This is a genomic window from Shewanella sp. SM68, from assembly GCF_025653925.1.
GTDB lineage: Bacteria > Pseudomonadota > Gammaproteobacteria > Enterobacterales > Shewanellaceae > Shewanella > Shewanella oncorhynchi.
The window spans coordinates 1-115,343 of record NZ_JAKKRU010000001.1 but is presented as its reverse complement, the minus strand read 5'-3'; the positions used below and the strand labels follow the sequence as shown (position 1 = coordinate 115,343).

The window sequence follows — 115,343 nt, the reverse complement described above, 5'->3', positions numbered from 1 at the left end:
AGCCGCTACTGACGTTAACGACGCTGAAGCGATTAAAAAGGCCAAAGTGGCCGCCGCTGTTGCTCGTGCTAAAGCGAAGAAAATAGCTGCGGCATCAGCAGCTGAGTCTGAAATAGAGTCCGTTGACGACATTCAAACTAAAGCTAACGTGGCATCGCCGTCGATAGCAGCAGCCAAACCTGAAGCCGTTTTACTATCCGCAGAACCCATTGAAACGGCAGCCTTATCAGGCGATGAGCTTAAAAAAGCACGAATTGCTGCGACCATCGCCAAGGCGAAAGCCAAAAAAGCGGCACTCGCTCAACAAACCGAAGCTTCGAGCGATTCAAATGTTGCTAATGATTAAGAACAGAATGATAAAAAGGGAACACAATGGCGTTTAAAATAGCCTCATCACCCCATGTCACACGTAATTTGCATACCTCAACTGTGATGCAAAGGGTGATTTTATGTTTACTGCCGGGCCTTGTGGTGCAATGCGCCTTTTTTGGCTGGGGCACGCTTGTTCAAGTGTTGCTTGCGATTCTTGTTGCCCTAAGCTGTGAGGCCGCGGTGATGAAACTTCGCAATCGTGATATCAAAGCCAGCCTTAGCGATAACAGCGCCATGCTGACCGCAATCTTGATTGGTGTCGCCATTCCTCCCCTAGCACCTTGGTGGATGATAGTGATGGGCACCGCCTTTGCGATCGTTATCGTTAAGCACCTTTACGGCGGTTTAGGCCATAACCTGTTTAACCCTGCAATGGCGGCGTATGTATTGCTGTTAATCTCATTCCCAGTGCAAATGACCACTTGGATAGCACCGAGTACCGTTGCGCTGCATTCACCTAGCCTAGCTGAGAGCTTGCAACTTATCTTCAACATTGGCGCCCACGTTAACTTGGAACAGTTTCGTTTAGGGATAGATGGCATCGCAATGGCGACACCACTCGATACCCTTAAAACCGATTTATCCCTAGGATTAACCACCACTGAAAGCCAGACTAAAGCCATCTTTGATGGCAGCACAGGCGTAGGTTGGTTCTGGGTGAATTTAGCTTATCTGGCTGGCGGTTTAGTGTTACTAAAACTGAAAGCCATTCGTTGGCACATCAGTACTGGCGTGTTATTGGGGCTCTTTTTCGCATCGAGTATCGGTTTCTTACTGTCGCCCGATACCCAAGGCAGTCCCCTATTACATTTGTTTTCTGGCGCGACCATGTTAGCGGCATTTTTTATCGCAACCGATCCCGTCACAGCAGCAACCAGCCCCCGTGGTCGCATTATCTTCGGCGCGTTAATTGGTGTGTTGGTGTACATCATCCGCATTAAAGGCGGTTACCCTGACGCCTTTGCCTTTGCCGTGTTATTGGCTAACCTCTGTGCCCCCTTTATTGACTACTATGTGCGGCCACGCACCTATGGTCATTCAGCTAGCTAAGGCCATTTGGCGGACTACAGTCATGCTACAAGATAATGTCATTCTGCTGGCAACGAGAGCTTAAGGAAAAAGAGTTGAAAAATCCGATGATTAAAAATGGTTTTTTATTGGCACTGTTTGCCTTGATTTGCACGGGTCTCGTCGCCGCGGTCAATCAACAAACCTTTGACAAGATTAAGCAGCAAGAACAACAGGAATTGATGCGAGTATTGCAACAATTAATCCCTGATGAAATACATGATAACGAGCTTACCGCTCAGTGTACCTTGCTATTAAACAAAGAAGCATTAGGCACGGATAGTCCAATGCCGGCCTATATTGCTACCCATGCAGGCAAGCCTGTCGCTATCGCCATGGAAGCCATAGCACCCGATGGCTATAGCGGTAATATCAAATTAATTGTTGGAATTAATATCCAAGGTGAAGTCTTAGGCGTACGTACCTTGTCCCACCAAGAAACCCCTGGGCTGGGTGACAAAATTGAACTACGTAAATCGGATTGGGTCACTCAGTTTGTTGGTAAAGTGCTGGGCTCTGCAGATGATAAGCAATGGTTAGTTAAAAAAGATGGCGGCGATTTTGACCAATTTACCGGTGCAACCATCACCCCGCGCGCTTATGTTAAAGCAGTCAAAAACGCGGTATGGTATTTCAGCACTAACCAAGCACAAATTTTCAGCCAGCCGCTAAATTGTGAGGCCAACCATGACTAATTATCGCGAAATTGCGTGGCAAGGACTGTGGAAAAACAACCCAGGCCTAGTGCAACTGTTAGGTTTATGTCCGCTACTCGCGGTTACTGCAACGATCACTAACGCCCTTGGCCTTGGTCTAGCCACTATGCTGGTGCTGATTGGCTCTAACATTTTGGTGTCACTGGTGCGCGACTATGTGCCCAAAGAAATTCGTATTCCTGTGTTTGTGATGATCATCGCCGCGCTAGTCACCACAGTGCAACTGCTCATCAATGCCTATGCCTACGGCCTGTATTTATCCCTTGGGATCTTCCTGCCATTAATTGTGACGAATTGCATCATCATCGGCCGCGCCGAAGCCTTTGCCTCGCGTAATAATGCGTTTAGTGCCGCCTTCGATGGTCTAATGATGGGCCTTGGTTTTACTTTAGTGCTTACAGTGCTGGGCGCAACGCGGGAAATCTTAGGCCAAGGCACACTGTTTGATGGTGCGGATCAACTGCTCGGCCCATGGGCTAAATCGTTAACCATGCATCTATGGCAAGTCGATACCCCATTTCTCCTTGCTATGTTGCCACCCGGCGCATTTATCGTGATGGGATTATTGATTGCATTGAAAAATGTAATTGATAAAAAAGTCAAAGAACGCCAACCTCAAGTCGCCGCAGAACCGAGCGTTACCCGCGCACGGATCACTAAGGTAGGTTAGGCTTTCAAGTAACGACAGGCATTATGGCGCTCGTGTTAACGCGTTTAATGTGTGCCTAGCACATGATTAGCGGCAAAACTCAAAGCATAAGAAAATCAGCGAACGTGGGTTGTAAACTCATCAATCATCATTAATAAGATAGTGATAATGAACGGTTGAGAGTTGAAACCCACCACAGCGCAGGAATCGTACATGAATCAAGAAAAACGTATCCAGATCCTCACTCGTCTTCGCGATAACAATCCCAAACCTGAAACCGAACTCAATTTTTCAAGTCCCTTCGAACTGCTAGTGGCAGTGACGTTATCGGCCCAAGCAACAGATGTGAGTGTCAACAAGGCAACAGACAAGCTCTTTCCTGTGGCAAACACAGCCCACAGCATTTATGCCCTTGGCGTAGAGGGTTTAAAGCAATACATAAAAACCATAGGCTTATACAACAACAAAGCCATCAATGTGATCAAAGCCTGTGAGATCTTGATTGAAAAGTACAATGGCGAAGTACCAGAAAACCGCGAAGCCCTAGAATCTCTGCCCGGCGTTGGCCGCAAGACGGCTAACGTGGTACTAAACACTGCGTTTGGTTGGCCAACCATCGCCGTAGACACCCATATTTTTCGCCTCGCCAATCGCACTAAATTCGCGCCCGGCAAGAACGTAGTCGAAGTGGAAGAGAAAATGCTAAAAGTCGTGCCGGCGGAATTTAAAGTCGATGTACACCACTGGTTTATCCTGCACGGACGCTACACTTGCCTCGCGCGCAAACCCCGCTGTGGTAGCTGTATCATTGAAGACTTGTGTGATTTTAAAGAAAAAATTTATCCTGAAGAATAAACCCAAGCAGGAATTAACTGTGCCACCCACACAAAAAAATCTGCAAAATTTCTATGGGCACCTCATTAAATTTCGTAGCTCTGATGGCGCTGCCCTGCGCAAAATCACAAGAAACATTACTGGTATCATTCACCCAAAAGGTAATTCTTAAAGTGGGTGGCACCGTTAATTTTACTTGCAGCTTCAATGTCTTAATAAGCGCTAATTAAAGGTTCAAACAAGACTTTTTTGTCAAAACCGGCGTTTTGATATAATTAATGCCAATTTCCATCCCGAAAGTAAAGTTGCCCATCAATGCCACAGGGATGAGTTAACCCCCTTATAAAACTGTAAAATTAGTTTTTTAGTTCACTTATTGAAACACATACCGTTCTTTAGACAAGCGGGTCAACACCTGTCCAAAAGTGATGCTATGCCGGTCTGACAAATCTTTAAGTTCATTGCCATCTATAACGGTAACGTCTAATTGATTTGCAATATCTCTGGCACTTTTTGCAAGTTGAGTAGCGTTAGTCACAAAGATTAGTTTAGAAATCTCTCTACCTAAGTGCTTTCCGTAAAGCACTTTTGCATTCGATATTTCTTGAACGGCACTATGACCTTTGTATGCGCCGTGCTTGTGTTTAGCTTGAATAAGCATCGATTGATTGCTAGTTGCCAATATACCGTCTGCGCCAAAATCTGAGCCGTCTTTAGTGAGCCAAGCGCTATCGGCTTGGTACTCTCTTGCAAGCACCTCGAGCGTATAGGCTTCAAACTGTTTCCAGCTCAATCGTGGCATATCGTCAAAGGTGATTAGACTATCAACGCCAAGGTGATTTCCGCCTGATCCGGTTGGATTAGGCATCACTTCACCAGGCGTGACCACGGCATCTTTTAACATAGACTTTTGAGATAACAAACGGTGCAGATTCACATCAAAAGATTCAAATGATGGATGATGAAGTATCGGCACATATATATTTACATCTTTCTTCTGACCAATACGGTACACCCTGTCAGTAGCCTGAGCCTCTTTAGCTGGATTCCAGTGTCTTTCGAAGTGGATGACATTATTTGCACCGACAACAGTTAATCCAACCCCTGCAGCAACTGGCGACATAATGATGATGTTAAAACCGTCTTTCGCCTCAAAATCGGCAATCAACGACTTACGGCTTAAATCGCCTTGTCTCTTAACAACTGCTTTTGTATCACCATTTATTACATGCAGAGGCCCCAAGCCAAAGTAACTTCCAAGCGCAATACTCAAGAAACGCTGAAGTCGTTTATTCACTGCGAAAATGATGCATTTTTCTTTTCGAGATTGGATCTCAGACAGCACTTCAATAGTTTTAGCCATTTTGGCCGATTCATCGAAAAGAGCCTGTATTTCGCGTTTAGAAGTTGGAGGATCGAGTCGACCACTATCAGCCAAACGTGGGTGAAGCGAACTATCGCGCAAGCGCATCAGCGTTGTAAGCACATGACTGTCTTCATCTTCCAACTGTGCCTCAATCGCACCTTCGTATACTCTTTGCTGGTAAGCGGTCATAACTGAATGTAATTTTGGTTCATACAGCCAATCGCTAGATTCGATGCCAACCAATATGGTCTTCTGTGGTAATCCTTCCAGATTGTCTTCTTTGACACGACGTAGCATTAACGCACCGACTTTCTCTCTCAACTTGCGACCCAAGGTAGCTCTTACTCGATCTACCTCGTCACCTGCGGCTTGTAAAATCGGCGTTATATAGGTTTGTCGGAAATCCTGATAAGTTCCGAGATAGCCTTGACATGCTGTATCCATCAGACACCAAAAGTCGGCAAGACTATTTTCGACCGGAGTGCCTGTAGCAAGTAATTTGAACTTCGCTTTCAAAGCTTTAGCAGCGCGAGTTTGTAACGCATTAGGATTCTTGGTGTTTTGTGCCTCATCAAATATCGCTAAGCCCCAGTCGATTTGAGACAACGAGAACTGATAATCGCGCAATGTCTGGTAAGTAGTGATCACTAATCTTCGGGGCAGATCTAATCGTTCAAGGCCATGCTTCTCACCAAACTTTAGCGAGTAACGAGGCTCTATGGTTTCCTCATCAAAATTAGCTGCTCTAATTTCAATGCAGCCATCTCGAAAACGGTTTAGCTCCCCATCTGATTGCAAAATGACGATATCTCTAAATGGTGACTCGTGAAATGTGACGCCCACTTCGTCTTTCCAGTTCTCTAAAAGACTTAAAGGCGCAACGATCAACGTGGGCCGGCACGTTTCACCGTTGTCATCGCATATTCTGTAATAATGCTCAATAGCAGATAAAGACATAAAGGTCTTACCCAAACCCATGTCATCTGCCAGCAAAGCACCATTCACAAGCTCTTTTTCGCGCGCCATTTCCTCAAGGCCAAGTATCCACTGAACACCGATTAACTGATGCGGAAATGGTTGTCTTTTGTGATTGCTCCAATCTAACTCTTCTTTATAAAGCACATCGTTAAGTGCTTCTTCAACGATCTTCGACGGGCTATCTAATTCATCGTCATTTAAAGCAATATCAATAACAATAGGACCATCATCCGTCAGATCTGGCTCATCAGGTTCAGTAGGACCGCTTGGCTCGCCGTCCCCATCACCTTCGTCAGTTTGATTTCGAAGTTTGTGGCCCAGCTTTTCTAAAGTTTCATTTACTTCAGACTCACTACCGATATCATAAACTTTGCCTTCAAAAACTACTTCTACAGCACCAGTTGCTCTTGCATCGCTAATCACTTGCTGTAGCTGCTGCAAGTCCTCTAAAGTTTTCACAACTTTCGTCACTGCACTAATAGGCAAAATTGTTCCTGAAGCCTGACTTTGGCCAAACCAATTAATCCCTGATTCATCGGTTTCACCAAAATATGCGTGTTTAAAACGTGTCGCTCCTTTTACTCGTACAGCAAATCCAACATCAAGATCGACCAGGCTCGCATCCAGAAATGCACCAGGAGCTTTTAAAAACTTCTCAACTTGAGATTTAGGTATTTTTCTGTGGGAGATAATTTCTTTGACTGCTTTGGCCGTTTTCTCATCAAAGAGAATAATTTCATTCCCTACTTTCAACGTTCGGCCCGCCTCAGACTGTAATTGTCCCAGTACACGTTGAAGTTGCTCGTGACCTATTGCCTGCCCCATATTTGGGGTCAAAATCAAGTTGCCCCATTCATCAAGTTCAGCTGCTACTGTTATCTTATCTGGGACATGGATATTGAGCTTGTCGAAGTGACTCAGTGAAAGTTTGGTACCTGCTTTCTGTGCCAGTTGAAGTTGATGAAGTAAAAGCAGATTATCAGATTCACTTTTTGCAGAATTCGCATGACATTCCAAAGCACTAAAAACATTGAACATTGGCGCCGTGAGAGTAAATTTACTATCCCCAAATGTCAGGATGCTGCCCAATTTCTTGTAAACAGCTGTCATCCGCCCCGAAGGCGCAGTTACATCAATACTGACGCTAAAAGACTCACTGCCAGTAGTACCTCTGATATCGACTTCAGCATCATCATCCCATCTCTTTGGTAACTGTAATAATTGGAATGCATCTTCATCCAGTGAAACAATAATTTCGTGTGGCACAACAAATCCATTTGGAATTGCTTCAGCACTTCCCTCTTCAGCCAGCATTTGCAAAGCAACAAATTGAGCTGTGATAAATTCGTCGGCGTCACCTTTTTTTATCTTATTGAACTGATATTGATCGCAGAAAAAATCAATACTCTCTTTGCTAATATCAATAGAAAATTTAGTATCAGACTCTTTAACCCCGAAAAAAGATGAAATCCAATTCTTCACTAGCTCACTCCATACAATCGTTTGTAAATTCGATAATCGTCTTCAGTTAAAACATCAGCGGCTCTGATCTTCACACCTAACTCGTTTACAGCTTTGATTGAGCGTCGCTGCCAGCTGAAGTTTGCAGGTGAATGCGTGAAGTTATCGTGTGCTTCGCAGCCATACTCGTACATTTTCTCGTTTAATCCCGCTGTCAACGAACGATACCCAACTCTTTGCTTACCAAACTGAAGCACTTGTGCTGAATCATGCAAGTTTCTGTAAAACCAAATCTGGCAGTTGTGGCTGCCCTCTATCATATGGCCATGGGTAAGTTCGGCATAAATAATAGAACGGTCACCATCCTCTACGATTGAGTAATCAGGTACATGCTCTGGTTTATAGTTTTTGCGGATATACCAATCTGCTTTTTTTGAAAGATATAACTTGGTATGAACAATTGCGCCAGCCTGATGCAACCCTTCTAAGAAGTACTTCCGGGAAGGAAACATTCTCATCATGTCAGTGTCTCGCGAACTATTCGAGTAGTCTTCAAGGGCCTCAAGAAACAACTTGAGGTCTAATTTAGAGAGCCAACCTTGCACTTTTTTACTTTGCTGTGGTGACAATTGGCTCCACCACTTAATAAAGCGAAGGTGGCTTTTGGGAATTCTGGGATCGCCAGCGATGGCAATGACGGCGTTTTGCCAACTTTCATGTACTTGCTGTGCAGGTGCTCTATCAATCAAGATTCGAAGAGCTACGTGCCCAATAAGATCGTTTGCATCATAACGACTACTTGCAACAAACGGCTTACTGATTTCTTCAAGCAACTGATGCGGTTTATTTACCGGAATGTTTTGTAATTGTTCAACAAAATAGACCGATTGTGCTCTTTTGAGGAAATCACCAGAGGCGTAACCATCTAATTTCCAGTGATTGATTTGCTGCTCGAATGTTGCACCTCTATTGATGGCTTGTTTGGCAAGAAACATTGGACCATCTGCACATAGTACTTTTTCTTCTTGAAGTTGATTTAACCCCTTACGCTTTCTCTCTCGGCAGAGCCAGTCGCCAATAACATCTGGGTCATTAATTGAGTCAAAGTCACTGAGAAAAAATTGGAACAATGATTCAATAAAAAGGTTACTCCCTTTCGGAATTATTGCAGAGACATCACTGAGCAAATGTCTTTCGATTCTAATGGCCTTACGTAAACCTAGTTGTTCCGTCAAGGCAATCGACAATGCCCGCGCATCAAAGCGATTTTCAATTTTGAAAAGATCAAACCTGTCACGGGAAAGTAAATTCAGTAATCGAGCCCAAGCGGTTTCAAACTTTGGGTTGTCTGTACCCGCCCTTTTAGCAATAGACTTTTGCTCTTGGGTGAGTTGCTCCATAACCTCAATGTTTTTTCGATAACTCGTATCAGTTAAAACGAATTTCATTATAAACCGTCCTCAAAATGACAAACCTCAAACATCTTTAGCCTTTTTATAGTCCTCGATCTTAGGTTTTTTGACGGTAAAACGAATATCTATCCTGCGGTTTCGAGCTCGTTGATCTTCACTTTTCTCAACTAAATCGACTCGCCGGGTGTCGGCATAACCGCTTACAGAAAATAGCAGTTGGCCATTAAAGTTTTTTAGCTCGTTTAGTTTGGGTAACAAAGAGTTTTTTTCTTGCCAGAGCTTCCAGATTGATACTGCCCTGTCAGTTGAAAGACCCCAATTGCCTTTTCCGCGATACCAAATATTTACGCTGTCCGTATGCCCCTCAACAAAGACTGTATCTAAGTACTTCCAACGTTCCTCTTTGGTAATAGCTTTATGCAGAGCGTCACCAATGGCAGCAACTTCAGTTTGTGTTTTCTCGTCTTCGGGCAAGGTGTCTTTTGCTGATTTAAATGACAATGTACTTTCAGGGATCCGTAATACAGTGTCATTTTCTACAATCTCAACAATAATATTTTGTTTGGCTAAATCTTCTTTAATATCGACCAGTATGTTGCGGCGAGCCTCTTCAGCCCGCTGAAGTTCCTGAATACTCGCATCAATTTTTTCAGATTTTTGTGTTAATTCAATAATCAATGCTACTGTCGCTAAAATGAAGATAACAAGTAGCGCCGACATTAAATCGGAAAATGACATCCAGTAAGGGTTCTCTTCATCTACGTTAGAATTTCGACGCGAGGATAGTCTGTCCATCTGTTACCCCAGCTTTGCTTGAATTTCATCAACAACACTCGATAACGCTTTCACTGCGTTATTCATTTGTGTCGAGTAGGCTGTTACAGAACTCGACCATACATTGAGGTGTGCTGCAGTTTGGCCATTAGCTTGCTCTGCATAATCTTTAAGCAACCCAGTCATTCGCTGATTTAAGCCCTCTACTTCAACTTTAAGGTCTCCAATAAACTCTTTGTGTGACCCTTTCAGCTCGCTAAATGTAGAACTTGCGCTGGAAATTAAACCATTTAACTGTGCAGTAAGCTCGCCAAATCGAGAAACGTCACGAATCAATTCGTCACGCAGTTTCTCCATACGTTGCGCAGTCAACTGATTTTGACTTGCAAGATCAGAGGTACTCTCAACGGCATTACGAATAGCTCCTGAGAGCTTGTTTCCTGCTTCATTAATATGTGAACTTAAAACCTTCATACTATCCGCAGAAACACGAAGTTCTGTTGAGGATTCCTTCATAGCTTGAGTAGCCTGAGCACTCGCTTCCACCGAAGAATTGATGCTGTTTTGAAGCTTTTGCCCTTGCACAAGAAGCTGTTCAACAGCCTTTACCTGTTGCGACACAGATTTTTCTACTGAACTCAGAATCTCAGTTGATAATTGTGCAATAGAGTTTGATTGCTGTTCAATTCTCTCATTGCGGGCAGTTTCTAACTCAGATGCACGCTTTTCTCTGTCATCAAAGGATTGCACCAACCCACCTAGCTGCGACTCTACAAAACTACTTAATCTTTCGCCTTGGCTTCGTGAATTCAAGATGAGCTCATCGACTTGAACTTTAATCGTTTTAACTAACTCTTCATCTCGTTTGGCAGAGGCCGCCTCACGACTTTGCATTTGTGAGGTCATCTCACTAATCTGGCCTTCGACAAACGAGGTTAGTTTTTGATGAATTGATTGGGACTGCGTGGATAGGCTGTTTACTTGATTCGCGATGTCAGCTATCAGCGCTTTTTCGCGATCTCCCGATGCGGCTTGCGAATTTTGAAGCTGTTCAACAAAACTAGACATTGTTGCCTGCATTGCTTCAACAGATTTATTTACTCTCTCGGACACATCATCAAGAGCGTCGCGTTGTTGGTTTCCTGCCTGCCCAAAGCCTTCCATGAAACTTTGCAGAAGGCCCTCAAGCGCCTTTTGATTGCCTTCGGTTGTCGAGTCAACAAGCTTATTAATCGCAGGTGCCATAATTTCCGACAAACTTTGTTCCAAACTTGTTTGAATCCCTTGTGTGGCAGAGACTAACGCTTCTTGCATTTTTTCGCCGATTTTTTCTGCCAAACCTTGCAAGACTTCTCTGGATTCAGAACTGTTGTCAGAAATGATCTGTAACTGTTCTTCAGGTCGAATACGAGGAAATAGCCAATCAACTAAAAATTCAATATTTCGAATTTTACGGCGAATTAATTGCTCACAAAGCTTTTCGAAAAAATTGAAAATGACACTTAATGCAACCCCCCACACCGAGGTTAAAAACGCAATTTTTGCACCGTTGACGACAGCGGCAACACCTTCTTGCATTTCATTGACATCGACACCGGCACCAAGCTTTAGATCTGCTAAACCTAATTGCAGCCCCATGAAGGTACCGATGACACCTAATGCAGTTAGAAATCCTGGCACAGCAGCTATAAGTCGGTTTTCGGTAACACTTCCCGCCAGTGTATATGGGTTAAAAAAATGACCGGCATCTAAGGTATTTCGAATCTCAATTCGTCCATTCCGACAAATTTCGACTAAAGTTTCATCAAACTCCATCCACAAGAATCCAATACTCTTTTCCTTACTTTTTGCTTTTAAAAGTAGCGGCTCTCGTTGCTCAACAATATCTTTTCTATTTAGTGGCTTTAATACCTTCTCTAGCCAGCTCAGTCTGAACCAGGTCGAAACGCATTTTATGGCAAAAAATCCAGAAAATATAATAGTGACTACAATTAGTCCAAAAACAAAAAGTGTACTGAGTTCACCACCAGTTGTGGGAATCAAAGTTAATTGATTGAAATCTGGAATTAGCCAAGAAAGCTCGATTTTCTGCTCAGTAGCCATTTTTAGTCCTTTAATTTTTTAATTATTTTGAATTCTTAGATAGTGAATGCAAACACCACTTAAATGCTTAACAAAAGATGCTTAATCATTCGACTATATTCCCTCAGAACTTATGAAGAAAATATAAGCAGGCGAGACGGACTGCATTAGTCGGTAAGTTATGTTATTGATTACAACAAAATTCACGCCATCTGTCACTCATTTGAACATATTCAAACATTTTCTACATAACCAAAGCGCTCTATGTTGTCGATGTACTGCCGCATCGATGCAAATACCTATTCATCGCTTATTGACGGAGCAAAACATTGAGTGACAACAAATGCCATAACTCGCTGTCTTTCAGTTGTTATTGCTGACCAGCACCAGGTTTGAGAGGCTACACGACAACAGAATTGGTAACCATCCTTTTGCCGTTATGGTAGGCAGCGCATCCTGTAGCCAGTACAAAGAGCACCGAAACTTAACGGTGCAAAATTAACGGTGCTACACACAAAAAAAATCCGCTAAATTTATCTGTGCGGCTCATTAAATGTCGTAGTTCTGATAGCGTTGCCATACGCAAAATCACAAGAAACATTGCTGGTATCATTCACTCAACAGGTAATTTTTAAAGTGTGTTTTAAAGTAGCCCGTTAATTTGCTATTTCAGTTTCGCTAAACATCATCTTCAAATCCTAGTGAAGTTTTACGTGCACTGAATCATAGACAAACAAAAAGCCGCAATAGCGGCTTTTTTGCTTAACTTGGAACTGGGTTAACTCAAACTTGTATTAGTCGTTAAAACATTGAAACAAAAAAAGCACTGAAAAATAAAGCAATAACAACTGTGGTGCCTAAAGCCATTTTAAGTTCGGTGTTCATCATTCACTCTCCTAGTTGGTATGGCTACATTATTATCAACCCAGTGATAAAAACCCATGTTTGTATCTGTGTTTTGTGAGCGATAGCCAATTTATCGGCAATTTTCTCTTCTAAATCCTGAAAATTCCTCTTACAGACAATCATTTCCCTATCCTAAGCTTTAATCTGGGTCAAGCGCTGTAAAAAACAATGGCTGACATTTATCGAGGTCCATCTACGGATTTTTGGTATACTCCACCCCGTAATCTATTTAGAGAGAGGACCTATGTCGCAACTATTACATACTATGATCCGCGTCGGTAACTTAGAACGCAGTATTGCTTTTTATACTGAAGTGCTCGGCATGAAACTACTTCGCACCTCTGAAAATCCAGAGTACAAATATTCTTTAGCTTTCGTGGGTTACGGTGAAGAATCCACAGGCCAAGCCGTGGTTGAACTGACCTATAACTGGGGCACTGACAAATACGATTTAGGCACAGGCTTTGGCCACTTAGCGATTGGTGATGAAGATATCTATGCCCGTTGCGCAGCTATTGCCGCAGCCGGTGGCAAAGTGACTCGTGCTCCAGGTCCTGTCGCAGGTGGTACCACTGAGATTGCGTTTGTTGAAGATCCAGACGGTTATAAAATTGAGTTCATTCAAATGAAATCAGCGACTCAAGGTTTAGGTTAAGTCCTGCTAACTGAACCCGAAAAATAGCTGAGCAAGACTATTTATTCAGCGACAAATGCCGAATCTTCATTCGGCATTTTTGTTTTTATACTTTAGATCTCACGTTAGGCACAAAGAAACATAAATCAAGCCAGTGATTTACTGCTCGCGCCATGCGTCTAAACCGACTTTATCGAAGCTTTATCTTGTGTCAGCTTACGCTCGGTTTTGTTCGCCACTTTACGGCTGAAATGACGTTTAAACCAAGGCGTGCGCCACAGCAGCAACACACTAAAACCTACGATATACAGACTCGGCTCGATGATTTCCGATTTTACCGACCAGTAAAAATGGATTGGCGCCAATATCGCGACTAAATACACCCCATAGTGCAAGGTTTGCCAACGACGTCCCATCTTACGCATCAAGGCTTTAAACGAAGTTATCGCCAAAGCGGTGACGATAAGATAAGCCACTGCGCCGACTAAAATGTACGGCCGTTTTACCACTTCACTAAACAGTAATTCCCAAGCAAATAACAGATCTAAACTAAAAAACGCCAAGATATGCAAGGTGGCATAGGCAAACACATATAACCCCACTAAACGGCGGGTCTGCATCAACAACCCTTGCTTGGTCAACTTGGCAATCGGTGAGATCAGTAAGGTCGCCGCTAGCGCATTTAATGCGCCTATGCCTGTGTAGTGAATAATGTGCTGCACGGGATCGCCACCCGCACGGCCAAGCACCACAGTGAGCACAAGGTAGACGATTGGCACTAAACCCAACAAATGAAATAACGCCTTTAGCCAAAACAAGTGCTTAGCGGTTAATCTCAACATAGGTTGTCCCCGCTTAATGGCGAATATCCAAACAACAAACCAATCATCAATAGTATTTCCTCAGATCCATGCCGTCATACAGTGAAGCCACAAACTCGCCGTAACCGTTGAACGGCTGGGTATCGATGCGGGTTGCTGAAAACAATCCCCCCTCGCCGATACGACGCTCTGTGGCTTGCGACCAGCGTGGATGATCCACCGCCGGATTAACGTTGGCATAAAATCCATACTCGTGTGAGGCAAGCTGATTCCAGCTGGTCGGCGGTTGTTTATCCATAACGCGAATTCGCACGATTGATTTAATGCTCTTAAAGCCGTATTTCCACGGCACCACTAAGCGAATGGGCGCGCCGTTCTGCGGTGGCAAGGTTTTACCGTACAAACCCACCGACATTAAGGTTAAATCGTTCATAGCTTCGGCTATCGTGAGGCCTTCAACATAGGGATAATGAATACCTCCCCCCATTAATCGGCTCTTCTGCCCCGGCATTTGCTCGGGATCAAAAGCGGTTTCGAAGGCGACATACTTGCCCTTACTGGTGACGCCAACCTTTTTTAATAACGCCGCCAGCGGGAACCCCACCCAAGGGATCACCATAGACCAAGCTTCAACACAGCGCAGGCGATAGTTACGCTCCTCAAGCGGGAACATTTTAGTCAGATCATTAAAATCTAAGGTTATGGGCCGTTCAACTTCACCTTCGATACGCAGTTGCCAAGGATCGACTTTAAAGCCTTGGGCATTATTGAAGGGATCTTGTTTGTCCGTACCAAATTCGTAGAAATTATTATGCTGCGTCACTTTATCAAACGGGGTTAACACATCGGCGGCACCGTACTGCTTATTGGATTGAAACGTCAGTGGCGTAGTGATAAATGAGGACTTAGGTTGATCGCCAAATAGATCGAATAATCCAGCCTGCACATAACCGGGCACGCTGGCACCGATAGCACCGAGTCCCATGGCTTTTACAATTTGCCGACGCGAGCGAAATACCGCTTCGGGCGTCACTTGATTGTCTTGCATGTGCCACTGCGCTTTTTTAAGAATACCTGGGGTAAAACGGGAATGTTTAGCCAATTGACACCTCTACCATCCAATGATTAAAGCCACCGAGTCGCGATAAAAACCTTCTCTGGCGCTCGTCTGTATCGCTCACTCTTATATAGACAGGTAAAAGCCAGAAAAACTTTCCACCCGTGAATAAATTCACCTTAAACGTATAAGACTTGCTCATTCAAGCATTAAGCGCAGATATAGTTGATTAAAGGGCTTGAAGCCTGTTGGGGGGCATGCGAACCTAAGCGCCAAAGCTAAAGGAGTGCTATTGATCATGCCATTTTCTCAATCTTTTTCTGTCGCCGAAATCATCGGCCTTCTCGCCATTGCCTTCTTAGGCCTGTTGATCGGTGCTCTGCTCAATCAAAGACTCACCCGCCAACGCTGGCAACTACACAAAGACCAACTTGAGCAAGAAATGCGTCAAGTAAATGAAGATGCGGAATTATCCTTAGCACAACAGCAAATTTTGGTCGATGACAAAGAAGCGCAATTACGTCAATACCAGCAACGCCTTGAGCTCAAAATTGAACAACTGGGCAAAGCCGAGGCCTTAGCCGAACGCGTTCCCACCTTAGAGCAGCAATTAAATGATAGCCAGCGCCGTCAGTTAGAGATCCAATTAGCCCTGTCGAAATCCAATGCCATGCAGCAAACCATTCAAGCCAAGGCCGATGCCCAGCAAGAATCGCTGCAGGATAAAATTGCCAGCTTAGAATCGGCCGAAGTGCGTTTACAAACCCAATTTGAAAACCTCGCAAACCGTATTTTTGAAGAACGTAGCGAAAACTTTAAGCACCAAAATGCCAGCCAACTCGAAGGCGTACTTGGGCCATTAAAACAACAACTTGAAGGATTCAGACAGCAAATTCGTGAATCCTACACCCACGAACAATCCGAGCGCAGCGCCCTCAAACATCAGCTTGAGCACTTAAGGGAGCTCAATCTGAAGATGAGCCAAGATGCTATCAACCTGACCAAAGCGCTCAAGGGCGATAACAAGCAACAAGGTAATTGGGGTGAAGTGATCCTCGATCGCGTACTGCAGGAAAGCGGCCTACGTGAAGGCCATGAGTACCATACTCAGCAAGATCTCAAGGATGATAGCGGTAAACGCTTTAAGCCGGATGTGATTGTGCATCTGCCAGAAAATAAAGATGTGGTCATCGATGCTAAGATGTCGTTGGTTAGTTATGAGCGCTACTTCAACAGTGAAGATCCGGCACTGCGCCAACAGGCCATTAACGAGCATGTCATTTCAATTCGCAGTCACATTAAAGGCTTAAGTCAAAAGGATTATCAACATCTGCATGGCCTTAAGAGTCTCGATTATGTATTGATGTTTATTCCTATCGAACCGGCATTTTTACTGGCATTGGAGCATGATCCTAGCCTAGTCAATTTTGCCCTTGAGCAGAATATCATGCTTGTTAGTCCAACGAATTTGTTGGTAGCCCTGCGCACAATTAACAATATTTGGCGCTACGAATATCAAAATCAACACGCACAAACCATTGCAAAACAAGCGGGTCGAATTTACGACAAGTTATGTGGTTATATTGAAGATATGGAAAAACTCGGCCGCGCCTTAGATAATGCAGAAAAAACCTATCACAGCGCAATGAACAAGCTGTCATCGGGCAAAGGCAATCTAGTGCGTCAAGCCCATTTAATGCAGCAGCTCGGGGTCGATACCAGCAAACAACTGGATAAAATGCTGCTAGAAAAAGCGCTCAATGAAGCCCAGGACGATAACGACACTCAGGATGACGACGCTGAACTTAATCTGTCGCATACCCGCGATCCTAAGGACACAGAACTCGAGCCTGTCGAGTGCAATGATAGATAACAAGAATTGAACACCCATTAATTACCTCAAATCGATACGGACATGTCGATTGATACCTTGATGCCCGGAGGCAAACGCTCCATGTGCAAAGCAGTTATAAATGTGGTTATATCCAGTGCAATATTGCTCGCAGGCGCATTGAATGCCCCTGCTGCACTTGCGTTAACGTCAACACAGAAAACCTTTCTTGAGGCTGAAAAAGCCCTGAAGAAGCAAGATTATGCAACCTATAAACCCCTACGGGCAAAACTAGGTAATTATCCGCTCGCGATTTATTTAGATCATGATATCGACATAGGTGCTCTTAATGCCTTACAGGGTTATGCAGCTAAAGCCTTGATTGAAAAATATGAAACCACCCCCATGTACAATAGGTTACGGTCTAAATATTTAAACAATGCTGGTAGCCAAAAACGCTGGAATGATTATCTTGCGATCACCCCAGAAGCGCCTACCGACATCCGCCTGCAGTGTTATTACTATGAGGCGAAACTCGCCAAGGGCGATCTAAAAACGGCTTATGCGGCCGCACAATCACTTTGGGTATTTGGGGGTTCGCGCCCAAAGGAATGTGCTCCTCTTTTCAACACATGGACCAAAGCCGGTAAACGCACTCAAGATGTCGTATGGGCGCGAATGATGCTGAGTTTCGAGGCTGGCGAAACGAGTTTACTGAGTTTTTTATCCCAAAAAATCACCACTCATAGTAACGAAGCTAAGCGTTTAGTCGCCGTCTATAAAGATCCCAATAGCCTGCGCCATACCGAAAAGTTTAAAGATAAAAATCCCATTGTCGGTGACATTGTTGCCGCAGGATTAAAACGCCTTGCCCGTAAGGATCTCGACCAAGCCATTAATTTGTATGAACGGTATCAAAAGGCCCATCGTTTTACCCCAGAACAAGCACAGCAACTCGATAAATACCTTGTTCGCCGCATTTTAATTGAACAAGATGATAACTATAAAAACTATGTCGACAATGTGCTCACTGAGCTGAAAAATGACGACTTATTTGAGCGCCGTTTAAGATGGGCTATCCGCGATCACGACATGCGCAGTATTGCCCGTTACTTGAACCTACTCCAACCAGAAACCTTGGCAAAGGAACGTTGGCAATACTGGCTTTATCGCACCAATGCCAAAGAAGCGCCTGAAAGCGCCATAAAAGCGCTCGCGACAATCAGTAATGAACGTAATTTTTACGGTTTTGCTGCTGCGCAGTTCTTAAATAAACCGGTATCACTCAATCAAAGCCCTGAGCCTGTTGTTGATGCCAATAGCCAAAAGTTAACAGATGATCTGGGTTTTGTGCGCGTGCAAGAGCTGATGGCGCTCGACCGTTATTTTGATGCTCGCTATGAATGGATGTCACTACTAAAACGCAGTGACAATACGATGCGAGCACGCTATGGACGCTATGCCCATGAACAGGGCTGGTACGATTTTGGTGTTGAAGCCAGTATTCAAGGTAAGCTGTGGGATGATATTCCTCTACGCTTCCCTATGGCACACCAAGCCGGTTTTGAGCACGCCAGCAAAAAGCATAGGGTTAACATCGATGAGATCCGTGCGATTAGCCGCCGCGAAAGTGCATTCTATCTTTATGCGACCTCGGGCGTAGGTGCCCGTGGTCTAATGCAAATTATGCCTGCCACGGCCAAAGCTACCGCCAAAAAACACGGGGCCAGATATAGCGATCCAAAGGATCTCTACAGCGCAGAGCTTAACCTCAATCTTGGTAGCGCTTACTATGCCCAGCTGTTGAAAGAGTTTAACCAAAACCGCATCCTCGCCACGGCGGCCTATAACGCAGGTCCCTCTCGCGTGCGTCGCTGGTTATCAAACTCTGATGGCAAACTCGATGCCATGGGTTTTATCGAGGCCATTCCCTTTACTGAAACCCGTGAATATGTTCAAGCCGTCCTCAGCTATCGATTGATTTATGAGGCGCAAAAGCAAAAAGCACAGCCATTATTCAGCGAAGCTGAGCTTAAGTTTGCTTACTAACTCGTGACATGAAAAGGAACTCGATACTCAGCCGCATCGAGTTCCTACTTTTCAGCATACCCTAGGGTAACGCTCATGCTTTAACCACCAAAAATTCTAAATGATATTCTCTAAATTCAAATAATTAGCAAAGCGAATAATTATTCAGCAATCACGCCGTTTTATCAAAAACTTGTTTGCACTGAAGGGCGTTAAATGCGAATAATTAGTATTAAAGCATTAAGAATCCCATTACACCCATGATTAACCTTAGTTCGTTAACGCTTAGCTGCGAATACCAACCCTTTGTCAATCCTCATACTTTAGCCATCGACGGCTATGAAGCCTTAGCACGCTTTTACTTGCCTAATGGTGATGCGGTTGCACCTAATATTGTGTTCGAGCAATTGCATGAATCCACAGAAATACTCGCTGCAGTTGAATATCAAGCCAAGGCATTTCAACTCATCCATGCGCCGAGTCAGCAGCGAATTTTTATCAATGTTGATCCCCACGCCGTCGATGGACCACATACCGCCAAGCTCATTCGTTTACTGTCCCACTATGAACGAGTCACGGTCGAGATCATCGAAAACACCTGCATTAACGATGCCCAGCTGGCCAGTCAATTATTCACTCAATTTAAACAAGCTAAGATACATGTGGCGCTGGATGATATTGGTGCGCCCCACTCCATGCTCAGTGTCGATCTGATGATGAACGTGGATTATCTTAAGTTTGACCGCCATTGGTTAACGCACATAACACACCCCGAGGGAGCCCAATTATTAATTGCATTGGTCAACTTTGCCAAAAAGACCCACAAACAATGCATTTTAGAAGGCATAGAAACTGAAGCCCACTTAGCCTTTGCGCGGGATATCGGTGTCGACTTTGTCCAAGGCTTTTTGTTTAAATCCTGGTTTATTCGCCCCACCAGCAGCCAAGTACTGTGCCTTACGTAAGATCAGGCTAAAACGGTTTACATTCGCGCCACCAGCCCACTAAAGACCAAACCTAATGCTGTCGAGTAATTGATTTAGCACTAGAAATGCCACTGGATATACAGGCGATGATCCGCCATAGTGATAACGCACATCAGCTTGCAAATGCACCTTAAGTACACTTCCAAATGTATTAGGAGTCGCCCGTGGCACAACCTGGGATCAGCGAATTACTACAACAACTCGAACAAGTATTGCTGGGCAAGCCTAGGCAAATTCGTCTCGCTTTAGCCTGTATTCTCGCCCGTGGGCACCTGTTGATTGAAGACTTACCCGGTATGGGTAAAACCAGTATTTCCCATGGTATAGCCCAAAGCTTAGGTTTGAGCTATCAGCGGATCCAATTCACCAGTGACATGCTGCCTGCCGACATTCTCGGCGTATCGATTTTTGATAAACATCAAGCACAATTTATCTTTCATCCTGGACCAATTTTTAAGCAGATGATTTTGGCCGATGAAATTAATCGCGCCAGCCCTAAGACACAAAGCGCTTTACTCGAAGCGATGGCCGAACAACAAATTTCCGTCGATGGCATCACCCACAGATTGCCCAATCCTTTCTTTGTGATCGCGACTCAAAATCCCACCGATCAATCCGGTACATTTTCGCTACCAGAATCGCAGCTCGACAGGTTTATGATGCGTCTGTCTATTGGTTATCCAAGCCACGATGCTGAACTCGCTATGCTTAAGAGCAATCATAACCACTTAACCTTAGATCAATTGCCCCAATGCCTGACACCGATGGCCTTAATGCAACTGCAAGAGCAGTGCGACAAAGTCAGCGCTTCCGATGCCTTACTCAATTATATTCTGGCCTTAGTGAGTTTTTCCCGTAGCCAAAGTGACAGCGTGGGGTTATCACCGCGTGCCACCAAAGCGCTATTACAAGCGGCTAAGGCATGGGCCTTTTTAGAAGGTCGACATTATTTAGTCCCCGAAGATGTGCAAGCGGTATTTTGTTGTGTAGCGGAGCATAGACTCAGAACCAGTAGCCAATTACAGGGTGAAGCCCTATCTGAGCGAATTCTCACCAGTGTTAACCCTATTATGTAGCAAGATACTGTAATGAGAAGATATCGCTAAAGTATGCAGTTAACCCATTAAACTAAGGAAATAACTCAGAAGTGAAACGACTGATACTCCCGACTTTCATTCCGACGTTAGTCCCGATTTGGCAACGTTGGTTAGCAAGACGCTTGCCACCGAGTCCCGAAATAACCTTAAGCCATCGCAGCATTTTTATTCTGCCGAGCGGTTTTGGGTTAGTTTGGCTCGGTCTGGTTTTACTTTTATATCTATTCGGCACTAACTATCAAAATAACTTAGTCATTGGCCTCAGCATCTTACTCCTAAGCCTCTTTAATACCTGCATTCTCTACAGTTACAAAAATCTGGCTGGCTTACATTTACGGGCCACGACGCCACCCGAAGTCTATGCGGGCGAAACCTTAACCTTTCCCGTCCTCATCAGCACGCACCACAGTGGCCATAACATACAACTTAACTATCCGCATAATCGCACTTATACGGTGCAGAACCTTGGTACAGATGAACAACAAGCGCTCGTGCCCTTCGAATATCATCAGCGGGGTCAAGTGTCACCGGGTCGGCTCAAAATTGAATCCTTCTATCCCTTAGGGCTTTGCCGCGCGTGGTCCCATGTGGATTTAGCCATTAGTCACTTAGTCTTTGCCCTGCCGATTGAAGCGCCGCTACAGCTTGAGGCTGATCATACCCAGTCGGAGCAAGATCCCCTGTTACTCGCGGGTAAACATGTGTCGGGGATTGATGAGTTTAAAGGCCTTAAACCCCATGTGCTCGGCGAATCCCTCAAGCAAGTGGCATGGAAACAATGGGCACAGGGTCGCGGCATGTTGACTAAAGAATTCCAGCAGCCTCAAGGTGATCCCGTCTGGTTAAGGCTCAGACCCGATGCCAAACGCCTCGAAACCCAATTGAGTCAGTTAAGCTGGCAAGTCAATAAACTCACGCAACTTGAGCAGTATTTTGGCTTACATCTGCAAAACCCAATGGGAGACGATGTTCTGATCGCGCCCGCGATAGGCAATCACCATAGGATCGCCTGTCAAAAAGCCATTGCCTTATATCCACAATTAGCGCCTTCAGCCGTTAATTCGTCATCAGCGGCAAAGCACTCGAATAAAACGGCGAAAACCACCAGCACGAAACGTCATATCCCTACCTCGAGGGAACAGGCATGACATTAACGGCCAGCAGTACAACACCGCAAATTGGCGATAACATCAGCCGTCAGACTTTATTTTGGTTATTGATCACCAATATCGCCGTACTGAGCCCACTATTTGATAAAACCACGCCTTGGACTTTGGGCATTTGCGCTATCTGTTTGCTGTGGCGTGTGGGGATTTATGTCGGCAAAGTGGCAAAACCACCGCGTTTTCTGGTCACCAGTCTTGCGATCGGCGCCGCAACCACACTGGCACTCGTTTCAAAGGAAATCGGCTTACTCAATGCGCTAGTAAATCTGCTGCTGTTAGGTTATGCCTTAAAATACATTGAAATGCGTAATCAAAGGGATGTGCGCGTTGTCGTCCTCGCGGGCTATTTTATTATCGCGCTGACCTTTATTGACCATCAATCCCTGCTTAATACCGCGCATTTACTCGTGGTAACGCTGATCAATACCTGCGTACTCGTGACTTTGTATCAAGATAAGCAATCCTTAAAACACACGGCTTGGATCGGTGGCAAATTTTTACTCCAGAGCCTTCCCCTCGCGCTGCTGTTATTTTTAGTGTTACCGCGTCTTGCACCGCTCTGGTTAGTGCCCAACATGAAAGAAGCCCAAACGGGCTTGTCCGATAGTCTGGCGATTGGTGATATAGGTAAGCTCACCCGTTCGACTGAACTTGCCTTTAGGGCGAGTTTTACCAATGCAACGCCCATTAATGCCGAGTTATATTGGCGCACCCTCGTGATGGAGAACTATGATGGTGTCACTTGGCGCCAAGAAGCGGGGATTAAACAGTTGCAAAAAGATGCGCTGCTGTTTCCTCCCTCACGGCCCAGCCCAGCATTGATGGTCAATAATCCTGATCCCATGAGTAAAAGTCCTGCTCCGATAAGCAGTGAAGATCAAGAGACCGCATTAAGTAAGCAAGATAAGCATAGTATTCGTTATCAAGTGATTGCTGAGCCGAGCCACCAGCCGTGGTTATTTGGTCTCGATGTGGCCTATAGCCAAGATGATAACGTGGTCAATATGCCCGACTATCGGCTGTTGGCGCTGCGCAATATCGATCAGCGAATGAGTTATCAAGTAGAGTCTTGGCCTAAGGCGAAGATGGACCTCAAGCTATCGGCGCGGCAAAGGCAGATTAACCTCGAACTGCCGAGCCAAAGTAATCCACGCACTTTAACGTTAGCTGAGCAGTTTAAGACTCAGTATCCCGCGCCGAAGCCACGACTATGGGCCATGATGGGCCACTTTAATAGTGAGCCTTTCTTCTACACTCTCACGCCGCCTCCCCTTGGGCCACAGCAAGTGGATGATTTCTTATTTGAAAACAAAGCCGGTTTTTGTGTGCACTATGCCGCTGCCTTCATTTTTATGGCGCGGGCCACAGGTTTACCCGCACGTATGGTCACAGGCTATCAGGGTGGGGAATATAATCCGCAAGCGGGTTACTACAGTGTGTATCAATATATGGCCCACGCATGGGCTGAGGTTTGGCTCGAAGATGAAGGTTGGGTGCGTTTCGACCCCACCGCTATGGTGGCGCCCGATCGTATCGAGCAAGGTTTCGACGCCCAATTTGATCCCGAACAGAGTTACCTGCAGGAAAGCCCTTTTAGTAGCTTACGATTTAAATCCATGCCTTGGCTCAATGAGTTAAGACAACGTTTTGCCAGCATAGATTATTACTGGAGCGTGTGGGTACTGGGTTTTAACCAAGAGAAGCAAAATCAAGTGCTCAGTGGCATTTTAGGCGATGTGACTCACACTAAAATCGCGGTCTTTATGGGGCTCTGTATCAGCCTTATCGTGCTCTATATCGCCTACAGTGCGGGCTTATTACATTTTAGAGTTCAAGGCGATCCCATTAGTACTCGTTATCAACAGCTCTGTAATCGTCTCGCACACTATGGCATTAAGCGCAAAGACAGTGATGGACCAAATCAATTTGCGCAGCAGATTATTGAGCAATACCAACACAGTGCACCAAAGCTTTGCACGCTGTTCCAAACCTTGACCCAAAGTTATGTAGCACTGAAGTACCAAGATTTACCGGCTAAAGACTATCAAGCGCATTTAACCGCATTTAAAGCGGCGGCGAAGCAACTCAACTGGTTACTGCTCAGAGCCAAAGTGAAAGATAAGTTCAATCTAGCCTAGGATTCGTCAACTGAGCTGTAACTGACGGTACCTCATCGGAGCAAGCACCAATAAACACCTAAAATTGCGGGTTAATTCCACAGAAGCAGCAATAGTGTTGAATCTTATAAATCAAACACATAGAATTGTTTTATTGTCACCATGCCGAGTTGCACATGCTAAAGTTAATCCAGTCCAATCAGATGGAAGTGCTCTGCGCCCATTTAGCCGCTTACCTGACCCAACCCCTTGCTTTCGCACGTCTACTGAGTAACGAGCATATTCTGGTACAGAGTCCCGGCATGTCGACTTGGCTACGCCTCGAAATTGCCAAACAGAATGGGATTGCTGCCGCATTGGAATTCCCGCTGCCATCGAGCTTTACCTGGCAGTTGTGCCATGACTTATTACCCGATGTGCCTAAGGACAACGCCTTCACTAAGGCGGCGATGACGTGGAAGCTGATGCAACTCTTACCGCGCATGTTGCAAAATGACGCCTTTGGGCCGTTGAGACACTATCTAAGTCATCAGCAATCCAGCACAAATGCCGCCGACACGAATGAACAGCACAACACCCGTGATATGACGGCTGACGATATTAAGCTGTACCAACTCTGTGGGCGGATTGCCGATATCTTCGACCAATACTTAGTGTATCGCCCCGATTGGATTTTAGCGTGGGAGCAAAACGAGCATCCCGACTCACTTACCAAGCCGCTGAATGAAGACCAACGCTGGCAACCCATTTTATGGCGCGCGCTCATTGCCTTTAACCGTGATGAGCTTAATCAAAGCCATTACCACAGGGCCAACCTGCACAGTGACTTAATTGCAGCGCTGAATAATCCCGACACGTCACTCGCCAAATTACCGCAACGCCTATTTGTGTTTGGCATTTCCTCGATGGCGCCGCAAACCCTTGAAGTGCTTTACCATCTAGCAAGTCGTATCGATGTGATCGTGCTTGGCTTAAGCCCGTGTCAGCACTATTGGGGCGACATTGTTGATCCCCGTAATCGTGCCCGCATGGCGGTGCAATATGCGGGTAAACGCCAATTAGCCGAACTGTGGGAAGATAAACTAGAAGTGGGTAACCCGCTGCTTGCCAATAACGGCAAGATGGGCCGTGAATTACTCGATATGCTGCTTGAGCTCCCCGCCGAACACTGCGACTTTGGCGATGATGTGTATTGTGAGCCCTGTGACGATCCCAACTCGCCACACAGTCATGCCAGCATGCTCCACGGCGTGCAATACGATATTTTAGAGATGCAAACCTTAGACAGAGTGCTAGGGCCAGATGCCGAGCTGTACCAAAATGTCGAGAACAGACGCCTACTAAAGCGCGACGATGAATCCATTCGAGTCAAGAGTTGTCACAGCCCACTGCGGGAAATCGAAACCCTGCACGATCACTTGCTTGAGTTACTCAGCAATGATATCGACCTGACGCCTAAAGACATAGTGGTGATGATGCCCGATGTCGCCGCCTACGCGCCCTACATCGATGCTGTCTTCTCGGCGAAGCAAGGCCTGCATTACATTCCCTACGCCATTGCCGACCGCGGCGCAGCGCAGGAATCACCGCTCATCAATAGCTTTTTAAATTTACTCGGGATTAATCAAAGTCGTTTTGGTCTGACCGACATTTTGAGCATACTCGAAGTGCCCGCCATTTTGCGCCGTTTCCAGCTCGATGACGATGAATTGCAACTGATCCGCCGCTGGTTAGATGAAGCGGGCGTGCGCTGGGGCCGCGATGAACAAAGCCGCCTTAAACAAGGTGTGCCAGCGTTTGAGCAAAACTCGTGGGCCTTTGGTATTAAAAGGCTGATTTTAGGTTACGCCTTGAGTGACGATGCGCCGCTCTATCAAGACCATCTTGTCGTCACTGGTATCGAAGGCCAATCGGCGCAGGCGTTAGGTAAGCTACTCAATTTTATTGAAGTACTCGATGAAACAGCGCAAATACTCGCCCTGCCGCAAGTGGGCGCCCTGCGTTTAGCGGAATTAACTGAGCTACTAGATGCCTTCTACGACACAGATGAAGACGAAGACGAACGCGAACAATTACAGGAAATCCGCGATGCCATTGCCGCCCTAGAGCAAGAGTTACTGTCAGCGGGCAGGCCCTTAGATACAAGAACGTTGGATACAAACCCGTTAGCGCCGCTAGCCCAAGAGAACATAAGCGGACTGAGCCTCAGTATTGAAGTGCTGCAACAGTGGTTTAATCAACGCTTAACCGAATCTCGGGTCGGCCAGCGTTATCTTGCGGGAAGCGTGAACTTTTGTACCTTAATGCCGATGCGCTCGATCCCTTTTAAGGTCGTGTGTTTACTCGGCATGAATGATGGGGTTTATCCTAGGGTTCAACATCCCGTTGGCTTTGATTTAATGGCACACTTTGGTGCCCGTAAAGGCGATCGTTCCCGCCGTCTCGATGACAGATATTTGTTTTTAGAAGCCTTATTGTCGGCGCGGGAGCAACTGTATATCAGCTATATTGGCCGCAGCGAACGGGATAACTCTGAGCGTATCGCCTCTATGCTTGTCTCTGAACTGATTGAATATTGTCAGCTGTGCTATCTACCTGAAACGCTATTGGCTCAATCGCAAAACGCTTCAAGCCCCATAGACCCAGAGGATGCCGAAAAAGCCCTCTATAACGCAATTGTCAGCCACCAGCCGCTGCAACCCTTTGATCCCAAGTTGTATCAAGCCACAGTAAAAAATGATGACAAAGATGGCTCAAACATAGATGGATCAGGCAGAACCCAAAATAACTCGGGCATAGGCCAAAGTTACAGCCTGCAATGGTGTCCGCCCAATGCGGACGCTGCGGGCACACATGCGGGCCGCTTTATCAGCGCGCAAACTCGAATTCTGCTCGACGCGGATGAACAAGACTCAGTGCCAGATACAGAGGCACAGCCCGCTTCTGTGCACGAACAACAGCAAAGCAAACAAGTGGATGTGTCAGCCCTGATCCGTTTCTTTCGAAATCCAGCGCAATACTTCTTCAACCGTACGCTTAAAGTCGATCTCAGCCTTAATATTCAGGCCGATGATAATGACGAGCCCTTTAGCTTGAATGCCCTAGAGCGTTATATGTTACAGGCCCAGTTACTCGACGATGCCATAGGCCAAGGCCTAACTGAGCCCGATATTGAACTGATTAAACGCCTCAAAGCCAGTGGCACTTTGCCCATGCAGCCCTTCGATGATTTGCTATTGCGTCAATATCAGCATGATATTAAACCTTTGATTGGCAGAACCTTGTTCCTCAAGGGAGAACAAGCCAGCAGTCACGCCGATATTAAACTCCTGTTTGACTTGCCCATCACGGCGGGTAAATCCCAGCAAGTGTTACTGCAAGGTCGTATCGATGACATCAGCCCTAAGGGGTTAGTCAATTACCGCCCTGGTAGCGCACACGGTCGCGATGTGCTGAGGTTGTACCTTCGCCACCTGTGTTTAATGGCAATGGGCCACACACATGCAAGCTATCTACTCGACATGGGGCACTTCCACGCCTTGGCTCCAATCACTGCTGAGCGCGCCCATGCGTTACTGGCCGATTTGTTGGTGTTGTTTTACCAAGGCCAACAACACCCACTGTGTTTTATGCCGCGCACGTCACTGGCCTACGTCAGCTGCGAGGGTGAGCACGATGAGCGTTTGCAGCAAGCGTTACCCGAATGGTTAGATGAGCAGAGTCAATTGGGTGAAGGGAACGAACCCCATTACCAGCGATTATTCAGTTTCCCGCGGGATTTCTCTGAGGATAGCTTTGGCGCATTAGCCGAGCGTATCTATCGCCCTATGGTGAGTTTATATCTCAAAGACACGCTGGCTCAGCTTGAGGAATTTGCGCTCAACGATGGCATGAGCCAAGGCCCTGCTAATGAACACGCGACTGACACACAAGCTCTCGCACCACATTTGAACCGCAATAGTGCACAGGGAGAGCAAGCATGAGTGAACAGATGCCGTTGAACACGCAAGCCTTACATTCAGCACCACAAGCGCTTGATCCTCTCACTCTGCCCTTTGGCGGTAGTCGTCTTATTGAGGCCAGCGCTGGCACAGGTAAAACCTACACGATTTCAGGTCTTTATTTACGCTTATTGCTTGGTGATGGCATTCCTGCGCCGCTCACCTGCGAACAAATTCTCGTGGTTACCTTCACCAATGCGGCCACCGAAGAGTTAAGGGATCGTATTCGTCGCCGTATTCAAGTTGCCTTTAAGTGTTTCTTAGGACTAACGATTGCCGATCCCTTTGTGCAGGCGTTGTATGACAACACCCCAGAGAGTGAACGCGCCATTGCCCTGCGGCGGTTCGATCTCGCCCTTAAATCCCTCGATGAAGCGGCGATTTTTACCATCCACGGTTTCTGTCAGCGAATTTTATCGGATCTCGCCTTTGAGTCTTCCTTGCTGTTCGAATCGGACTTTACCTTGGACGACAGCGAATTTTTGCACCATGCCGTGCGGGATTTTTGGCGTGAGGCCTGTTATCCGCTGCCCGATTACTTAGCGCAAATCATTGCCAAGGAATTTGGCGAGCCCGATGGTTTAGTCAAACAGTTGCGACCGCTCCTTGGCGCCAGTCAAGCAAAGCCTCTGAAACCCGCGCTTAAGTTTGATGCCTTAGCCCTGTCACTACGCCAAAGTTTAGAGCGCTTTAAATTAGCTTGGCCAAGGGGACGCGATGGCTTATTGGCATTGCTACACAGTTTGCCACTCAACGGCACCCGCTTTGGCAAAGCAACGGATAAGTACCCCAAGCTCGCCGCCATGTTCGATGCGCTAGATAACTGGCTCGCCTTCGGTCATGGGTTACCGCCGCTGAAAGAGTTAGAAGCCTTGTCCTTGTCTGAGTTAAAACTCAACAAGGGCGGCGTGATCCCAAGTGTGAGTGAAGCGCCGCTAATGGATCATATGGAGCAACTCGCCACATTGATTGCCGCCATTAAACCCGCATTTTTATATAGCGCGAAACTCGGCATAAGCGAGCGATTTGCCCAGCAAAAACAACAAAAAAATGTGCTGACCCCTGATGACTTACTCACGACATTAGCGAGCGCGTTAAACGCCAATAATGAAACCTTGCCCAAAGCCGTGGCAACACGTTTCCCCGTCGCGCTTATTGATGAATTCCAAGATACCGATCCGCTGCAATTTGCGATCTTCTCTGGCATCTACCAAGACCGTTACTCGTTTGAACAAAGCAAAAACGATACAGAAAATAAGCTTAGCCTGTTGATGATTGGCGATCCTAAGCAAGCCATTTATGCCTTTCGCGGTGCCGATATCCATACCTATATTGAGGCCCGTCATCATACGCAGGCCCACTATCATCTGGATACCAACTACCGCTCAAGCGCGAACATGGTCGCTGGGGTTAACCATCTGTTTAGCCAGCATCACGATCCGTTTATCAGTCAATCGATCCCCTTTGATAGCGTGAAAACGCCCAGCAGTGCTAAAGGGAAAATCCTCACTGAAAAAACCGCCAATCCAGCCGCCTTAAGATTAAGACTCTTAAGCGAAAGCGCAGAAAACGGCCTCAATAAAACCACGGCAAGACACTTGCTCGCAGAAGACGCGGCGGCACAAATTACCCATTTACTGACAGATGCGGCCAATGGCGAATGCCACAGCCCTAAAGGGCCGTTGATCGCTAAAGACATCGCTATCCTAGTGCGGGATCGCAACGAAGCGGCAGTGATGAAAACCGCATTAAGTAAACGCCACATAGGCGCAGTGTTTTTAAGTCGCGACAGTGTGTTCGATACCCTTGAAGCGCGGGAAATGGCGTTAATTTTGCGATCTCTAGCGAACCCAAAAGATGAACAGGCACTGCGCAGCGCCCTAGCCACGGCATTATTAGGTTATAGCGCCGAGCAAATCCATGACTTTAACCAAGATGAAGAACACAGACAGCTGTTATTAGAGCAATTTTTTAACTTGCACCAAGTGTGGCAAAAACGCGGCATCATGCCCGCGCTATTAAGCCTTGCCAATAGCACTAAGCTGATTGACCGTTTACTGCACACCGCCAGTGCAGAGGTAGATGCTCAAGAGCAAGATGCCACAAACGGTGAGCGCCGCCTGACGGATTTTCGCCACCTTGCCGAGCTATTACAACAAAAAGCCACCGAACTTGATGGTATGAGTGCCCTACTCAATTGGTATGAACAGCAACTGATTGATAACACAGGCACCGATGAACAGCAGCTACGCCTTGAGAGCGAGCAGAATCTAGTACAGATCGTCACTATCCATAAGAGTAAGGGGCTTGAGTATCCCGTATGTTTTGTGCCCTTTGTTAGCCTAGCCCGTGACAATCGCCGCCGCCCGACGCCTATGCTGTACCACAGAACTAACGATGCAGGTGAGCAAGAGCTAGTATGGGATATCGAAGGCACGGATGAGGGTTGGGATCGCGCCAAACAAGAAACCTTGGCCGAAGACTTGCGCTTGCTATATGTGGCGCTCACTCGCCCAGTGTATTTGTGTTACTTGTATATCGCCAATCACAGTCGTCAGCTTAAAAATGGCCTTAAAAGTCAGCTGCATGAAACCGCTATCGGCTATCTGCTCGGCATAGACGACTCAGAATGTGACTTTGCCCGTATCTGCAATGCTGCGCAGCAGCTCGCTCAAGATGTGGAAGCCATAAGTATTGATAAGGTGCCCGATGACATAGACGAGCGCCCATTGCCCTCAAGCCAAGACATAGCACAAATACTGAGCGCGAAAACCTTAACCCGCCAATACAGCACGCCTTGGCGAGTCGGCAGTTATTCAGGCCTAGTTAAAAATACCAGCCATGGCAAAGCCGCTCCGGGCGCCGATGATGAAGCATTAGGTACGCTTGAATATATGGCTGCGCAAACACTCTCTATTCCTGATGAGGCAAATCATGAGCTGCAGGATGGCATGCTCAATCGCTTTAACTTTGAGCGCGGCGCTAATGCCGGTAGCTTTATGCATTTAGTGTTAGAAGAGATTGATTTTACGCAGGCAGAAATCGACTTACCGCTGCAATTGCCTAAAGCCATGTTGCAATACGGTATCGCGCCCGAATGGCAAACAGTATTACATACTTGGTATTTGGATGTGCTGCATGCACCGCTGTGCGCTATGCCGCACGCCTTAGAGTCGCAGGTCACTAGCCATGTAAGAGCCGTAAGCGCCGTCAAACCTGCTCATCCAGATCTGTGTTTAGCCAAGTTATCGCCGCAGAATACCTTAGTCGAAATGGAGTTTTATTTACCCTTAAGCGAACTTAAAGATACTGAGCTCAATGCGCTACTGCTGCAATTTGGCTATGAGTCGACACTTAAGTTTGATGATCTCAAGGGCATGCTCAAAGGCTTTATCGATTTAACCTTTGAATACCAAGGTCAATATTATATCGCCGACTATAAGTCGAATCATTTAGGCGACAACATCAATGCCTATCATCAGAGCGCGCTGCAAAGCGCAATAACCGATCACAGGTACGATTTGCAGTACATTCTCTACTCATTGGCGCTACACAGGTATTTGAGTTTACGCCTGCCAAGTTATGACTACGATAGCCACATAGGCGGTTGTTATTACTTGTTCTTACGGGGAATGTCAGCTCAATATCCCGGCTATGGTATTTACTACGACAAGCCGCCGAAGGCACTTATTCTCGCGCTAGATTCACTTTTTAATGACAATTTATTTCACAGCAGATTGGCTCGTGCAATAGATACAGGAGTCACGGCATGATGCGCTCAACCCAAGGGCTAAATGCACATTCACTCACAGCGGCGAAATGGATAGACCATGGTGCAATTCAGCTTACAGCGCCGCTGCCAGAGCTGTTAAAACAGTGGGAGCAAGAACGACTGCTCACACCGCTCGATCGGCATTTCGCACTCGAAATGAGTCACTTGCATCCAAGCGACAGCCAACAGCCCTTGTTTATTTTGCTGTGTGCGCTATTAAGCCAGCAATTATCTTCACAGCACAGCTGCCTAGTACTCGCTCATATCGTGCCGCTTAATCCCATGGCCGAGCAAAATAGCCATTGTAAAATCAGTTTAAGTCTCGAAGCGCTCACTGAGACCTTGCAAACCTTTGATGCCGTCGGCCAAGCGGGCAGTAACAAACCGCTTATTTTTGATAATGGCAGACTCTATTTACAACGTTATCATCAATTTGAAACCTCAGTGGCCGCCTCATTAATCCGCTTGTCTGGAAGCGTATCTAAGCACTTATCTGAAGAAGCAAGCCACCAAAAGCAACCGCAAATCGCTAAGTTGAGGTCACTGCTAGATCAACTGTTCCCTGCCAATGTGCTCGCGCCCCATGCACTCACTACCAATGTACTAACTAACAGTGAAGACACAGCACCCATTGATTGGCAAAAGGTCGCCACGGCCACAGCGCTGGGTAAAAAACTGTCGGTGATCACTGGCGGCCCAGGGACGGGCAAAACCACTACTGTGACTAAGCTTTTGTTATTGCTACAAATGGAATCACAGCAGGAAATCCGTTTAGTCGCGCCAACGGGAAAAGCGGCGGCTCGCTTAAGCGAATCAATCAAAGCCTCAAAAGCGCGTCTGGCGAAGGAACTCAGCGCCCATGCTAATGTTATTGATGAAGCTCGCAATAGAAATAACAAAGACTTTTTAACAGCTCTGGGACATATTCCAGAGGAAGCTTCAACCTTACACAGACTGCTTGGGGTGATCCCCAATTCGCCGCACTTTCGCCACCATCAAGGTAATCCGCTTAGGCTCGACTTATTGATTGTCGACGAAGCCTCTATGGTCGATTTGCCCATGATGTACAAGCTGCTGAGCGCATTGCCCGAGCACGCTAGTTTGATTTTACTCGGCGATCAGGATCAACTCGCCTCGGTTGAGGCGGGCGCTGTGCTCGCCGATATTTGTGCGGGCCTTAAAATATCAGTAGATCCCAATAACCTTGCGCAAAATAACATAGCGTCAAGCAGCCCTGCTCTGTGGCAAATGCGCTATTCCAAGGAACAAGCCGAGCGTCTGAGTGCTTTAACGGGTTTTGAGTTAACGCCCTATATCAGCAATGCCCCTAAACTTGGCGATAGCTTATGTATGCTAATGCACAGCCACAGATTTAAAGGCGATGCAGGGATTGGACTGCTCGCCAGTGCCGTCAATCGTGCTGATCTTCAAGGTATTTTGCAGGTATGGCAACAGGGACCTGCAGAATTGAGCTGGTTAGAACACAGTATGATCGTAAGCCAAACCCAAGCCAAAGTAAGCGAGCCTGCTAATAATGTGGGACTCAATTTACTGCTGGAGCAAGCCTGCCAGCAATATGGCACTTATCTCAGCGCCTTGAATAGCGATACGAGTAATAGTGATTTAAGCAAGCGTCCAAGCACAGCTGACATCATTGAACGCTTTAACCAGTACCGTATTCTATGTGCTATGCGCTCGGGCGATTATGGGGTTGAAGGCATTAATCAGTATGTGACTCAAGCACTGGCCAATGCCAAGCTGATTAAACCGCTACAGGAGTTTTATCTGGGTCGGCCCATTATCATCCAAAGCAATGACTATAACTTAGGCCTGTTTAACGGTGATATCGGATTGATTTTGCAGGATGAAGATAAACCCGAACGTTTAATGGCGCACTTTATCAAGGCCGATGGCAGCCTGTTAAAAGTCTTGCCAGCCCGTTTGCCCAGCCATGAAACCTGTTATGCCATGACAGTACACAAAAGCCAAGGCAGCGAATTTAGCCGTGTGGCCTTAGTATTGCCGCCGAGCCCCAGCCTAGCCCAATGGCAACTGCTGACCAAAGAATTGGTCTACACCGCCATCACCCGCGCTAAAGTCCACTTTACCTGCTTAGGAACCCAGCACGTATTCGAGCGGGCCAGTAGCCAAGCAACCCAACGCGCATCGGGTCTTGCCGACCGCCTTTGGGGGTGAATGAAGCTTTGTGGTCAATGGGGAACACTTTAGGAACTACATTTTAAGATATGACTTTTAGATTTACTCTAACCATGAAACTAAGGATTTAAACATTGATTAAAAAGGACATTATTACACTTAAGGATCTACAAGCCGTTATTGCCTTGTTTGACGCCATAGCACCAGATGCCGCTTTACCTAAGCGTTATTATGAAAAAACCCGCTATATCAAGTGGTCAGAATTTAAAGACATGCAGATATACGCACTCGACTTTGAGCCCTATTTAACGATTAGCCAGCGTTGTAATATGACGTATTTTGGCATACATCAAAGTACGCGACGTTTATACCTAGCACACTGTAATGATGCTGGCCACGCACCGCGCTGGGAAGCGAGACCAGTGACCTTAGCACAACTGATGGATGTCGAGTTAATGGTGAATTTACATAAAAATCATGCCTATAACTTAGGGCTAAACATCTGTTTTGATCTGAACTATTTACTCTGAGCTTTGGTATTAATGTACAAATTCGGATGACTGAATATCGGTTATAGGCCAGACATTATCAGTTGCTAAAATCAATTTGAAATTATCAATGTCACCCGCAACGTTTTTCCTGTACCCGAAGGCACAAGGACAACGGATCTGTTTATGCTCGCTCGAGCCAAGAATTAGCCGTTTGGTTCACTCAAAACTAAGCTGTAGCGAAAGGATGTTTTGGTAAACCCTATACTTTCATAGTATTGCTGTGTGGCAATGCGCTGCATCGATGTAGTGAGTTCGAGTAACTGGCAATTCTCTTGCTTTCCCCTTTCTTTCGCAAAGGCGATCAACTGAGAGCCAACGCCCTGACCCCGCATGTCGGCATCCACCACAATTGCGGTTATACGACAGATACGACTCAAGGCGGGGAAATAATCAAAGAACATTAAGGCCATCACAGCGACAACTTGCAGGTCACCCTGCGCATTATGTTGCTCATACACCAGTAATTCATCACTGCGGCGCAGAGAATCATGCTGATATTGGCTTAACGTCTGGGCTAAAGCGGCATGGGGCAAAGAATAACCGAGTTGCTCAAGTAATACCTGCACACTATCTGTATCCTGTAAGCGGGCTAACCGAATATTTTTATTCACCATGAGATACCATGCTGTAATCTGCCTAAAGTCAATGTCACTCGTACTGGGTTGCATAGTTTAGGTGACGGTGACGAAGCAATAGTCCAACGACATTGCCATCTCACGCCACAAAAATCAAAATAAACCCGACAAAGGCACAAGCCCATATTTGCAATGCGATGTAATGCGTTAAAATTCACCACTTAATAGCCATCAGTCAGCAAAACCTTGCACTCATAGGGGCAAGAAAACTAAGATGACAGCGGCTGTACTATAGGATGATATTCGTATTGCCACAGGCCGATGTCATCCGATTTTGCTCACTTTGAGGAATCACTCACAATGTCTAAGATCAACCTGCTTTTGCTGTGCGGCGGCGGAAGTGCCGAACACGATATTTCACTCATGTCGGCCAATTATTTTGAAACCTCACTGGCAAAATCCGAGCAGTTTTGTGTATTGCGTGTCGAACTGGATAAATTTGGTCAATACCGCACCGCTGCGGGTGATGATTGTGAACTGACCAATAGCCGCGAAATTCGCTTCCGCGATGAGAGCAAAGCCCCATGGCCGGTCGATTACGTCATTCCCTGCATTCATGGCTATCCCGGCGAAACAGGTGACATTCAATCCTATTTTAATTTGATCCAACTGCCCTATTTTGGCTGTGAATCCGAGGCTAGCAGTAACTGCTTTAATAAGATCACCGCTAAAATGTGGTTCTCTGCCTTAGGTATTCCGAATACCCCGTATATTTTCCTAAACCAATTCGATGATGCAGCAATAGAGCAAACCCAAGCCGCATTAGCACTATGGGGATCCATCTTCGTCAAAGCGGCCTCACAGGGTTCCTCTGTTGGTTGTTATAAAGTCGATGACAGCGATAAAGTCGCTGGCGTGCTTAAAGATGCTTTCGGCTATGCGCCCTATGTTATCGTTGAAAAAACCATTAAAGCCCGTGAGTTAGAAGTCGCAGTATACGAGTACAACGGTGAAGTGGTGGCGACAGTACCAGGTGAAATCATCTGTGATACCAACACCTTCTACACCTTCGATGAGAAATACGCCAAAAATAGTAAAGCACGCACCGATGTGGTGGCACAGCATGTGTCAGCTGAGATCAGTGAACAAATCCGCGCCTATGCAATCAAGGCATTTAAAGGTATGAAATTGCGTCACCTGTCGCGCATCGACTTTTTCTTAACCGCGGACAATGAAATTTTACTAAATGAAATCAATACCTTCCCTGGTTCCACGCCGATTTCTATGTTCCCCAAAATGCTGCAAAATCACGGTCATGACTTTACTGAATACTTGAGTCTAGTGATTAACAGCCAGATAACCGCTAAATCTTAGCGCTCGCCACCTGACTCAATGTGAACGCAGAGACTCAGTGCAGCACCTGTTTCCAGTAATAAAAAGAGCGCCTCGGCGCTCTTTTTATTTATTATGTTTCAATGTTTTATATCTAAAACTTGAATTATTACCTTACATCTAAACCCAATATTAAAATCAGACTGCCACTGATTAAGCCGCCCTCACATCTAGGTCAAACATCAAGGTCAAACGTCAAACCCCTTATGCAACTCAGCTTGCTTTGCCAACAGGGCAAAGAATGCAGCTTTGGGCATAGGCTTATAAAATAAATAGCCTTGAATTTCTTGAATATGATTCGCCATTACAAATTTAAGCTGGGACTCAGTTTCTACCCCTTCTGCCGTCACAGTTAAATCTAACGCATGGCTTAAACGCACTATGGCCTCCACCAACGCTTCGTGGCGTTTGCCTTCATCTAATCTGTCGATAAAGCTCTTATCGATTTTAATTTGATCGATCGGGAAATTAGCCAAATAGGATAAGGACGAATAGCCAGTGCCAAAGTCATCCAAAGAAATTTTAATCCCCTTAACCCGCAAACCATTAAGCACATCAATAAGATACGTATGCTGCTTCATCAGCAAAGATTCAGTGATCTCAAGGGTTAATCTATCATAAGGGAAATCTGTCACCTCAAGTTGCTCGATAATCGCAGCAAAGGATTCCACAAAGGCATCTTGTAGTTCATGGGACCAAAACTCAAAAGTCGAGACATTCACCGATAAATTAATGGGCCAATTTCGTTCCTGCATCTCTAAAATAGTCTGCATAGCACCAAGGCGAACATCTCGACCAATATCAACGATTAAACCACTGTTCTCAGCGATGGGAATAAATTCATCGGGTGGAATAAACGTTCCCTCATGCTGCCAGCGCAGCAGCACTTCAGCACGGACAATCAGGCCTGTGGTCGCATTGACTATAGGTTGGTAATAAAGCTCGAAGGTATGCTGATCTAATGCCTGCTTAAGCTGATTATGAAGGCTAGCAACACGCTCGGCATTTAGCTGCATTTGTTCAGTAAAAAAATGATATCGATTGCGGCCATTTGCCTTAGAAATATACATGGCCTGATCGGCACAATTTAACAACTGTTCAAGATCGAGGGCATCTTCAGGAAAACGTGCAATCCCTATACTTACCGAGCTATAAACACCTTTTCCATCAGCTAGCACATAATGTTTTGCCACATTTTTGTTAATTGTATCTGCAATTTGTGCCAATTCTTTCTGGTTAACAACCCCAGGTAATAGCAAGGCAAACTCATCCCCTCCTAAGCGTGCAAACACCATAGTGTCATCGACACACTCGCTGATCTGTTTAACCACTTGCACTAACAGTGCATCACCTTTGTCATGGCCATGGGTGTCGTTGACTTGCTTAAAGTTATCTAAATCCATCAACATAAAACTAAAGCCAGGTGTCAAACTATCGGAGGTAATTAACGCTTGGATCTGCTTGAATAACGCATTGCGATTAGCAAGTCCGGTAAGAGAGTCATTATTGGCCTGATACTTAATCAGCTGCGCCGCTTTCTTACGTTCACTAATGTCTGAAAATAGCCATGCAAAACAGGGTTGCTGACCATTGGACTCTCGGAAGGTCGTGACGATAAGGTCAAGATAAAACTCCTCGCCATTTCCCCTAAGACCCACCAACTCACCCTGCCACATTCTGTCCTGAGCTAAATGCTCAAATAACCCCACTAATTCATTAGATTGGGATGATGCTAAAAAAATCTTAGGATGAAAGTTAGCGATATCAGTATCTTGAGGGATAACTATATGTCTGAAAGCGGGATTAGCATAGAGAACTGCATCGTCAGAATTGGAAATAACCAGAGCAAGGGGTAACCGGTCAAAAATTTTCACAGCTAAATGCTGAAACTCCATTGCACGACTGCGTTCAATGGCTAAACTCGCCAGTCTTGCCGCCTCTGAAATGAGTTCTAAATCCTGCTCTGTTGGGGACTTTATCGTATCATAATACATGGCAAATGTGCCTAGCACTTTACCATGAGTATCTTTGATAGGTTCTGACCAGCAAGATTTAAGACCTGCACGTAATGGCAGTTCTTTATAATTAACCCAGTAAGGATGTTGGGCGATATCTTCAACGATGACACGCTGCGCATAATAGGCAGCCGTGCCACAAGAACCCACATTGGGGCCAATTTCGACACCATTAATGGCTTGATTGTAACTGTCGGGTAAATTGGGGGCGGCACCTAATAACAGACGTTTACCGTCAGCACTGAGGAGTAACACAGACCCTCTGGTTCCTACTTTTTGAGCTTCGATTTTTAAGACTAAGGCATGCAAAATTTCATGTAGCGGTGCGCCATTGAGCAGCATAGAAAGAATACTGCTATAACAAGCTATGCTGACATTGTGGGCGAGTTTAACGTCTGCATGATCGAGCAGATCTGGAAGGTTAACGCCGTACGCCATAATTTCCTTAAGAGCAAAGTTGCAATATAAATACTGATTAACAATGTTAAATATTTATAACTTATAAGAAATTCTAGGCACTAATGTTAATTAAGTAAACCCTTTACCTGCGCGGTAAAAGGTTTACTTTAGTCTAAAAAGCAATGCTTTATTCTTGAATACGTTCAAGTTTGGCAAGGTAAAAGCCATCAAAGCCGCTATCGGCTGGGCTGATACTTTCATCTTCAATCAGGCGAAAGTTGGGGTTCTCGGCTAAAAACGCATCCACTTGACCGCGGTTCTCGCAAGGGAAGATAGAACAAGTCGCATAGACGACTATGCCACCGACTTTGACCATGCGACTGTAACTGCTCAAAATGTGTTTTTGCAGTTCCATTAACACGGGTAAACGCTCTACGGTATCACGCCATTTTGCATCGGGATTACGCTTTAATACACCCAAACCAGAGCAAGGCACATCAAGCAATACCCTATCGGCACTGAGCTTTAAGCGTTTAATGGTTTTACTGCTGGCGATAACACGGGTTTCGACATTGTGTGCACCATTACGACGGGCACGCTCCTTAAGTTTGTCGAGTTTCCATTGCTCCACATCCATGGCCAACAAGCGCCCTTTGCCCTGCATTTGCGCGGCTATGTGTAAGGTTTTACCGCCCGCGCCTGCGCAAGCGTCAATAACTTTCATCCCCGGCTTGGCATCAAGCGCCGCAGCTACGCGCTGAGAGCCCGCATCCTGCTGCTCGAATAAGCCATCTTTAAAGCTTTGGGTACGGAACAAGGCAGAATCGGAGGTCACTTCAAGGGCAGAATCAACCCCATCAACACAGAGCGTGCTCACAAACTCAGCGGCAAGCTTAGCGGCCAGTTCATCACGAGTCACCTTAAGGCTATTAGCGCGTAAAAAACGTTTCGGCGCTGTACTTAACGCGGCGCGCTCTTTTTCCCAAGACTCACCTAGTTGCTCACGACCCATAACATCGAGCCACTCAGGGCAACCGTCCCACAATACAGGCTTAGTTTTCGCTTGCTCGATACGCTCAGCTAAACGCACCTCATCAACTTGCAGCGAATATTGCATTTTAGGCAGTTCAAGCCCGTGGAATAAATGCCAAGCATTAAGCAATTTAGAGCCAAAACGCTCCATCTCATCTGGACTAATTTCCGCCAGATAACAATATAAATTTAAACGACGTAGGATATCACCCGTCGTTAATGCGATACGCGCCTGCTCGGCGGGTACTAATTGCAACCCAGAAAAATGCTGAGAATAGGCCCGATCTAAGGGTTTTCCTTGGCTCAGCACCATAGTTAAGATACTGATCACTAATTCGTTCGAGCTGGCAGAAAGCGGAGAATTCAACATTTAAAAGGTCACCATGAATGATAAAACCGGAGGATCATAGGAGGTCAGGCCCTAATACGCAAGCGCGCTGGCGCCGAGTTAAGGTTAAAGCCATAAAAAAAGCGATCCTAAGATCGCTTTTTTGCCACAGTCAGTTTAACCCATTACATTTTTGAGCCTTTAGCCCCGTAGAACAGGATAAAACCATAACAAATCACGGGTAGAATAAAGGCGAGCTGAACGCCAAGATTATCCGCTAACATGCCTTGGAATAAAGGCAAAATCGCGCCGCCCACAATCGCCAAACACAGAATGCCACTGCCCTGTGAAGTGTGTGGACCTAAATCACGAAGTGCTAAGCTGAAGATCGTTGGGAACATAATCGAGTTAAATAACCCCACCCCAAGGATTGCCCACATGGCAATGCTGCCACTAGTTGTCATCGCTGCAACCACAAGTAGCGCCGCCATAAAAGCATTAAATGCAAGCACTGAGCCTGCTGGTACTTTTTGCATCACCACAGAGCCAATGAAACGTCCCACCATAGCGCCGCCCCAATAATAGGCGATGTAATGGGCGGCTTCGGCTTCTGGCATACCCGCTATATGGCTTTCACCTAAGAAGCTAACTAAAAAGCTACCGATAGACACTTCTGCGCCTACATACACGAAAATACCCACAGCACCGAGCACTAAGTGCTTGCTTTGCAAGGCACTGGTTTTACCAAGATGGGTTTGAACTTCACCTTGAACACTTTCATCATGCTCACGGATCACAGGTAAATCTAACTTCGCAAAAATCAGCGCTAGAATAGCCAAGGCGCCAGAAAGTAACAGGTATGGCAGTTTAACCACTTCCGCTTCAGCGCTCGCTTGGGCTAAATCGCCTGATACTGAACTGGCAACAGAAAGAATTAACATAGCACCAAAAAACGGCGCAACCGTTGTGCCTAAGGCGTTGAACGCTTGCGTTAAGTTCAAACGACTCGACGCAGTTTCGCTACTGCCTAAGGCATTGACATAAGGATTGGCTGCCACTTGCAGGATTGTGATGCCTGATGCCAAAACAAATAATGCACCGAGGAACAAGTTGTAAGTAGCGAGGGCCGCCGCGGGATAAAACAGCGCACAACCAATACTTGCAATCACGAGACCAGTAACAATTCCCTTTTGATAACCCAGCTTTTTCACTAAGTTACCCGCAGGGATTGAGACTAGAAAATAAGCACCGAAGAAACAAAACTGGATCAACATGGCTTGAGTATAATTCAGTGAAAACACCGCTTTAAGATGCGGGATCAGAATATCGTTCAAGCAGGTGATAAAACCCCACATAAAAAACAGTGAAGTCAATGAGATCAAGGCAAAACGATAACTGCCCGACCCATTTTCGCCAGTGCTGCTCGTGTAGCTACCGGTATTAATTGATGACGCCATAGTTATTCTCTCTGTATGTTTTTATTATCAGGAACTAATTAAGGTTACATTCCCCATGGTGCCCGTGGGCGGGTTTATATCAAACTGTGGGCTTGGCATCCCGTATCTATAACACTTCAACCGAATAAAAATGAATCATTTTCACTTTAACACTGCATAAAAGCTGGTAAATGCCGAAAACTTCAGCTGATTGTGTTCTATTTGTGCGGTTTTAAGGCCGTGTCCCGTCAGCGACTCACTGATTTCAAATGCAGAGAAATCAAACTCGACCTCGGTATCACCTAAATTGAATCCCACGAGCACTTTTATATCGCCTAAGGTGCGAACAAAGGCCAAAATGGGCTCCTTTGTATCAACAAATTTAATATCACCTTCAACTAACACTGGGTGTAACTTACGCCAAGCCAGAAAACGTCGATAACCATTGAGCATAGAATCAGCATCAGATTCTTGTACATCCACAGCTAACGCTTGGTGCGCAGGTGGAATTGGCAGCCAAGGAGAAACATCACTAAAGCCACTAAAGTCAGCGCCTTGCTGCCACGGCATTGGCGTACGGCAACCATCACGCCCCTTAAACATAGGCCAAAATGTTTTGCCAAAGGGATCTTGCAGCTCATGGTATTCAATTGGCGCCTCGGTTAGACCGAGTTCTTCACCTTGATAACTACATATACTGCCGCGCAGCGAACTTAGCATGGCATTGAGCATTTTGACCATGTCTGAATTCTGCTTACCTTGCCCCCAACGACTCGCTACGCGCTGCACATCATGATTGCCGATAGCCCAACATGGCCAGCCATCACCTATGCTCGCTTCCAAAGCCTCTACGGTTTGGCGAATATAACTTGCGCTGTAATCATCAGTCAGCAGCTCAAAACTGTAGGCCATATGCAGGCGATCTTCGCCCTTAGTGTAGGCAGCCATTACAGCCAAAGAATCTTCGGCAGAGACTTCGCCTAAGGTCACCGCTCCTGGATAGCGATTGATGAGTTTTCGTAAATCTTCAATAAAAGCGATGGTTTGCGGACGGTCATTATTGTAGTAATGGTATTGATAGGCGTAAGGGTTATCTTCACTGAAACCACGGCCCTGACGTTTATCCTTAGGCTTTGCCGGATTATCCCTGAGCAGTTCATCGTGATAACAGAAGGTAATGGCATCTAAGCGGAAGCCATCTACCCCCTTTTTAAGCCAAAATTCAACGTTATCCAGCACAGCTTGGCGCACTTCGGGATGATGGAAATTAATATCGGGCTGACTACGCAGGAAGTTATGTAAATAGTATTGCTGTCTGCGCGGTTCCCACTCCCAAGCACAACCGCCAAAAATCGCGAGCCAGTTGTTAGGCGCTGTACCGTCTTCCTTAGGATCGGCCCACACATACCAATCCGCCTTGGGATTCATACGGTTTTCGCGGCTCTCGATAAACCACGCATGTTGGTCCGAGGTATGACTTAATACTTGATCAATAATGACCTTAATACCTAAACCGTGGGCTTTTTCAATCAATTCATCGAAATCATGCATAGTGCCAAAAAGAGGGTCAACTTCACGGTAATCACTGATGTCGTAGCCAAAATCTGCCATAGGAGATTTAAAGAAAGGTGAAATCCAGATGGCATCGACATTAAGACTCGCAATGTAATCCAGCTTTATGATAATGCCGCGTAAATCCCCGACGCCGTCACCATCGGTATCTAAAAGGCTACGCGGATAAATTTGGTAAATCACAGCACCACGCCACCACGTTAACTCACTCATTGTTGCCCCTTTATCATTATTCTACAGCGAACTTTCCCTAACACACTCAAGCAAACAGTTATCGTTTTGTTACTGCAGAGTAAAGTCATCGCGGCTTCTTTTGTGTTACCGAGCATACGTGAAGAGGGAAATAAGGTTCAATACACCTGCATACGTATGCAGAAGATGCAGCCAATAGTCACATGGCATCACAATGAAATTTACTTTTTAGTAACAGTCACTTGATTACAAAATAAAATCATTTTATTCCCTGAGTTCACCCTCTATCACAGTCTATTCTTAACTCTGCTAGGTATTGAATACGTATGCACTCTGTTGTTCAGCTAAGAAACTCGGGAGTAGTATCTTCACCGTTGCATAACAATTTGGTCATAAACGCAGCACTTATGCAGTCAATTAAGCGCCCATATACCAAAAAAAGGCCGCAAAAATAACGCGGTGATAACGATAAACGCTCTACAAAGCGATAAAGCGACTCCAAGGGGAAGAGAGATATGATGCGATTTAAACCCAGTTTGCTAACCTTAGCGCTCATCGCCGCAGGTGCCAGTATGCACTCCTATGCGGCAGATGAAGTGACCACAGATAAGGAAGCAAAAGCAAAAGAAGCTGCTATTGAGGTTATTGAAGTTAAAGGCTTTAGAACCAGTGTCATCAAATCACTAAATGATAAACGCTTTGGAGATACCGTCTCTGAATCGATTTCAGCAGATGATCTTGGCGCCCTTCCCGATCAGTCAATCGCTGATGCACTGACTCGCTTACCAGGCGTGACCGCTGTGCGCACTGGTGGACAAGCAAGCGGCCTCAATATTCGAGGTCTTGATGGTGATTTCGTCTTTGCAACGCTTAATGGACACGAACAAGTGACAACGGGCGGTAAACGCGCGATTGAGTTTGACCAATATCCATCCGAATTAATTAGTCAAGCCGCCGTCTATAAAACACCAAAAGCCTCGCTCATTGAAGGAGGCGTCGCCGGTACGGTAGAATTAAAAACCGCAGATCCCTTAAAAAGCGACAAAGACCAATCATTTAATATCAATGCTCGCGGCAGTTTTAATGACAGAGCGGATGAGATTTCCGATGCCGATCAATATGGCAACCGTCTTAGCTTTGCCTATCAAGGCAAATTCCTTGAAGATACACTCGGTGTGGCGCTAGGCTATGCCCATTTGTACCAACCTTATGTTGCCAGTCAATTCATTGGTTTACGTTTCAACGACGATAAAAAAGATGTCAATGGCGACGGTGCTGCCGAATCAATCAGTGAAGGTTTTGAGTTACAGCAAAAAGGCGGTGATGATACACGTGATGGTTATATGGCTGCTATCCATTGGCAACCAACAGACAATCTCAGTGTAAAAAGTGATTTATTCCATTCAAAATTCACTTCCGAAAACTTTGCCCGAGGCTTTCGCGTTAAGTCATTAAAAAACGGTACTATTAGTGATGCGGTTGTCGAAAATGGTTCTATGACAGGCGGAACGGTATCAACTGATGGTACTGATAACTTTGCCGTTTTTGTTATCAATGATAACGACTCAAAATATTCAGAACTGACATCAGGCTCAGTCAATATTGAGTGGAACAATGGCGGCGCATTAACTGTCGCAGGTGATGTGAGCTATTCAAAAGCCGATGGTGAGTTCGTCAACGGCGGTACTCGTGCCGTTTTATATGATGATATAGGTAATGAAGTACGCTCAGCCGAATCAATTAATTATCAACTACATGGTTTAAGCCCAGCCGATGTCAGTTTTTCAAACGACTATACCAATACCGCGACCTTGGGTTTAAAAGAAGTGGGTATGTGGCCATACGATCAACAAAATGATCTTGTCGCCTACAAGTTAGACTTTAACTATGCATTAGATTCTGGTTTCTTAACTTCAGTTGATTTTGGTCTGCGCTACTCAGAACGTGAGTTTAATGCGCAACGTTCACAAGCCGGTTATGGTTTTGAATTTGGTAAAAACCCAACTAACCAACCGGTGCTTCAAATGAGCACTGACATGACAAATGTCGTCAACTTTGGCGGTGAATTATCTGGTTACCCTAACTTCCTTTCAGTTGATTTTAACAAAGCCATTGAGCTGGTTAACGCGCAGTTAGCAGCAACGGGACAATCCCCTTTCACCCCGACAGCAAATTGGTCTAATAACTGGACCATGATCCAAAGCGGTTCGGTCAATGAAGATGTATTAGCTGGCTATGTCCAAGGTAATCTCGAGTTTGACTTAGGCGATATGAAAGTCACGGGTAACGTGGGCGTGCGTGTTGTTCAAACAGATCAAAGCAGTAAAGGTCTACAACAAGTTGGCTATGGTCTAGGTGAAGCGATTACTGATGAACTTGGCGTGGTCAGTACCGATTATATCCGTAACGAGATAGGTAAAACCTATACCGATTATTTACCGTCACTCAACTTAACTTTCCACCTCACTGAAAATGATCAACTGCGCTTTGCTGCAGCCTCTGTGATGTCACGTCCTCCAATCGACAAGCTAAAGTCAGGCATGGGATCTTGGTATGACGATTCTGCTACACCGGGATACAAAAAGTACAATGCTTGGGGTAACACCAGTCCTCTACTCGATCCGTTTTATGCCGATCAATACGACTTATCTTACGAGCACTATTTTGAAGATTCTGAAGGTGCGGTTGTCGTAGCCTTGTTCTACAAAGATATTAAATCCTTTATCAACAACTTTACAATCCAACCATTTGATTTTGAAGGTAATGGATTTATCGTCCCCGATACTATTATCGATAATGGTGTTGAATTCCCAGTAGTGAAAGATGAAGGTCAATATCAAACTGCGATCAACAACGACAATGGCGGCTACATTCGTGGTGTTGAGTTAGGTTATACCCAAGTCTTTGATTTCCTACCATCGCCACTCAGCGGTCTTGGCTTCACTGGCAGCTACTCGTATTCAGACAGTGAAGTGGAATTTACCACAGATTTAAGTGGTTCAAACTTAACCATTCCATTACCAGGTTTATCAGAAAGCGTACTCAACACCACCTTGTTCTATACTCTGGACGGTTTCGATACTCGCGTCAGCATGAGATATCGTAGCAGCTATGTTTCAGAACAAGTGGCAGTTGAATCACAACTTGCTTTCTTCGATGCCGAAACGATTGTGGATTATCAAGCTTCATACGCTCTGGAAAATGGACTTAAGTTCTTATTCCAAATTAATAACTTAACTGATGAACCGAACAAAACCTATTTTGGTGAAGAACATCAGACAGGAACAATCCAATACTTCGGTAGACAGTACTTCCTAGGGTTAAGTTACTCTTTATAAACTACCCCAAATAAAGCCTGCTTCAATTAAGAAGCAGGCTTTTGCTTATGTAGATTTCAGCATTTCTAACATTCATCATGCCAGCACGTTTTACTTATTTCTCTTTAAAAGGCTTACATTATGATCCGTCAAAACCTAATGATTGCGCTTTATTTATGCTTGGTTTGCTCTTCATTTAATACGGCCTATGCAAACACCTTTGAGCCAGATATATCGACGGACGTTAAGCTTGAACCCGCTTTTTGGTGGGCGGGAATGCAGAATCCTGAGTTACAGCTGATGCTGTATAGCCGCGAACTTCCAAGCTTACCGCAGCAGATTAAGCTTGATATACAAGGAAAAGGCATCACACTTAAAAGCCTTGAGCACACTGATAACCCTCACTATCTGTTTATCAATTTAGATCTGAGCCAAGCTGCGCCGCAAACCTTTGAGCTAATAATTTCCAACACTGACTCGGCTTCAAAAGCCGACACGCCTCTTTATCGCCTGCCCTATACGTTGCAAGGGCGTGCTAAGGGCAGCCGTGAGCGCCAAGGATTTAGCAATAAGGATGTGATTTACCTTATCACGCCGGACCGATTCGCCAATGGCGACACGAGTAATGACAATCAAGCCGATATGTTAGAGCAAGTCGCAGCTAACTCTCCTAGCAATTCCAGCAACCCCTATTATCCCGATGCTCGCCATGGCGGCGATATAGCAGGGATCAGCCAGCACTTAGCGTATCTGGCAAAACTTGGCGTGACTCAGTTATGGATCAATCCGCTGCTTGAGAATAATCAAGCCCAGTATTCATACCACGGTTACTCAATTACCAATTTATACCGCGTCGATCCCCGCTTTGGCAGCAACGAAGATTATAAAGCCTTAGTCGCTAAGGCTAACAAGCTTGGCCTAGGGGTGATTAAAGATGTTGTGGTGAATCATATCGGCTCTAACCATTGGTGGCTCAACGATTTACCTAGCCAAGACTGGCTGAACGATGCCACAAAAACGCAGCTACATAATCGCAAATCCAAGCCTGACTTGATGCAGTCTGCCGATACTAAATCCAGTGCTATTAAATCCAGCGTTACCAGCCCCCGTTTCACCAGCCATAGGCGCACGACAGTGCAAGATCCCTACGCGGCAGCGCAAGATCATATTGATTTTGTCGACGGCTGGTTTACCGACACTATGCCAGATCTAAATCAAAGCAATCCAAAACTGGCAACCTATCTTATCCAAAACAGTATTTGGTGGGTCGAGTACGCAGGACTTTCGGGGATACGTGAAGATACTTACTCCTACGCCGACAAAGGGTTTCTCGCTAAATGGTCTAAGGCCGTAATGGCTGAGTACCCAAATTTTAATATTGTTGGCGAAGAATGGACCGCAAACCCCATCACAGTGTCCTATTGGCAAAAGGGCAAAATCAATGACGATGGTTATACCTCAGATTTACCCAGTTTGATGGACTTCCCGCTATACGAAAAATTGATTGCCAGCCTTAATGAGCCAGAAACCTGGGATACGGGTTTTATTAAGCTTTACGAGATGTTAGCCAACGATGTTGTGTATGCTGATCCCAGTAAGCTAGTGCTATTTGAAGGCAATCACGACACCAATCGTATCTTCAGTTTAGTGAAAGAAAATATAGACTTATACAAGATGGCCCTCACCTATGTGCTGACCGCCAAACGCATTCCGCAGTTGTTCTACGGTACAGAAGTGTTAATGACCAGCCCGACAGAAGGCCGTCACGATGGCATTGTACGCAGTGATTTTCCCGGTGGTTTTGCCAACAGTGCCACGAATGCCTTTACCGGCCAAGGACTGAGTGAACCTCAACGACAAGCGCAGCAATTTATCCGTACCCTACTGAATTACCGTAAACAATCCCCTGCGCTGCAATCGGGCGATTTACTGCACTTTGTGCCGCAGGATGGCATCTATGTGCAATTTCGCTGCTTATTAAATGATCCATTATCAGCTGAACAGAAAGCCGAAGCACTTAAGTCACTAACTCAACACAATTCTCAAACCCAACACAATGCCTGTACTCAGCCCTTAGCCGATAAAGTCATGGTGATTTACAATAAAAATGAAAAAGCAGTCACGCTAGATGTAAACCGCTTTACCAGTGTACTTGGCGATAACCGCGCCGCTACAGATATCATCAGTGGCAACACAGTTTCACTCAATCAAGCGCTAGCATTACCCCACGCAGGTGTCACTATCCTTGAGCTTAAAGCCAAACCGCAGCTAAATACTGGCTTACCTAGCCGTCAAACCTCTAATTACATTAGTTACTCAGCTAGCGATTTAACTCAGGCTCAAACAACTAACCCAATCAAAAACTCAACCCTAAAAGGAATTCAGTCTTGAGCTTTTTATCGCCTATCTATTCCCGAGTGACTCAGTGCCCCCAATCGGCGAAATTTCCCATAGTGGCTTTACTTATAACCCAAGCAGCGAAAGCCCCGCAGCGCCGACAGTCATCACTCAGCTTATGTTTAAACGCTCTATTCAGTGCCTCTTTATTAACTGCCTCGCTTTTTAGCTTATCGGCTGATGTGAATGCATCGGCGCTGACGCTTGATAATGAGTTACTACCAAAGTCTGAGAGTGAGGTTATGACGCTTAAACCTGTGGTGTATCAAATCGTTACTCGCCTTTATGGCAATAAAAATCCAACCAACAAACCTTGGGGCACGATTGCCGACAATGGCGTCGGCAAATTTAATGATATCGACGATGTTGCACTCAATAGCATCAAGGACCTAGGCGTTACCCATGTGTGGTATACGGGCGTTCCCCACCATGCATTGATTGGTGATTACAGCGCGATTGGCGTGAGTGCAGATGATCCCGATGTGGTAAAAGGCCGTGCGGGCTCACCCTACGCAGTCAAAGATTACTACAACGTCAACCCAGATCTGGCGGTCAATCCCGCCAACCGTTTAGTCGAGTTCGAAGCGCTCATTGCCCGTACCCATCAACACGGCTTAAAGGTGATTATCGATATAGTGCCAAACCATGTGGCGTGCCATTATCAATCCGTTAGTAAACCCCAAGGCGTGCGTGATTTTGGCGAAGATGATGATACCAGTCTGGAGTATGCCAAAAATAACAACTTCTATTACGTCGTTGATAAAGTTGATGTTAATAAGGGCTCGGAGGGGGCAAAGGGAAAAGCGCATGCCTTTGAAGTGCCAAGCTTACCCGCAGGACTTAAACCGCTGGGCGGAGAAGCTCACCCCTTAAGTGACGGCAAATTCAACGAATTTCCCGCAAAATGGACTGGTAATGGCTCACGCTTAGCCAAGCCCGATGCCAATGATTGGTACGAAACAGTCAAAATCAATTACGGCGTACGCCCCGATGGCACCTATGACTTCCCTCGCCTGCCAGCCAATTTCGCCACTTTAACGCAGGCGCAGCATTACGCTTTTTGGCAACAACACTTAGCCGAGCTCCCAAGCTCTTGGATTAAATTCAATCAGATTGCGCAGTACTGGCTAGCGAAAGGGGTCGATGGCTTTCGCTATGATATGGCAGAAATGGTACCAGTGGAGTTTTGGAGCTATCTCAACAGCCAGATAAAACACACTAATCCCGATGCCTTTATCTTGGCCGAGGTCTATAACCCTAACTTGTACCGAGATTATATCCAACTTGGCAAAATGGATTATCTGTACGATAAGGTCGATCTTTACGACACCCTAAAAGCCGTAATGGGGGGTAAAACCAGCACAGCTAATATCGCGGCAGATCAGGCAAAAGTGCAGGATATTGAATCTCACATGCTGCACTTTTTAGAAAACCACGACGAGCAACGTATTGGTAATGCAGCATTTTTAGCATCGCTACACACAAATAAGCCCACGGCAACCCAAGCCGAGAATCCACACTATGCCCTACCCGCTATGGTAGTGTCGGCAACGATAGGCACTTCACCGACGTTAGTGTATTTTGGCCAAGAAGTGGGAGAAGCCGCCACCGACAACCCAGGATTTGGTCATGCATCACGCACCAGTATTTTTGACTATGTTGGCGTCCCCGCCCATCAGCGCTGGATGAACAATGGCAAGTTTGATGGTGGACAATCAACCCTAAAGGAAGTCACTTTGCGGGCTTATTATCAAAAATTACTGAACCTAAGCACAGGTAAAAATGTACCTGCGCTCTTAGGAGAGTATTACTCGCTCGATGCCGCCAACCGCAGCGCACAAACCGCCACAATGGATACTCATAGCAATGCAACGGGTTACGATGACAGCACTTTTGCCTTTGTGCGCTTTGAGGAAAATACGACCAATAAAACGGGCCAAAAACTGATTATTGTGAATAACTTTAATCAAACTCAAGCAAAGCCATTATCCCTTAAGCTACCAAAGCCACTTATCGACCAATGGCAGTTAACGGATGGGACCTATCCACTTAAGGATTTGCTGGAAGACAATAAAGCGCAGTTGGTTGTCAAACAAGGTGAAGGACAAGTTCAGATGCAACTTGCACCGCTGTCTTCAGCCATATTCGAGCTGGAAGATTAAACGAGCAAAAGGCCTAGGTGAGCTAAAAAGTGAAATCGACCGATAGCGTCACGCTAAACTGTGACGCTATCTTTTTTTAACCGTTATACTCTCAAACCTTTCTATCTTATTTGATCACCCTTTAAAAATCACAAAGGAAAGCAATGTTACTCGGCATTCACCATGCAGCGATTATTTGCAGCGACTATCAAAAGTCCAAACACTTTTATGTAAACATTCTTGGCCTTACCGTGCTTGCAGAGCATTTCCGTGAGGCACGTAAGTCCTATAAACTTGATTTACAACTGGCCGATAAGAGTCAAATTGAGTTATTTTCATTCGATAATCCACCCAAACGACCAAGCTATCCCGAAGCCTGTGGACTTAGGCATCTCGCCTTTCGCGTAACATCGATTGAAACCGTCATCGAACATCTTCATAGCCATCACATTACCGTTGAACCCGTCCGCATTGACGAATACACAGGCAGAAAATTCACCTTCTTTAGCGATCCCGACGGCTTACCCTTAGAGTTATATGAGCTATAGCACGAGTGAAATAAGGCAACATCGCAGCAATAAGATGAATAAAGCTTAATTACGCTACGGGATAGTCAGCATTAGACTCAATAAAACGACGCAGCCGTTTAACCAATAGTTTAAGTAATCGATTGACCAGTTTGACGCTGTGATAAGGTCAAAGCCTACCTAGGCTAACCATTTAGGAACTCAAGATGTTTGATAATCCAGCATTATTACTATGGAGTTTAGTCTTTAGCCTCTTTGGTCTTGGCTTTTTCACCTATGGCAAACGCCAAGGTGCACCCATCCCCCTCGTCGTTGGGATAACCCTGATGCTCTACCCTTATTTTGTCAGCAACCTAATCTTACTCGTCTGCATCGGCATAGCACTCATCGCGCTACCGTATTTTGTGAAGTTGTAACAAGCGATCTTTGTCATAGCTAGATTGAAAAGCTCATATCTATCAGAGCAAAGAGGACTTATGTCTTACTCGACAAAATGACCTTATTCCACTATCTATCACTGGTCATGACTTTACTGGCCAAGCCAATAAGCAACACACCTGATATCCCCTCTAAGGCTCTCGAATAACGCAGGGAATTGGGGCGACTAAATACCCAGCTTCCTGCCGACGCATAAAGGACGTTACACAAGGTCGCTAACAAACTGAAAATAAGACCAAGGGTTAACAGCTGAATTGACGTTGAACCCGCTAACGGGTCAATAAACTGCGGCAAAAAAGAGAGGAAAAATAAAGCGACTTTAGGATTAAGTACACTAACGACAATGCCTTGGAAAACTACGTTGCCGTTTGGTTTGCTATTCTTATCAACCACAATTTTATTATTGCCACGCCACATTGATATTAACGCTTGAATGCCTAAATACACTAGATACGCGGCCCCTAACCACTTCACAATACTAAAAGCCAACGCTGAACTGAGAATGATGGCAGATAATCCCAAGCTAGCAGCAAGCGTGTGAACAAAATAACCCACACCTAAACCCATCGCAGCTTTAAGCCCACTGATCATTTTCCCTTTCATTGTGTTAGATACAATGTAGATGACATCGGGTCCAGGGATAAGATTGATAGCAAGGCAAGCAACTGCAAACAGTAATAGTGAATTTAAATCCATTTAATTTTTCTCCTTGTTAAACGCGTAATCTATCGCGCCGCTTAAGTGGTGTCCGACGCAATACCGCAGCCTCTGTAAACCACTTTAAAAAAAATCAAAACGTTAACTACAAGTAAATTGGTAACCAGAACCTGTGCTCAACTCTATATACTTTTTGCTCACGTCTTGATTCAAAGCAAACTTCAATTTGCTCATCCTTAACGATCTTAATTTGCGCTTAATTTTTTTATTCACGGCAAATCGTTAAACGGCGCACCGCAAAAATCCCCAGTAGTGAAAGTATTAATAAAGATAAACTGCCACCGCCGCTGTAACCTTGTTTATGTTCTATGGTGGCGACGTGCTCTTCCTTAACCCGAGTTTTAAAACGGGCAAGCTCGTCATCTAAATTGACTATCATATCGTTCACCGCGAGATCAAAGCCCTCGTAGGATTTCTCTCTTAGGGTTGTCGTCACGCCAACAGCGGTTGAACTCTCAGTTAACTGATTAATGCCTGGCGCCCTAAATAACATCTTCTGGCTACGCATATCGAAAACGGCTGTATCAACAAAGGTTTGAATCGCATTTTCATTACCGGGAATTAAATACATGCCCACGATAGTCCAATAGAGGATGGCGGAGTTGTTCTCGTGGCTTTGCATCAATTGATCGTAAGAAACCAATGCCATAACATCAACATCATGCAGGCGAGCAACCTGCTGCAAGGTTTCAAAACCTTTACCATTTTTAAGATAGGTACTTGGGATCACTTCGATACGATCGATATAGTCATATTTAACAAAGGATTTTTTGACCTTATCAAGTAATGCCATCTGAGTTCGGCTATCAATTGCATCGGCTTGCCAATGGGACGAAGGCAAGAAAGCGATGCCGACGGTAATAGGCAAACGCAGCACAGGTAAGGATGGCTGCTGGGCTTGGCGACTCTTCTCATCAGGGTATAAATATTCAACTAAGCTACTTGATACCGCATTTTTCTCAGTAGTATTACCGTTAAAAAATGCACTACAACCACCCAGTGAAAGCATTGCGAATGAGGCTATACCACAGGCTATTACCTTAAGTTTCATTTGTTTCCCTACCGTATCCATACACTTGCTGTTAATGATGAAAACTGAACCTACAATAATACCAATCACATTAAATATCTAATCAGTTCAGAGCCTCACAGGCATCTCAATCCAAGGCGCATTGACGAAGAAATGGTCATTCCCTTTTAAGTCAATGCAACACCGGAGTGGGATGCCTGTGTGGCTCCCGAAGAGCGGGTTTCAACGTGCTTTATACTGCGTTTAAGGCTTTCGACAGAGCACCACTATGCCTTCAAGCCTTCGCCTTGTCTAAAGCGCGTTGAACTCCCGCTGAATGAACAGATATTTAATACGATTAGTATAATGCAGATTTTGGGTTACCTTATCCATTCATCAGAGTAAAAACAAGCTGTTATGTTCACATATCACAGCATTAATCTTCTTTGATTAGATTTTAAATACAAAAAAGCCGCACTATAAATGCGGCTAGTGAATAGGTACAACAACCTTCAAAAATACAACTTAAGTCAAAAGTTAAGCGTATTTACGCACTTTTTTAAGGGCGATTTGTTGTTTTAGCATGGATAAATGTTCGATAAATACTTTGCCATGCAAATGGTCGATTTCGTGCTGCAACACTATGGCTAAAAACTCATCGGTCTCGATTTCGATAGCCTTGCCAGTTCTGTCTAAGGCGGTCACTTTAACCTTTTCAAAACGTGACACTTTAGCGCGATAACCTGGGATAGACAGACAACCTTCCTCACCGACGAACTCACCTGACTTTTCAACAATCTCAGGGTTAATCAGCACTAAAGGCTGGTCGCGACCGTCAGATAAATCGATCACAATAATTGCATCTGTACTGCCGACTTGAGTTGCCGCTAAACCGATACCATCGTCCGTGTGATACATGGTTTCGATTAAATCATCGATAAATCCCTGAACAGCTTCAATATCTTTTACAGGTTGCGCTTTACGTTTAAGGCGCTCATCGGGAATAGTTAGAATATCGAGTACAGCCATGCCAGTTATCTTCTCTCATCGAGTCAAAAAAATTGGCGCTATTATGGACTATTTGACTATTTACACAATATTTAAGCTAAAAACAGTTTAAATATTTTGTTAGTAATCGAGCTAGCCGATAAAAATATCGAGAAGTGCTTAATCCTTTAAATACCAAATACCCTCACATCTTCCGCTAAGCCACGCTTTACCGTTACACTAGCGTGAACTCATCAAGCAAAAGTTTTTGAGCGTGATTCTTTGTGAGTGAATACCATTAAGCTGAGGGTTGACAATTCAATGGCATCGTTCCCTAAAGACAAATCACCGCTGTATCAATACCTTGAACAAGATAAACAGAGTGTAGCGAGAAAACAGCCCCAAGCAGTGGACTTGTCTCCTATGGCGAAAATCTGGCATATCGTCGCCATGATCCCGCAGGGTAAAGTCAGCAGCTATGGCAAAATTGCCGATTATGCAGGATTACCGGGACGAGCGCGTTATGTGTCAAAAGCGCTGAAAGCAGCTCCCGAACATTTGTCACTCCCTTGGCATAGGGTACTCAATAGTCAAGGCAAAATATCCTTCGAGAAAAATTCAACCTTCTTTCAAGAACAGATGGAATTATTAAGAATTGAAGGGATAACAGTGAACTGCGGCAAAATTAGTTTGTCTGAATACGAGTGGCGACCGGATCTGGTGACTTTAGTCATGGCAATGCCATTTTAGTTTAATATATTGATCCATAAACTATTTACATCTCTATTTACAGAAACGTCGTCCTCGGCTATAACCTGCTTACAGTCGATCCGATAATTGATTTATGCTCAACTGATTGACCCAGAACTGTGTAAGTAAGCATGCTACTCGACACTTTTTTATCAACCACTACCGACCATTCTGTAGTGATACAAGGTGAAAACCTGCGACCCAAGGAGCATTCTTTGCGTACCATTCCCACATTATTAGTGAGTTTTACCGTCCTCACTCAAAGTATGTTTGCCATGGCAGCGCCAACGCCGCTAACACCGCAGACGGCCGAATACCAAGTCAACTATGGAGACATTGAATTAGGAAAAGCCAAATACACGCTACCCAATGCCGAAGATGGCGTGTTTAAGTATCGTTTTGATAGCGATCTCAGCCTGTTATTGTTAACAGATGTGCGTCACATCTTGAGTGAATTTACTCAAAATGACGCGCAGCTCAGTCCTTTGCGTTACTTACAACAACGCCAAGGTGTCGGGCCTAATTACACGGAGCAAACCGCATTCGCCAAAGCTCAAGGCTTTATTCATACACGTTACAAAGATGAAAAAGGCAAGTTTCCCTATGATGATAAAATCTTTGATCCTCTTATGGTGCAGTTGCAATTTAGGCTAGATATGATGGCGGGCAAAGAAGTGCTCGACTATAAGATGGTCAAGGACAACGAAGTCGATGAATACAAGTTTCATGTGATCGGTAAAGAACGAATGAACATCGACAGCGGCAGTTACGACACAGTCAAAATTGAAGTCGTGCGTGACAATAAAAAACGTCAAACCTTCTTCTGGATGGCGCCTGACTTAGCGTATTTGCCCGTGAGGTTAACTCACTTTGAAAAAGGCAGTAAGCAGCTCGACATTAAGTTACTTAAATATCACTTCGATGAAGTGCCGCACCAAGCAACCATACCTGCAGACATTGCAGAAAAGCCGCTAGTGCCTAAACTGCTCGGCACGACTGAAGGTTAATCGGTAAGGCATTGAGTTAAGATGTATAAACTTAACCCAATGATACAAAGCCTTAGCTTCACAATACTGAACTAAAGCCAAACTCATATCGAATAAAGCCCAACCGAACTATATTTAACTGAACTATATCTAACTGAACTTAGGGCCTACCTCTAAGTTCAGTTAATGTTCATCGCTAATGGTTCATCACTGATTGCTAGAAGGTATGTTAGATACTGACTCGAACTTTTTAATAAAGTGACCTGAACAAAACAAAGTCAACCGTAAATCCGCTTACCCTCATTATTTAGCTCAGTGGTATCACATCAGAGATCGATTAACAGCTCACCCAATCTGAACAGCTTCCAGTTACCCGGCTGCATAACGCGCCACTGTTCATTTTCGGTCAAAGGGCGAGTCGCAATCACAGTCACCACATCATGGGCGGTAGTTTCCTTATCAAAATCAATCACCACATCGGTATCGATAAGTTTCGCTTTACCAAACGGCGCGCGGCGAGTGATGTAACATAAGTTATTACTGCAATAGCTCATTAAATGCTCGCCATCGCTCAATATCATGTTGAACACACCTAACGCACGGATTTGCTCGGCCAACGTTGCGACGTAATGGAAAACTGCCAACATATCTTCAGGTTTAGTACCGCCAAACTTCTGGGCGACTTGTTCCAAAATCCAGCAGAAAGCAAGTTCGCTATCGGTATCGCCTACGGGTTGATAGCGCGAGACATGAAACTTGGGCAGATAGTCCGTCAATTGCCCATTATGGGCATAGGTCCAATAACGTCCCCATAATTCGCGGGTAAAAGGATGAGTATTCTCTAAAGACACACAGCCGCGATTAGCCTGCCGAATATGGCTTATCACCACTTCACTTTTAATCGGGTAGGATTTGATCAATTTTGCAATATGCGATTCGCTACTCGGGCAAGCATCTTTAAAAGTACGGCTGCCTTTCCCCTCGTAAAAAGTAATACCCCAGCCGTCCACGTGGGGACCGGTTACACCACCACGTTGTGCTAATCCCGTAAAACTAAACACAATATCGGTCGGCACATTGGCGCTCATCGCCAGTAACTCGCACATATTTCTCGCCTATCATCAATCAAAAAAACTACTTATTGGCATTGTAACTAGTTGATGACATTTGTGGAATGATCAAAGCTGACAAATAATTTAAACAATTGTTTGAAAAATACTTGTATTAAAATTCTCTTAGGTTTAACTTTTATGCGACACAGGTCTGACCACAAACTATAATTGTGATCGCAATCAATAAAACACTCTATGACCTGTGGTTGGCACTCGGTCATATTTAAGGAGAATTACAGTGACTACCCTACTTTGGATCATCGCCATGATCTTAGTGCTAGGAGCCCTAGCTTACCTTCGGGTATCTTTGCTCACTGCCACTATTACAGCCGCTGTTGTGATGACAGCAGGATGGACACTCGATGTTGTCGGCCCTATCTCTTGGATCGTTTTCCTCGTGATCGCGCTGCCGTTAAATATCAGTGCATTTAGACAAAATGTGATCAGTCGTCCACTGATGAAGGTATATCGCGGCATCATGCCGGAAATGTCTTCAACAGAGAAAGAAGCGATTGAAGCCGGCACCACTTGGTGGGAAGCCGATCTGTTTGCGGGTAACCCGAACTGGAAAAAACTCCATAACTACCCAGTTGCGCGTTTAAGTGCAGACGAACAAGCCTTCCTCGATGGCCCTGTTGAAGAAGTGTGCCGCATGGTGAATCAACACCAAGTGTCACATCAACTTGCCGATCTGCCTGCCGACGTATGGCAATATCTGAAAGATCACGGTTTCTTCGCCATGATCATTAAGAAAAAATACGGCGGTTTAGAATATTCAGCTTATGCCCAATCTCGCGTGTTACAAAAACTGGCTGGCTTAAGCAGTGAATTGGCTTCAACTGTTGGCGTACCTAACTCTTTAGGCCCTGGAGAGCTGCTGCAACATTACGGCACGCCAGAGCAACAAAACCATTATTTACCGCGTTTAGCCAAAGGGTTAGAAGTCCCTTGTTTCGCTCTGACCAGCCCAGAAGCCGGTAGCGATGCAGGCTCGATTCCTGACTTTGGTATTGTGTGTAAAGGCCAATGGGAAGGTGAAGAAGTTCTGGGGATGAAGCTGACTTGGAACAAGCGTTACATCACTTTAGCCCCTGTCGCGACAGTATTAGGCTTAGCCTTTAAACTGCGCGATCCAGAGCATCTCCTTGGCGATAAAGAAGAACTCGGCATTACTTGTGCTTTGATCCCTACCGATGTGGAAGGAGTAGAAACGGGTCGTCGTCACTTCCCGCTCAACTGCATGTTCCAAAACGGTCCGACTCGCGGCAACGAAGTATTCGTGCCATTAAGCTTCATCATTGGCGGCCCGAAAATGGCTGGTCAAGGCTGGCGCATGCTGGTGGAATGTTTGTCAGTGGGCCGTGGTATCACACTGCCATCAAACTCAGCTGGCGGCGTGAAAACCGCAGCGCTGGCAACAGGGGCTTATGCTCGCATTCGTCGTCAGTTCAAATTGCCTATCGGCAAGCTTGAAGGTATCGAAGAGCCAATGGCACGCATCGGCGGTAACGCTTATCTGATGGATGCGGTAACCACGTTGACCACTACAGGTATCGACTTAGGTGAAAAACCGTCGGTTATCTCTGCGATTGTGAAATATCACCTGACCGACAGAATGCAGAAATGCGTTATCGATGCCATGGATATTCACGGCGGTAAAGGCGTGTGTCTTGGCCCCAATAACTATTTAGGCCRTGGCTACCAAGCTGCGCCTATCGCAATTACTGTTGAAGGTGCAAACATCCTTACCCGTTCTATGATCATCTACGGCCAAGGCGCGATTCGTTGCCATCCGTATGTACTCGCAGAAATGGAGTCAGCGTTTGATACTGAATCGGGTCAAGGTTTAGCTAACTTCGATGCGGCAATCTTTGGTCACATTGGTTTTGCGACCAGTAACTTCATCCGTAGCTTCTGGTTAGGTCTGACATCAAGCCGTTTCTCTAACGCGCCTTATTCAGATAAAACTAAACGTTATTATCAACAGATGAACCGTTTCAGTGCCAACCTTGCCCTGCTTTCTGACTTAGCCATGGCAACTTTGGGCGGTAACCTAAAACGTAAAGAACGTATCTCTGCCCGTTTAGGTGACTTACTGAGCCAACTGTATCTGGCATCAGCCACGCTGAAACGCTATGAAGATGAAGGCCGTCAAACCGACGACTTGCCATTAGTACAATGGGCAGTTGAAGATGCGCTATACAAGCTACAAGCTTCTTTAGACGATTTACTGGATAACTTCCCTATGGGCCTTGGCGGCGCATTACGTGTGGTGATGTTCCCATTCGGTCGTCCACTGAAACGCCCAAGCGATGTGTTAGATCATAAAGTCGCGAAGATCATGCAAACACCGTGTGAAAGCCGTAACCGTTTAGGTAAAGGCCAGTTCTGGACTAACTCTGAGCACAATGCTGTGGGTATCCAAGAACAAACACTACTCGACATCATCGCGTCTGAACCGCTGCATGACAAAGTCTGTAAAGCGAGTGGTAAACGTCTACCATTTATGTGGTTAGATAAAGTTGCCGCAGAAGGTAAAGCCTTAGGTGTGTTAAGCGATGCCGAAGTGCAATTACTGGAAAGAGCGGAAATTGGTCGGATGAAGTCAATCAACGTTGATGACTTTGACCCAGCAGAACTTCGTCCAGAAGTGGTTTCAACCACTTCACAGGAACGTGCTGCGTAATCCACTCAGTAAGATTTAAACCACAAAAAGGAGGCTAATTAGCCTCCTTTTTTATTCCGATGGCAGGGCGTGCCACAACTAAGTGAATTTGGTTGAGTTACGACCTCGACTTTGACTTTGACCAATGCTTTCATTGCTCAGTATGACTGAACAGTACTATGCAAATGACATTACTATCAGTCCATTGATAAAAGAATACCATGTTAGTAAGTCGCTGACATGCCACTTTAAAAACTGTTCAGTTTTTAAACCTGTAGGGCTTTAGAGCTAATTCAGCCTTAACACTCTTCATCACTCAGGTCTTCAAAGTACCAGTAACCGAGGTTCACCCACTCAGTAAGCTGCTTAAGCAAATCGGCATCGGCTAACCAGGGGGCTAAGGCGGTTTTATCTAACTGATTGTTATCACATAGTAGTGGGATCACCTCGGCCAATTCGGCTGAAAGCAGATACTTATCACCATTAAGATACACAACGCCTTGTCCCACATTGATATCAAAATACAAACAACGCAGTCCGCCGAGGCGAATAAGCGGCTGCTCATCGAGCCATGCGAGCACTTCGTCTTGCGTGATGTCCAACGGCTCATCGGGTAAATCGAGGGCGCATTTAGATTGAGTTAAATAGCGGCCCGAAAACTCGCTCACCAGTTCATCGGTTAACATATTAGTCAGTTGCGTGCGTAACCGCGCTAAATCGCGATTATCGACACAACCACTGCGCGTTGTCAGCTCGCGGTCTGGATCTTCAATCTGCTGTGCGCCTAAATCTTGCTCAGACAGATGATCGGCCAAAGCACTTACCATATCTTTGGCGGAAGCTGTGCGATAACCTACTGAAAAACTTAAAGACTGTTCTAAGGTTATACCGTCATGGGGGAATCCTGGGGGAATATAAAGGATGTCGCCGGGCAATAACTCAGTATCGATAATCGGTTCAAAAGCTTCTGTGTGCAGCAAAGCGGGATGGGCGGCAAACTCTTTGTGCGGCCCCAGATCGCCTACGCGCCAGCGGCGACGTCCCGAACCTTGGCAAATAAACACATCATACAGATCGATATGCGGCCCCACGCCACCGCCAGGAGTGGCAAAACTCACCATCACATCATCTAAACGCCAGCGCGGAATAAAATCAAAACATTGGATCAGGGCTTCTGCATCGGGCACCCAGTTGTTCAAGGCTTGCACGATCAAAGTCCAATCCCGTTCACCGAGATGATCGTAGGAATCAAAAGGGCCAAATTCAGCCTGCCATTGCCCAGCCTGTTGGTACACTCGCCGAGATTCCACCAGCTCATCCATGGCTAACCCAGCTAACTCTTCGGGCGAGATTAAATCTTGAAAATGTTTGAATCCTTGGCGGATAACCAAAGGGTTTTTCTGCCAATATTCTGCTAAAAATTGCGCGGGTGTTAAGCCATTAATATCGAGTTGCATGGGTCGCTCACAAACCAAACTGTTATTCATAGAGGTAAATGCTAACAGGAAGCGAAACCAAGAAAGCTCGACCGGATCAACAAAGCATTAAGTCTTTTATCAGCGTCAATGTGATAGTGAATTTACTAACGTATTGAATTACAATCGGCTTATCTAAAAGCGTTGTACTGTCAAAGACGGCAATGCTGACACATCATTTATAGAGTCCACATAAGATCTATGCCTACATCTGCTGCTAACACTTTGGTCGCGCTCGACTTTGAAACCACAGGGCTATCGCCTAATCAAGGGGACCGCGCGATTGAAATCGGAGCTGTGCTAATTGAAAACGGCGTGATCACCCAAAGATTTTCAGAGTTGATGAACCCAGGATTTAGAATAAGTCGTTTTATTGAGGACTACACAGGGATCAGCAATCAAATGCTCAGGGATGCAGCGCCCTGCAATGAAGTGATGGTGCGTTTTGCCGACTTTATCGCCGATCATAACTTAGTCGCCCACAATGCGGCATTTGATCAGCGCTTTTTAGACGCGGAATTTGGCCAAATTCGCCATCGCTATCAAGGGCAATTTGGTTGCTCCTTGCTAGTGGCAAGACGTTTATATCAAGCGGCACCGAATCATCAGCTAGGTACTTTAGTGCGCTATAAACAGTTACCAAGCGATGGCACCTTTCACCGCGCCTTAGCCGATGCCGAAATGACTGGCCATTTGTGGCTGGCAATGCTGGCAGACCTTCAGCAAGAGTTCGGTCTCAATGCTCCCACCTTCGAGTTACTGCAAAAAATCGCCAAGAAAACCAAAGCAGATGTGCCGAAGTTTTTACGTCAATGTGCGGTTAAGTGATCCCCAAAAGCAAAAAGCCGATAAATCCAAGGATTATCGGCGATGTTTCAATAAGCAAATTAAGTGCTCAACGACTTGCCAGCAAAAAACAGCAAGCTCCTAGCAATAACGGCCCATCTATAACGGCTTAAGCGGCGCGCTATCAATGCCGCAGGAACTGCGAACCACTAAGGTCGTCGGAATAAGCTGCGCACTCACCTCTTGTCCGCGGATAAGTTTGAGTACACTGTCGACTAAAATTTCACCAGCTAATTGGGTGTTCTGCTTAATGGTCGTTAATGGCGGATTGGCAAAACTCGCCACTGGAATATCATCATATCCCACCACTGCAACTTGTTCTGGGACTGAAATGCCCTTCTCTTTCAGCGCACGAATAGCACCAATGGCAATCAGATCGCTAGCAGCAAAAATAGCATCAAACTGTGCGCCTTTGGCCATTAATGCCATAGCCGCATCGTAACCAGCACTTTCAGTGCTAATTGCCGACACTTGCTTAGTGCGATCGACAGCAATATTCGCCATTTGCAGCGCCTTCACATGGCCTAAATATCTGTCCCTAAACTCAGGGCTGTGGCTCGAGGCATCGCCTAAAAAGGCAAAAGCTTTACGACCAAGGGAAATCAAGTGCTCTGTTGCAATCAAGCCGCCTTGATGATTATCACAACCAATCGATAGCACTGACTTATTGTTATGCTCAGCACCCCAGATCACAAAATGAGTATTCTGCGCGAGCAATCGCTCCAACTTTTGCTCGTAGTCCATGTAGTCGCCGTAACCGAGCAAAATAATGCCGTCAGCTTTATTACTGTCTTCATAATCGGCGTGCCAATCGCTGGACAATTGCTGAAAAGAAACCAATAAATCATAACCTTGCTGCGCCGTTGCTCGGGTAATGGAGCCAAGCATAGACAGGAAAAAAGGATTGATTAACGAGTCATCGTTGGTGGGGTCTTCACACAATAACAGCGCTAAGGTATGGCTATTTTGGGTGCGAAGATTGCTGGCATTTTTATCGACCTTATAATTTAGCTCTTTGGCAATGGTTTGAATACGTTGGCGAGTTTCTAAATTGACTAACGGGCTGTTTCTAAGGGCACGGGAAACCGTTGACTGGGATACGCCAGCACGATAAGCAATATCAATCGAGGTCGCTTTCGATGCCATAAAGAGGATTTAACCTTAGTTATTATTTTGCGTCGATACTAAAACAGTTCCACTCACTTGTATAGACGAATGCGTTAACATCCGTCTTACATTAGAGACTCTGGTTAAATGCCGAGCTGATCGAGCAAATCATCGGCTTCATTATCAATGGCACGAGTCGCAATGGCGGGTTTATCGGCCATCTTAACCCAAGGCGAAACATTCGAATTTGAGTCGTTATTTCCCCCAATCGAACTGTGCTGCTCTAACAGACTATCGGGATCGAATTCTTCATCGTAGACAAATTCATCTAAGCGAATGAATTCGGTTTTGTCCATGGCAAACTCGAGGTAAAAAATATGGTTATTTTCAGTCCTAAACGACACTCTGCGGGCAACCGCATCGTCTAAGTTAGCGTCGATTGATATAGTTAACTCTTTATTAATCGTCAACATTTTTGGCTGGCTTTGGCTGATTGACGTTTGCAATTCTTTAGAAATTTTATTAATAAAATCCCCTAGAATTTGGTTCATCAGTTCGCCCATCACATTACTCACTTCATCTGAAGTATGTGAAAACGCGAGCTCAGACTCAGGCATGCCCATGTTCAGCATGTAGCGACGGTAGATTTCAATCGCTGCAGAGGCAGAAAAGTTGATCACCACTAGGCCTGAAAAACCACCATCAAAAATCGAGAAACAACCGAGATCAGGTTTAAGACGAGTACGCGCAATACTTTGTACCATACCCGCATGGGTAACATTGCTGGCACTGGTGCTAGAAAGGACGTGGGCGACTGAGTGGCATAACTTCAGTAAAATATCATCCGACGTTACGATAGTATTTGTGGTCATAATCGATTCTCAAACTGAATAATGAATTAATCTTGCGCGTAAAAGCGTAAAAAATCAAAATTAAAACAATTGATTAGCCTAATATAGCAAGATGACAAAATTAACATAATGCTAACTTATTGATATTTAATAGATCAGATAAAACCTTCAACATGAAACGACTTATAAAACGGTCTAACTTAATAAGAACATGCCCCATAATGCAACAGATTAAAGTTCCCTATCACTATTCCCTGCTTTAGATCAAAGAAACTCATATTTTATAACGGCTTTTGCTTAATTTATGTCACAGACGATTCAATTGAGATTGATTCGCAGGTATATTGATGCACAATAATAAGTCCTTAAGGAATCCAAATGATCACGTTTTTGCGCCGGTTTACCATTTTACAACGCTTAATGATGATGCTCCTTATGGCCGCGATAGGGACTGTATGTTTTGCCAGTTTTTCAATTAAAGAGCAGTACAGCAATTTAATTGAGCAGAAATGGTTGCAGATAGACGGTCAGCTCGCCAGCATGTTAAGCGTGATAGATGTGCACCGTCAGGATGCTCTCAAAGGTAAGTTTAGCGAAGCAGAAGCTAAACAAATCGCCGCGGATTTAATCAATCAAACTCGCTATTCAGGTTCAGGCTACTTCATTGTTATTGATGATAATAATCAAATCCTCGCCCACGGGGATAGCGCAAATCTTATTGGCACCTCAGCATTAACCTTCAAGTTACCTAATGGCACAAATCCCTTAGCCACTATGCTGCCATTAGCGCGTGCTAAATCGAAAACGACCCTCGAATACCCTATCGCCGATCCTATGACACGTGCCATCGAAGATAAGCTCGCAGAAGCCCGTTACTACCCACAATGGGGTTGGACAGTCATCACAGGCGCCTATCTTAGCGATGTCAAAGCAAGCTTAAAGTCAGTCATTATCGACTATCTGATTATCATGTTTTTGATTTCAGTGCCGATTTTTGCCTTCTTCCTTGTGCTTAACCATTCCATCACCTCACCATTAAATGATGCTATTGATGCCCTTGAAGATATTGCCCAAGGCGAAGGCGACTTAAGTCAGCGCATTAATGCTCAAGGTAAAGATGAGATTGCCCATCTCGCCCGCGCCTTCAACATGTTCGCCCAAAAAATTGGCGACATGGTCGGCCATTTACAACCTTTAGGCCAAGCATTAGATAAAGATGCAAAACAGCTTTTGATTGCAGTTGAAGAGTCCAATCAGAGTGCTGAACATATCCACAGAGAAACAGGCAGCGTCGCCACAGCCGTCAATCAAATGCTGTCGACTACCCATGAAATGGCGAGCAACACCCAACAAGCGGCCGATGCGGCGAACAGCGTAAAAGAACAAGCGCAGCAAAGCCAAGTCGTGATCGACAACACAGTCAGCAACACAGAAAAACTGGTGGCAGAATTAAAAGCCTCTGAAGTCATCACCCAAAAGCTGGGCGTCGCCTCACAGCAAATCGGTAGCATTCTCGATGTGATCCGCAGCATTGCCGAGCAGACCAACTTACTCGCCCTTAATGCCGCCATTGAAGCTGCTCGAGCTGGGACCCACGGCCGTGGTTTTGCCGTAGTTGCCGATGAAGTCCGCGCCCTTGCTACTCGCACCCAAGAATCGACCAATGAGATCCAAAAAATCATTAGCGAGATCCAATCCGGTGTTGGCTCAGTGATGAAGAGCAACAATCAAACTCAACTGCAATCCGATGAGCTACAGGCCCAAGCCCACGAAGCGGGTAAAGCCATGGCGGCGATTCTGCAATTGATTGCCCATATCAGTGACATGAACACACAATTAGCCAGCGCCACCGAAGAGCAATCACTGGTGACCGAAGAAATTAATCGAAATATTTGTAATATTTCGGAATTAACCGAAGTCTCAGTAAAAGCTAACGAAAGTAATAGCCATGCAGCTCAGTCACTGCAAGACATTAGCCAAGACATGTCCCGCACCTTAGGCCAGTTTAAAATCTAACTAAAGTGTATGAGAACGGCATGACTTGTCGATTGGGGCGCCATAGGGCGCCCTTTTCTTTGGGTAAACCTTCTGGTAACGCTTGTTAACCGCTATCTCACCAATAATGAATTTCAACGACAAAATCCCATTAACCACAAATTCTCTGTCACGCTAACGTTTGATATGCGGTATGCTTTAGCCTTAAAAATCCAACCGAGACACTGCCATGCGAATGACCTTACCCGTTCACCCTGAACAGTACACAATTCATAGCTTTAGCCCGAATGCCGTATTGCCCAGTGAGGTTTTTGCACAGGACATGTATTTCATTGGTAAGACCCAAGAAGGTTTATCTTTAGTCGTTTCCAGTGAAATGGAACTCGACAGCCTAGAGCAAGAACCGGGCTGGTGTTGCTTTGAAGTACTCGGGCCACTGGGATTTTCGATGACAGGCATTTTATCTAAAGTGTCTGGCACCTTAGCGGACGAACAAATCAGTATTTTTGCGATTTCGACCTTTGATACCGATTACATTTTAGTAAAAAATAATCGTCTCAAAAGTGCCATCGCCGCCTTGAAAAAACAGGGCTATCACATCATAGAATCGAAAGACGAAGTGTAATACCCCTTTAAATATGAGCTCATCTACTATGTACGAAAAAACAGTCACCATTACCGCCAAACATGGCATTCACACCCGTCCAGCAGCCTTACTGGTTAAAGAAGCCAAAACCTTTGACTGTGATGTCATGGTCGAATGTAATGGTAAGCAAGCCAGTGCTAAGAGTCTGTTTAAGCTACAAACCTTAGGCTTATATTCTGGCGTCACGGTAAGAGTGTTTGCCGAAGGTGAACAGGCACAGGCCGCGGTTGAGAAAGTCTCTGAGCTGCTCATAACCCTAAGCTAGGCCTTTTCTTGCGCTAAAGTGCGTTTATCTGCAGATTTAACCGACACGCAAAAAAACTCATCTTGACCGTCTTGGCATGCTAATGCTTTACATACAAACACTTTACAAGCTTAGCGTCACTCAACTAGACTCGCTATCGCTAACGGACACTCAGTTCAGTGGTTAATTTAGGAAGGGATATGTCAATAACGGGGATTATAGTGTCATCGGGAATTGCCTTTGGACAGGCACTTCACCTGCTCCACACCGAACATCACCTCGATTATCGCCCTATTCCCCTGTCTAAAATCCCTCAACAACAGGGTAAATTTGCCAAAGCCTTGCAAGAACTACAGGCACAACTGACCCACAGTCAAGCTGCACTCGATAGTGACTCCGAAAATTATCAGTTGATCGAAGCCGACTTATTGTTATTAGAAGACGATGAATTAATCGAGCAAGTGAACGATGCCATTCGCACCTTACAATTGTCGGCAAGTGTGGCGGTTGAACGTATTTTTGCCCATCAGGCCAATGAGTTACAATCCTTAGATGATCCCTATTTAGCCAATAGAGCCCAAGATGTGCGCTGTTTAGGCCAAAGAGTCGTCGCGGCGATAAACGGCCATTTAGCTCAAGGACTCGAAAAACTCGATAGACCCACTATCTTATTAGCGCAGGATTTGACCCCCGCCGAATTTGCCTTACTGCCGCGGGAAAACCTTTGCGGTATTGTACTGAAAACGGGCGGTTTAACGAGCCATACGGCCATTTTAGCCAGAGCAGCCGGCATTCCAGCCATGTTAAGTTGTCAGTTCGACGCAGACTCTATTCCCAACGGCACGCCCTTAGTGCTCGATGCACTCGCGGGTGAACTTTGTGTCAATCCCAATCCAGACCAACAGGCAAGACTCACAGTCACCTTTCACCATGAACAAGCAAGGCGCGCAGCACTTCAAACTTACAAGGATGTCCCAGCGCAAACCCAAGACGGTCATACTGTGGGACTCATGGCAAACGTGGGTAATCTCAACGACATCACTCATGTCAGCGATGTCGGCGCCGATGGAATAGGTTTGTTTCGCACCGAATTTATGTTGATGAACGTCGCCACCCTGCCCGATGAAAAAGCCCAATACAGCTTATATTGCGATGCATTGCACGCCCTAGGCGGTAAAACCTTTACCATCCGCACCTTAGATATAGGTGCAGACAAAGAACTCCCCTGTTTATGCCAAGAAATTGAAGATAATCCTGCCTTGGGTCTTCGCGGCATTCGCTACACCTTGGCGCACCCAGAATTATTTAAAACCCAATTGAGGGCAATTTTGCGTGCCGCTAACCATGGCCCGATCCGTTTGATGTTCCCTATGGTCAATCAAGTCGAAGAATTGGACGAGGTTTTTGCACTCATTGCCCAGTGCCAAGATGCCTTGGAAGAAGAAGAAAAAGGCTATGGCGAACTTAGCTACGGTATCGTTGTCGAAACCCCTGCTGCGGTATTTAACCTCAACGCTATGCTGCCACGACTCGATTTTGTCAGCATTGGCACCAATGATTTAACCCAATATGCAATGGCAGCCGATAGGACAAACCCGCAGCTTACCCGTGACTATCCGTCCCTTTCGCCGGCCATTTTAGCGTTAATTAACATGACAATAGTCCAAGCAAAAGCGGCCAATGTAAAAGTGTCGCTCTGCGGCGAACTGGCCAGTTCACCACAAATTGCACCGCTGTTAATCGGCATGGGGTTGGACGAACTCAGCGTTAACTTAAGCTCACTCTTAGAAGTGAAAGCGGCCATTTGCCAAGGCAGCATCACACAATTTTCTGCATTAGCGCACACGGCATTACAACAAGATAGAATTGCAAGCTTACAACAGTGTATAACAAGCTATAAATAGAGACATTTATTCGTTATGCTGCGTTACAGAACAAAAACAATGACAAAAACAAGCAAAAGAGGCTCTAGATTATGGGATTTTTAAGCCGAATAAGGCGCTTGGTATCGGGCCAGACTCAGTTAGCTGGCGGTATCATGGTATATGCCCCCGTTTCCGGGGATATCGTCGCCATTGAAAAAGTCCCCGACGTGGTTTTTGCTGAAAAGATTGTCGGTGATGGCATCGCTATCGCTCCCAAAGGCGAATTAATTCTGGCGCCTATCGACGGCACCATAGGTAAAATTTTTGAGACAAATCATGCATTCAGTATTGAGTCTCCCCAAGGTTTAGAGCTATTTGTTCACTTTGGTGTAGGTACAGTCGAGCTGAGAGGTAAAGGGTTTAAACGTTTAGCCCAGGAAGGTCAAGAAGTGAAAGTCGGCGATCCGATTCTGTCATTCGATATTGATTATCTAAAAGATCAAGTCGACAGCCTACTCACTCCTGTCGTTTTGGCGAACATGGAAGATGTCAAATACCTCGACAAAGCCCAAGGCAGCGTCACTGCAGGCAAAGACGTGATCTTTACGGTACAGCTCTAATTTAACCATTTCGAATAAATCATTTATCGATTGTTTTCTGAATAATAAAAGGCTGACTCACCATCATGAGCCAGCCTTTTAAGTTTTTGAAAACCAAGCCTATACACGGTATTTGAATTCGCCAAGCTGCACCGATACACAGCCTTGAGAGAATCTATTTCGACCATTCTCACGCTAAGCATCACGTTCCCTGTGAATAACGGCTACATGACTCTAGTACATTAATCTGCTTTAAACATGGCAAAATCGGGGCGCGGCAATTTATCTAAAATACTGTACAGATAAATCACCAATACCGAGAGTAAAGCGCCTGTCAAAAACAACCACTGACCGCCAAAATGATCCAATATGATGCCACCTCCAAGGGGTGCGAGCGCAAATCCTAAGTCATAGAATGAAGCAGCCCCAAAGTAGGCGCCGCGAAGATGATCTGGGGCTAAGCGGTCGATATGCACATTCATAGTGGGGAACAAAATAGTCTCGGCGACGCTCATCACCACAATCGCACCTATCCAGCCCCAAAATAGATCCAGCGGATTAAATGCCAGCCAGATTTGTGAGCCGATCAGTAATAGCAATCCAATTTGAATCCGTTTGACGAGCGGAAAACGGGCCATGAGTTTCAATAGCAAAAATTGGGTGGAGATAATCACCATAGCATTGGTGAAAATCATGCCAGAAATTAACGTCAGCAAATCAGGCGCACCTGCGCGAGTAAGATATTGGATCAACGAACTGTCCATTTGGGCATAAATGAACATACACAAAATATTGGCAAAAATTAAACATTGCAGCAATTTATCTTGCAATAGAATGGCGATAATTTGCTTACGGCTCACGACGACTGCCGCTTTTTTCGTGCTCGCCTCTGCATCAGCCGATAAGCCATTCACACCACGATTAACACCATCACTTGTCATGTCATTTACAAAGTCACTTTCACTGCCACTCGTATCGCCACTTAAATTGTCACTCGATGAGGCGCCAGGCGCCATAGCAAGTTCCTGACGGGTTTGATGGTTAAATCCCCAATATAACAAGGCCAACAACACGGCAAAGGCCACTGCAGTAAGGTAGAAACTGGATTGCTTGCCCGTAAGACCAAGCCATACCCCCAGCATAGGGCCAACGGCGCAGCCAACGTTGACGATAAAATACAGCGACTGCATCGCCAATTCGCGTGTCTTAGGATCGGCAATAATGTCGCCAATAGCGGCGGATGTCAGCGGTCGCCACAGTGAAGTGGCCATAGAGCACAGAGTCATCACGACCACATACCCCTCGACAGAATTGGCTTCAGCCAATAACGAAAACGAGATGATATAGAGGATGCCCGTCAGGTACATCAGCTTATGACGACCGATTCTGTCGGACAATGAGCTACCAACAAAGCTCGTAAATACCGAAATAATCGCGGCGCTGGACAAGACCATGCCGACCTCAGTGGCACTTAGCGCAAATTTCTCATATAAAATAACGGCTAAGAATGGCCACACCATGTAATAACTGCCACGGGTGATAAAAGACCCAAACAAAAATATCCACATCAAGCGCGGAAATTGCTTAAATCGCTGCAATGAAACATCGCTGTGCATCTTAATCCTTTAAAAGCGCATTGACCTCAATGCTTAAATCAAACTGATTTTAATGGAAAAACAATATATACAAGGCACTTAAGTTAAACAAGTGTTAAAAAGTTAAACCAAAGCAAGTCACCAGCGATTATTATCTCTAGAAAATTAACGTTTTATTAATCACCAGATATCGGCAACACATCCCACTTGTGACATGCGACGCACAATGCCACAATGCCAGTAAAATCAATGCTTGCAAGCCAAGCGTCCATCCACACTGGAGCATCATTTTGACCCTCTACGGTATTAAGAATTGCGATACAGTGCGTAAAGCACGTAAATGGATTGAAAATCATCAACTTCCAGTTCATTTCCATGATTTTAGAGATGACGGCCTACGTCAAGAAGACCTCGAATTCTGGTGTAACACCTCAGGCTGGGAAACCGTATTCAATAAGCGCAGCACGAGCTTTCGTGCGCTCAGTGACGCAGATAAAACCAATATCGATCAAGCCAAAGCCATTCAACTTATGCTGACGCAACCGACACTGATCAAACGCCCCGTCTTGGTCGTCGGTGAACAAGTGCTGATTGGCTTTGATGAAGCCGCCTATAAAAGAGTATTCTCAGTATGATGCCAGCAGACAATTATCCCGTTACAGAACTAACAAAAGCGCTGATCGCCCGCCCTTCAGTAACACCGCTTGATGAAGGCTGCCAAACCTTAATGGCTGAAAGACTCAGCGCCATCGGTTTTAATATCGAACCTATGGTATTTGAAGACACCACCAATATGTGGGCTCGCCGTGGTAATGAAGGCCCCGTTTTTTGTTTTGCGGGTCACACAGACGTTGTACCAACGGGCGATGTGAGCCGCTGGCACACGCCACCTTTTGTGCCCACCATCATTGATGGCTACTTATATGGCCGCGGCGCAGCGGACATGAAAGGCTCACTGGCGGCTATGATCATTGCCACCGAGCGGTTTGTGGCTAAACATCCCGATCATCGTGGCTCTATCGCCTTTTTGATCACCAGTGATGAAGAAGGTCCGTTCATCAACGGCACGACGCGAGTCATTGATACCTTAGAAGCGCGCAATGAGAAGATCACCTGGGCATTAGTCGGCGAGCCTTCATCGACCCTAAAGCTGGGCGATGTGGTCAAAAATGGTCGCCGCGGCAGCTTAACTGGCAACTTAACCGTGAAAGGCATTCAAGGCCACGTGGCCTATCCACACCTTGCCGATAATCCAATCCACAAAGCCGCGCCTTTCTTGGCCGAGCTAAGTCAAATGCACTGGGATAATGGCAATGAGTTCTTTCCGCCCACCAGCTTCCAAATCGCCAATATTAATGGCGGCACAGGTGCATCAAATGTGATCCCTGGCGCACTGGAAGTGATGTTTAACTTCCGTTACTCCACCGAAGTGACCGCCGAAATCTTGATTGAGCGAGTTGAAACTCTATTGAAAGCCTATGAGCTAGATTACGATATCAGCTGGATTTTCAATGGCCTACCATTTTTAACCGGTGATGGTCCGCTATTAGATGCTACCCGTATCGCGATCCGCCAAGTCACAGGTTATGAAACCGATCCGCAAACCACAGGCGGCACATCAGACGGTCGCTTTATCGCGCCAACGGGCGCCAAAGTGTTAGAGCTTGGCCCTGTCAACGCCACCATTCATAAAGTGAATGAATGCGTTAAAGTGGATGACCTTGAGCAGTTAGCTCTGTGTTATGAAGTCATTTTGGAACAATTACTGTGTTAGCACATCTTAAGATCCGCCCCGAAACCGCAAAGCTTTACGGCTTAAGCTCCCCTGAATTGGTGGATTATTTAAGCCCGTATCACCTTGGTTATCATTGCTTTGGGTTAGAGGAGAACACAGCTATCGCCTTTAAGTCTATGGCGGCAAAAGCTGAAGATGCGGGCATAAAACTCGCGATTTGCTCGGCTCATCGTCCCTTTGAACGGCAACTGGCAATTTGGAATGCCAAGGCTAGCGGTAAACGCGCGGTATTGGATGCCAATGAGTTACCGGTCAATATTCAGGGCTTAAGTGACGATGCCATAGTTGACTTGATTTTGCTCTGGTCGGCGTTGCCCGGCGCTTCACGCCACCATTGGGGTACCGATCTCGATGTGTTCGATGCGGCTCAAATTGATGTTAAAGCCCTGCGCCTTGTTGAAGCTGAATATGTTCATGGTGGTCCCTGCGCTAAATTGCATGCTTGGCTGGTAGAAAATGCCCATGATTTTGGCTTTTACTTCCCGTTTCAGCAGGGACAAAGTGCGGTAAGTCCTGAGCCTTGGCACATCAGCTATTTCCCTGTAGCGCAGTTATTGTTGCCACAATTCGATCGCGCCGAACTGGCAATCCTGTTAGAAAACAGTGATATGTTGCTAAAAGATGCAGTACTCGCCCGATTAGACAGTCTAATAGATGAATACGTGCTGCGTATCGCTCAGCCCTAATCACGAAATACTCGCCAAGGTCAGTCAAGACAGGTTAAGCCTAGCGCTATATCGTCAAAATGGGCGCCAAAATGCGGTTTAACACAATGATATATTTGATAAAGTAGGTTTTATGGATTTTTCTTCACACCGTCAGCAGCTTGTTATTGCCGATCGAAAATTAAGTTACCTTGATGTCGGCTCAGGCCCTGTATTGTTGTTTGGGCACAGTTATTTATGGGATAGCGCTATGTGGGCGCCTCAAATTGCCACCTTAAGCGCCCAGTATCGCTGCATAGTGCCTGAACTTTGGGGCCATGGTCAGTCAGATTTACTGCCCAATAACTGCAAAACGCTACTCGATATTGCCGATCAAATGCTTGAGCTAATGGATGCTCTTGAGATAACTCACTTTAGTGTTGTCGGACAATCTGTCGGTGCTATGTGGGGCGCAGAATTGGTACTGAAAGCACCAACAAAAGTGAAAACCCTCGTTATGCTCAACAGTTTTATCGGCTTCGAACCCGAAGTCACCCGTGCGAAATATGATGGCATGCTGGATATGATTACCGCCGCTAAGGCGATCCCTGCGCCGCTGATCAGTGCGATTTCACCTTTATTCTTCGCCAATGATGCCGCAAATAACACTCCCGAACTGGTTACGGGCTTTGAACAGTCACTTGCCAGTATCACAGCGGAGCAAATCCCTACGATAGTTAAACTTGGACGAATGATTTTTGGTCGTCGCGATACCATGGAATACGCCGAGCAATTGACGCTGCCCTGCCTCATCATGGCTGGCGTGGAAGATAAGGCCCGCAGCGTATTGGAAAGTTACCTGATGAGTGATGCCATTGACGGCAGCCAACTTGTGCATATTCCTGCAGCAGGACACATATCAACTCTCGAACAAGCGGAATTTATTAACCAACATTTAGCCGATTTTCTGGCTAAACATTATTAATCAATTACTAAATCTACGCTTCAAGGTGCGAAAACTCGCATCTTGAAGATAAGTATTTCTACTTAGCACATGTTACTAAGATGTGCTTATATCAATATTGCTCACCCATACTTAATTCCTATTTTATGGATAAAAACATTAGGCTTTACTTTATTAAAGTCTGTTATTGAGCACGCCTCGTTTCATTAAACTCACCTGTGAAACCTCTATTAACAAGTAAAGACCTTGTTTTTGTTCCAAGCGGCTTAAAAAATGTTGCACAAAGGTGAAATCTACTAATTATCAACTACCTTTATACTGTATTCCCTCAACAAGGTATTCTGCCATGAGAAAAAGTACAGTTGCCCTCTGCGTATTCAGCACACTTTATATGCCGTCTCTTTATGCCGATGTTCAAATAAATGGATTTGCCTCTATTGTCGCGGGCTCGAGTCTAAGTGACGATAAAAGCTATTATGGTTACGATAAAGAACTCGATTTTAATAATGATTCCAAAGTTGCCTTACAATTTACCGCCGATCTTGGTAGTGGCTTAAGAGCTACTGCACAAGTGCTATCCAGAGGCAGTAACGATTATAGCGCTGAATTCGAATGGGCTTATATCTCCTATGACATCAGCGACAAACTTATGCTTATGGCAGGTCGCCAACGTTTTAATCTCTATAAATACTCCGATTATATTGATGTAGGCTATGCCTATCATTGGATCACTCCGCCCCGCGGAGTTTATTCACTGCCATTTAATTCAGGTGAAGGTGTAGGCTTAGTTTATGCCGATTTATGGGGAGATACCGAAGTAGGTTTGACCTATAAATACATTACCACTTCAGTTTCTGACTACTCGCCTACGGGTTCATCAACACCTCCTGCGCCCTTCTCCGCCGAGGGCCACATAATGAACTTTAACTTTGTAACCTATGGGTTTGAGTACGGTTTAAATATTGGCATAGTTACCGATTTCTCCTACGAATTACCCGCACTGCTTGGCTTAGGCAATGCAATTTCTCAAACCGGACTCTTTACTCAGCAAGTGGTTGATGATCTTTTACCGATTAATGACAGCGCGTTACTCATTGGCGCGAATGTTAAATATGATGCTGAAAAATGGTTTATTTTGGCCGAATACACGCGAATTGATGTCGATCCCAGTAGCTTTAATATTCAAGATTCAGCCTTTGTTTCCGGCGGGATCCGCTATCACGATTTCACCTTCCACTTAACCTACGGTATTGATAAAGGTGAGCCCCAATACGATGCCTATGACGCTATGTTACCTGTTTACAATGGTCTGCCACCGGCAAACCAAGCTGCACTCGCACCGCTTGTTTTTGGTACACAAGCGGCGCTTGAAGCACAACAGGAAGACAGCGCCTACTACATCATAGGCACCCGCTGGGATTTCCATCCTTCTGCCGCACTGAAACTAGAGTACACCAACTACAGTAACGACAAACCGTCCTCCGATGAACAGTTGCTGAGTATGGCAATAGACTTAGTTTTTTAAGGAGTTAAGCATGAAACTATTAATAAGTTCTCGGTTGATGATAAAAACCTTAGTCGCCAGTGCGCTTCTACTTGGCAGTGCCTGTGTTCAAGCCGAAATTGCCGTCGTGGTGCACCCTTCTAATACGTCAGAAATTAGCGCTGCGGATATTTCACGGATCTATTTAGGCAAACTCAAGTCTTTCCCCAGTGGTGGCACTGTCGTCGCACTCGATCAACCTGAAGGCACGCCCGCACGTGATGCCTTTGTTAAACAGATCCTTAATAAAACCGAGAGTCAGTTAAAAGCCTATTGGTCAAAACTTGTCTTTTCAGGCCAAGGTCAACCGCCCAAAGTCGTCGACTCCAGCGCTGAAATGCTCGCATTGATTGCCGCCAATCCCAATATGATCGGATTTGTTGACGTCAGCGAAGTCAACGATAGCGTGAAAGTGATCAGTAAGTTCTAACCCATACGGCATCATCCTTGTCCGCCTTAACCTGTGGCGGACAAGGTTTCCACTCAGCATTTGTGCGATATAAACAACAAACACACTATCAAAATCAAATGGTGCTTGAACCCTCAGAGAGGGCTTATCCATTTGCAGTACTATTAAGAAAAAATAATCTCGATTTTTCAATATCCTGATTCAAACCTTAATTGGATAGACCAGCAGATCCAAATTTGCTGGTATACTCTTGCTAAAAATGTGCTGCTTGCATGAATTAGAGCATGAGAAGACATTTTATATGTCAATAAAACAATAGGTTAAAATGAAACTACTCAAACCTTTATTCGACAATAACCGCCGCTGGGCCGGACGTATACGCCAAGAAAATCCTGATTTTTTTGAACAATTAGCGAAACAGCAACATCCTGAATACCTGTGGATTGGCTGCTCAGATAGTCGCGTACCCTCAAACCAAATCATTGATCTTATGCCCGGTGAAGTCTTTGTTCACCGTAATATCGCCAACATGGTGATCCATACCGATCTTAACTGCTTATCTGTACTGCAATACGCCGTCGATGTGCTCAAGGTGAAGCATATTATGGTGGTGGGTCACTACGGCTGCGGTGGTGTGCGCGCGGCCATGGGTCAGCAACGCTTAGGACTCATCGATAACTGGCTCGGGCATTTACGTGATATCTATCGTATTTATCAAGAAGAATTACAACAGATGGACGAAGCCAAACGTTTTGATCGCCTGTGCGAGCTAAACGTGATTGAGCAGGTTGCTAATGTGACCAGTTCAACCATAGTGCAAGAAGCTTGGGATCGCGGCCAAGAAGTGGCGGTACACGGCTGGATTTACGGCATTGATAACGGTTTACTGACAGATTTAGATGTCACGGTTGACCGTGAACATGGTTTAGCCAATCCACGCTAACAGCCTGAATATAGGCTTTCAACCCTTAGCTGAGTGTCATCTATGCTCAGATAAAACCTGCCCCTGTGCAGGTTTTTCTTTTTCCATGACAATTTTCAGCAATAAAACATCGCAAGGGTCTATTACGCCAGTTATAATCCGCCAGTTAATTGCAGGCGACCTATGCGCCACAAATTCTAAGGAGATACCTTCCATGCCCGGTTTTGAATTATTTGGTCCTGAAGAGAAGCAGGAAGTCGCTGACGTTATGGAAAACGGTTTTACCTTCCGTTACAACTTCGACCATATGCGTAATGATCGCTGGAAGACGCGCGATATGGAGCAACTACTTTGCGAGAAGATGAACGTGAAGCATGCTCACCTTTTATCAAGCGGTACTGCTGCGCTGCAAACGGCCATGATGGCTGCAGGCATTGGTGCTGGCGATGAAGTTATCGTGCCACCTTTTACCTTTGTAGCCTCAGTTGAAGCGATTTTTATGGCAGGCGCTATTCCGATTTTTGCCGAAATCGATGAGACATTGTGTTTATCTCCAGAAGGTATCGAAGCCGCGATTACCCCACGCACTAAAGCCATCAACTTAGTGCACATGTGCGGTTCTATGGCGAAGATGGACGAGATCAAAGCCGTCTGTAAAAAACATAACTTACTGATTTTAGAAGATGCTTGCCAAGCCATCGGTGGTAGCTACAAGGGCCAAGCCCTAGGTACTATCGGGGATGTGGGTTGTTACTCATTCGATTCAGTCAAAACCATCACCTGTGGTGAAGGTGGCGCTGTGATCACTAACAACACAGAAATCTACAACAATGCGCACATGTTCTCAGATCATGGTCATGACCATATTGGTAAAGACCGCGGTGCAGAGTCACACCCTATCATTGGCTTGAACTTCCGTATTTCGGAAATGAATGCCGCCTTAGGATTAGCGCAGTTACGTAAACTCGATACCATTATCGATATTCAACGTAAAAACAAAAAGACCATTAAAGATGCAATGGCCGCTATCCCAGAAGTCACCTTCCGCCAGATCCCAGATCCAGAAGGCGACTCGGCTGGCTTCTTAACCTTTATGTTGCCAACCGAAGCGCGCACGCAAGAAATCAGCAAAAAACTGGCTGAAAACGGCGTTGATGGCTGCTTCTACTGGTATGTAAACAACTGGCATTATTTGAAAAACTGGAAACACATTCAGGAGCTTAAGGCATCTGCTGCGTTGCCAATCACATTAATCGCCGACAGACCTGACTATACTCAAGTTTCTGTGCCTAAATCCGATGCCATTATGAGCCGCACGATTTCTATGCTCATCAAGTTGTCTTGGACCGATGCTCAGATCGCCGAGCGTATCGAAAACATCAAGAAAGCATTTGCCCAATAATTCTACGGGAGTTTGTTGCAATGAGTTTTAAGAATTTTAAAGTAGTTGAAAAAATGATCTTCGGCCGTGGCTCATTCGTCCAGTTGGATGAAGTGTTAGCTGCTGAACGTAAAACCGCCGACGACTTCGTGGTGTTTTTAGTCGATGACGTGCATCAAGGCAAAGCCCTTGAGGGCCGCATTCCAGCTAAAGCACAAGACATGATAATTTGGGTTAACGTTGATGAAGAGCCAAGCACAATTCAAATCGATGCCCTGACTGAACAAGTTCAAGCTTTCAATAGCAAACTGCCAGTGAGCGTCGTCGGTTTAGGTGGCGGTTCAACCATGGACGTAGCTAAAGCAGTATCGCTGATGCTGACAAACCCAGGTGGCTCTGCTATGTATCAAGGTTGGGACTTAATCAAGAACCCAGCGGTACACCACATTGGTATCCCAACGATTTCTGGTACTGGTGCAGAAGCGTCACGCACCGCCGTATTATGTGGTCCAGTACGTAAGCTAGGCCTGAACTCAGATTACACAGTATTCGATCAAATCATCATGGATTCTGAGTTAATCGAAGGCGTAGAAACGGACCAATGGTTCTATACAGGTATGGATTGCTATATCCACTGTGTTGAATCTTTACAAGGTACCTTCTTAAACGAGTTCTCTAAATCCTACGCTGAAAAAGCCATGGATTTATGTCGCCAAGTGTACTTAGACGACCACGTAGAAAAAGACGACAAGCTAATGATGGCGTCTTTCATGGGCGGCATGAGCATAGCGTATAGCCAAGTGGGTGCCTGTCATGCGGTTTCTTATGGTCTGTCTTACATCCTGGGTTACCACCATGGTATTGGCAACTGTATCGCCTTTGACGTGTTAGAAGAATTCTATCCAGAAGGTGTTGAAGAGTTCCGTCTGATGATGAAGAAACATAACATCACGCTGCCGAAGAACATCTGTAAAGATCTGCCAGACGAAACCATAGCGAAAATGGTTGCCGTGACTAAGAGCATGGGTCCACTATGGGCTAACGTTTACGGCGCGGGTTGGGAAGAGAAAGTCACAGATGAAATGTTGACTGCTCTGTTCCGTCGTATCTAAGCTCTAACACATGTTAAAAGGGCTCAATTGTGAGCCCTTTTGTCTATATGCATTGTATATCTACACTGTATATCTTTGATAAAAGTAGGATAATTTGATGAATGTGACTCTGTTAATCCCGGCTCGTTACGGTTCAAGCCGCTTCCCGGGCAAACCCTTAGCCCCGATTAACGGCAAGCCAATGATCCAACACGTGTATGAACGCGCGTCGTTAGCCAAAGGCCTCACCAATATTTACGTCGCTACCGATGATGATCGCATTAAAGCGGCCGTTGAAGGTTTTGGCGGCAAAGTAGTCATGACCAGCCCAGATGCAGCCTCGGGTACAGATCGTATCAATGATGCAATAAACCAACTGGGACTAAAAGATGACGACTTAGTGATCAACCTACAGGGCGATCAACCTCTTATTGACCCAACCTCTATCGAGCAAGTCATCAGCCTCTTCGAGCGTCACCCTGGTGAGTTTGAAATGGCCACCTTAGGCTTTGAAATCGTCAATAAAGCCGAGCTTGACGATCCTATGCATGTGAAGATGGTGTTCGATAACAACAACTACGCCTTGTATTTCTCTCGTTCGCGTATTCCTTTTGGGCGCGATACTCAAGATTACCCCGTTTATAAGCACTTAGGTGTGTATGCTTATACACGCAAATTCGTACAGGCCTTCGCCGCCCTACCATTAGGTCGTCTAGAAGATCTGGAAAAACTCGAGCAATTACGTGCATTAGAGTACGGCCATAAGATCAAAATCGCCATTAGCGCCTTTGATTCTATTGAAGTTGATACGCCAGAAGACATTCGTAAATGTGAGCAACGTTTAGCGGTTGATTAATCGCCCGTTAGGTGTGCGCGAGTCAATTCGAAACAGGAGCTGAGTATGTCGACCTTAGAAGTCTGGATCATTATTATTTTGATCGTCGGTGTCATCGCCAGCAATCTTGCTGCGTTGAAGTACAGTGCTAAGTTCAAACTGCCGCAGTTCGGTCAACATGGTAAAGATAAGCAGATAAAGTCAGATACTGCCAAGCCTTCGGCAGCAGACAATGATGCCGATGCGGCTTCAAACAAACCAAGTTCAGCGGACTCAGAACCCAATAAAGCAGATCAAAGCAAAACTGAACCACCTAAGCGCTAAATTCAATGGCGGCTTTTAAAGAGTGAGTCTAAAGATGGCTCTTGAACACGTCTTTTAAAGACTGCGCTATAAACACTGAGCAATGACGTTCGCAAACATAGAAAAGGCGCCACAGGCGCCTTTTTTGTCTCTCAAATAACAAGCTAGTCAATGCCACTCATCAGCCTTAGGCTTTTTTCGCTGATGTGCGACTCAATGGCTGCTCCTCAAGGTGCGCCACTAAAAAGACTAAAAAGCGAAACAGGGATTTAATCTTAAGATCATGATTTTTATTGGGCTCAGCCGCGACTAACTTCTGCAGCGATTTGATTCTAGCGTAAGCATTCTCGACTAAAGCGTCGTTCTCTTTACCGACATATTTATTAAACTCGGCAAATTCACCAATAAATTTCAGTGTCACTTTACGGCGATTTAACGTAGTGAGTGCTGCGCCCTCTTTCAGTTTTGCCTCAAAAATACTGTATTCTAAACCGCTGGCGATCGCGCTTTGCGATAAACAGCTGCTTAACGCATCGGCCAGAAAACCCAAATTGGCTTTTAACTCGAAGGCAATCGCCTGCTTACTGGCGCTCGATTGCTGCCAGCGACTGCGTTCCTTATCGAAAATATCGTATAGCTCTTTCCAAATGCTCATGCGCTTTGCCTACCTTGCACTGAATCGCTCCCTTCGTATATAGCACTCGACTTTTTTGAAATGCTAGCGTTGTTAATACTAACGTTTTTAATACTAGCGACTGAAAGTTATCATAAATTTAAGGTTTTCGGCATAGCGCTATGATAAATAATGGTTTAAAAATGAGTTAAAGCACATTCACACTAAAACTAAAATCGGCATAAAAAATGGCCCGAACGAGTCGGGCCAGAGTGCAAGCCATATTCACTGTGAGAGCCATGTGAAAACTGCCCGAGTGAGAAACAAGCTCAGTGCAAACTCATGACTAACTTGCAGCTCATCCAATGAAATATAAAGTTAAAGCGCTTGCGATTTTTTCGCGTTATTTTTCTCGGCGGCGAGTCGACGCTGCGCTTCTTTTTTCTCACGGCGCGCTTCAATCACTTGATTCACATCGCTACCGATATGCGCTTCATTACGGGCCTTAGCCAAATTCACTTGACGTTCACGCTCAACGAAACGTTTACGCTGCTCGTCAGAAATTTTATCGATACAATGTGGGCAACTGACACCTTGCACATAGGCAGGGCTCTGTTTTTCAGCTTCAGTGATTGGCATACGGCAAGCATTACATTGATCGTATTGGCCTTTCTTCAAGTCATGGTTCACTGCAACGCGGTTATCGAATACGAAGCACTCGCCTTCCCACAAACTTTCTTCCGCTTTCACTTCTTCAAGGTATTTAAGAATACCGCCTTCGAGATGATACACCTCATCAAAGCCTTGCTCTTTTAAATAAGCAGTTGATTTCTCACAGCGAATACCGCCAGTACAGAACATGGCGACCTTCTTATGTTTAGCAGGATCAAGATTCTGCTTCACATATTCAGGGAATTCTCTGAAGGTTTCAGTCACAGGATTAATGGCATTTTTGAAAGTGCCGATTTGCACTTCATAGTCGTTACGGGTGTCGACTAAAATCACGTCAGGATCCGAAATCAGCGCATTCCAATCTTGAGGCTTCACATAGGTGCCAACCACTTTAAGTGGGTCAATACCTTCAACGCCCATAGTCACGATTTCGTTTTTCAGTTTGACTTTAGTGCGGTAGAACGGCATTTCATCGTCAAATGATAACTTGTGAACGATATTATCTAGGCCATTTTGGCTATTAAGCCACACTAATAACGCTTCAATAGCTTCTTGAGTGCCAGCAACTGTGCCATTGATCCCTTCACTTGCGAGGAGCAGAGTGCCTTTGATCTCGGCCTGTTCCATCATAGCAAGCAATGGCGCTCGGATAGATTCAAAATGCGGTAACGACACGAATTTATATAACGCACATACGACAACTTTAGCCATAACACCCTCTTTGCTGGCTGGAACTTAATTTCCAGTGCATAAACAAATCAATCATCTGCAGCCTTGCTGCAGATCCCAAAAATAGCGCGGAATTCTACCTGAGTCACAGCAAGATAAACACAGATAAAATACAGGGTCTTTAATTCTTTACGCACAGTGGTGAGAAAAATCATTCTATGATGACAAATTAAGCAGAAATCCCAGTATGAAAGCGTTACCATCTGCGCCCTTTGAATATTGCATGATTGGCACGCAACATTCGCATTGGCATACTCGCGTCGTCAATAAGCATGCATAAACATGCTGACGTCAGCTTTAGTCGCATCAACTTCCACGCATGGCGCCGCACAGTAGAGGAAATCCGAATGACTCTAGCCGTCTTATACACCTTCCGCCGTTGCCCCTATGCAATGCGAGCACGTTTGGGACTCTTATTAGCCCAATGCAATGTTGAAGTCCGTGAAATCACCCTTAAAGCCAAACCACCACAAATGCTAGCGGCCTCACCTAAGGGGACTGTGCCAGTATTAGTGCTAGCGAACGGTGAGGTGATTGCCGAAAGTCTTGAGATCATGCGCTGGGCACTCACGCAAGCAGATCCCTTAGAGCTATTGTGTCAGCAAAGTCCTGCTATTGAAGATAAAATGGCACAACTTATCGCGCAAAATGATCAGCAATTTAAACCATGGCTTGACCGCTATAAATATGTCGACCGTTACCCTGAGCAAACGCAAGCTTATTATTATCAGCAGGCGAGTCATTTCCTCCTGCAACTTGAAACATGCTTAGGGCAACACCCCTTTTTAGTCGCCGATACACCTCGCCTTGCCGACTACGCAATCATACCTTTTGTACGCCAGTTTGCCGCAGTGGATCTTAAACGTGCGCTTAGTGATGATTTTCCGCGAGTCGCCGCTTGGCTGAATCGACTTATTTCGAGTGAAATATTTATTCGTGCGATGGAAAAATATGTGATCTGGGACGCTAGCCATTCTCCAACTTGCTTGTTAGGAGACGTGTAAGCCAATAAGATTTAAAGATTATTTTTATTTTATGTTATAGCCATCGGTAAAATATTCGAGTAAGGTATTTGCCACTAGGTAACTAATTTAGCTAATCGTAGCTAGACAATCTTCTCAAGAAAAGTAACCACGCCTAAAGACTCAAGGACGTGAATGATAGAACACAAGGATAAGACAGTTGGAAAATATGGATATTAATATCGTTATTATGCTTGGGGGCCTGGTGCTATTGCATTGTCTATTTGCCCTTCGGGCTTTCAAGAGTAAAGTGGATCTCAGCACTAACAAAAAGTGCTTATGGTGCCTACTGAGTCTGATACTCGGCCCTATAGGTTATTATGGTTTTCACGGTTTTATTCCCCTAGATAGAATTCTCAAAGACTAAACGGTAAAACTGAATACTTTCAAAAAGCTAGTCATCCAATTGATTTAATTATCAAATTAAGACAAAAAAATAGCGCAACCTTAAGCTGCGCTATTTTATGACCCAGTTTAATCAAACAAGGCATTCAGTTAACTACAAATGACTGTGCAACAATACCGAGTCATCAGGAACTTTTTGGATCACAGGTGCTTGCCCTTCAGCCAAGGCTTGTTTATAGCTTTGATTCATTTTAAGGGCGAGATACAAATCTGGCCGGATCAAAATACCACCTTCCCCTGTCTGCATGCCCGCTTGCTCAAACCAACTCAGCATCTGCCGTTTACGTCCCGCAAGCACTAAACGAACGCCACGTTTTTTAAGCAGTTGATGCAAATCAGCCAACATGGCCATCACACTTAAATCTAAATGGGTAAAACAAGGCACTGCATCAATAATGATGCAATCGACCGGCTCAGATTCCCGAATAAACTTTTCCAGTAAACGGCGCTTAAAATACGTCGCATTAAAGTAAGTTAACGGCGAATTAAAGCGATATATAAATACTCCTGGAACCGATTTAGCTTTACCCGATTCATCGACACTGCGGATAACGCCCTTATGATCTAAACCAAGCACTTGATCCGTAGGCCGCATCACAGTAGCGAGGAACTGGAATAAACCCAGTAATACAGCCAAGGTTATCCCAGGGATAACCCCAATAAACAACACGGAGAACAAGGTGATACAGGCAAGTAGAAAAGCAGACCTATCCCGCACTCGCAGATTCCACAGTGACTTTAAATCGATAAGCGAGATAGAGGCAATCACCAGTACCACACCTAAGGCTGCACTGGGGATGAACTTCAAAGGCGCAGTGAAAAATAGCGCCACAACACCAATCAATACCGCCGCAATGATAGACACTAACTGGCTCTTACCACCATTGGCATCATTAACCGCAGTGCGGGAATCCGCGCCGCTCACCGCAAAACCTTGAGATATGGCAGACGCTATATTGGCTATACCTAACGCCCTGAACTCTTTATCGGCATCTATATCGTAACCGTTTTTTGCCGCAAAGCTTCGAGCCGTCAACATCATGCTCACAAAGCTCACCATGGCTAAGTTAAGCGCTGGTACCACAAGCTCACGGGCGATACCTAAATCAAATACAGGCGCTTGGAATGAAGGTAATCCCGAGGTCACTTCTCCGACGACGCTAATATCAAAGCTCGTCAGGTTAAACACCCAAACAAGGAAAGCTGCCATCGCCATTGCGCACATAGAAGCAGGCCATTGTGGACGAAACCGTTTCACTAAGGCATAAGTCGCTAGCGTCACAATCCCCATTGTCAATGTCGGCCAATGGGTTTTGGATAAGTAAGAAGGCGCACCGCTGAGGCGTTCGATTAGATAACGCTCATCGAAGGTAAAACCGAATATTTTTGAAAACTGTCCCACGATAATGGTAATTGCAACACCATTAAGCAGTCCCATCAAAATCGGTTTTGATAGAAAATCGGCGAGAACCCCTAGCCTAAAACGACTCGCAATCAAGCACCAAAAGCCTGTCATGGCCGTCATGGTCATCACTAACTGCCAGTGCTTCATGCTATCCCCTGCAGCTAGGGGCGTGACAACCGCGGCGATAACAGCACAAGTCGCCGCATCTGGACCCACGATTAATTGTTTTGAGGTGCCAAATAGTGCGTATACCAACATTGGTAATACGCAGGAATACAAACCCACGGCAGCATTCACACCAGTGAGCTGGGCATAAGCAATCGCTACGGGTAATGCCACAGCGGCAACGGATAAGCCTGCGCGCACATCATCCCTAAGCCATTGCTTTTCATATTGTAATAATTGCGCCAATCCCGGCATAAACGAAATCAAACTAGGGAACTTCACTCGGCAACCTCCATATACACACTATCAAGATAAGCAACAAGTATAACTGAGACTGAAAATGTTCAGCTAAAAGGTCATTACCTAAAAAGCCATCAATAGTATGTTGGTTATGGCATAAAGCCAATCATTACGCGAGTGTCTTCCTCAGAATATTTATAGGGTTAGGCACTTAATTCAAGCCAAGCTAGCGTAATATCATAGGTAATGACACTAAGAGCAAGCTGCCCATAAACCAATTAAAATGGCGCTTACGTCTATCGGTATTGAGTTTCTTACTGATCGCGGCACCGACAAATACCCAAGTAAATGATGCAGGAAATCCCACTATGTTGAACATTAATACGCCAAGAAACGCACTCAACCAAAAGCCATCGCCACTTAATGTAAAAGCGCTACACAGGGTAATCGTCGACATCCAAGATTTAGGGTTAATCCATTGAAATAATGCAGCTTCAATGAGCGTCATAGGTTTTCGTCCATCATCCAAATGCGTGCTCTGCACTGGCGACGTCACTAATTTGTACGCGAGATACAGCAAATATGCTAAAGCGAAATATTTCAATACTTGGTGCAATACCGGTAATGCTTCAAACAAGGTACCGAGGCCGAATAATACCGCAAGATGTAAAGAGGTCGAACCCAAGCGGATCCCTGCAATATGTGGCACGGTACGCAGCACACCAAAATGCGCTCCAGAGCTAGCTAAGAGAATATTGTTCGGTCCGGGAGTCATTGTCATCGTCGCGCAAAACAGCGCGGTCGAGGCCATTAAAGTCCATAATTGTGGATCATAAAGCAGTGCAGTATTCATATTCGCCTTAAATTGTATGCATACATTTGTTGACATAAAAAGATGCAATAAATAATATACGGAGAATATTAGAGATCAATGGATTTATTGTCATGGGTACAATCTGGACGCCAGACCTAACGACTTTTTCAGGCCCGAAATATCAGCGCTTAGTCAGTGCCATAGAACAAGGCATTTTGCAGAAGGTGTTAACCCAAGGCAGTAAACTGCCACCGCAGCGCCGTTTAGCTGATGCCTTAGGCATCACAATTGGCACTGTGACCCGCGCCTATGCATTGGCGGAACAAAGAGGTTACGTCGAAGCGCGTGTGGGAGATGGCACCTATGTCAACGCCTCCCCTGTACCTGAAATGGGTAACGTACAATTGAATATGGCGACCTGTCAGCAACCACTCACAGATCAAATCAGCACCCTAAGCGATTGCCTCAGCCAATTAGCGAAAGACCCCAATAAATTGAGTCAGTTACTCGGTTATCGCGCCAGTCCATTAGATCAACACCAACAAGTGTTCCACCAATGGTTAAACCAACGCGGCATACAGCAAACGCCCGAGCAACTAGTCTTTACCCATGGCGGCCAGCAAGCCATTTTTGCCTGTTTGAGCGCATTTTTATCCACAGGCGATGTACTGTTACACGAGCAATACAGTTATCCAGGCGTGAGAATTTGTGCTAAACAGCTTGGCCTCACTAGCGTTGGTGTGCCCCTTACCCTCGAAGGATTAGATCTGCCGCGCTTTGAAGCCCTATTACAGATCCACAACCCTAAATTAGTCTATCTCACACTGAATAATCAAAACCCCACTTGCATTCAGTACAGTGAATCACAGCGGCAGAAAATCCTTGAATTATCAGAGCAATATCAATTCTATATCATTGAAGATGACGTGAATTATTGTTTACCTGAAGAATGGCATTCGCCCCTGTGGCAATTAGCAAAACAGCTGGCGATCCCAAGGGTGATTTATATTTCCAGCCTGTCAAAATTGTTTTCTGGCGGCTTAAGGCAAGGTTTTATTCTGGTTCCTGACCCCCTTATCGCCCAAGTGCGACTCGCTATTCATAGCCAATGCTGGATGGTGTCGCCGCTGAATATTGAAATTGCCTGTCAGTTGATAAAGAAAGGTCATATCACTGCAGAACGAGATACGCTCGTACGTCAACGCCAAAGTCACTGTATCGCTATGGGCGAACGGCTGGGATTAACCCAAACTTGGCGAGGGTTAAACGGTTGGATACAACTGCCAGAAGATATCAAAGCCCATCATCTCGTTACCGCACTGGCCGCAAAAGGCATATTAGTCCGTAATGGTGATGACTTTAATTGCCATGACAATTTTATCCGCTTGAGCCTTGGTGGCGCCGAAAACGAAACTCAATTCAATATCGCGGTTGAATGCATAGAGTCGACCATACGTTCCTTAGTGCAAAATGCTTATTCAGTAGTGTAATGACTGCTTGTATAAGAGCTAACTTTCTGCATAAACATGGCTTTCTAGCCAAGTCATTTTAATACTCTTTTTTGGGCTGTAATCTATAGCTGCAGTAAGATTGGCCATAAAACTTACGCAGCTATGATGCCTTGAATGTGCTATTTGAGAAATATTCTTCAGCTAGTCAAAAAATATTTCGATAATAAATCGTTTGGTAACATTGACTTATCCAATAGCCTCATCACCTTCGCTTTCATGCTCTTCCACTTTTACCTTTGCTAAAGCAGATTCTGCGGCTTTTTCTTGGGCTTCCCGATCTGCAATTGCTTGCTGCACTTTGGCTTCTTCTAAGGCTTCAATTGGCAATAGACTGATAAGCTCAATGCCATTCGGAAATACGGTATCATTACCCGAAACAACGACGACCTTACCTTCTTTCGTCAGGTAAACCAGTGGTATTGCCGTCTCACCGTAACGTTTACGAAAATGTTCAAAGCTGAAGTTTTCGGTTAAATTCGTTACTTTAAGTTGAGCGCCTTTCGCCATTAGGCTGGCTATCTTGGCATACGACACTGCATCACCAAACAAACATAAACGTTGCTTATAACTTTCAGAGAGCTGGTGGCGTGCACTGCCAACTTCGGTATTATTAAGACCAAAAACTTTTTTAGCACCAAAAAAGTCTTGGAAATGAAAGCTCACTAACGGGTTTAACTGTCGGTAAGGTGAAATAATCAATACGCGGCCAATTCCAGTTAAATCCATATAAGTTTCAGCATGTTCCGAAACAGGATTACCAAAATACACTGGAATATTATCCATACGCGCGAGCCTAATGTTGTCCCAGTTATTATCAGCCAGTAGCACTTTGACATCTTTGGCTTTTAAAATTTTCGCTAACTCTCTGGAAAATTTAGAGGCACCAAAGATCAATAAACCTTGGGCAGAATCGGCTTTAACCCCAAGAAATCGTGCCCAACGTCCCGCCGTTAAACTTTGGACCACTACAGTGCCGATAATAATTAAGAACACTAAGGGCACAATTGCATCTGCGCCCTGCACATTGTTGGCTTCTAACTTGATTGCAAATAAAGAAGATACCGCCGCGGCCACAATACCTCGAGGGGCAATCCAGCATAAAAACCACTTATCCGCTTTCGACAGAGATGTGCCTATACCAGAAGCCCAAATACTCAGCGGTCGTGCCAATAACATGGTCACAGCTAAAACACCCAGTCCACCCCAGCCTAAGCCGAGCATGGCGTTAGAATCTAATCGCGCCGCCAGTAAAATAAACAGTGCAGAAATCAACAGTACGGTTAATGTTTCTTTAAATTCAAGGATTTCAGCAATATCCACACCACGCATATTCGCAAGCCAAATGCCCATAACCGTCACAGTCAATAAACCCGATTCTTCTTGTAATAGGTTCGAGCCGACAAAGATACCCAGCATTAAGGTCAAAACGGCTGTATTACGCAGATAGTGTGGCAATAGGTTGTGTCTTAAGATTTGTCCCGTTAGATAACCCGCTACTGCGCCAAGTCCTAATCCGAGGGACAACATAGAGCCTAAGGCATAGAGCACATGCGTCGTTTGATCGCTAGCAACGGTTATGTATTCAAAGACTAACACTGCGAGCAGCGCACCTATTGGGTCAATCACTATACCTTCCCAACGCAAAATACTCGCCAGCTGGGATTTAGGACGCACACTTCTGAGCATTGGCACGATAACCGTAGGTCCAGTCACTACCACTAGCGCCCCAAAGAGCAATGCAATTTCCCAACTAAAATCCAGTAAATAAAAGGTGGCCGTACTGATACAGGCCCAAGTGATCACGGTACCGATAGTCACAAGATGCGTCACCATACGACCATGATCTTTGATTTCTTTAAAGTTAAGAGTCAAAGCCCCTTCAAATAAAATCACGGCGACCCCGAGGGAAATTATCGGAAAAAGCAAATCACCAAAAATCGCATCAGGATTGAGGAATCCAAGCACTGGGCCTAAAGTGAGCCCACATAGCAACAAGGGTAAAATCGCTGGTAACCGCAGTTTCCAGCCAAGCCATTGACAAAATAACGATAGCACTCCAATTAGCGCTAGCATGCCAGTAATGTGTTCAACCATATAAATCCTTTAGATAACTGAGCTAAATACTAATGAGCTTAGCTTTAATGACGCAGATGACAACAGCATGAACAGTAAGCTGAAATTATCTATTCGATATATCCACTGTTAAATATGACTCTTCCCTCATCACCTATGGAGAAAAATCAAGAAAACGGAGCAATCTAGCGACATCAAGTAAAATAAGCTGTAGTACAAATCCGAAAACATCAGATTTACCTTAAATAGGGATTTAAACTTAAAATAGAAAAACAAAAAAGCCTTATCTTTCGACAAGGCTTTAATCATTTGATGAAGCGAAGACATTGATCAGCGATACACGCTGGTGACTTTCGATAATACGCTAGCTCAAACTTTTATCGTTATTAGGTTACAACCATGGCGATAAGCAAATCCCTAACAACTAAAATGCGTGTGGGCCCTACTCACTTGATAGGCACAACCACACTTATACATATTTACCGAATCCAAATAATAACGCAGGGGATAAATCCCCTGCTTAACACCATTAATCCCTACGGCTACCGTAGTAATCGTGCAGTTCGTTTTCCCATTCAACATCTTTCATATTGGGCCAATGGCCTTTGTCAAACCCCGGCGCCGTTTTGAGTCGCTCTAATGAGATGTCCATGACAAAACATTTTTGCTCATGATTAAGTGTCAGCATCTTCCAAGGCACTGCAAACAGCTTTTCTCCAAAACCAAAATAAGTACTGAACGACAGTACCGCATACCCGACGTGGCCCGTTTCCACTTCAAGCATAATTTCTTTGATATCCCCTAAAGTTTCACCAGAATTATTAACAACATTATTGCCGATAAGTGTTTCAGCGCCCATCAGATATGGGCCGGGTCCTTGTGCCAATGATGGAGAAGCGAACTGTGGATTGTTGTAAATGCCGTAAACATCGCGATCATGATAATTCATGTTGTTGACCTCTTTATTAGCGCAGCCCATGAAACTGGACAACGGAATAAGTGAAATACCAAACGTTGGTTTCGAATTGAACATGTCCGTCATTGGACATAAGTTAGAGTATGCATCTCTACAATCACTCGCTCTGTTCGGCATACCGCTTATCAGTTAATGCGAATATAAACACATCGACTCGTCAGATCCCTGTAAGTGCGCCACCGTACCGACATCCCATTTGTTACGGCACAGACTCATGTTACCCAGTGCAAAATTGCACCGGTATTAGGAAGATTAGCCATGTCTATTGCGACTATTTTATTGATTATTTTAATTTTGTTATTTCTCGGCATGCTCCCCACTTGGCCCCATAGCCGAAACTGGGGTTATCGTCCTGGTGGACTTATAGGCATAGTGCTACTGGTGCTGATTATATTGCTGTTAACGGGACGCGTTAGCTAATGCCCCCATTTTTACTCTTTATCAAAAAGGATAATCTGATGAGAACAATTAAAATGTTAAGTATCTTCCTGCTGGCTCTAGGCTTAGTCGCCGTGGCCAGTTGCAGTTCTGCATACAACAAAGAAGGTACTGGCGAGTATTTAGACGACAGTGTGGTCACCACCAAAGTGAAAGCTGCCATTTTAGGTGATAAAAACTTAAGTGTGGCCGAGATTAATGTTGAAACCTTTAAAGGCGTGGTCCAGCTCAGCGGGTTTGTTAAATCGCGTGAAGATATCAATACTGCGGTAAAACTAACAAGCAAAGTCCCCGGCGTTATTTCAGTCAAAAACGATATGCAACTAAAATCTGGCGCACCTTCACCGCAACTAAAAAACTAGTCATTTAATCTCCATCATTCCGCAGCCCCGTTCTGATGCTGCGGCCCTTCTTTTTGCAGCAGATTTTCTGGTGCCAAGTCAATGCCACCACAGGTTGAACCGCTATGCCCACTCAACACCAAGACACATTAGCCCCACAAATTCAGAACCGATTAATCCGTCATCTGCCAGTGGTGGAACAAGCGGATTTATTATCGCAAGCTGAGTTAGTCCAACTTAACTTTGCCGACTTACTGTGCAAGCCTGGCGAGTCATATCAATATGTCTATTTTCCCTTAACGGCTTTTATTTCTTTGATTGCTAAACTCCCCAAACATCCGGCATTGGAAATGGGTTTGATTGGTTACGAAGGTATGCTTGGAGCGACGACTTTGCTGGGCACTCGGCAAGTGCCTTCCGAGGCGATAATCCAAGGTTCTGGCCAAGCTTGGCGGCTCCCCATTGAAACCTTTGAAAACTTACTCGCTCAAAATACCAATCTGAAGCAAATAGTAGAGACTTATCTATACACCTTGTTATGCCAATTATCACAAAATGCAGTCTGTGCCCATTTTCACTCCATTGAGTCTCGGCTAGCACGTTGGTTGCTAATGAGTCACGACCGAATTCAGACTGATGAGTTATATCTAACCCATCAATTTTTAGCCGACATGCTGGGTGTTAGGCGAAGCAGTATTACCGAGGCCGCAGGCAATTTACAGACCCGAGGCAGCATTTCATATAATCGTGGACGGTTACATATTCTTGATCGACAAGCTCTACTTGCCCGTTGCTGCAGTTGTTATCACTCAATGCGCACTTAAGTGCATATTTTTCACTCAACGATTCAAAAAACCTGCCATTATGTTCGCTACCGTACATAGCATAGGTGTTTCTCGCTGTAGCCTGAGTTAGCGACATCATCAAACAAGGACACGCTATCATAATGGACACACTAACACTGAAATCTGTATCAGAGCGCCCGCCACCGGAAACTCACTTACCGCCAGAATCCAATCGGTTGTTATGTGAATTGCCAGAAGAAGTCAAACAACGTATTTTCCCGCATCTGGAACTGGTTCCATTAGAACTCGGACAAGTAGTCTGTGAAGCAGGTTCAAAGCAGCGTTATGTGTATTTCCCGCTGGACTCGATTATTTCGCTGCTGTATGTGATGGAAAATGGGGCATCCGCTGAAATTGCCGTCGTTGGCAATGATGGTATGGTCGGCGTTGCCCTGTTTATGGGAGGAGAAAGCACCACGACTCGCGCTGTAGTGCAAAGTGCTGGCGTTGCCTATCGATTGTTTGGTCAGCGGCTTAAAGACGAATTTAACCGTCATGGCGCCCTGCTCCATCTGTTACTACGTTACAGTCAGGTGCTACTGACCCAAATGGCCCAGACCGCAGTTTGCAATCGCCACCATAGTATTGAACAGCAACTGTGTCGTTGGTTACTGCTTTCGATAGATAGGCTGCCCGATGATCGCGTGCTGATGACACAGGAATTGATTGCCAATATGCTCGGCGTGCGTCGTGAAGGTGTCACCGATGCGGCAGGCAAACTGCAACGCATGGGAATAATCAATTACAGTCGAGGGAATATTGAAGTGGTAGATCGCGCGTTACTAGAACAAACCTGTTGTGAATGTTACGCAGTCGTTAAGCGGGAATCAGAGCGGCTGATGCCACCTCAACAAGCGCAGCAAACATAAACGTACTGTGGTATAAAAATACACATAACGGATGGCTAGACCACTCGTACAACAGCCATTCTATCGTTATCCCATATGCCACTTCAGTACTATAACCACACTGGTACTGCAGAGCATAAACAAAATAGGCAGTCATCAACGCCCGACACGCCAACATGGCGCAAACTGATGCTGCCTAATATCCAACACATTATCTTTGTAATCAATTTATTATGGTTACCCATATTCGCCTGCCCAGCAAACAAAAAACGGGCCGTTCAGCCAATATTGCCACCACTAATCCCATGCGCGCTAACGCACAGACGTTCAATATTTAGCAGGTCATGCTGAATGTACGGTTCATGCACTCTTGCACTACACTGGGTTACTTGAGGTTTATATGAAAAAATTCACAGAACAACATAAATCCGTCGATAACGATGCACAGAATTCCGACACCAACAAAGCCAATCCTCCCGTCGTAGCCCGCAACCGTCAGATGATCAAAACCACAGTTGCGGATAAAGCTAAACAAGACGTGGATACCAGTAAAAGCACACAAAATAAGCGAGGTTGAAGAACTTAAATCAAACGACAAGGAAGGTAACTGGACTGAAAAAGAGCCAAATCATCACTCGTTAGACTAGGACGTGACGAACAAACAGGGAAAAGTTTCATTGATTAAGTGCAAAAACTAAACCTTGCAGTAACACACTGCGTTTAGCTCAAGCCGATGCAATCCTTACTGTGTCGGCCCTCTTTAACTCAGAGGAGTAGATCATGAATTTCCGTGGCGTCAAATTACTCACTCATACCAACTGGCTCAAAAATGAGGCTATTCACCAGCATATTTAACTGTGCATGGTGGAATAACAAACCTAAAGACCACACTCTGGACACTGTTTCCGAGAAAGGAATTTCAAATGAACATCAATAAAAATCAACAACCACAGCAATATCCAATCAGTCTACAGCGAGCCAAGCACTTCTTATTGGCAGGTTGTATTGCAACAGCGCTCGTGGGCTGCAGTTCAACGCCATTGACTAAGACCGCAGAAATGGAACGGGCTGAACACACCATTGCCCGCGCAGAGCAAGCAAGAGTCGGCCAATATGCCTCAAATGAACTGGCACAGGCCAGACTTAAACTTCAATCTGCAAGCAGCACATTACTCAATATGGACACTGTCAGCGCCGATCGTTACGCCATAGAGGCGAGCCTTGAGGCCGAATTGGCCCAAGCTCGCGCTGAGCTGGCACAAGCCAATAGCGTCAATAATGAAATGAAAAACAATATCAGCATACTGCAGCAAGAAATGTTGCGCCGTTCAGGAGGAATTCAGTAATGAAAAAACCTATCGTTTCATCGGGTCTGCCTTTACGTTTTAGCCGCCATCTACTGGCATATAGCCTAATCCTAAGCACAGTAGCAGCTTGTAGCAGTACGCCTAAAATAGCTGAAGGCATCGGTGATATCCGTACAGAACTTAATAAACTGCAAGCGAATAATGAACTGGCAATTTTAGCCCCTGCTGCCATTAAACAAGCTGAAGAAGCCGTTCGCGCTGCTGAACAACCGGTAAAAGATGAGCAACAATCACAGCACCTAGTGTTTGTTGCTGATAAGAAAGTCAATATTGCCTTAGCTCAAGCGCAGAGCCGCTTTGCCGAAGATCAACACAAAGTCCTCGCCAAAAAACGCGATGACGCCAGATTGGATGCTCGCACCACAGAGGCCAATCAAGCCCATCAAGATGCGCGCCTAGCCCGTGCTGATGCTGCAGATGCGCGTCAGGAAACGACCGAACTGCAAGCCCAGCTCACATTGCTGAATGCTCGTCAGTCAGAACGTGGTTGGGTCGTAACCTTAGGTGATGTTTTATTTGACACTGCCAAAGCGGATCTTAAGTCATCGACCAGTCAACATCTAACCAACCTAGCGAACTTTCTGAACAAGTATCCCGCGCGTGGTGCCATGATTGAAGGGTATACAGATAGTGTAGGCAGTGAACAATACAATCTGGGTTTATCGCAGCAAAGAGCTGATAGTGTTAGCCATTTTTTACAGGGAAAAGGGATCCAATCCAATCGGCTCAGTAGCCTAGGTAAAGGTGAAAGCTCACCTGTTGCCAATAATGAGTCCGCCAGTGGCCGCCAGCAAAATCGTCGGGTTGAAGTCATCCTCACCGACACAGCACAGGCTCCACAGTAGCCATCACTTAATCCTATTAAGATTTCAGCGTGATCCTTGCTGAGATTTGAATCGAGTCTCATCGATAATAAGGTGAACAGCGCAGAAATTAAGGAGATCAGTAAAAAGCAAAAAGCCCCATCTTTCGATGGGGCTTTTGCAATTTGGCGGAGCGGACGGGACTCGAACCCGCGACCCCCGGCGTGACAGGCCGGTATTCTAACCAACTGAACTACCGCTCCAAATTCTTCCATATCCAAATATTTGACAGGTATCTAACCCACTAAACCCCAGCGTGACAGGCCGCTAATGTTAAAACGATAGTCTAACCAACTTAACTACCGCTCCAAATTTTTCCATATCCAAGTATTTGACAGGTATCTAATCCGCTAACTCCAGCGTAACAGGCCGCTGATGTTAAAACAGAACGATAATTCAACACACTTATCAAGGCTCTGCTTAAGATGCGAAGAATAATACGGTTGAGCCCTGCAGGCGTCAACCGTTTTTTTACTTCGATTTATCATTTGATTAAAAAAAAGCCAAATCAATTGCAGACCTTGATTTATATCCCAAATATCGCTGCAACGTTCCAGTTCAAAGTCATAAATCAAACACATTAAGCACATTAAACAACGCTTGGCTAACGGTCTTTATCTGCTTCATCTGGCATAGTGAGATCAATTTCATCTAACGAAGGTGCTGCGGGTGGATTTGCAGATGCTTCATTCAATAAACGTAACTCCGCGGCAGCTAAGGCCTGCGCCAAACTTTGACGCTTACGCCACACAATTAATCCCACCACGCCTAAGACTAATAAGATAGCGTTGACTGTAATGATCCAGAACATTGCATCTTTCTTTGCAAGCTCTTCTTCCTCTGCCGCTTTTTGTGCAGCAACAGCAGCCAACTCTTCGGCACTTGGTGGTGGTTCTGGTGGTTCAATTAAGTTAAAGAAAAGCTCAGGTAAATCCAGCACGATTTCACGACCAGTGACAGTCGTCGTAGCCACAAAACCTTTAATTCGATAACTACCAAACTCTGTCACTGTAGGTAAATCTAATTCAGAATCAGGCTCAGTGAGACCATTAACAACCAAAGGTAGTTGCAAGCCAGCAGGACCGACTAACTCAAAGGAAAAATGCGTCTCAGCCAGCTGCAACACTGTCTTATCCACGTGTAACATGACTTTCCATTGCCCTGTCAGCGGATCGTCAGGGGTAATAACTTCTAGATTAATTGGCCGAGGTGACAATTTAAACGGGAATGAAACCTGCCGTTCAAACACATTATTACGTGCCTGCACGACAAACTCATAATCACCCCAAGGCTGCTTTATATTGATATTGCTAGTAAATACACCATCGTCTGGTTTTTCATCGTAATCTTCACCATTGTCTTTATAGGAACCAACAATAATGTCACCCGCGGCAAAGTTTTCATCGCCCGCCTTATGTTTACTCACAAAATGTGCCGTCCATTCGACTAAATAATCTAACCCAGGCATACGCACACGCTGCTCGTCACCCATTAACTGCGCGACAATTTTAACTTGTTCACCTTGGAAGATTGGCTGTGGTAAAGGCTGGACTTCGATTTCGAGTTTTGAGAGCTTCTTAAGGGTTGAACCAGAGACGACCTTGCCCACCAACTGCCAAGGTCCGGGCTGTGGTGACTCAATGTAAATAATATCGCCCGTTATACCATCAACCCACTTAACGGTTGCTGGATGACGATTGGCGTACCATTTACTGCCATCGGGTAACACTATGACCACAGGCGCAGAGCCATATTCACGCTCCACTAATAAGGTCATGTTATCGACCAGATGATCAATACGAAAACGGTTTTTAAGCTCGGAAGCCGTCTCCAATCCTACAATCGGCGTAGCCTTAGGTGGCTTGACGACTTTTTTGGCTGGATCTAGGTCAGCGGCCAATACACTCGCCACACTACATAACAGCGTAGTGGCAAGCAGGCAAAAAGCTAAAATGGGTTTATGGCGCGACATCGGCATAGTAATTCTTCTATCCTCTCCAGAGGCATTTACCTGATTTTGCGACTAAATCAAGGCGTTGTTCATGCATTGTCAGTTCATCGGCCGATGCGCCAATCACTTTAAGATTAAGTGATTGCGGATCAAAACGTTGAATCCCCCCCGCTTCCTGCCCCGCTTCTTCGTTAGACAAATTAAACTTTGTCTGTCCGCCAGTCATGATCAGATAAACATCAGCGAGGATCTCGGCATCGAGTAATGCGCCGTGGTACTCGCGGCGAGAAGTATCGACGCCGTAACGCTTACAGAGCGCGTCGAGATTGTTTTTCTGACCGGGATGTAAAAACTTAGCAATCTCTAAGGTATCGAGGATCTGACAAATATCAGCGGTTTTCGGACCACGCGGCTGCAGCAGTGAAAACTCATGATCCATGAAGTTCACGTCGAAGTTCGCGTTATGTGCGACGATTTCAGCGCCGTCGATAAAGTTGATAAACTCTTGAGCAATTTGATGGAAACGCGGCTCTTTGGAAACGCGTTCATCGGTAATACCGTGAACAGCGATAGCTTCGAGATCAATTGCTTGACCAGGATTGATATATTGGTGGTAATAACGCCCCGTCAAACGACGGTTTACCACTTCCACACAACCAATCTCGATGATCCGATGGCCTAAATAGATGGCGCCGCTGCCTTGGTTCATACCTGTGGTTTCGGTATCTAAAATAACCTGACGGCTAGCATTAGAGATAATATTCATGTTTTTATGCGCTTCTTATGACAATTTTTAGTTATACTCGGCCGAAATTCCCGGCTATGGTAACAATTTGATGACTGAACTAAAACTGATCCACATCTTCACCGACGGCTCTTGCTTAGGCAATCCCGGTCCTGGCGGCTATGGCATTGTAATGAATTATAAAGGCCATACAAAGGAGATGTCCGACGGTTTTGCGCTCACGACCAATAATCGCATGGAATTGTTAGCCCCAATCATAGCGTTAGAAAGCTTGAAAGAGCCTTGCCAAGTCGTGCTCACCAGCGACAGCCAATATATGCGCCAAGGCATAATGACATGGATCCATGGCTGGAAGAAAAAAGGTTGGATGACATCAAACCGTACCCCAGTCAAAAACGTTGACCTATGGAAACGATTAGATAAAGCCTCACAGATGCACACTATCGACTGGCAATGGGTTAAAGGTCATGCAGGCCACGCCGAAAACGAACGTTGCGATGTATTAGCTCGCACCGCGGCAGAATCTAAACCAACCCAACCCGATTTAGGTTATCAGCCTTAACCCAGTGCCACTTAGTGTAAACTCGCTAAGTGCGAAAAAGTAAGTTCGATGCAATCACGCCTAAGTTAAACATTTGGGCGTGATGATTTAATTCGCGATTCATCTCACTGTCAGCTCACTATTTATGAGCCATTGCTATCAAACGGTTTATTTCAGTTCCACACCTGCAATATTGAAAAAATTCTCACAAAACAGCACAAAAGCTTGACCTAGGGATGTCGCCTGACGGCTCTTATGGGTGATACGATAAAACTGCCGTTCGAGTACGAGTCCCTCAATCGTGACTAACGCCAACTCTTTACGACTGATTTCTTTCTCCAGCGCCAACTCAGATAACACCCCAAGCCCAGCACCTTGTTTCACGGCCAATTTAATCGCATCCGGCGTAGTAAAGCAGAATTTAGCCTCTGGCTGCATATCCAACTCATTGGCGGCATTGACAAAATACTCACGAGTACCCGATCCTTCCTCACGTAGCACCCAAGACAGGCCTTTAACAACTGCAGGTTTAACCACTTTCCCCGCCAGAGGATGCGCCGGATGACAAAACACCAACAGCCTATCCTTATGCCATGCCTCGACACTCAAACGATTGTCAGTGCAATGGCCTTCAATAAAACCCATTTCAGAGCGGAACTGCGCAACCGCTTGGATCACATCTTGAGTATTAGTAATCGCCACATCCACATGGGTTTGAGTATGTTGCTGACAAAATGCCACTGCGGCTTTCGCCATTAGATAATTGCCGATTGTCGAACTGGCACTGATGCTTAAACGCCCAACCAGATCACCACCATGATAAGTAAATGCCTGCTCAATTTGTTCAACGCGGTGCAATAAATCCGTTGCCAATGGCAGCAGTAAATTACCCTGGGAGTTAAGTTGTAATCGATTGCCAATACGTTCAAATAGGCGGGCATTTAGCTGCTTTTCTAATTCGGCTAAGGCCATAGATGTCGCCGGTGGTGATAAACTCACTTGTTCAGCCGCCTTTGCGACTTGGCCGCTACGTGCCACAGCCTCAAATACTGCCAGTTGTCTTAAGGTGATCCGCATATAAAAACCTGTACTTAAAATGGAAATGGCTTATCCGTTTTCCGAATGCTCAGATAAATGCCCCGAACGACCCGCGGTCGGCGCCGTGCTCCAATTTGTCTGCCGCACCTTACGTTTATCGCGAATAGGTGTGAGTGGCGACTCGAGTTTACGTGCCACAATCAAATACAAACTGCCCGCGCTAGGAAGCCATGACGCTAAACTCTGTTGAAAAAATTTACCTTGGGTAAACTCGCCCATTAATGGGTGATAGACCAAACGCTCATCCCCAACCACTTGATAACCTAATAAACCTAACCAATCTCGCACCCTAGAAGGCATAAAAAAACGGCCATTCCAAGGAAGACAATCCTGATATTTAGGCCATAACTTACCCAAAAATACCGGGCTCAAGGGATTAAAACCGACGATAAAAAGATAGCCTCCGGCGATGAGGACCCTATCGGTTTCGCGAAGAATACGGTAAGGATCGGGTTCAAATTCGAGCAATAGACTCATCACCACCGCATCTATCGCCGCATTCTGCAGGGGTAGATGGCAAAAATCGCCTTCAATAGAGGTGCCTTTAGATGGCGAGAGTGAAAAATGATGGGCGACTGGCGATGCCATGCTCGACAATTCGGCACTCAAAGGCCCTAACTTTAATAAATGATAACCAAAGACTCTTGGCCACCAATCCTCAAGCTGTTTAGCGACGGCTTGCTGTAGTGCCTCACCATTGGGTAGGTCACTCCATTGTTCGGGCTTGAGCTCAGTACTAAAATGCGACACAGAGTTCCTCCGTTAGCTGGGTAGACAAGTATCCAATTGGGTCAAAGATGACCACATTCTGCCACAGGGCAAAAGCGGCAAAGGTCGCCAAGGGCCGTTCACTCATGGATAATACCTTTATCTTCAAATTGAAATACAGACATAGGCAGTTCTATGCTCACTATAACAGCGATCAAAGCCTTTAATGACAATTATATCTGGGTGTTACAACAACAGCCCCATACTCAGGTTTATGTTGTCGATCCCGGCGATGCAAGTGTGGTCGTTGACTACCTGCAAGCCAATCAACTCACGCTAGCGGGCATTTTACTGACCCACCACCACAATGACCATACGGGTGGCGTAGCAGCGCTTCAAGCCTATAGTCATAGTAGACTCACGGTTTATGGCCCAGATAATGAGAAGATCGAAGGAATCACACATCCACTGCACGCAAAATCCAAGCCCAAATTCACGCTGGAGTATCTCAGCGCTGATCTGCAAGTCTTAGATGTACCAGGCCACACAGCAGGACATATAGCCTACGTTGTTGAAGATGCCTTATTTTGCGGTGACACCCTGTTTAGCGGCGGCTGCGGACGCTTATTTGAAGGCACGCCAGCGCAAATGCTCAACTCACTACAGCAACTTGCCCAGCTTCCCGCCGACACTCGGGTTTATTGTGCCCATGAGTACACACTTTCAAACCTCAAATTTGCCCTCGCGGTCAATCCCAACAATCGCGAGCTCCAAGACTATAACGAACGCGCGATGCAGTTACGTCGCCAAGACAAAGCGACTGTTCCCTCCACCATCGCTTTAGAGCGTGCCATCAATCCTTTTTTACGCCCTAGCGACATTGAAATTGTCGATAACATAAAACAGCATTTTAGCGGTCTAAATCACGCAAATTTAGACGAACTCAGCGGTTTTACCTTACTCAGACAGTGGAAAGATAATTTTTGATCACAAAAGCAATATTATAGATTGAAATTCAAACAGTTTTTCTCATTTTTGATGATGTAAGTCAAAAATGGCCTTACATTATGTACGATAATTAAGGGACAAGATCGAAAAGATCCCATAGAATGGCTCGTTTTGCGTGAAAACTTTGCGCGCTGCGTCGTCTTTATCTTCATATAAAACATACTGTTACTATAAAGAAAAGCGATGCACTAACAGAGGACTACCGTTTTCAATGAGAGTATCACTTTATGTTGTTGTAGGGGGATTTGCCCTACTCACAGGCTGTCAAACATTAGACAACCATGGCGTTAACCAAACAGAAGTTGAAGCCGTCACAACCGAAAATACAGTCCCAGAATATTACCTCGCAACCGAGGCTCCATCGGCGCAAATTACCGATGTGTGGGAGCGAATTCGTCAAGGCATGCAGTTACCGGTTCCAGATCAAAAATTGGTGAATCAATACCGTGATTGGTACATCAAAAATCCACAGCATCTGGCGATCATCTCGGAACGTGCTGCACCTTATATGTACATGATTGTAGAAGAACTTGAAAAGCGTCATCTTCCTATTGAGATAGCTTTGTTACCCATAATTGAAAGCGCCTTTGATCCTTCCGCATCATCGACTGGCGCGGCATCGGGTCTGTGGCAATTTACCACACCTATGGCCAGTCATTTCGGTTTAGAAATGAACTGGTGGTATGACGGTCGCCGTGATGTCCCCGCATCAACGACTGCGGCGCTCGATATGCTGGAATACCTCTACGATAAAACCAATAACAATTGGCTTTATGCCATTGCTGCCTATAACTCGGGTGAATCACGGGTGCTCAATGCGATCAAACGTAACGAGAAAAAAGGCTTAAAAACGGATTTTTGGTCATTGGATTTGCCCAGAGAGACAGAACGCTATGTGCCGCAACTGCTCGCACTGGCAGAAGTCATTAAACACGCTGATGAATATGGCATATCTTTAGCGCCAATCGACAACAATCCCACTATTGAAGTGGTTGATATTGATAGCCAAATTGATTTAGCCATGGCGGCAGGTTTTGCCAATATGACCACGCTTGAGTTACAAAAACTCAACCCAGGTTATAACCGCTGGGCTACGTCGCCACTTGGTCCGCACACCTTAGTGCTACCAATTGATAAATCGGAAGAATTTAAAAAAGCGCTCGCTGAAACAGAAACCGAAGATAGGATCAGCTGGTTACGTTACACGATCAAATCTGGCGATAGCATTGGCAAGATTGCTACGCAGCACCATACGACCGTTGCCGCTATTCGCGCCGCCAACGGCATGAAAAGCAACACGATCGTCGCAGGCAAGCATTTGATTATTCCTGTCGATGCGCAAGACAAGCAACTTTATGCCCTGTCAACTAAGCAGCAATTGCCGAAAAAATCACATGCTGCAGTTGAATCAACAAAAATTGCTTATCAGGTTAAGTCAGGAGACACACTCTCAGAAATAGCCCAAGCCCATAAAGTGACGGTGAAACAACTCAGCACTTGGAACAAATTGGCTAAGAATAGCAAGCTACAAAACGGTCAGAAGTTAGTGATCTTAGCACCAAAGGAGCTTGAGCAAACCGCACAAATTCGTACTGTCAGTTACAAGGTAAAATCCGGTGATTCACTTGCCCGTATCGCCAATAAATTTAACGTAACTGTTGCCGAGCTACTCGAGTGGAATAGCCTAGCGCAATCACAGTATTTACAACCAGGCCAAGTGATCAAATTAGTGGTTGATGAAACTAAGTTGAGTGCGTAAGGACTACACTGGCACATAGTTCGAACGGATTAGTGCTATAAATCCTAAGCAAAATTGAGCCATAGATAACAAAAAGGCAGCAACCCTATCGGATTGCTGCCTTTTTCTATATGAGAGGCGACGTTATTCCATCGTCAGTAATAAGACAACAGGCGCCATAACAACGGCATCAGACTCTAATGCTTTAGCGGCAAAATGCGCTTCTAGGCGAGCACCATCTGCAGGTATTCCTGCAAATGCTTTGGGCGGAATACTAAATGAAGTCGTGATCACTTTCCCTGCAGCCAATTGGCTATCACGTAATGCTTGGGTAAACATCATATCATCCGACCAAGCCCACAGACGTTTTCCCTCCTGCGTTACCAACCACAAATCCGCCGTCATCCCAGAGTTATAACGTAGGCCGACAGCATAAGTTTGTGGATTTGTCACAGTCAATGTCGCCTTTACCGGCTGCTTAAAATCGATAAAAGGTTCTAAAGTTAATTCGCCGCGAAGCAGGCCTTGTGCCTTTTCTGCCATCACAGGTTCAGCCTTTAATGTCGGAGTGCTTTTAAGCCCAGAAACATCGAGCGCCAGATCGGCAGCGCGAATAATCTCAGGCTGAACGGCCGCGGCTGTTGTAGTCTCACCCTTGGTTGACTGACTCGTGTCAGCGGCTTCGGGCGCCGAGCACCCAACAAGTTGCCCGCCGACAAAAGCACTCGCGCAAACAAGTAATGCGTAACGCGTAGAAGCAACCATTAAAAACCGCCTAGTTTTTTCAATAAGGAGTCTTTTAATTTTTCCTTAGCTTTGTCGGTTTCTTCCTTAAGCTGATTATTCAGTAAGGCTTTAGTATCCAAAGCATATTCAGGTTTTTGGAAAGTGCCTGTAATCGCCAACGGAATATCAACTCCAGCCAGCGCATCTTTGTCGCTACCGCCCTGACCCTTCAATGAATTCACTAGGCTAGCGGTTAGTCTGTAGTCCAAGGCTTCAGTCAATAAATTTGCAGTGCCTTTACCATCCAAACGCAGTAAAGGCGAAGACAAGGCAAGATCTGGATTCGTGGCAACGCCATTATCCAACGAGAAATTGCCCGTCAGGCTCGAGAAGTCAGTTTTGCGCTCCGCCTTCGTTTCTGGCGATAAGTCACCCTTTAACTTAGCTTGGGCGCTGCGGATCATCTGTGGAATATTTACCCCGTACAGAGCACCGTCATTAATATCAAAATGACCATTCGCTAACAGGTTTTTCTTTAACTGCTCAGGGATCAAACTCTTACCTTTCCCCTTCACATCAAAGTTGGCTGTACCCGCCAGTAAATCCACATCCGCCGCATCTTTCAGCAAAGGACGAATTTGTACACCCGTCACTTTTTTATCGAATTGATAACTTGCCACTGCTTGACGAGCATCAACCTGAGCGCTCACCAGCAACTGACCTTGATATAAATCCGCATTCAATTTCGTCAGATCTAACACGCCATTTTTAATGCCCACATCCATTAACCAATTTTGAGTCGACAGATTCGCGACCTTAATAGACTTAACAGTCAACTTGAGTTTTACATCAAGCTGCTTAAGGGCTGAGAGATCAGGCTCAACTGCCTGAGAGTTTGCTGCTGGCGCTTGTTCAGCAGTGGCGGTGGCCTCTGTTTTAGGTAACAGTGTATCTAAATCAATATCGCCAACTTGAAAATCAGCATTAATTTGTGGAATTTTCGTACCATAATTAACACCCACTTTACCCGCAGCGGTAATGCTCGCCGCGGTAAGCTGCGCAATATCGACGGACAATTGCTGTTTATCAAGGGCGATTTGAGTTGCTAAGCTGACAGATGTTTCGAGTTTCTTGTTCGGAATACTCTCACCTTCCACCACAGTATCAATTTTCAGCCCATTGATAACGAGTTGTTTAAAGTCTCGACTGAGTTTTAGTTCACCTTTAGCTTCGCTACTTACCGTCATATCCGGCATAGTTGCACTGAATTCAAAGGCGATGGGCGCAAATTGTTCTAAAGCGAACTCACCTAGGGTGAAGCTACTTAAGGTAAAGACTTGTGTCTGCTTATTAGCTTCGTCAATCATATTAATTTGGGTATTGGTGATAGAAATGCCACCAATATTAATGTCGTTAAGTTTGGCATTCGATAAGGATCCGGCAGCAGCTGGAGACGCTGTTTTTGGGCTATTATCGCCGCTCAACCCATCGAAACTGCTAGTGCCATTTTTACGGGTGACTAAATTGATCGTTGCGCCATCGAGACTCAATTCTGCAATTTCAATTTTCTGACTAAACAACGGCATTAGCGCCACTTCAGCAACGGCTTTTTTGACTTCTAACATAGCCTTAGGCGTAAAGCCTTCAGGGTTAGATAAAGACACCCCTCCTAAATTAATCCCTATAACAGGGAAAAATGTCCAAGATAAATCGTCAGTAATGACTAATTCACGACCCGTTTGTTTTTTTACGGCATCGACTATTTCAGGTTTAAAATCATTAGGGTCGAAAAAGACGGTGAGATAAACGGTAACTAAAAGAATGAGCGTCACCATTAAGGCTAAGAGCCACTTAATGAATTTCATATAAATATCCTTATCAAAAACAACTTGAATTTATAGCAACTAATGCATTTAGAAATGTTAATTTAAAAATGCAAAGTTCAACATTTCATCACTTACTGCAATACCATTTTCATCAGCATAGAGCATCATACCAGGCTTAACCGTCACGCCCCCCATATCGACAGCCACATTAATTTGGCCTTGACCTAACTTTTCGGTTTTTATCGGCATAGCCCCTAAGGCAAAGACACCTAAGCTGAAAGTATTTAATCTCGCCACATCGCGAACACAACCATTAATCACTATCCCTTGCCAACCATTATCTAAGGCGCTCTGCGCTATGAGATCCCCTAACAATGCGCGGCGCAGAGAACCGCCCCCATCGACAACGAGCACTTTTCCATGCCCATCCTGTGCAAGTATCTCTTTTACCTTTGAATTATCCTCAAAGCACTTTACTGTGACTATCTCGCCCCAGAAGAGCCGTTTACCACCAAAGGGTTTAAATGCAAGGGGAAGTAACTGTAATTTAGACGGATAGTGGTCGAATAAATCTGGTAGTAGATCAAGCATTTGAATCTCCATGATAGTCTATAACTTTAGACTACTCATTATTGTAGACCCCGACAAGGTCAAAGCAAAAATCAGCGGAATTTTTTATTTCATTTTAACGTGCAAAGGCTTGGTGTATATTGGCATAAGCATTATAATCTGCGATAGTTAACGTCCTATGACACTCTTTAAAGTTTCATAAATTTGTTCCCACACCTCTTTGTTATAAAGCGAAAACCAAATGACAACTGATCTTGATTTACAGAGCGCAATCGCAGCTCTTGATGAGTATGGATATGATAAGAAAGTCTCAACGGATCTTGAGCAAGCACGTAACAAGCAACAAATGGGTAAATATATTAAATCTCTCGACTATAGTTTACGTCGATTATTGATATTACAAGAAACCGTTAATGAGTTAGTTGAAGAAAAGAAACATCAATTAGCTCAGCAAGAGAATATTCAAACCTACAAAACAAAAATCATTAACTTGTCTAGAGAATTTAACATTTCTTACGATGAAGTATTAGCGCTGATGGCATCATCTAAATCTAAGAAGTAAGTTTATCGCCATTGTGCTCTATCACCACGCAGTGAAATTGTTTGATTAACATCTGCATATGCCATATAACGAAATATATACTTTTTCGGTTATATGGCAGAATTTTTGGCTTTTCATTATTCGCACAGTGTTAACGATTTCATTTCATAAGTAACAATGCCAACTTATGTTAAGCTCACACTATACCTGTCTAGCTATTTGGCATAAAAAAGCAGAGCCTAAGCTCTGCTGATTTATATCAATATGCGAACTTATTTGCTCTGCATTAATTGGCGAATATATTTCACTGGTGCACTACCATAACTCAAGAATGTTTCGTGGAAAGTTTTAAGGTCAAAATCTTTACCTTGCGATTTTTTGTATTCTTCACGGAAATCATAGATTTCTCGATAACCTGAATAGTAACTCGTCAGTTGCACTTGACTAAGTGTCGCACGGCGCCACTTTCCTTCGGCTTCAGCTTGCTGTTGGAAGGCTTCATTCATCATCAGGGCAATAGCTTGGTCTTCGGTCATGCCTTTCACATGAATGCTATAATCCAAAATCGTGTTACATATAACACGTAAATTCCACTTGTAGTACATCAACCACATTTCAGGCTCAAAATTTCCATAGCCTTCTTCTAACATCATACGCTCGGTATAAACCGCCCAACCTTCAACCATAGCGCCATTGCCAAATAAACTTTTCACTAAACTCGGAGATTGATTAGAATAAACGAGTTGAGTGTAGTGCCCTGGGATGGCTTCATGAATATTGAGGATTTGCAGGATCCAGTGATTATATTCACGTAAGTAACTCTCGGCAGACTCATCACTCATGCCATCGAGCGGCGTCACGTTATAATAAGTATTACCTGACTTCTCATAGGGTCCAGGCGCACTAATTGATGCACCGGCATAACCACGCATATATTCGGGCGTTTCACGGACAACGAGTGGTTTTTTAGGATCTAATGTGACTAGTTTTTTCTTATTTACAAATTCAATCAGCTCTGGAATTTGCTTACGCACTTCATTCACGAATTCATCGCGCTGAACATGCTGAGTCGATAATTTATCGATTAATTGGCGAATGGCGAGCTTACTGTCAGCGGGCTTTGGCATAGTAAAATATTTAGGCCATAACTTATCGGTAATTTTAGCCATTTCTCCTTGAACACGCTCTTTATCGGCTACGGCTTTTTGATATAGCTGTTTCGCCGTCATCCCCGCTTGGATATCAAAGGCAAATTTTTGCTCATATAACGCCTCGCCAATTCTAAAACTACGTGCTCCATCTTTTTTAAGTTGAACCACTAATTTGTCTAACCAAGCGATATGGCCGTTAATCGCCGCAGTGGCCGCATCGAAACGCGTTTTAAATAACGCTTTTTCCACATCAGTCAAACCAGAGTCGGCGACCTGTTTTAATAAGTCATCGGAAAAAACCGAAAATGCACCTTGATTCTGCAGCACTGCTAACTCAGTGTGCTCCAATGTTGGTTTGCTAATGTTCGCCTGCGCAGCAGCATAATAAGCTGGCACATTTTCTAAACGCGCTAATACCGAACGTAATCTGTCATCTAATGGAGCGAATTTTTCATTGATGATTTGGGCAAAACCACCCGATACGTTGTAACTTGAAGGATCCCACTGCCAAGATTTAAAACTGTCAATTTCCCATGCCATGCTACCGAGTAAATTGTCGATCAGATGGTAATCAATCAGTTCATTCGGCGTTAGCGACTTTTGCTCGAACTGAGTCAACTGCGCTTGCTGAACTTTCACAAACGCTAAGGTCTTTGCTCGACCTGCTGCATCGGGGATTTCAAGGTAACCATCGTTAACATGCTTGCCACTGTATAAGGCCCAAGTCGGTGACAATTCCCACAATGAATCAATAAAGGATGCTGAAAATTGCTCAAATGAGTGGGCTTTAATTTCAGGTGCGACCACGGGCGCGATTTGACTCGTATGGGACTGACAACCAGCAAGGCTGGCCAGCGATAGCACTATCGCAAGGGAAATAGCGTTTTTTTTCATTATTATGGGTCCTTTGTTGAGATTTATCAGGCATACAAAAATTACCTCAGTTAATCATATTGCCCCAATAATTGCAGCTATGTTAGCCATGAATACATGTGTGGTTACAAAATTGTAAGTTCTCAATATATTGCCGCCTATCATTCGCCTATTCGACGTTTAAGCCCCTCTTTACCAAACACACACAAATAATGATAATCGCCTATTCTGTTTCACCTCCTGCTATAATATCGCCCTGCTCGACTGTTCATGCTTTAGCGTAACAGTTTGCTTATACATTATTGACCTGACCCTTTACCTGAGACATTCAATGCCATTTTCCAAACTTGGATTAAGCGATCCGATTTTAAGAGCCATTACTGAGCTCGGCTATTCACAACCTACTCCGATCCAAGAAAAAGCCATTCCGGTGATCTTGAAAGGCAAAAACCTGCTTGCTGGCGCGCAAACAGGTACAGGTAAAACCGCCAGTTTTGTGTTGCCTATACTGCAAATGTTCGCCGAGATGCCGAAAATCCGTGCTAAACGCGTTCGTGCATTAATCTTAACACCAACCCGCGAATTGGCCGTTCAGGTAGAAGACAATATTGCCAAGTACGCAAAATACCTGCCGCTGACGTCTATGGCCATGTATGGTGGCGTGGATTCCGCACCGCAGAAACAACGTCTTATTGAAGGCGTCGATATTCTGGTGGCAACACCCGGTAGATTGCTCGATATGTACACCCAAAGAGCGATTCATTTCGATGAAATCTCGGTATTAGTCCTAGATGAAGCCGATAGAATGCTCGATATGGGATTTATCGAAGACATCAATAAGATCATCGAACGTCTGCCAACAGAACGCCAAAATCTGTTGTTTTCGGCAACCTTATCTAAGCAAGTGCGCTTTTTAGCGAAAACAGCGGTTGAAAACCCAGTCGAAATTGAAATTGCCCGCGACAGCGCAAACGCACCGCAAATCGACCAATGGTTGATCACTGTCGATAAAGATAAAAAGTCGGCACTGTTAAGCAAACTCATCACTGAGCAAGCGTGGGAACAGGCACTGATCTTTATCCAGACGAAACAAGGCGCCGCCAAACTGGTTAGTCAACTCGAAAAACGTGGCATTGCCGCCGAAGCCATTCACAGCGGTCGCAGCCAAGCGGTACGCGAGCAATTATTAGTGGATTTTAAATCTGGCAAACTACGCTTTTTAGTCGCGACTGGCGTTGCTTCCCGCGGTATCGATATCGACGCCCTCACCCGTGTGGTCAATTATGATTTGCCCGATGAAGCCGATGATTATATTCACCGTATCGGCCGAACCGGTCGTGCTGGCGCCTGCGGCGAAGCCATTTCCTTTGTTTCTAAAGATGATTTTAGGAATCTATGTGCTATCGAGCGCCGTCTAGGTCACCTCATAGTGCGTAAAGAAATTGAAGGCTTTGTGCCGAACAAAGAAGTGCCTGTGTCTATTCTCGATTTTGTGCCCAAAAATACTACGCCAAAAACCTTTAAAGCTCGGGCACCTGAGGCCAGATCCTCGCGACCCGCGAAAGAAGGCTCCTTTGAAACCGCCTATGCGAAAAAGCATCGCAGCGCGAAATCAAAGCCAGAGGTTAAAGCCAATGTAACACGGCCGCAATCTATTCAGACTGACAATGGTAACGATACAACGGGTCGCAGCGCGCCCTTTAATCCGTGGAATAGCGGCCCTAAAACTAAGTAATGACTCAGTACAAGTCGTGACTTATTAGATATAAAAACTCATTAAGATAGAAGATATTAGCATGATTACATTTAGCACCAATCTAGGCGACATCACTATAGAACTCGATTTTGAACATGCACCTGTCAGTTCAAAAAACTTTGTCCGCTATTGTGAAGAAGGCTTCTTTGAACACACGATTTTTCACCGAGTGATCAAAGGCTTTATGATCCAAGGCGGCGGGTTTACCGCAAAAATGAAGGAAAAACCGACCCACGAGCCTATCGTTAACGAAGCCAACAAAGGCCTAAGTAACACCATAGGCACAATCGCTATGGCTCGCACCGATGCACCTCACTCGGCCACCGCGCAATTCTTCATTAACACAGCCAATAATGACTTTTTAGACCATACCGCCACCACCAATAACGGTTGGGGCTACGCGGTATTTGGTAAGGTTACGGCGGGAATGGACATTATTCAGCAGATTGAGAAAGTCAAAACCACCACGGTCGCTGGCCACGAAGACGTGCCCCGTGAACCTATCGTCATCGAGAAAGTAACGATTAATATCCAAAGTTAATTTTTAAAACAATAAGACTTTTTCGTTAATATGATTAATCGCGCATTTTTAATTGAGCGATTAATCATTTCCTCAAAGTTATTTAGTGAACTGTCCTGTACAATTCAACGCAAATTCATTTTATATAAACCTAAAAACACTAAATCCCCAATACGAAATCACTTAGTATAAAATCAACTGATGGATTATTTAAGCGTTTCCATTATTTTACTTAAGACTACTACATATAAAATTAACCTCACAATATAGGCTTCTTTCAAACAATATAGACCTCTTTCAAACAATGTTATTCATCATAAAAGCTGAAAAACAGCAGCACATCCCTGACATCAATATCTTAGACTAGCCGCACAAGTTGATAATATTAAAATGATACACCAACCATAATCCTCATGGTAAAAAGAGGCTTAACTTGCCATCTGATATAGATAAAAAAACCATTTCTGTATCTATTATCGTTTCTTGCTAATGCTTATTATCCCTATTTATTTTTAAGCCAGAATCATTGTTAACTTAAGCTACGAACCCTATTCAGATAAGCAGAGAAAGCTTGCTATAGTGATCAGAAAATGATGTTTCTATTGGATTCTAATGAGCTATATCGTAACTTCTGTGCCTTTGTTGATGAAACCAGAACTCTCATGACAAAACTTTTTGACTAGAGATAGCGTCTAAGCATTTAGGGAATTCATTTTGAATAATAGAAAAGGTAGTCTGTTTATGGTTGCTGCGATGGCAGCATTTTCTATTGAAGACATGCTGATCAAATCCGCAGCAGAAACCACCTCTATCGGCCTCATTTTAGCGCTATTTGGCCTAGGTGGAATGTTGATTTTTATACTGTTAACCTGGCGAAAGGGTGAAACTGTGCTTCATCCTGCAGTCTTGTCTACCCCCATATTAGTACGTGCACTATGTGAAATCGTCGGCCGATTCTGTTTTGCTTTAGCCATCACGTTAACGCCACTCTCAAGTGCATCCGCTATTTTGCAAGCCACACCTTTAATCGCCATGCTTGGCGCGGCATTGTTGTTCGGTGAACAAGTGGGTCACAAGAGATGGCTTGCAGTATTGATTGGTTTTATGGGCGTGCTGATGATCATTCGTCCAGGACTTGATGGTTTTGAGGCCACATCTTTATTCGCCGTTATCGCTACCTTAGGTTTTGCAGGACGCGATTTAGCAACACGCGCAGCCTCTCCCGTGTTATCTAATATGCAGCTTGGAGTGTATGGTTTTTTTGTGTTGATTCCTACAGGCTTAGCGATACTGATTTACCAAAATGAAGCAATACAGTTTAGTGCTACCGCAGCAATACAAATAATTGGAGCAATCGTCTTTGGTGTAGTTGCCTATAATGCGCTGACAATCGCTATGCGCACTGGAGATGTATCGGTAGTAAGCCCCTTTCGTTATACACGTTTACTCTTTGCCTTAGCTTTAGGAATATTTATATTTGGAGAATCCCCAGATTTGCTGACTATTCTGGGAAGCCTACTCATAGTATTAAGTGGCGGCTATACCTTAGTTCAAGCGCGTAAAAGAATGACAACGAATAACATCGCTAATGTGGCAAAAACCTAAGGACTCACTAAGAATGGCTAATCGTATCTCTGAAATGATGGGTTTTAGTGAGGAGAATAACGGACTAGAACACCCTGAATTGGTCCTAAATAGGTCCAAAAGTAGCAAAGGGAACCAGTAATACACTGATTCCCTTTGCGAGAGAGGGAGTCTACTTCGAGACATAACGCATTGAAAAATATCATCAATATAAGCAAAAGACAAAGCTGCATTACTTTTTGCATTACTTTCGATTTTTGATAATTTCCTCAATTAGACCAATGACTTACCCTGGGAATCCGGCTCCTCAATTTCAGTTCAAAATAACAACATAAGCATTTGTATTTATTGATTTTTATATGAATATCAATAAATCAACATAAATTTAACTATAACTAACACTAGTCGCCATATTTAACTGTTTTGCACACATCTGTGATTTATTTTGATGGCTTCAATGCCTAAATCAGACGTTGTTTGAGTAAAGGCTTCATCACTATGTAGTGGTCAACTAAATTTGGCCACGGCTTTAGAATCTTCCCAAAATCTTCGCTCTGATTCATTTGGGCTTAATCCTGCATTATAATGATGTGGCCTGACTTGGCTGTAATAGCCAATAATATAATCAGTCACATCTTGTTTAGCTTCAACAAAACTCTTATAGCCTTGCGTTGGCACCCATTCCGTTTTTAAACTCCTGAAAAATCGCTCCATTGGCGCATTATCCCAGCAGTTACCTCGGCGACT

95 protein-coding genes and 1 tRNA gene (1 of these 96 running past the window's edge) are annotated in these 115,343 nt (G+C 45.1%); 60 read left to right on the top strand and 36 right to left on the bottom strand.

Going from position 1 to position 115,343, the window contains the following annotated elements; all coding sequences use genetic code 11:
• The 5 genes from rsxC to nth form a co-directional block, all read left to right on the top strand.
• Positions 1-346 carry the final stretch of an electron transport complex subunit RsxC gene (rsxC, locus tag L5M40_RS00480; RefSeq protein WP_263175462.1) on the top strand. 2,231 nt of this gene lie to the left of the window's left edge, so 346 of the gene's 2,577 nt are visible here — the last part of the coding sequence; its start codon lies beyond the left edge, outside the window; its stop codon occupies positions 344-346.
• 26 nt (positions 347-372) lie between these two features.
• Positions 373-1,422 carry an electron transport complex subunit RsxD gene (gene rsxD / locus L5M40_RS00475; RefSeq protein ID WP_263175461.1) on the top strand — a complete coding sequence of 350 codons (1,050 nt, stop codon included), beginning with the start codon at positions 373-375 and terminating at the stop codon, positions 1,420-1,422.
• A 74-nt stretch (positions 1,423-1,496) separates the two neighbouring features.
• Positions 1,497-2,135, top strand: coding sequence for an electron transport complex subunit RsxG (gene rsxG, locus L5M40_RS00470; RefSeq protein WP_131524983.1), 639 nt, complete (start codon positions 1,497-1,499; stop codon positions 2,133-2,135).
• Positions 2,128-2,826 carry an electron transport complex subunit E gene (locus L5M40_RS00465; RefSeq protein ID WP_028760019.1) on the top strand — a complete coding sequence of 233 codons (699 nt, stop codon included), beginning with the start codon at positions 2,128-2,130 and terminating at the stop codon, positions 2,824-2,826. Before rsxG ends, L5M40_RS00465 begins: the two co-directional genes overlap by 8 nt.
• A gap of 192 nt (positions 2,827-3,018) precedes the next feature.
• Entirely contained in the window at positions 3,019-3,660 is a 642-nt protein-coding gene (gene nth / locus L5M40_RS00460) for an endonuclease III (protein ID WP_113939645.1), read from the top strand.
• A 352-nt stretch (positions 3,661-4,012) separates the two neighbouring features.
• On the opposite strand, the gene L5M40_RS00455 is transcribed toward nth, so the two are convergent.
• The 4 genes from L5M40_RS00455 to zorA are packed head-to-tail and all read right to left on the bottom strand — an operon-like array spanning position 4,013 to position 11,733.
• Positions 4,013-7,465 (bottom strand): SNF2-related protein, encoded by a 3,453-nt coding sequence (locus tag L5M40_RS00455; protein ID WP_263175460.1) that lies wholly within the window; start codon positions 7,463-7,465, stop codon positions 4,013-4,015.
• Positions 7,465-8,892 carry an EH signature domain-containing protein gene (locus L5M40_RS00450; protein WP_263175459.1) on the bottom strand — a complete coding sequence of 476 codons (1,428 nt, stop codon included), beginning with the start codon at positions 8,890-8,892 and terminating at the stop codon, positions 7,465-7,467. The genes L5M40_RS00455 and L5M40_RS00450 overlap by 1 nt, the downstream gene beginning before the upstream one ends.
• A 27-nt stretch (positions 8,893-8,919) precedes the next feature.
• Positions 8,920-9,651: a flagellar motor protein MotB gene (locus L5M40_RS00445; RefSeq protein WP_113939642.1), complete on the bottom strand. Its 732-nt coding sequence runs from the start codon at positions 9,649-9,651 to the stop codon at positions 8,920-8,922.
• Positions 9,652-9,654: 3 nt separating this feature from the next.
• Positions 9,655-11,733 (bottom strand): anti-phage ZorAB system protein ZorA, encoded by a 2,079-nt coding sequence (zorA, locus tag L5M40_RS00440; RefSeq protein ID WP_263175458.1) that lies wholly within the window; start codon positions 11,731-11,733, stop codon positions 9,655-9,657.
• A gap of 1,129 nt (positions 11,734-12,862) precedes the next feature.
• Here zorA and gloA point away from each other — a divergent pair.
• The gene (gene gloA / locus L5M40_RS00435) at positions 12,863-13,273 is read left to right on the top strand and encodes a lactoylglutathione lyase (protein ID WP_006087315.1); all 411 of its coding nucleotides are present in this window, start codon (positions 12,863-12,865) and stop codon (positions 13,271-13,273) included.
• A gap of 158 nt (positions 13,274-13,431) precedes the next feature.
• Here the strand turns inward: gloA and msrQ are convergent, their stop codons facing one another.
• Together msrQ and msrP are read right to left on the bottom strand one after the other, a co-directional pair.
• Positions 13,432-14,094: a protein-methionine-sulfoxide reductase heme-binding subunit MsrQ gene (msrQ, locus tag L5M40_RS00430; RefSeq protein ID WP_028760021.1), complete on the bottom strand. Its 663-nt coding sequence runs from the start codon at positions 14,092-14,094 to the stop codon at positions 13,432-13,434.
• Positions 14,095-14,140: 46 nt separating this feature from the next.
• Positions 14,141-15,175 (bottom strand): protein-methionine-sulfoxide reductase catalytic subunit MsrP, encoded by a 1,035-nt coding sequence (gene msrP / locus L5M40_RS00425; RefSeq protein ID WP_173496681.1) that lies wholly within the window; start codon positions 15,173-15,175, stop codon positions 14,141-14,143.
• Between the two features lie 253 nt (positions 15,176-15,428).
• Here msrP and rmuC point away from each other — a divergent pair, with 253 nt between their 5' ends.
• From rmuC to L5M40_RS00375, 10 genes are all read left to right on the top strand, one after another.
• Positions 15,429-17,003 (top strand): DNA recombination protein RmuC, encoded by a 1,575-nt coding sequence (rmuC, locus tag L5M40_RS00420; protein ID WP_173245045.1) that lies wholly within the window; start codon positions 15,429-15,431, stop codon positions 17,001-17,003.
• Positions 17,004-17,084: 81 nt separating this feature from the next.
• Positions 17,085-19,010, top strand: a complete 1,926-nt coding sequence (locus L5M40_RS00415) for a transglycosylase SLT domain-containing protein (protein WP_263256166.1) — start codon at positions 17,085-17,087, stop codon at positions 19,008-19,010.
• A 239-nt stretch (positions 19,011-19,249) separates the two neighbouring features.
• Entirely contained in the window at positions 19,250-19,954 is a 705-nt protein-coding gene (locus L5M40_RS00410; protein WP_131524978.1) for an EAL domain-containing protein, read from the top strand.
• 185 nt (positions 19,955-20,139) lie between these two features.
• Complete coding sequence (locus L5M40_RS00405) at positions 20,140-21,051, top strand: AAA family ATPase (RefSeq protein WP_219254780.1); 912 nt, start codon at positions 20,140-20,142, stop codon at positions 21,049-21,051.
• Between the two features lie 71 nt (positions 21,052-21,122).
• Complete coding sequence (locus L5M40_RS00400) at positions 21,123-22,220, top strand: DUF58 domain-containing protein (RefSeq protein WP_131524977.1); 1,098 nt, start codon at positions 21,123-21,125, stop codon at positions 22,218-22,220.
• Complete coding sequence (locus L5M40_RS00395) at positions 22,217-24,376, top strand: DUF3488 and DUF4129 domain-containing transglutaminase family protein (RefSeq protein ID WP_263175457.1); 2,160 nt, start codon at positions 22,217-22,219, stop codon at positions 24,374-24,376. Before L5M40_RS00400 ends, L5M40_RS00395 begins: the two co-directional genes overlap by 4 nt.
• Positions 24,377-24,531: 155 nt before the next feature.
• Positions 24,532-28,338: an exodeoxyribonuclease V subunit gamma gene (gene recC, locus L5M40_RS00390; protein WP_263256165.1), complete on the top strand. Its 3,807-nt coding sequence runs from the start codon at positions 24,532-24,534 to the stop codon at positions 28,336-28,338.
• Entirely contained in the window at positions 28,335-32,129 is a 3,795-nt protein-coding gene (recB, locus tag L5M40_RS00385) for an exodeoxyribonuclease V subunit beta (RefSeq protein WP_263256163.1), read from the top strand. The genes recC and recB overlap by 4 nt, the downstream gene beginning before the upstream one ends.
• Positions 32,126-34,324: an exodeoxyribonuclease V subunit alpha gene (gene recD / locus L5M40_RS00380; protein WP_263175453.1), complete on the top strand. Its 2,199-nt coding sequence runs from the start codon at positions 32,126-32,128 to the stop codon at positions 34,322-34,324. Before recB ends, recD begins: the two co-directional genes overlap by 4 nt.
• Positions 34,325-34,419: 95 nt before the next feature.
• Complete coding sequence (locus tag L5M40_RS00375; RefSeq protein WP_231466229.1) at positions 34,420-34,815, top strand: hypothetical protein; 396 nt, start codon at positions 34,420-34,422, stop codon at positions 34,813-34,815.
• 164 nt (positions 34,816-34,979) lie between these two features.
• Here L5M40_RS00375 and L5M40_RS00370 read toward each other — a convergent pair whose 3' ends face one another.
• Positions 34,980-35,450 (bottom strand): GNAT family N-acetyltransferase, encoded by a 471-nt coding sequence (locus L5M40_RS00370; protein ID WP_105252433.1) that lies wholly within the window; start codon positions 35,448-35,450, stop codon positions 34,980-34,982.
• Positions 35,451-35,771: 321 nt separating this feature from the next.
• Here L5M40_RS00370 and L5M40_RS00365 point away from each other — a divergent pair, with 321 nt between their 5' ends.
• On the top strand, positions 35,772-36,785 hold the full coding sequence (locus L5M40_RS00365; RefSeq protein WP_168825124.1) for a D-alanine--D-alanine ligase: 1,014 nt from the start codon (positions 35,772-35,774) through the stop codon (positions 36,783-36,785).
• Between the two features lie 206 nt (positions 36,786-36,991).
• On the opposite strand, the gene L5M40_RS00360 is transcribed toward L5M40_RS00365, so the two are convergent.
• From L5M40_RS00360 to L5M40_RS00345, 4 genes are all read right to left on the bottom strand, one after another.
• Positions 36,992-39,256, bottom strand: coding sequence for an EAL domain-containing protein (locus tag L5M40_RS00360; RefSeq protein WP_263175452.1), 2,265 nt, complete (start codon positions 39,254-39,256; stop codon positions 36,992-36,994).
• 148 nt (positions 39,257-39,404) lie between these two features.
• On the bottom strand, positions 39,405-40,619 hold the full coding sequence (locus L5M40_RS00355) for an RsmB/NOP family class I SAM-dependent RNA methyltransferase (protein ID WP_173245073.1): 1,215 nt from the start codon (positions 40,617-40,619) through the stop codon (positions 39,405-39,407).
• 143 nt (positions 40,620-40,762) lie between these two features.
• A complete protein-coding gene (locus L5M40_RS00350) occupies positions 40,763-42,034 on the bottom strand; it encodes a sugar MFS transporter (RefSeq protein WP_028760037.1) in 1,272 nt (423 codons plus the stop codon).
• Between the two features lie 141 nt (positions 42,035-42,175).
• The gene (locus tag L5M40_RS00345) at positions 42,176-43,798 is read right to left on the bottom strand and encodes an alpha-glucosidase family protein (RefSeq protein WP_263175451.1); all 1,623 of its coding nucleotides are present in this window, start codon (positions 43,796-43,798) and stop codon (positions 42,176-42,178) included.
• Positions 43,799-44,292: 494 nt separating this feature from the next.
• Between L5M40_RS00345 and L5M40_RS00340 the strand changes: the two genes are divergently transcribed.
• The 5 genes from L5M40_RS00340 to L5M40_RS00320 all read left to right on the top strand — a co-directional run bounded on the left by L5M40_RS00340 (position 44,293) and on the right by L5M40_RS00320 (position 52,575).
• Positions 44,293-47,115, top strand: a complete 2,823-nt coding sequence (locus L5M40_RS00340) for a TonB-dependent receptor (protein ID WP_263256162.1) — start codon at positions 44,293-44,295, stop codon at positions 47,113-47,115.
• Positions 47,116-47,235: 120 nt separating this feature from the next.
• The gene (locus tag L5M40_RS00335) at positions 47,236-49,485 is read left to right on the top strand and encodes a glycoside hydrolase family 13 protein (protein WP_263175448.1); all 2,250 of its coding nucleotides are present in this window, start codon (positions 47,236-47,238) and stop codon (positions 49,483-49,485) included.
• Positions 49,482-51,653, top strand: coding sequence for an alpha-amylase family protein (locus L5M40_RS00330; protein WP_263256160.1), 2,172 nt, complete (start codon positions 49,482-49,484; stop codon positions 51,651-51,653). The genes L5M40_RS00335 and L5M40_RS00330 overlap by 4 nt, the downstream gene beginning before the upstream one ends.
• Positions 51,654-51,796: 143 nt before the next feature.
• Positions 51,797-52,180 (top strand): VOC family protein, encoded by a 384-nt coding sequence (locus tag L5M40_RS00325; RefSeq protein WP_219254801.1) that lies wholly within the window; start codon positions 51,797-51,799, stop codon positions 52,178-52,180.
• Positions 52,181-52,365: 185 nt separating this feature from the next.
• Positions 52,366-52,575 carry a hypothetical protein gene (locus tag L5M40_RS00320; RefSeq protein WP_113939622.1) on the top strand — a complete coding sequence of 70 codons (210 nt, stop codon included), beginning with the start codon at positions 52,366-52,368 and terminating at the stop codon, positions 52,573-52,575.
• 91 nt (positions 52,576-52,666) lie between these two features.
• On the opposite strand, the gene L5M40_RS00315 is transcribed toward L5M40_RS00320, so the two are convergent.
• Together L5M40_RS00315 and rhlP are read right to left on the bottom strand one after the other, a co-directional pair.
• A complete protein-coding gene (locus L5M40_RS00315) occupies positions 52,667-53,293 on the bottom strand; it encodes a LysE family translocator (protein ID WP_219233648.1) in 627 nt (208 codons plus the stop codon).
• A gap of 226 nt (positions 53,294-53,519) precedes the next feature.
• The gene (gene rhlP, locus L5M40_RS00310; protein WP_263175446.1) at positions 53,520-54,365 is read right to left on the bottom strand and encodes a rhombotarget lipoprotein; all 846 of its coding nucleotides are present in this window, start codon (positions 54,363-54,365) and stop codon (positions 53,520-53,522) included.
• Between the two features lie 180 nt (positions 54,366-54,545).
• Between rhlP and L5M40_RS00305 the strand changes: the two genes are divergently transcribed.
• Positions 54,546-54,728 carry a hypothetical protein gene (locus tag L5M40_RS00305; RefSeq protein ID WP_263175444.1) on the top strand — a complete coding sequence of 61 codons (183 nt, stop codon included), beginning with the start codon at positions 54,546-54,548 and terminating at the stop codon, positions 54,726-54,728.
• 132 nt (positions 54,729-54,860) lie between these two features.
• Here L5M40_RS00305 and def read toward each other — a convergent pair whose 3' ends face one another.
• Positions 54,861-55,352, bottom strand: a complete 492-nt coding sequence (def, locus tag L5M40_RS00300; RefSeq protein ID WP_011789520.1) for a peptide deformylase — start codon at positions 55,350-55,352, stop codon at positions 54,861-54,863.
• Between the two features lie 279 nt (positions 55,353-55,631).
• On the opposite strand from def, the gene L5M40_RS00295 reads away from it, so the two are divergent.
• Positions 55,632-56,060, top strand: a complete 429-nt coding sequence (locus tag L5M40_RS00295) for an MGMT family protein (protein ID WP_173245094.1) — start codon at positions 55,632-55,634, stop codon at positions 56,058-56,060.
• Between the two features lie 215 nt (positions 56,061-56,275).
• Positions 56,276-57,067, top strand: coding sequence for a DUF3108 domain-containing protein (locus L5M40_RS00290; RefSeq protein WP_263256158.1), 792 nt, complete (start codon positions 56,276-56,278; stop codon positions 57,065-57,067).
• 305 nt (positions 57,068-57,372) lie between these two features.
• On the opposite strand, the gene L5M40_RS00285 is transcribed toward L5M40_RS00290, so the two are convergent.
• Complete coding sequence (locus tag L5M40_RS00285; RefSeq protein WP_113939616.1) at positions 57,373-58,152, bottom strand: class II glutamine amidotransferase; 780 nt, start codon at positions 58,150-58,152, stop codon at positions 57,373-57,375.
• 244 nt (positions 58,153-58,396) lie between these two features.
• On the opposite strand from L5M40_RS00285, the gene fadE reads away from it, so the two are divergent.
• Complete coding sequence (gene fadE / locus L5M40_RS00280; RefSeq protein WP_263256157.1) at positions 58,397-60,844, top strand: acyl-CoA dehydrogenase FadE; 2,448 nt, start codon at positions 58,397-58,399, stop codon at positions 60,842-60,844.
• A gap of 278 nt (positions 60,845-61,122) precedes the next feature.
• Here the strand turns inward: fadE and L5M40_RS00275 are convergent, their stop codons facing one another.
• A complete protein-coding gene (locus L5M40_RS00275; RefSeq protein ID WP_263256155.1) occupies positions 61,123-62,280 on the bottom strand; it encodes a cupin domain-containing protein in 1,158 nt (385 codons plus the stop codon).
• A gap of 219 nt (positions 62,281-62,499) precedes the next feature.
• Here L5M40_RS00275 and L5M40_RS00270 point away from each other — a divergent pair, with 219 nt between their 5' ends.
• Positions 62,500-63,126, top strand: coding sequence for a PolC-type DNA polymerase III (locus L5M40_RS00270; RefSeq protein WP_263255612.1), 627 nt, complete (start codon positions 62,500-62,502; stop codon positions 63,124-63,126).
• A 117-nt stretch (positions 63,127-63,243) separates the two neighbouring features.
• On the opposite strand, the gene L5M40_RS00265 is transcribed toward L5M40_RS00270, so the two are convergent.
• Positions 63,244-64,290, bottom strand: coding sequence for a LacI family DNA-binding transcriptional regulator (locus L5M40_RS00265; RefSeq protein ID WP_113939612.1), 1,047 nt, complete (start codon positions 64,288-64,290; stop codon positions 63,244-63,246).
• A gap of 104 nt (positions 64,291-64,394) precedes the next feature.
• Complete coding sequence (locus L5M40_RS00260) at positions 64,395-65,123, bottom strand: DUF3334 family protein (RefSeq protein WP_028760052.1); 729 nt, start codon at positions 65,121-65,123, stop codon at positions 64,395-64,397.
• Between the two features lie 357 nt (positions 65,124-65,480).
• Here L5M40_RS00260 and L5M40_RS00255 point away from each other — a divergent pair, with 357 nt between their 5' ends.
• From L5M40_RS00255 to crr, 5 genes are all read left to right on the top strand, one after another.
• Positions 65,481-67,118, top strand: a complete 1,638-nt coding sequence (locus L5M40_RS00255) for a methyl-accepting chemotaxis protein (RefSeq protein WP_263255611.1) — start codon at positions 65,481-65,483, stop codon at positions 67,116-67,118.
• 208 nt (positions 67,119-67,326) lie between these two features.
• On the top strand, positions 67,327-67,722 hold the full coding sequence (locus L5M40_RS00250; RefSeq protein WP_263256154.1) for an ACT domain-containing protein: 396 nt from the start codon (positions 67,327-67,329) through the stop codon (positions 67,720-67,722).
• A 28-nt stretch (positions 67,723-67,750) separates the two neighbouring features.
• Positions 67,751-68,008, top strand: coding sequence for an HPr family phosphocarrier protein (locus L5M40_RS00245; protein ID WP_028760055.1), 258 nt, complete (start codon positions 67,751-67,753; stop codon positions 68,006-68,008).
• A gap of 179 nt (positions 68,009-68,187) precedes the next feature.
• The gene (gene ptsP / locus L5M40_RS00240) at positions 68,188-69,891 is read left to right on the top strand and encodes a phosphoenolpyruvate--protein phosphotransferase (protein WP_263145805.1); all 1,704 of its coding nucleotides are present in this window, start codon (positions 68,188-68,190) and stop codon (positions 69,889-69,891) included.
• Positions 69,892-69,962: 71 nt separating this feature from the next.
• On the top strand, positions 69,963-70,472 hold the full coding sequence (crr, locus tag L5M40_RS00235; protein WP_006081821.1) for a PTS glucose transporter subunit IIA: 510 nt from the start codon (positions 69,963-69,965) through the stop codon (positions 70,470-70,472).
• Between the two features lie 221 nt (positions 70,473-70,693).
• On the opposite strand, the gene L5M40_RS00230 is transcribed toward crr, so the two are convergent.
• Complete coding sequence (locus L5M40_RS00230) at positions 70,694-72,067, bottom strand: MFS transporter (protein WP_263175438.1); 1,374 nt, start codon at positions 72,065-72,067, stop codon at positions 70,694-70,696.
• A gap of 269 nt (positions 72,068-72,336) precedes the next feature.
• Here L5M40_RS00230 and L5M40_RS00225 point away from each other — a divergent pair, with 269 nt between their 5' ends.
• From L5M40_RS00225 to L5M40_RS00175, 11 genes are all read left to right on the top strand, one after another.
• A complete protein-coding gene (locus tag L5M40_RS00225; protein ID WP_028760058.1) occupies positions 72,337-72,681 on the top strand; it encodes an ArsC family reductase in 345 nt (114 codons plus the stop codon).
• Positions 72,681-73,820, top strand: a complete 1,140-nt coding sequence (dapE, locus tag L5M40_RS00220) for a succinyl-diaminopimelate desuccinylase (protein ID WP_263175494.1) — start codon at positions 72,681-72,683, stop codon at positions 73,818-73,820. The genes L5M40_RS00225 and dapE overlap by 1 nt, the downstream gene beginning before the upstream one ends.
• Positions 73,814-74,527, top strand: a complete 714-nt coding sequence (locus L5M40_RS00215; RefSeq protein WP_263175435.1) for a M15 family metallopeptidase — start codon at positions 73,814-73,816, stop codon at positions 74,525-74,527. The genes dapE and L5M40_RS00215 overlap by 7 nt, the downstream gene beginning before the upstream one ends.
• A 112-nt stretch (positions 74,528-74,639) precedes the next feature.
• Positions 74,640-75,470 carry an alpha/beta fold hydrolase gene (locus L5M40_RS00210; RefSeq protein WP_263175433.1) on the top strand — a complete coding sequence of 277 codons (831 nt, stop codon included), beginning with the start codon at positions 74,640-74,642 and terminating at the stop codon, positions 75,468-75,470.
• Between the two features lie 325 nt (positions 75,471-75,795).
• Positions 75,796-76,974, top strand: coding sequence for a porin (locus L5M40_RS00205; protein ID WP_263171394.1), 1,179 nt, complete (start codon positions 75,796-75,798; stop codon positions 76,972-76,974).
• A 10-nt stretch (positions 76,975-76,984) separates the two neighbouring features.
• Positions 76,985-77,422: a phosphate ABC transporter substrate-binding protein gene (locus L5M40_RS00200; RefSeq protein WP_028760063.1), complete on the top strand. Its 438-nt coding sequence runs from the start codon at positions 76,985-76,987 to the stop codon at positions 77,420-77,422.
• Between the two features lie 304 nt (positions 77,423-77,726).
• Positions 77,727-78,344, top strand: coding sequence for a carbonate dehydratase (gene can / locus L5M40_RS00195; RefSeq protein WP_028760064.1), 618 nt, complete (start codon positions 77,727-77,729; stop codon positions 78,342-78,344).
• A gap of 193 nt (positions 78,345-78,537) precedes the next feature.
• Complete coding sequence (gene kdnA, locus L5M40_RS00190) at positions 78,538-79,725, top strand: 8-amino-3,8-dideoxy-alpha-D-manno-octulosonate transaminase KdnA (protein ID WP_028760065.1); 1,188 nt, start codon at positions 78,538-78,540, stop codon at positions 79,723-79,725.
• 20 nt (positions 79,726-79,745) lie between these two features.
• Positions 79,746-80,816: a 3-deoxy-alpha-D-manno-octulosonate 8-oxidase KdnB gene (kdnB, locus tag L5M40_RS00185; protein WP_028760066.1), complete on the top strand. Its 1,071-nt coding sequence runs from the start codon at positions 79,746-79,748 to the stop codon at positions 80,814-80,816.
• A gap of 97 nt (positions 80,817-80,913) precedes the next feature.
• Entirely contained in the window at positions 80,914-81,651 is a 738-nt protein-coding gene (kdsB, locus tag L5M40_RS00180) for an 8-amino-3,8-dideoxy-manno-octulosonate cytidylyltransferase KdsB (RefSeq protein ID WP_012197229.1), read from the top strand.
• Between the two features lie 45 nt (positions 81,652-81,696).
• A complete protein-coding gene (locus L5M40_RS00175) occupies positions 81,697-81,954 on the top strand; it encodes a DUF2897 family protein (RefSeq protein ID WP_263175431.1) in 258 nt (85 codons plus the stop codon).
• Positions 81,955-82,120: 166 nt separating this feature from the next.
• Here the strand turns inward: L5M40_RS00175 and L5M40_RS00170 are convergent, their stop codons facing one another.
• The 3 genes from L5M40_RS00170 to L5M40_RS00160 all read right to left on the bottom strand — a co-directional run bounded on the left by L5M40_RS00170 (position 82,121) and on the right by L5M40_RS00160 (position 84,150).
• Positions 82,121-82,588, bottom strand: coding sequence for a hypothetical protein (locus L5M40_RS00170; protein WP_263175430.1), 468 nt, complete (start codon positions 82,586-82,588; stop codon positions 82,121-82,123).
• 336 nt (positions 82,589-82,924) lie between these two features.
• On the bottom strand, positions 82,925-83,929 hold the full coding sequence (locus L5M40_RS00165) for a rhodanese-related sulfurtransferase (protein ID WP_028760070.1): 1,005 nt from the start codon (positions 83,927-83,929) through the stop codon (positions 82,925-82,927).
• 47 nt (positions 83,930-83,976) lie between these two features.
• Positions 83,977-84,150, bottom strand: a complete 174-nt coding sequence (locus tag L5M40_RS00160) for a hypothetical protein (protein WP_198573292.1) — start codon at positions 84,148-84,150, stop codon at positions 83,977-83,979.
• Between the two features lie 144 nt (positions 84,151-84,294).
• Here L5M40_RS00160 and L5M40_RS00155 point away from each other — a divergent pair, with 144 nt between their 5' ends.
• Complete coding sequence (locus L5M40_RS00155; protein ID WP_263175429.1) at positions 84,295-84,951, top strand: glutathione S-transferase; 657 nt, start codon at positions 84,295-84,297, stop codon at positions 84,949-84,951.
• A gap of 187 nt (positions 84,952-85,138) precedes the next feature.
• Positions 85,139-85,336 carry a hypothetical protein gene (locus L5M40_RS00150; RefSeq protein ID WP_263175493.1) on the top strand — a complete coding sequence of 66 codons (198 nt, stop codon included), beginning with the start codon at positions 85,139-85,141 and terminating at the stop codon, positions 85,334-85,336.
• A gap of 132 nt (positions 85,337-85,468) precedes the next feature.
• Here L5M40_RS00150 and L5M40_RS00145 read toward each other — a convergent pair whose 3' ends face one another.
• Both L5M40_RS00145 and L5M40_RS00140 read right to left on the bottom strand, forming a co-directional pair.
• Positions 85,469-87,226 (bottom strand): SulP family inorganic anion transporter, encoded by a 1,758-nt coding sequence (locus L5M40_RS00145; RefSeq protein ID WP_105252613.1) that lies wholly within the window; start codon positions 87,224-87,226, stop codon positions 85,469-85,471.
• Between the two features lie 184 nt (positions 87,227-87,410).
• Positions 87,411-88,037, bottom strand: a complete 627-nt coding sequence (locus L5M40_RS00140) for a LysE family translocator (protein ID WP_028760074.1) — start codon at positions 88,035-88,037, stop codon at positions 87,411-87,413.
• 92 nt (positions 88,038-88,129) lie between these two features.
• Here L5M40_RS00140 and L5M40_RS00135 point away from each other — a divergent pair, with 92 nt between their 5' ends.
• Positions 88,130-89,488 carry a PLP-dependent aminotransferase family protein gene (locus L5M40_RS00135; RefSeq protein ID WP_263175427.1) on the top strand — a complete coding sequence of 453 codons (1,359 nt, stop codon included), beginning with the start codon at positions 88,130-88,132 and terminating at the stop codon, positions 89,486-89,488.
• Between the two features lie 207 nt (positions 89,489-89,695).
• Here L5M40_RS00135 and L5M40_RS00130 read toward each other — a convergent pair whose 3' ends face one another.
• Together L5M40_RS00130 and L5M40_RS00125 are read right to left on the bottom strand one after the other, a co-directional pair.
• Positions 89,696-91,603: a cation:proton antiporter gene (locus tag L5M40_RS00130; protein WP_263175426.1), complete on the bottom strand. Its 1,908-nt coding sequence runs from the start codon at positions 91,601-91,603 to the stop codon at positions 89,696-89,698.
• A 508-nt stretch (positions 91,604-92,111) separates the two neighbouring features.
• On the bottom strand, positions 92,112-92,531 hold the full coding sequence (locus L5M40_RS00125) for a PRC-barrel domain-containing protein (protein ID WP_028760076.1): 420 nt from the start codon (positions 92,529-92,531) through the stop codon (positions 92,112-92,114).
• Positions 92,532-92,816: 285 nt separating this feature from the next.
• Here L5M40_RS00125 and L5M40_RS00120 point away from each other — a divergent pair, with 285 nt between their 5' ends.
• From L5M40_RS00120 to L5M40_RS00090, 7 genes are all read left to right on the top strand, one after another.
• A complete protein-coding gene (locus tag L5M40_RS00120; RefSeq protein ID WP_081729035.1) occupies positions 92,817-92,978 on the top strand; it encodes a DUF3309 family protein in 162 nt (53 codons plus the stop codon).
• Positions 92,979-93,016: 38 nt separating this feature from the next.
• Positions 93,017-93,358: a BON domain-containing protein gene (locus tag L5M40_RS00115; protein WP_028760077.1), complete on the top strand. Its 342-nt coding sequence runs from the start codon at positions 93,017-93,019 to the stop codon at positions 93,356-93,358.
• A 104-nt stretch (positions 93,359-93,462) separates the two neighbouring features.
• Positions 93,463-94,161: a Crp/Fnr family transcriptional regulator gene (locus tag L5M40_RS00110; protein WP_219250480.1), complete on the top strand. Its 699-nt coding sequence runs from the start codon at positions 93,463-93,465 to the stop codon at positions 94,159-94,161.
• A 122-nt stretch (positions 94,162-94,283) separates the two neighbouring features.
• Positions 94,284-95,051 carry a Crp/Fnr family transcriptional regulator gene (locus L5M40_RS00105; RefSeq protein WP_263175423.1) on the top strand — a complete coding sequence of 256 codons (768 nt, stop codon included), beginning with the start codon at positions 94,284-94,286 and terminating at the stop codon, positions 95,049-95,051.
• Between the two features lie 379 nt (positions 95,052-95,430).
• Positions 95,431-95,607 carry a hypothetical protein gene (locus tag L5M40_RS00100; protein WP_263166319.1) on the top strand — a complete coding sequence of 59 codons (177 nt, stop codon included), beginning with the start codon at positions 95,431-95,433 and terminating at the stop codon, positions 95,605-95,607.
• A gap of 346 nt (positions 95,608-95,953) precedes the next feature.
• Positions 95,954-96,376, top strand: coding sequence for a DUF4398 domain-containing protein (locus tag L5M40_RS00095; RefSeq protein WP_263175422.1), 423 nt, complete (start codon positions 95,954-95,956; stop codon positions 96,374-96,376).
• The gene (locus tag L5M40_RS00090; RefSeq protein WP_113939593.1) at positions 96,376-97,242 is read left to right on the top strand and encodes an OmpA family protein; all 867 of its coding nucleotides are present in this window, start codon (positions 96,376-96,378) and stop codon (positions 97,240-97,242) included. Before L5M40_RS00095 ends, L5M40_RS00090 begins: the two co-directional genes overlap by 1 nt.
• Positions 97,243-97,386: 144 nt before the next feature.
• Here the strand turns inward: L5M40_RS00090 and L5M40_RS00085 are convergent.
• The 3 genes from L5M40_RS00085 to dnaQ form a co-directional block, all read right to left on the bottom strand.
• Positions 97,387-97,463 (bottom strand) — tRNA-Asp (locus tag L5M40_RS00085).
• A 401-nt stretch (positions 97,464-97,864) separates the two neighbouring features.
• A complete protein-coding gene (locus L5M40_RS00080) occupies positions 97,865-99,238 on the bottom strand; it encodes a TIGR03503 family protein (protein ID WP_263175420.1) in 1,374 nt (457 codons plus the stop codon).
• A gap of 10 nt (positions 99,239-99,248) precedes the next feature.
• Positions 99,249-99,977, bottom strand: coding sequence for a DNA polymerase III subunit epsilon (dnaQ, locus tag L5M40_RS00075; RefSeq protein ID WP_198573302.1), 729 nt, complete (start codon positions 99,975-99,977; stop codon positions 99,249-99,251).
• Positions 99,978-100,047: 70 nt separating this feature from the next.
• Between dnaQ and rnhA the strand changes: the two genes are divergently transcribed.
• Positions 100,048-100,518 (top strand): ribonuclease HI, encoded by a 471-nt coding sequence (gene rnhA / locus L5M40_RS00070; protein WP_006081489.1) that lies wholly within the window; start codon positions 100,048-100,050, stop codon positions 100,516-100,518.
• A 147-nt stretch (positions 100,519-100,665) separates the two neighbouring features.
• Here rnhA and L5M40_RS00065 read toward each other — a convergent pair whose 3' ends face one another.
• Positions 100,666-101,574, bottom strand: coding sequence for a LysR substrate-binding domain-containing protein (locus L5M40_RS00065; RefSeq protein WP_173245150.1), 909 nt, complete (start codon positions 101,572-101,574; stop codon positions 100,666-100,668).
• A 30-nt stretch (positions 101,575-101,604) separates the two neighbouring features.
• A complete protein-coding gene (locus L5M40_RS00060; RefSeq protein WP_263175419.1) occupies positions 101,605-102,345 on the bottom strand; it encodes a class I SAM-dependent methyltransferase in 741 nt (246 codons plus the stop codon).
• A 153-nt stretch (positions 102,346-102,498) separates the two neighbouring features.
• On the opposite strand from L5M40_RS00060, the gene gloB reads away from it, so the two are divergent.
• The gene (gene gloB / locus L5M40_RS00055) at positions 102,499-103,290 is read left to right on the top strand and encodes a hydroxyacylglutathione hydrolase (protein ID WP_263256153.1); all 792 of its coding nucleotides are present in this window, start codon (positions 102,499-102,501) and stop codon (positions 103,288-103,290) included.
• 232 nt (positions 103,291-103,522) lie between these two features.
• A complete protein-coding gene (locus tag L5M40_RS00050; protein ID WP_028760089.1) occupies positions 103,523-105,070 on the top strand; it encodes a LysM peptidoglycan-binding domain-containing protein in 1,548 nt (515 codons plus the stop codon).
• Positions 105,071-105,193: 123 nt separating this feature from the next.
• Here the strand turns inward: L5M40_RS00050 and L5M40_RS00045 are convergent, their stop codons facing one another.
• Genes L5M40_RS00045 through L5M40_RS00035 form a run of 3 tightly spaced genes read right to left on the bottom strand, consistent with a single transcriptional unit; the run spans position 105,194 to position 108,192 of the window.
• Complete coding sequence (locus tag L5M40_RS00045) at positions 105,194-105,814, bottom strand: BsuPI-related putative proteinase inhibitor (RefSeq protein ID WP_263161005.1); 621 nt, start codon at positions 105,812-105,814, stop codon at positions 105,194-105,196.
• Entirely contained in the window at positions 105,814-107,640 is a 1,827-nt protein-coding gene (locus L5M40_RS00040) for an AsmA family protein (RefSeq protein WP_263161002.1), read from the bottom strand. The genes L5M40_RS00045 and L5M40_RS00040 overlap by 1 nt, the downstream gene beginning before the upstream one ends.
• 57 nt (positions 107,641-107,697) lie before the next feature.
• A complete protein-coding gene (locus tag L5M40_RS00035; RefSeq protein ID WP_028760092.1) occupies positions 107,698-108,192 on the bottom strand; it encodes a putative 4-hydroxy-4-methyl-2-oxoglutarate aldolase in 495 nt (164 codons plus the stop codon).
• Between the two features lie 220 nt (positions 108,193-108,412).
• Here L5M40_RS00035 and L5M40_RS00030 point away from each other — a divergent pair, with 220 nt between their 5' ends.
• A complete protein-coding gene (locus L5M40_RS00030; RefSeq protein WP_028760093.1) occupies positions 108,413-108,733 on the top strand; it encodes a hypothetical protein in 321 nt (106 codons plus the stop codon).
• 251 nt (positions 108,734-108,984) lie between these two features.
• On the opposite strand, the gene L5M40_RS00025 is transcribed toward L5M40_RS00030, so the two are convergent.
• On the bottom strand, positions 108,985-110,757 hold the full coding sequence (locus L5M40_RS00025) for a DUF885 domain-containing protein (RefSeq protein WP_263256151.1): 1,773 nt from the start codon (positions 110,755-110,757) through the stop codon (positions 108,985-108,987).
• A 310-nt stretch (positions 110,758-111,067) separates the two neighbouring features.
• Between L5M40_RS00025 and L5M40_RS00020 the strand changes: the two genes are divergently transcribed.
• From L5M40_RS00020 to L5M40_RS00010, 3 genes are all read left to right on the top strand, one after another.
• Positions 111,068-112,471, top strand: a complete 1,404-nt coding sequence (locus L5M40_RS00020; protein WP_263256149.1) for a DEAD/DEAH box helicase — start codon at positions 111,068-111,070, stop codon at positions 112,469-112,471.
• Positions 112,472-112,532: 61 nt separating this feature from the next.
• Positions 112,533-113,033, top strand: a complete 501-nt coding sequence (locus tag L5M40_RS00015) for a peptidylprolyl isomerase (protein WP_105252328.1) — start codon at positions 112,533-112,535, stop codon at positions 113,031-113,033.
• A 693-nt stretch (positions 113,034-113,726) separates the two neighbouring features.
• Positions 113,727-114,617 carry a DMT family transporter gene (locus tag L5M40_RS00010; RefSeq protein ID WP_263256147.1) on the top strand — a complete coding sequence of 297 codons (891 nt, stop codon included), beginning with the start codon at positions 113,727-113,729 and terminating at the stop codon, positions 114,615-114,617.
• 486 nt (positions 114,618-115,103) lie between these two features.
• Here the strand turns inward: L5M40_RS00010 and L5M40_RS00005 are convergent.
• On the bottom strand, positions 115,104-115,343 hold a 240-nt coding region (locus L5M40_RS00005; RefSeq protein ID WP_263256145.1), incomplete at its 5' end, for an integrase core domain-containing protein.

Bases quoted from the DNA above. Each gene is read 5' to 3' on its own strand.
- msrQ (WP_028760021.1), bottom strand. From the start codon at position 14,094: ATGTTGAGATTAACCGCTAAGCACTTGTTTTGGCTAAAGGCGTTATTT.
- L5M40_RS00335 (WP_263175448.1), top strand. From the start codon at position 47,236: ATGATCCGTCAAAACCTAATGATTGCGCTTTATTTATGCTTGGTTTGC.
- L5M40_RS00415 (WP_263256166.1), top strand. From the start codon at position 17,085: ATGTGCAAAGCAGTTATAAATGTGGTTATATCCAGTGCAATATTGCTC.
- L5M40_RS00340 (WP_263256162.1), top strand. From the start codon at position 44,293: ATGATGCGATTTAAACCCAGTTTGCTAACCTTAGCGCTCATCGCCGCA.
- L5M40_RS00245 (WP_028760055.1), top strand. From the start codon at position 67,751: ATGTACGAAAAAACAGTCACCATTACCGCCAAACATGGCATTCACACC.
- L5M40_RS00120 (WP_081729035.1), top strand. From the start codon at position 92,817: ATGTCTATTGCGACTATTTTATTGATTATTTTAATTTTGTTATTTCTC.
- L5M40_RS00105 (WP_263175423.1), top strand. From the start codon at position 94,284: ATGGACACACTAACACTGAAATCTGTATCAGAGCGCCCGCCACCGGAA.
- recC (WP_263256165.1), top strand. From the start codon at position 24,532: ATGCTAAAGTTAATCCAGTCCAATCAGATGGAAGTGCTCTGCGCCCAT.
- L5M40_RS00250 (WP_263256154.1), top strand. From the start codon at position 67,327: ATGCGAATGACCTTACCCGTTCACCCTGAACAGTACACAATTCATAGC.
- nth (WP_113939645.1), top strand. From the start codon at position 3,019: ATGAATCAAGAAAAACGTATCCAGATCCTCACTCGTCTTCGCGATAAC.
- gloA (WP_006087315.1), top strand. From the start codon at position 12,863: ATGTCGCAACTATTACATACTATGATCCGCGTCGGTAACTTAGAACGC.
- L5M40_RS00285 (WP_113939616.1), bottom strand. From the start codon at position 58,152: ATGTGCGAGTTACTGGCGATGAGCGCCAATGTGCCGACCGATATTGTG.
- L5M40_RS00445 (WP_113939642.1), bottom strand. From the start codon at position 9,651: ATGGACAGACTATCCTCGCGTCGAAATTCTAACGTAGATGAAGAGAAC.
- L5M40_RS00020 (WP_263256149.1), top strand. From the start codon at position 111,068: ATGCCATTTTCCAAACTTGGATTAAGCGATCCGATTTTAAGAGCCATT.
- dnaQ (WP_198573302.1), bottom strand. From the start codon at position 99,977: ATGAATATTATCTCTAATGCTAGCCGTCAGGTTATTTTAGATACCGAA.
- kdnA (WP_028760065.1), top strand. From the start codon at position 78,538: ATGCCCGGTTTTGAATTATTTGGTCCTGAAGAGAAGCAGGAAGTCGCT.
- kdnB (WP_028760066.1), top strand. From the start codon at position 79,746: ATGAGTTTTAAGAATTTTAAAGTAGTTGAAAAAATGATCTTCGGCCGT.
- L5M40_RS00210 (WP_263175433.1), top strand. From the start codon at position 74,640: ATGGATTTTTCTTCACACCGTCAGCAGCTTGTTATTGCCGATCGAAAA.
- L5M40_RS00265 (WP_113939612.1), bottom strand. From the start codon at position 64,290: ATGGCATCGAAAGCGACCTCGATTGATATTGCTTATCGTGCTGGCGTA.
- L5M40_RS00140 (WP_028760074.1), bottom strand. From the start codon at position 88,037: ATGAATACTGCACTGCTTTATGATCCACAATTATGGACTTTAATGGCC.
- rhlP (WP_263175446.1), bottom strand. From the start codon at position 54,365: ATGAAACTTAAGGTAATAGCCTGTGGTATAGCCTCATTCGCAATGCTT.
- L5M40_RS00130 (WP_263175426.1), bottom strand. From the start codon at position 91,603: ATGGTTGAACACATTACTGGCATGCTAGCGCTAATTGGAGTGCTATCG.
- L5M40_RS00450 (WP_263175459.1), bottom strand. From the start codon at position 8,892: ATGAAATTCGTTTTAACTGATACGAGTTATCGAAAAAACATTGAGGTT.
- L5M40_RS00205 (WP_263171394.1), top strand. From the start codon at position 75,796: ATGAGAAAAAGTACAGTTGCCCTCTGCGTATTCAGCACACTTTATATG.
- L5M40_RS00160 (WP_198573292.1), bottom strand. From the start codon at position 84,150: ATGGTAACGCTTTCATACTGGGATTTCTGCTTAATTTGTCATCATAGA.
- L5M40_RS00200 (WP_028760063.1), top strand. From the start codon at position 76,985: ATGAAACTATTAATAAGTTCTCGGTTGATGATAAAAACCTTAGTCGCC.
- def (WP_011789520.1), bottom strand. From the start codon at position 55,352: ATGGCTGTACTCGATATTCTAACTATTCCCGATGAGCGCCTTAAACGT.
- L5M40_RS00275 (WP_263256155.1), bottom strand. From the start codon at position 62,280: ATGCAACTCGATATTAATGGCTTAACACCCGCGCAATTTTTAGCAGAA.
- L5M40_RS00150 (WP_263175493.1), top strand. From the start codon at position 85,139: ATGGATATTAATATCGTTATTATGCTTGGGGGCCTGGTGCTATTGCAT.
- ptsP (WP_263145805.1), top strand. From the start codon at position 68,188: ATGTCAATAACGGGGATTATAGTGTCATCGGGAATTGCCTTTGGACAG.
- L5M40_RS00350 (WP_028760037.1), bottom strand. From the start codon at position 42,034: ATGGCGTCATCAATTAATACCGGTAGCTACACGAGCAGCACTGGCGAA.
- L5M40_RS00410 (WP_131524978.1), top strand. From the start codon at position 19,250: ATGATTAACCTTAGTTCGTTAACGCTTAGCTGCGAATACCAACCCTTT.
- L5M40_RS00125 (WP_028760076.1), bottom strand. From the start codon at position 92,531: ATGAATTATCATGATCGCGATGTTTACGGCATTTACAACAATCCACAG.
- L5M40_RS00035 (WP_028760092.1), bottom strand. From the start codon at position 108,192: ATGCTTGATCTACTACCAGATTTATTCGACCACTATCCGTCTAAATTA.
- L5M40_RS00355 (WP_173245073.1), bottom strand. From the start codon at position 40,619: ATGTTGAATTCTCCGCTTTCTGCCAGCTCGAACGAATTAGTGATCAGT.
- L5M40_RS00015 (WP_105252328.1), top strand. From the start codon at position 112,533: ATGATTACATTTAGCACCAATCTAGGCGACATCACTATAGAACTCGAT.
- L5M40_RS00030 (WP_028760093.1), top strand. From the start codon at position 108,413: ATGACAACTGATCTTGATTTACAGAGCGCAATCGCAGCTCTTGATGAG.
- L5M40_RS00255 (WP_263255611.1), top strand. From the start codon at position 65,481: ATGATCACGTTTTTGCGCCGGTTTACCATTTTACAACGCTTAATGATG.
- L5M40_RS00270 (WP_263255612.1), top strand. From the start codon at position 62,500: ATGCCTACATCTGCTGCTAACACTTTGGTCGCGCTCGACTTTGAAACC.
- L5M40_RS00165 (WP_028760070.1), bottom strand. From the start codon at position 83,929: ATGGCTAAAGTTGTCGTATGTGCGTTATATAAATTCGTGTCGTTACCG.
- L5M40_RS00155 (WP_263175429.1), top strand. From the start codon at position 84,295: ATGACTCTAGCCGTCTTATACACCTTCCGCCGTTGCCCCTATGCAATG.
- L5M40_RS00025 (WP_263256151.1), bottom strand. From the start codon at position 110,757: ATGAAAAAAAACGCTATTTCCCTTGCGATAGTGCTATCGCTGGCCAGC.
- L5M40_RS00110 (WP_219250480.1), top strand. From the start codon at position 93,463: ATGCCCACTCAACACCAAGACACATTAGCCCCACAAATTCAGAACCGA.
- L5M40_RS00135 (WP_263175427.1), top strand. From the start codon at position 88,130: ATGGGTACAATCTGGACGCCAGACCTAACGACTTTTTCAGGCCCGAAA.
- L5M40_RS00360 (WP_263175452.1), bottom strand. From the start codon at position 39,256: ATGGCGTACGGCGTTAACCTTCCAGATCTGCTCGATCATGCAGACGTT.
- L5M40_RS00315 (WP_219233648.1), bottom strand. From the start codon at position 53,293: ATGGATTTAAATTCACTATTACTGTTTGCAGTTGCTTGCCTTGCTATC.
- L5M40_RS00295 (WP_173245094.1), top strand. From the start codon at position 55,632: ATGGCATCGTTCCCTAAAGACAAATCACCGCTGTATCAATACCTTGAA.
- L5M40_RS00040 (WP_263161002.1), bottom strand. From the start codon at position 107,640: ATGAAATTCATTAAGTGGCTCTTAGCCTTAATGGTGACGCTCATTCTT.
- L5M40_RS00170 (WP_263175430.1), bottom strand. From the start codon at position 82,588: ATGAGCATTTGGAAAGAGCTATACGATATTTTCGATAAGGAACGCAGT.
- L5M40_RS00090 (WP_113939593.1), top strand. From the start codon at position 96,376: ATGAAAAAACCTATCGTTTCATCGGGTCTGCCTTTACGTTTTAGCCGC.
- L5M40_RS00325 (WP_219254801.1), top strand. From the start codon at position 51,797: ATGTTACTCGGCATTCACCATGCAGCGATTATTTGCAGCGACTATCAA.
- L5M40_RS00365 (WP_168825124.1), top strand. From the start codon at position 35,772: ATGTCTAAGATCAACCTGCTTTTGCTGTGCGGCGGCGGAAGTGCCGAA.
- L5M40_RS00175 (WP_263175431.1), top strand. From the start codon at position 81,697: ATGTCGACCTTAGAAGTCTGGATCATTATTATTTTGATCGTCGGTGTC.
- L5M40_RS00370 (WP_105252433.1), bottom strand. From the start codon at position 35,450: ATGGTGAATAAAAATATTCGGTTAGCCCGCTTACAGGATACAGATAGT.
- L5M40_RS00345 (WP_263175451.1), bottom strand. From the start codon at position 43,798: ATGAGTGAGTTAACGTGGTGGCGTGGTGCTGTGATTTACCAAATTTAT.
- rnhA (WP_006081489.1), top strand. From the start codon at position 100,048: ATGACTGAACTAAAACTGATCCACATCTTCACCGACGGCTCTTGCTTA.
- L5M40_RS00045 (WP_263161005.1), bottom strand. From the start codon at position 105,814: ATGGTTGCTTCTACGCGTTACGCATTACTTGTTTGCGCGAGTGCTTTT.
- L5M40_RS00465 (WP_028760019.1), top strand. From the start codon at position 2,128: ATGACTAATTATCGCGAAATTGCGTGGCAAGGACTGTGGAAAAACAAC.
- L5M40_RS00100 (WP_263166319.1), top strand. From the start codon at position 95,431: ATGAAAAAATTCACAGAACAACATAAATCCGTCGATAACGATGCACAG.
- L5M40_RS00065 (WP_173245150.1), bottom strand. From the start codon at position 101,574: ATGCGGATCACCTTAAGACAACTGGCAGTATTTGAGGCTGTGGCACGT.
- L5M40_RS00050 (WP_028760089.1), top strand. From the start codon at position 103,523: ATGAGAGTATCACTTTATGTTGTTGTAGGGGGATTTGCCCTACTCACA.
- can (WP_028760064.1), top strand. From the start codon at position 77,727: ATGAAACTACTCAAACCTTTATTCGACAATAACCGCCGCTGGGCCGGA.
- L5M40_RS00260 (WP_028760052.1), bottom strand. From the start codon at position 65,123: ATGACCACAAATACTATCGTAACGTCGGATGATATTTTACTGAAGTTA.
- zorA (WP_263175458.1), bottom strand. From the start codon at position 11,733: ATGGCTACTGAGCAGAAAATCGAGCTTTCTTGGCTAATTCCAGATTTC.
- L5M40_RS00395 (WP_263175457.1), top strand. From the start codon at position 22,217: ATGACATTAACGGCCAGCAGTACAACACCGCAAATTGGCGATAACATC.
- L5M40_RS00320 (WP_113939622.1), top strand. From the start codon at position 52,366: ATGTTTGATAATCCAGCATTATTACTATGGAGTTTAGTCTTTAGCCTC.
- recD (WP_263175453.1), top strand. From the start codon at position 32,126: ATGATGCGCTCAACCCAAGGGCTAAATGCACATTCACTCACAGCGGCG.
- L5M40_RS00095 (WP_263175422.1), top strand. From the start codon at position 95,954: ATGAACATCAATAAAAATCAACAACCACAGCAATATCCAATCAGTCTA.
- gloB (WP_263256153.1), top strand. From the start codon at position 102,499: ATGCTCACTATAACAGCGATCAAAGCCTTTAATGACAATTATATCTGG.
- rsxD (WP_263175461.1), top strand. From the start codon at position 373: ATGGCGTTTAAAATAGCCTCATCACCCCATGTCACACGTAATTTGCAT.
- rmuC (WP_173245045.1), top strand. From the start codon at position 15,429: ATGCCATTTTCTCAATCTTTTTCTGTCGCCGAAATCATCGGCCTTCTC.
- crr (WP_006081821.1), top strand. From the start codon at position 69,963: ATGGGATTTTTAAGCCGAATAAGGCGCTTGGTATCGGGCCAGACTCAG.
- kdsB (WP_012197229.1), top strand. From the start codon at position 80,914: ATGAATGTGACTCTGTTAATCCCGGCTCGTTACGGTTCAAGCCGCTTC.
- dapE (WP_263175494.1), top strand. From the start codon at position 72,681: ATGCCAGCAGACAATTATCCCGTTACAGAACTAACAAAAGCGCTGATC.
- L5M40_RS00080 (WP_263175420.1), bottom strand. From the start codon at position 99,238: ATGCCGATGTCGCGCCATAAACCCATTTTAGCTTTTTGCCTGCTTGCC.
- recB (WP_263256163.1), top strand. From the start codon at position 28,335: ATGAGTGAACAGATGCCGTTGAACACGCAAGCCTTACATTCAGCACCA.
- L5M40_RS00230 (WP_263175438.1), bottom strand. From the start codon at position 72,067: ATGCACAGCGATGTTTCATTGCAGCGATTTAAGCAATTTCCGCGCTTG.
- L5M40_RS00115 (WP_028760077.1), top strand. From the start codon at position 93,017: ATGAGAACAATTAAAATGTTAAGTATCTTCCTGCTGGCTCTAGGCTTA.